Raw genomic sequence first — 88,771 nt, forward strand, 5'->3', positions numbered from 1 at the left:
TTTGCCATATCGGTGGTCGCGCTGGTACTGATTGCCGGCACCACCACCATCTGCCTGTCCGGAGCCGTCACCGACCGCACGACCGAATACGGCAGCGCGCGGGCGACGTTCGACCAGATGTTCAGCTCCCACCAGAAAATCTGTCGATGATGCGCCGGTCGCGCTTGGTCGGCCGGCCGTGCAGTTCCGCCGCCGGCTCGCGATAGGTGCGGCGCCGTTCCAGTTCGGCGAGCCGCGCGACGCGCCCCGCTTCCGTTTCCTCGTAAAGCGTCTGCGCGATGCTCGCGGGCCCGCGCACGTCGCAAATGCCAAGCACGGCAATGTGCCAGACGACACCGTCGATCGCAATCTCGACCTCGTCGCCGACGCGCACGTCCTTGGCCGGCTTCACCGCCGCGCCGCCGATCTTCACGTGGCCCTTGTCGACCGCGTCGGACGCGAGCGAGCGCGTCTTGAAGAAGCGGGCCGCCCACAGCCATTTGTCGATGCGCAGCTTCGCGCCGGGCTCAGTCGAAATCCTGTAGTTCATCGCGTTCAACTCACCGTTTCGGGCTGCGCGGCCTTCACCGGCCAGCCCTGCAGATTCTCGGCGACGATCTCGCCCACCGCGCCGATCCACGCGGGCGCGCCGTTCAGGCACGGAATCCGGTGGAACGCCTGGCCGCCGCCCGCGATGAACTCGTCGCGCACCTCCATCCCGATCTCCTCGATCGTCTCCAGACAATCGGCCGTAAAACCGGGACAGAACACGTCGGCCCGCCGCACGCCCGCCTCGCCGAGTTCGCGCAGCGTCGGCGCCGTGTACGGCTGCAGCCACTCGGCCTTGCCGAAGCGCGACTGGAACGTCACGCGGCATTCGAGCGTCGACAGCCCGAGCGCGGCCATCAGCAGCGCGCCCGTCTGCTGGCACTGGTCGTGATAGGGGTCGCCCAGATCGAGCGTGCGCTTCGGCACGCCGTGGAAACTCAGCACGAGCTTGTCGCCGGCCGCGAAGTCGGGCCGGCCATGCTGCGCCCAGTACTGGCGAACCTGCTCGGCGAGCGCGTGGATGTAGGCCGGATGGTCGGCGTAGTGCCGCACCGTGCGCACTTCCGGCTGGTTGCGCATCCGCGCGAGCGCGGCGAACGCGGCATCGAATGCCGTCGCGGTGGTGGACGCCGAGTATTGCGGGTACATCGGCATCAGCAGCACGCGCTCGACGCCCGCACGCTTGAACTGCGCGAGCGCCTGCGCAATGCCCGGGCTGCCGTAGCGCATCGCATAGTCGACCGTCACCTGATAGTCGTTCGACGCGAGCAGGTGGCGCACGCCGTCGGTCTGGCGCTCGGTGTATACGCGCAGCGGCGAGCCTTCGGGCATCCAGACGGCCGCGTATTTCTTCGCGGACGCGCGACCGCGCAGCGGCAGGATCAGCGTGCGCAGCAGCACCTGCCAGACGACCTGCGGGATTTCGACGACACGCGGATCCGACAGGAACTCGGCCAGATAGCGCCGCACCGCGCGCGGCGTCGGGGCGTCGGGCGTGCCGAGATTGATCAGCAGCACGCCGATGCGATGGGCAGCTGCGACGCTCGAAGGCGGCTCAAGATCGAAACGCATGGGCAGGAACGTGCTCGGGGCACGCAGTCGGACGGCCCTCAATTATAGCGGGCCGTCTCGCCCGGGTCGGCTGGCCGTTCGGCCGACTGGCGGTGCGCACGGCGCCGCGGCACGATGGCGGGACGGTATCGGTCGGGTTACTGCTGGCTCAGCGTGAGCGACAGCAGCCGCGCGGTGATGTCGACGATCGGGATCACGCGGTTGTACGCCATGCGGGTCGGGCCGATCACGCCGAGCGTGCCGACGATCTGGCCGTTCACCTCGTAGGGCGCGGTCACGACGCTCATTTCCTCGATCGGCACGAGCGTCGATTCGCCGCCGATGAAGATCTGCACGCCCTGGGCGTGGCTCGACACGTCGAGCAATTGCAGGAGGCCCGTCTTTTGGTCGAACACGTCGAACAGCTTGCGCAGCCGCGCCATGTCGGACGACAGATCCGCCACTTCGAGCAGGTTGCGCTCGCCGGAAATGAGCACGGTGTCCTCGGTGTCGGGCACCTCGGTGCTGGCCGTCACGGCCGCATGCATCAGCGTGGTCATGTCGCCGCGCAGCTGGTCGATCTCGTCGCGCAGGCGGCGGCGCACCTCGTCGAACGACAGCCCGGCGAAGTGCGCGTTGATGTAGTTGGACGCCTCGGTGAGCTGCGACGGCGAATAGTCGCGCGGCGTCGCGAGCATCCGGTTCTGCACGTCGCCCTCGGGCGTGACGATGATCAGCAGGATGCGCTTGTCCGACAGCCGCATGAACTCGATCTGCTTGAACACGTGGCTGCGGCGCGGCGTCAGCACGACACCCGCGAACTGCGACAGGTTCGACAGCACGCTCGCCGCGGCCGCCACGACCCGCTGCTGCGGTTCGCCGGCCTGCAGCGTGTTCTGCACCTGGCGCGCGACGGCCTCGGCGTCGATCGGCGCCTCGACCGTCAGCATCGTGTCGACGAACAGCCGGTAGCCGCGCGGCGTCGGCACGCGGCCGGCCGACGTATGCGGGCTCGACACGAGGCCGAGCTCCTCCAGGTCGGACATCACGTTGCGGATCGTTGCCGGGCTCAGTTCGAGCCCGGAATAACGGGACAACGTGCGCGAGCCGACCGGCTGACCGTCGGCGATATACCGTTCGATCAGGGTTTTCAGGAGGGTTCGTGCGCGAGGATCTAGCATGGTGGAAAATTTTAGCGCAACCGCGCGAGCACGGCGAGTGGCCGCGGCCACTGTCGCCCGGGCCGACCGATCCGGCCCCGTTCGCGCACAGCCGGTTCTTTTCGTCAACGAGCTATGGTGTAATGCCGGCATGAAAACCGGTAATCAGTTCAACACCGTCGCGCTCGTCGGCCGGAGCAACACGCCCGGCATCGCCGAGCCGCTCGCCACGCTGGCTGGCTGCATCGCGAAGCTCGGCTTCGAGGTCGTGTTCGAAGCCGAAACGGCACGCGAGATCGGCATCTCCGGCTATCCGGCGCTCACCCCGGCGGAGATCGGCGCGCGCGCGGACGTGGCGGTCGTGCTCGGCGGCGACGGCACGATGCTCGGCATCGGCCGCCAGCTCGCGCCGTACAAGACACCGCTGATCGGGATCAACCACGGGCGGCTCGGCTTCATCACCGACATCGCGGCGGCCGACATGCAGGCGCGCGTCCCGGTGATCCTGTCGGGCAAGTTCGAGCGCGAGGAGCGCTCGCTGCTCGAGGCCCGGATCGTGCGCGACGGCGAACCGATCTACCACGCGCTCGCGTTCAACGACGTCGTCGTGAACCGCAGCGGCTTTTCCGGGATGGTCGAGCTGCGCGCGTCGGTCGACGGCCGGTACATGTACAACCAGCGTTCGGACGGCCTGATCGTCGCCACGCCGACCGGCTCGACCGCCTACGCGCTGTCGTCGGCCGGCCCGATCCTGCATCCGCAGCTCCAGGGCATCGTGCTCGTGCCGATCGCGCCGCACGCGCTGTCGAACCGGCCGATCGTGCTGCCCGACGATTCGAAGATCGCGATCCAGATCGTCGGCGGCCGCGACGTCAACGTGAACTTCGACATGCAGTCGTTCACGTCGCTCGAGCTGAACGACACGATCGAGGTGCGCCGCTCGAAGCACACGGTGCCGTTCCTGCACCCGGTCGGCTACAGCTACTACGCGACGCTGCGCAAGAAGCTGCACTGGAACGAACACGCATCGAACGAAGACGACAAGGCGTCCTGACGCACCCACGCCCGACACCATGCTCCGCCACCTCTCGATTCGCGACTTCGTCATCGTCGCCGCGCTCGATCTCGAATTCGACAGCGGCTTTACCGTCTTTTCCGGCGAAACCGGCGCCGGCAAATCGATCCTGATCGACGCGCTGGCCCTCGCGCTCGGCGAACGCGCCGACGCGAGCGTCGTGCGCGCCGGCTGCGGCCGCGCCGACATCACCGCCGAATTCACGCCGCACGACCGCGTCGCGCGCTGGCTCGACGAACACGCGTTCGACGCCGAGGACACCGTGATGCTGCGCCGCGTGATCGACGCGAACGGCCGCTCGCGTGCATTCATCAACGGCACCAGCGCGACGCTCGCGCAGCTGCGCGAGCTCGGCGAGATGCTGGTCGACATCCACGGTCAGCACGCGCACCAGCTGCTGATGCGGCCCGACGCGCAGCGCGAGCTGTTCGACACGCACGCGGGACTCGTGGCCGATGCCGCGAACGTCGCACGCGCGTGGCGCGTCTGGCGCGACGCAACGCAGGCGATCGACGCCGCGAAAGCGCATGAGCGCGAACTGCAGCTCGAACGCGAGAAGCTCGCCTGGCAGCTCGCCGAACTCGACAAGCTCGCACCGCAACCCGGCGAATGGGACGAAGTCGGCAGCGAGCACAAGCGCCTGTCGCATTCGGCGAACCTGATCGCCGGCGTGCAGGGCGCGCTCAACGCGCTGTCCGAGGCCGACGACGCGATGCTCCCGCAGCTCGGCGCGATCGTGTCGAAGCTGCGCAGCCTGGCCGACTACGACACGGGGCTCGGCGATGCGCTCGCGTCGCTCGAACCGGCCGAAATCCAGCTGCAGGAAGCCGTCTATTCGCTGTCGCACTACGCGCAGCGCCTCGATCTCGACCCGGCCCGGCTCGCGCAGGTCGAAACGCGCCTCGACGCGCTGCACTCGACCGCCCGCAAGTTCCGGCTGCCGCCCGACACGCTGCACGAGGAACATGCGGCACGCCGCGCGCAGCTCGCCGCGCTCGACGCGGCCGCCGATCTCGGCGCGCTCGAAGCCGCGCAGGCGAAGGCATGGGAAGCCTATCTCGCCGACGCGAAACACCTGTCGACGGCCCGCGCGCAGGCCGCGAAGGCGCTCGGCACGGCCGTCACGGCCGGCATGCAGGAACTGTCGATGGCGGGCGGCAGCTTCGAAGTCGCGCTCGTGCCGCTCGCCGACGGCGGCCCGCACGGGCTCGAACAGGTCGAATTCCGGGTCGCCGGGCACCCGGGCGTGCCGCTGCGGCCGCTCGCGAAAGTCGCGTCGGGCGGCGAACTCGCACGGATCAGCCTCGCGCTGGCCGTGATCGCTAGCGCCGCCAGCCCGACGCCGACGCTGATTTTCGACGAAGTCGACACGGGGATCGGCGGCGGCGTCGCCGAGGTGGTCGGCCGCCTGCTGCACCAGCTCGGGCGCGACCGCCAGGTGCTGTGCGTGACGCACCTGCCGCAGGTCGCCGCGCGCGGCGACCATCACTTCCAGGTCGCGAAAGGCGCGGACGAGCGCGGCGGCACCGTCTCGTCGGTCGTCCCGCTCGACAAGGCGAGCCGGGTCGAGGAAGTCGCCCGGATGCTCGGCGGGCTCGAGATCACCGCCACCACGCGCAAGCACGCGAAGGAAATGCTGGCGGCCTGACGCCGGCTTCGTCGGCCGAATGTAGAAGATTGGCGCATGCGCCGGTCCCGGACCGCCGACGAACCCCACGTTATTCGGAACGTGGCGTGTCGCTTTTCCCGGAACAGGCCTGCAGCGGCAGGGCGAGCAGGCAGACCGATCTGCCGGTCGAACCGCTCGCACGGCGCAGTTTTTCGATGGACGAGCGCCGCCCGGGCGCGCCCGCCCTGCCCCGCGGATTCGAGCGTCCCGCCGCGAACGCCGAATTCAAACGTCCGACTCAAACGCCCGTTTCGACCGCGCCGAACACACGCGCCCACAACGCCGTCACGGCCGCCCGCTCGTCGGCCACCAGCGCCGGATCGACGCGCGCCTTCTCCATCCCGTCGAGCCGCAGCTTGTGCTGCAGCTTCCGGTACTTGCGGTACGCGGCGCCGACGCGCTCGGCCTCGTCCTCGCCCATCAGCCCGAACCGCGCGACCTCGCGCAGCAGCGCGATGTTGCCGGTGTTGCGGATCAGCTCGGCATCGCTCGACGCATGCAGCAGCACCCAGTACTGGACGATGAACTCGATGTCGACCATCCCGCCGCGATCGTGCTTCAGGTCGAACAGCTCGGTCTGGTTCGGGTGGCCGGCGAACACCTTGCCGCGCATGTCGACGATTTCCTTCGCGAGCACCGCCCCGTCGCGCGGCGTCGTCAGCACCTGCTGGCGGATCGCCTCGAAGTCCGTGCCGATCTGCGGGTCGCCCGCGCTGTAGCGGGCGCGCGTGAGCGCCTGGTGTTCCCACACCCACGCGGTGTTGGCCGCGTCGCCCTCGCGCAGCTGGTAGCGGCGGAACGCGTCGAGATCGGTCACGAGCAGCCCGGCCTCGCCGTTCGGCCGCAGCCGCAGGTCGATGTCGAACAGCGCACCCGCGCCGGTCGCGGTCGTGAGCCAGGTGATCAGCCGGCGCGTGAACGTCGTGTAGACGTCCGCCGAGCGCTCGTCGGGGTCGTCGTACAGGAAGATCAGGTCGAGATCCGATGCGTAGCCGAGCTCCTTGCCGCCGAGCTTGCCGTACGCGATCACCGCGAACTTCGGCACGTCGCGGTGGCGCTTCGCGAGCTGCGACCAGACGACTTCGATCGTCACGTCGAGCACCGCGTCGGCGAGTTCCGACAGGCGGTCGCTCACATGCTCGACCGACAGCTGGCCGGCCAGATCGATCAGCAGGATGCGGAACACTTCCGCGTGCTGCGCGTGCCGCAGCAGGTCCATCTGCTGCTCGGGGCCGTCGGCGGCCGCGAGGCGCGCACGCAATGCGTCCTTGAACGCAGGCCAGTCGAACGGGCTCGCGATCGCTTCGTCGTCGAGCAGTTCGTCGAGCAGCTGCGGATGGCGGATCAGGTAGCCGCCGCCCCAGCGCGTCGCGCCGAGCACCGACAGCACGCGGTCGAGCGCGGCCGGATACTCGGTCAGCAGCGCGAGATAGACGCCGCGCCGGCTGACCGTCTCGAGCAGGTCGAACAGCCGCACGATGGTGTCGTCGCGGCGCGCGGCGTCGATCCGCGGCGCGGCCTCGAGCGCGCGCTGCGCGACGCTGTCGAAACGCTGCCGGCTCTTTTCGGGCAGGCCCGCGTAGCGCGACGACTGCCAGATCGCGCGCAGCCGCGCGAGCACGGCCGCCGGATCGGTGAAGCCCACGCCGTCGAGGCGCGCGAGCAGCGCGTCGTCTTCGCCGTCGTCGGCGAGCGCCCCGCTCCAGATCCACGTCGCGGCCGTGTCCTCGCCCGCCGCGCAGGGGCCGCCGTTCACCTTGTCGGCAAAGATCTGGTCGAACTGCGCCTCGACGAACGTCCGGTGACCGTCGAGTACCGTCATCAGCGCCGCATAGTCGGCAAAGCCGAGCGACGCGGCCAGCACCGCCCGCTCGCCCGCATCGACCGGCATCGCGTGCGTCTGCGCGTCGTCGCGGTACTGCAGCCGGTGCTCGAGCGTGCGCAGGAAGTTGTAGGCGTCGGTCAGGCGCTCGCGCACGTCCTCGCCGATCAGCCCGCGCGCCTGCGCATGGCGCAGCACCGCGAGCGTCGGCCGCACGCGGAATTCCGCATCCTGGCCGCCGCGGATCAGCTGGAACACCTGCGCGCTGAATTCGATCTCGCGGATCCCGCCGCGCCCGAGCTTGATGTCGTCGGCCTTGTCGGGCCGCATCGACGCGCGGCGCGCGGCTTCCTGGCGAATCTGCTGGTGCAGCGAACGGATCGCGCCGATCACGCCGAAGTCGAGATAGCGGCGGTATACGAACGGCTTGACGATCGATTCGAGCTGCGCCGCCAGCCGCCGCGCCGCGTCGCTGTCGCCTTCGGATACGAGCCGCCCCTTGATCCACGCGTAGCGCTCCCATTCGCGCCCCTGCACGTAGAAATATTCCTCGAGCATCCCGAGGCTGCAGACGAGCGGCCCCGAATCGCCGTTCGGGCGCAGCCGCATGTCGACGCGAAACACGTAGCCGTCGGCCGTGACCTCGGACAGCACGCCGATCAGGCGCCGGCCGAGCCGCGTGAAATACTCCTGGGTGGACAGCGGCGAGCGCGTGCCGCCGGCCGTTTCGCCGTCGTCCTCGTAGACGAAGATCAGGTCGATGTCCGACGACACGTTCAGCTCGCGGCCGCCGAGCTTGCCCATCCCGACCACGCCGAGCACGACGCGCTGGCCGTCGGCGCCGCGCGGCTCGCCGTACATCGCCTCGAGTTCGGCCGACAGCAGCGCGAGCGAGCGTTGCACGGCCACTTCGGCGAGATCGGTCATCGCGCCCGTCACCTCGGCGACGCTCGCGACGCCGCGCAGGTCGCGCTCCGCGACCGCGCCGAACACCTCGATACGCAACTGCCGCAGCGCACGCTTCAGTTGCTCGTCGCCCGGCGCGGCCGAGCCGGCCGGCGTGGCGAGCAGTTCGGTCAGGCGCGCGTCGAGCTGCGCGCGCGTGAGCGGCGCGGCGGCCCACGCGGCGATCTGGTCGGACAGCGCGGGACGCGCGGCGGCCGCGCGGGCGATGTAGCGGGAATAGGACGTGCTGATCAGGGCGGAAGCGTCGGTCATCGAAAAGCGGGCCTGGCAGTAAGGCCCCGCTGCGGGACAACGCGTGCGCGCCCCGCTGCCGACAGGCCCCTTGGACTCGGCGCGGTGTCGCGACGCGGGTGCGCCGCCGCGACAACCGCGCGCAGGAAAGCCCGTGCCGTGCGGCCTCAACGGCCGCCGGCACGAACCCGTGTGATACATTTCAACGTCAGTCTGCAAAACTACCATATCGCCGCCCTTCCGCCGCATGTCCGACCGTCAGGAATCCGCCGTAGCTGAGCCCGAAGCGGGACCTCCGAAGCACGATCATCCGGTCCTGCGTCGCGTGTTCAGGGTGACGCTGGCAGTCGGGATCGGCACGTACTTCGTCGCGTCCGGCGTGTTCCTCGGGATGCGCTACGTGCTGCTGCCGCGCATCGACGAGTACCGCCCGCGCATCGAGCGCGCGGTGTCCGACAAGCTGCACGCGCAGCTTTCGATCGGCAAGCTGTCTCCGCACTGGTCCGGCATGCAGCCGGGCGTCGAAGTCGCCAACCTCACCATTCGCGGCCGTGACGGCCAGATCGCGCTGTCGGTCCCGCACGCGACGGCCGCGCTCTCGTGGATGTCGCTGCTGCGGCTGTCGCCCGCGCTGTCGAGCCTGATCGTCGACCATCCCGACCTCGTCGTCGCGCGCGCCGCCGACGGCTCGCTGAGCGTCGCGGGCGTCGGCGTCGCGACCACTCACGGCGGCAACGACACGTTCGGCACGTGGCTGCTGAAGCAGGAAGCGATCGTGCTGCGCAACGGCACGCTGCGCTGGCGCGACGCGCAGCACGACGCACCGGAACTCGCGCTGTCCGGCATCCGCCTCGCGGTGCTCAACCACGGCCGCGAGCACAAGGCCGCGCTGCAGGCGCCCGCGAACGGCACGCTGCTGCTCGGCCCGCTCGATTTCCGCGCGCGTTTCCGCCACAAGCCGCTCGCGCCGATCGGCAAGCCGACGAACTGGACCGGCGACGCGTACCTGTCGACCGGCCCGGTCGACCTGCAGACGCTCGGCCGCTATCTCGACATCCCGCTCACGATCCACGCGGGCCGGATCGACAACGCGATCTGGGCGACCTTCCAGGACGGCCACCTGCGCTCCGCGGGCGGCGACCTACAGGGCGCCGACGTCGTGCTGCGCGTGCGGCCGACCCAGCCGCGCCTCGACGTGCCGACGGTCGGGTTCGGCTGGGACATGGCGCTGGACGCCGGCCACGACTACACGCTGCACCTGACGCGCTTCAACGCGGAGCTCGGCCAGCCGCCGCTGCCGGACGGCACGCCGCTCGCCCGTTCGCTCGCGCTGTCGACGCTGACCGCCCGCTACCGCGTGCCGACCGCCGACCAGGGGCAGCTGCTGAGCGTCGTCGGCGACCGCGTCGATCTCGGCATCCTGAGCGAGTTCATCCGCGGGCTGCCGCTGCCGGCTCGCCTGCGCAACGAGTTGATCAAGCTCGACCCGCGCGGGATGGTGTCGAACTATCACATCGAGGTCGAACGCGCGAAGCCGGCGCGGCCCGACCTGGCCGACGAAGAGCGGCGCATGGGCGCCGCGCCGATCGTCCGCTACCGCTTCGTCGGCGATCTGCAGGGCATCAGCGTCGCCGCGCAGGAGCCGCCGCCGGGTCTTTCCCCGCGCGGTCACCCGCGCGCCGGCTGGCCGGGCGTCGAGAATTTGTGGGGCCGCATCGACGCGAACGAAACCGGCGGCACCGCGCACTTCGACACGGTCAATGCGGCGGTCACGGTGCCCGGCGAATTCGACGAGCCGCGCCTGACCTTCGACCGGCTGCGCGGCAACGCGAAATGGGTGATCACGCCGGCGCCGGGCGAGAAGCACGCGCGCGTCGACGTGACGTTGCCCGACCTGTTCGTCGCGAACCCCGATGCGGAAATCGCGGTGTCGGGCACGTACACGAACCCCGGCCACGGCCGCGGCTCGCTCGACCTGCGCGCGGATTTCGCGCGCGCATCGGTGGCGCGCATCCCGCGCTACCTGCCGACCGGGATGTCCGAGCACCTGCGCGACTATCTCGGCCATGCGCTGCAGGACGGCCAGGTGACCAAGGGGGCGTCGATCGTCGCCCGCGGCCCGCTCGAGAAATTCCCGTTCGAACACGAGCCGGACGCCGGCGTGTTCCACATCGTCGCGCCGTTCACCGGCGGGCGCTTCGAGCCGACGCCGTACCCGCCGCGCAAGCTCGCGAACGGCACGCCGAGCATCTGGCCCGCACTCGACGGAATCGACGGCGTGTTCGAGCTCGCGCAGAACAAGCTGCGCTTCGACATCGCGCGCGCGCACTACAAGCGCGTCGCGCTGACGAAGGTCGCCGGCCGGATCGACGATCTCGGCAATCCGTCGAAGTCGCCGCTCGTCATCGACGGCCATGCGCAAGGCCCGCTCGCGGACCTGATCGACTACGCGGACAACAGCTCGCTCGGCGCGATGAGCGGGCACATCGGCCAGCGGATCGATGCGCAGGGGCCCGCGTCGCTCGCGCTCAAGATCACGATTCCGCAGCACGTTCCGCATCCGCATACGCACGTCGAGGGCACGCTCGCGTTCGGCGGCAACACGCTGTCGACCGACGGCGTGCCGCCGCTGTCCGCGCTGCGCGGCAGCGTGCGCTTCAGCGAGGCCGGCGCGTCGCTGCACGAGCTGTCGGGGCGCTTCCTCGGTGGCCCGGTGCGCGCGAACGGCAACTTCCAGTCGCACGGCCCGTACGCGGTGGACGTCGACGGCAAGCTCGCGCTCGACGCCGCGCGCGGCCTGAACCTGCGGGGCACGGCCGCGGCGCTGCTCGAGCACGTGGTCGGCGACGCGCCGTACCAGCTCGCCGTGCGCGGCGCGCCGGGCCGCCTGCCGGAGGTCACCGCGCATTCCGACCTGACGGGCGTCGCGCTGAATTTCCCGGCGCCGTTCGCGAAACCGGCCGGCACGCCGATGCCGTTCCGCTTCACGCTGCAGCCGGCCGCCCAGGCCGGCGGCAAGCGCCTCGAGCATGCCGACCTGACGCTCGGGCCCGTGTCCGCGACCTACCTGCTCGACGCGACGCCCGGCCAGCCGCTGCGCGCGGTGCGCGGCGCGATGGGCATCCACCGGATGCCCGACCTGCCGCAGGACGGCGTGAGCGCCGCCGTCGACGTCGACGAACTGGACGCCGACGCGTGGCTCGCGCTCGCCCGCACGCTGCAGCACGACACGCCGCGCGCGCCGGAGCCGCAGGCCGCGCCGCGCGTCGATTTCGCGAGCTTCACACCGAAGCGCTTCGCGCTCCACTTCGGCACGCTGAAGCTGCTCAAGCGCAACTGGGAAAACGTGATCATCGGCGCGTCGCACGTCGACGAGCTGTGGCAGGCGAACATCGCGTCGAACCAGGTATCGGGCTACCTGTCGTGGGCGCCGGGCGGCGGCCACAACGGTGCGGGCGTGCTGAACGCGCGGCTCGCGAAGCTCGTGATCCCGCAGAGCGCGCAGCACGACCTCGTCGGCCGCGCGATGAACCTGCCGACGCCGACCGACCGGCCGATGCCGTCGGTCGACCTGATCGTCGACCAGGTGGTCGCGCGCGATCACGACATCGGCAGGCTCGTCGTCAACGCGCGCAACCTCGAGGAAGACGGCGCGCCGGTGTGGCAGCTCGACAAGTTCGAACTGGCGAACCCGGCCGCGAAGCTGACGGCGACCGGCAACTGGCGCACGTCGCGCCGCGCGCTGGCCCGCGGCGTCGACGAAAACGATGCGCCGCGCCGCAGCGTGTTCGACTTCAAGCTCGACGTCGGCAACGCGGGCGCGCTGCTCGACCTCGTGGGCCTGCCGCGCACGCTTGCAAACGGCCACGGCACCGTGACCGGCAAGGTCGGCTGGCGCGGCGGCCCGACCGCGGTCGATCTGCCGTCGCTCGGCGGCCAGGTCGCGCTCGACCTGGAACACGGCCAGATCCTGAAGGTCGATCCGGGTGCCGCGAAACTGCTCGGCGTGCTGAGCCTGCAGAGCCTCGCGCGCTTCCTGACGCTGAATTTCCGCGACGTGATCGGCAAGGGGCTGCCGTTCGACAAGATCACGGGCACCAGCCGGATCTCGAACGGGATCGCGCGCACCGACGACTTCTCGATGACGACGGCGCCGGCGAACGTGACGGTGCGCGGCGCGGTCGACCTCGGCGCCGAGACGCAGGACCTGCACGCGCACGTCGCGCCGAAGATCGGCGCCGGCACGGCGGCAATCGCGGCCGCGATCATCAATCCGCTGCTGGGTGTCGGCGTGCTGGCCGCGAACTACGCGCTGTCGGAGACGCTGTCGCACGCGTTCGCGCTCGACTACGCGATCACGGGCTCGTGGGCGCATCCGCACATCGAGCGGGTGCGAGGCGATCAGGGTAAGATGAATCACGGTCCGGCCGATGCGGCGAGCCACTGACGCGCGCAGGGTGCCGGGCCGCACCCCATTTATGACGCAACCGATCCAGCGATGACCGATCACACCCGTTCCGCCACGCCCTTTCGGGTCGCCGCGCTGCAGATGGTGAGCACGCCGGACGTCGCACGCAATCTCGCCGAAGCCGGCCGCCTGATCGCGGAAGCGGCCGGCGACGGCGCGCAGCTCGTCCTGCTGCCCGAGTATTTCTGCTTCATGGGCCATCGCGACACCGACAAGCTCGCGCTCGCCGAACCCTACCGCGACGGTCCGATCCAGCGCTTCCTGTCGGAGGCCGCGCACCGTCACGGCATCTGGGTGATCGGCGGCACGCTGCCGCTGAAGGCACAGGAGCCCGATCGCGTGCTGAACACGACGCTCGTGTTCGACCCGAACGGCCAGGAAGCCGCCCGCTACGACAAGATCCACCTGTTCAACTTCGAGAAAGGCGACGAATCGTTCGACGAGGCGCGCACGATCCGCGCGGGCGACACGGTCGTCGCGTTCGACGCGCCGTTCGGGCGGGTCGGCCTGTCGGTCTGTTACGATCTGCGCTTTCCGGAGCTGTATCGCAGGATGGGCGACTGCGCGCTGATCGTCGTGCCGTCGGCGTTTACGTATACGACGGGCCGCGCGCACTGGGAAATGCTGCTGCGCGCGCGGGCCGTGGAGAACCAGTGCTACGTGCTCGCGGCCGCGCAAGGCGGCAAGCACGAGAACGGCCGGCGCACCTGGGGCCACAGCATGCTGATCGACCCGTGGGGCGAGATCGTCGCGGTCCGCGACGAAGGCGCGAGCGTCGTGACCGGCGCGCTCGATCCGCAGCGCATCGCCGACGTGCGCCAGAGCCTGCCCGCGTGGCGGCATCGCGTGCTGGCCTGAACCGCTGAACCGCCCGGCGCTTGAAACGCCGCCCGGCCAACCCATCTGCCCAGAACGCACCCGACAACTTTTTGAGAACCCTCGATACCCGCATGAACATCATCGAACCCGGCATCCGCAATCTTGCGCTGGCGAAGGACATCCTCCTCACGCCGTACGGCCTCGACGAGAGCCTGCTCACGCGCACGATCGCCGACATCTTCACGCATCGCGTCGACTACGCCGACCTGTACTTCCAGGCGACCCGCAGCGAAGCGTGGAGCCTCGAGGAAGGCATCGTGAAGTCGGGCAGCTTCAGCATCGACCAGGGCGTCGGCGTGCGCGCGGTCGCGGGCGACCGCACCGCGTTCGCGTACTCGGACGACCTGTCGCCGGAAGCCATCGCGCAGGCGGCCGCGGCCACCAAGGCGATCGCGGCGGCCGGCGGCGGCCGCCAGAAGATCAAGGCGGCCACTTCCCTGAAGGGCATCTCAGGCCGCGACCTGTACCTGCCGTCCGATCCGCTCGCGTCGCTCGACGCGACCGCGAAGGTCAAGCTGCTCGAGCGCATCGAGCAGATGGCGCGCGGGCGCGACCCGCGCGTCACGCAGGTGATGGCGGGCCTCGCCGGCGAATACGACGTCGTGCTGGTCGCGCGCAGCGACGGCGCGCTCGCGGCCGACATCCGCCCGCTGGTGCGCGTGTCGGTCACGGTGATCGCCGAACAGAACGGCCGCCGCGAGATCGGCTCCGGCGGCGGCGGCGGCCGCTTCGACTACGGCTACTTCACCGACGACGTGCTGTCGCGCTACGTCGACGACGCCGTGCACGCGGCGCTCGTCAACCTCGACGCGCGCCCCGCGCCGGCCGGCGCGATGACCGTCGTGCTCGGGCCGGGCTGGCCGGGCGTGCTGCTGCACGAGGCGATCGGCCACGGCCTCGAGGGCGACTTCAACCGCAAGGGTTCGTCGGCGTTCGCCGGCCGGATCGGCGAGCAGGTCGCCGCGAAGGGCGTGACGGTGGTCGACGACGGCACGCTGCCGAACCGCCGCGGCTCGCTGAACATCGACGACGAAGGCAACCCGACGCAGTGCACGACGCTGATCGAGGACGGCATCCTGAAGGGCTACATCCAGGACACGCTGAACGCGCGCCTGATGAAGATGCCCGTCACCGGCAACGCGCGGCGCGAGTCGTACGCGGCGCTGCCGATGCCGCGCATGACCAACACGTACATGCTGAACGGCGACAAGGATCCGCAGGAAATCATCGCGTCGGTGAAGAACGGCCTGTACGCGGTGAACTTCGGCGGCGGCCAGGTCGACATCACGAACGGCAAGTTCGTGTTCTCGGCATCCGAGGCGTACATGATCGAGAACGGCAAGATCACCTACCCGGTGAAGGGCGCGACGCTGATCGGCAGCGGCCCGGAATCGCTGAAGTACGTGAGCATGATCGGCAACGACATGTCGCTCGACTCGGGCGTCGGCGTGTGCGGCAAGGAAGGCCAGAGCGTGCCGGTCGGCGTCGGCCAGCCGACCCTGCGGATCGACAAGATGACGGTCGGCGGTACGGCATAACCGCATCGCGGCGCAGACAATCCGCGCATTTTGGCAAAAGCGCGCGGATTCTCCGCATTTTTGAGCACCCCCGGTTGCCAGCGACGCGGCGACCGGGTATAAATTCCGAATCAACTTTTTTGACGAACCGAATCTCCGTCATGTCCGCCAAGTTTTATTTTTACTTTTTTTGGCATCTCAGACCGCTGGCGGATCGAGAGGGTTGATGGCGCGTGAAGCGCAACCGAAATTCCCGAAAAAACCGCCGGCGAACCCGGCGGTTTTTTTTCGCCCTTCGCCACCCGGTCGCCGCCGCAGCGGATCCCGCGGCCCCGACCGAAATCACTGAATCGCTTGAATCGATGAATCTGCCGCACGCGCACTGACCGAACGGCGCCCGCAAAACCAGGAGAAACAGCATGCCCCCGCACAACACCGACGACGTCCGCATCCGCGAACTCAAGGAACTGACGCCGCCCGCCCACCTGATCCGCGAATTCGCGTGCTCCGAGGCCGCGTCCGAGCTGATCTACAACTCGCGCCAGTCGATGCACCGCATCCTGCACGGGATGGACGACCGGCTGATCGTCGTGATCGGGCCGTGCTCGATCCACGATACGAAGGCGGCGATCGAGTACGCGGGGCGGCTCGTGAAGGAGCGCGAGCGCTTCAACGGCGAGCTGGAAATCGTGATGCGCGTGTACTTCGAGAAGCCGCGCACGACGGTCGGCTGGAAGGGGCTCATCAACGATCCGCACCTCGACAACAGCTTCAAGATCAACGAAGGGCTGCGCACCGCGCGCGAGCTGCTGCTGCAGATCAACGAGATGGGGCTGCCGGCCGCGACCGAATACCTCGACATGATCAGCCCGCAGTACATCGCCGACCTGATCTCGTGGGGCGCGATCGGCGCACGCACGACCGAGTCACAGGTGCACCGCGAGCTGGCGTCGGGGCTGTCGTGCCCGGTCGGCTTCAAGAACGGCACCGACGGCAACGTGAAGATCGCGGTCGACGCGATCAAGGCCGCATCGCAGCCGCACCATTTCCTGTCGGTGACCAAGGGCGGCCATTCGGCGATCGTGTCGACGGCCGGCAACGAGGACTGCCACGTGATCCTGCGCGGCGGCAAGACGCCGAACTACGACGCGGACAGCGTGAACGCCGCGTGCGCGGACATCGGCAAGGCCGGCCTCGCCGCGCGCCTGATGATCGACGCGAGCCACGCGAACAGCTCGAAGAAGCACGAGAACCAGATTCCCGTGTGCGCGGACATCGGCCGCCAGGTCGCGGCCGGCGACGAGCGCATCGTCGGCGTGATGATCGAGTCGCACCTCGTCGAGGGGCGCCAGGACCTGAAGGAGGGCTGCCCGCTGACCTACGGCCAGAGCATCACCGACGCGTGCATCGCGTGGGACGACAGCGTGAAGGTGCTCGAAGGCCTCGCGGAATCGGTGAAGGCACGCCGCGTCGCGCGCGGCAGCGGCAACTGACAGGCGATACCGGTCCGGACCGTGGCTTCCCGCTTGCCAGCGGGTTGCCATGGTTCGACTGCGGCCGGTATCCGGTTCTGCTAAACTAGCTAACACGCCCTAGCTAACCGGAGGTACTCATGTCGACCGTCAACATGCATGATGCCAAGTCGCGGCTTTCAAGTCTCGTCGAGGCACTGGAACTGGGGCGCGAATCCGAAGTCGTGATCGCCCGCAACGGCCATCCGGTCGCCCGCATCGTCCCCTACACGGCGCCGCGCCGCATCGGCGCCGCTCGTCAGCTGCTTGCCGGCCTGAACATCCCGACGACGGTCGAAGCATTCAACGCCGGCGACGAATCGATTGCCGCCGATTTCGATGCCAGCGCCGAGCGAGGGCTCGCGCCGTGAAGCTGTTGCTCGACACGCATATCGCGCTGTGGGCGGCTGAAGGCGCGCCGCAACTGTCGCCGACCGCCGTCGCATTGATCGAGGATCCGCAGAACACGCTGTACGTCAGCGCCGCGTCTATCTGGGAAATCTCGATCAAGTATCGTAAAGGCAACCTCCCCGTTCATCCACGCGATGCCCGTTCGGCATTCCGGCTCGCTGGCTTCGCGGAATTGTCGATCAATAGCGATCACGCCGAGGCGGTCGCTGCGTTGCCGGATATCCCTGACCATGCCGATCCGTTCGATCGCATGATGGTCGCGCAGGCGCTACATGAAGGCATGCCGCTCGTCAGTGCCGATCCGAAGGTATGGCGCTACCACGCAACACTGATGCTGCGCGCCTGACGTCGCACGCCCGGCGTCGCGCAATGAAAAAGCCCGGCTCGCGCCGGGTTTTTTCATTTCCGTGGCCGGAACCGGCCGTCAGGATCTCACTCGAGCGCACCCGAGCCGAAGATCTCGGTATTGATGCGTTCCGGTGCGACGCCGAGCGCGACCAGCGAGTCGCGTTGCGCCTTCATGAACGCGATCGGGCCGCAGATGTAGTAGTCGGCATCCGCAACCAGCGCGTATTGCTTCACGCGTTCCGGCGTCAGGCGCCCCTCGAGGTCGTGATCGATGCCGACGCGATCGTTCGGGCCGACCAGCTCGTACAGCACCGTGCGCTTGACGTTCGCGTGTTCGCGCACCGTATCGTTCAGCCAGTCGCGGAACGCATGCACCGCGCCCGACCGGCATGCGTGGACGAACCGCACTTCACGCGTGCTGCCTTCGCCGACCAGCGTCGAGGCCATCGACACCATCGGCGTCAGCCCGACGCCGCCCGAGATCAGCACGACCGGCGTATCGACGCCGCGCTTCAGCGAGAATTCGCCCATCGGCGCGGTCACCTCGACGATCGCGCCCTCCTCCACGCCGTCATGCATCAGCGTCGACACCTTGCCGGCCGGGATCGCTTCCGGCTGGCCGGCCTCGCGCTTCACCGAGATGCGCAGCCACTTGCCGTGCGGCGCGTCGGACAGGCTGTACTGGCGCGGCTGATCGACGCCGAGATCGCCGACGAAGCGCTTCACCGTGACGTACTGGCCCGGCGCGAAGGTCGGCGCGTCGCCGCCGTCGGCCGGCGTCAGGTAGAACGACGTGATCTCGTCGCTCTCACGCACCTTGCGCGCAACCTTGAACGGACGGAAGCCGCTCCACGCGGCGCCCGCGTACAGGTCGGCCTCGGCGCCGATCAGGATCTGCGCGAGCTGGCCGTACGCCACGCGCCATGCCTCGAGCGTCTCGGCATCGACCGCATCGCCGAGCACTTCGACGATCGACGCGAGCAGGTTCTCGCCGACGATCGGGTAATGCTCGGGGCGGATGTTCAGGCTCGCGTGCTTGTGCGCGATGTGCGACACCGCCCCGCCGAGCGCGCCGAGGTTGTCGATGTTCGCCGCATACGCATAGACCGCCTTCGCGAGCGTTTCCGGCTGGCTGCCGGTCTTCTGGTGCGTCTGGTTGAACAGGTTCTTCAGTTCCGGATGCCGCGCGAACATGCGCTGGTAGAAATGCTTCGTGATCGTCGCGCCGTGCACGGCGAGGACAGGGGCAGTGGCCTTCACGCGAGCCATCTGGTCAGCGGTGATGTGGGTCATGTTCGTTCTCCGTTAAACATGCTCATACGATACATCTTTAAAAACAGACGTCCGTCGGGCAAATTGTCGCAGTGCGGAAACACGACGCCGGGCGTCAGCGGACGCGCCCGCGCTCCCACAGCACGTCCGAGCCGCCATCCGCGCGGTTCAGCACACGCGCCAGCACGAACAGCAGGTCCGACAGCCGGTTCACGTAACGCCGCGGCGCGTCATTGAGCGTGTCGGTGCGCCCGAGCGCGACGATCGAGCGCTCCGCGCGGCGGCACACCGTCCGGCACACGTGCGCGAGCGACGCCGCACGCGAGCCGGCCGGCAGGATGAATTCCTTCAGCGGCGGCAGCGTCGCGTTGTAGTCGGCCAGCCACGTGTCGAGGCGCGCGAGGTGCGTGTCGTCGAGCACCGCATGGCCGGGAATGCACAGCTCGCCGCCGAGATCGAACAGGTCGTGCTGGATCGTGACGAGCGCCGTGCGCACGTCGTCCGGCAGCGTCTCGGCGAGCAGCACGCCAAGATTCGAGTTCAGTTCGTCGACGTCGCCGATCGCGGCGATCCGTGCGTCGTCCTTGCCGATGCGCCGGCCGTCGCCGAGGCCCGTGGTGCCGTCGTCGCCCGTGCGCGTCGCGATCTTGCTCAAGCGGTTGCCCATGCGAATGTCCTCTCGTGCGCGGCCGCGATGCGGGCCGGTTGGGTTGGTACGCGATTATCGCAGCCCGCGGCGGCGGGCGCAGCGGGCGTTCCAGCGTAGAATGGGCCGAAGGTTTGACAAGCAGTCGTCAGGAGACATTCGTGAATCACCCTGCCCCGCCGGCCGCCACGCGCCGCCCGCTGCCCCCCGCCATGCTCGATGCGCTGCGCGCCGCCTTCGGCGAGCGCGTGTCGACCGCCGACGCCGTCCGCGCCCATCACGGCCGCGACGAATCGCCGTTCGATCCGCAGCTGCCCGACGCCGTCGTGTTCGCCCGCAACGCCGATGAAGTCCGCGAAGTCGTGTCGCTGTGCGCGCTCTACAGCGTGCCGCTGATCCCGTACGGCGCAGGCTCGTCGCTCGAAGGTCATCTGCTCGCGGTGCGCGGCGGCGTCTCGCTCGACCTGTCGGAAATGAACCGCGTGCTGTCGATCAACGCGGAAGACCTGACGGTCACGGTCGAACCGGGCATCACGCGCAAGGCGCTCAACGAAGCGCTGCGCGACACCGGCCTGTTCTTCCCGATCGATCCGGGCGCCGACGCCAGCATCGGCGGGATGACCGCGACCCGCGCATCGGGCACCAATGCCGTGCGCTACGGAACCATGCGCGAAAACGTGCTCGGCCTGACCGCCGTGCTCGCCGACGGCCGCGTCGTAAAGACGGGCTCGCGCGCGCGCAAGTCGTCCGCCGGCTACGACCTCACGCGCCTGTTCGTCGGCTCCGAAGGCACGCTCGGCGTGATCACCGAGATCACGCTGCGCCTGCATCCGCTGCCCGAAGCCGTGTCGGCCGCGATCTGCACGTTCCCGTCGATGGGCGACGCGGTGCGCACGGTGATCGAAACGATCCAGATCGGCGTGCCGATCGCGCGCGTCGAATTCGTCGACGCGCTCGCGGTGCGCTCGATCAACCGCCATTCGAACCTGACGCTCGCCGAAGCGCCGACGCTGTTCTTCGAATTCCACGGCACCGAGGCCGGCGTGAAGGAACAGGCCGAGCTCGTGCAGGCGCTCGCGGGCCAGAACAACGGCCAGGGCTTCGAATGGGCGACCCGCCCCGAGGACCGCACGCGGCTCTGGGCCGCGCGCCACAACGCGTACTTCGCGATGCTGCAACTGAAGCCCGGCTGCCGCGCGGTGACGACCGACGTGTGCGTGCCGATCTCGCAGCTCGCCGCGTGCGTCGAGGAAACCGAGATCGACCTGCGCGCATCGTCGCTGCCCTGCCCGATCGTCGGCCACGTCGGCGACGGCAATTTCCACGTCGCGATCCTGATCGATCCCGACAAGCCCGAGGAAATCGACGAAGCCGAACGCATCAACGACCGGATCGTCGAGCGCGCGCTGCGCCTCGGCGGCACCTGCACCGGCGAACACGGCGTCGGGCTGCACAAGATGCGCTTCCTGCCGAAGGAGCACGGCGACAACGCGATCGACGCGATGCGCGCGATCAAGCTGGCGCTCGATCCGCGCAACCTGATGAATCCCGGCAAGATCTTCACGTGCTGACACGGCGGCGCGCCGCCGCGCCCCGGCTGGAGACCCAATGAACGCTTCCGTCGAACTGTCGAGCGCGACCCGCGCGCAGCGCCAGCGCGAAGTCGTGCAGGCGCTGATGGCCGTGCTGCCGACGCATTGCCTGCTGTTCCGCGACGAAGACACCGCGCCGTACGAATGCGACGGCCTGTCGGCGTACCGCCGGCTGCCGCTCGCGGTCGCGCTGCCCGAAACCGAATCGCAGGTGCAGCGGATCGTGCAGATCTGCCGCCGCATGGAAGTGCCGATCGTGCCGCGCGGCGCCGGCACGAGCCTGTCCGGCGGCGCGCTGCCGATCGCGAACGGCGTCGTGCTGTCGCTCGCGCGCTTCACGCGCATCGTCGAGGTCGATCCGTACGCGCGCACGGCCACCGTGCAGCCCGGCGTGCGCAACCTCGCGATTTCGGAAGCCGCCGCGCCTTACGGGCTGTACTACGCCCCCGATCCTTCGTCGCAGATCGCCTGCACGATCGGCGGCAACGTCGCGGAAAATTCCGGCGGCGTCCATTGCCTGAAATACGGGCTGACGGTGCACAACGTGATGCGCGTGCGCGCGGTCACGATCGACGGCGAGGTCGTCGAATTCGGCTCGCTCGGTCTCGACGCGCCGGGCCTCGACCTGCTCGCGGTGATGATCGGCAGCGAAGGGATGTTCGCGATCGTCACCGAAATCACGGTGAAGCTGATCCCGAAACCGCAGACCGCGCAGCTCGTGATGGCGAGCTTCGACGATGTCGTGAAGGGCGGCGAGGCGGTCGCCGCGATCATCGCGTCGGGCATCATCCCGGCGGGGCTGGAGATGATGGACAAGCCGGCCACCCAGGCCGTCGAGGCGTTCACGCACGCGGGCTACGACCTCGATGCGAAGGCGATCCTGCTGTGCGAATCGGACGGCACGCCCGAAGAAGTCGCGGAGGAAATCGTCCGCATGACGGCCGTGCTGCGCGAGCATGGCGCGACGCGCATCCAGGTGTCGCGCAACGAAAGCGAGCGGCTGCGCTTCTGGTCCGGCCGCAAGAACGCGTTCCCGGCCGCCGGGCGCATTTCCGCCGACTATTACTGCATGGACGGCACCGTGCCGCGCCGTGCGATCGGCCCGCTGCTCGCCCGCATCGAGCAGCTCGAGACGCGCTACGGGCTGCGCTGCATCAACGTGTTCCATGCCGGCGACGGCAACATGCATCCGCTGATCCTCTACAACGCGAACGATCCGGACGAGCTGCACCGCGCCGAGCAGTTCGGCGCGGAAATCCTCGAATGCTGCGTGGAATTCGGCGGCAGCGTGACGGGCGAGCACGGCGTCGGCATCGAAAAGCTGAATTCGATGTGCGTGCAGTTCTCGCCGCAGGAGCGCGATGCGTTCTTCGCGGTCAAGCGCGCGTTCGATCCGGCCGGGCTGCTGAACCCCGACAAGGGCATCCCGACCCGCGCGCGCTGCGCCGAATACGGCCGCCAGCACGTGCGCGGAGGGCTGCTGCCGCACCCCGACCTGCCGCGCTTCTGAGCGCCGCGCGGTGCGCGGCCCGTGCCGCCGCGCGGGCCGCGATGTGCCGCCCTGCCCGCGCCGGCCGTGCGCGCGGCGACGCCCGCATGCATTCGTCATGCGTGGCTTAGGGATAGTCGCGATGTGGATTCGCGCCACCCCGGTACAATCGACCGGACAACAACGAGGCAGCAATACAACATGGAAGAGGACGACATCGTCGCCGGATGGGCCGAACGCGTCCGCGCCGCCAGTGCCGACGGCCGGCCGCTGCGGATTCGCGGCGGCGGCACCAAGGACTGGTACGGCCAGGCGCTGGACGGCGAAATACTCGACACGCGCGCGTTTCAGGGCGTCGTGTCGTACGACCCGGCCGAACTCGTCGTCACGGTCCGCGCGGGCACGCCGCTCGCGCAGCTTGAAGCCGTCCTCGCCGAGTGCGGCCAGATGCTGCCGTTCGAGCCGCCTCACTTCGGCCGCGCGGCCACCGTCGGCGGCTGCGTCGCGGCGGGCCTCGCGGGGCCGCGCCGCGCGACCTGCGGCGCGCCGCGCGATTTCGTGCTCGGCGTCACGCTGATGAACGGCCGCGGCGAAGCGCTGCGCTTCGGCGGGCAGGTCGTGAAGAACGTCGCCGGCTACGACGTGTCGCGCCTGATGGCCGGCTCGCTCGGCACGCTCGGGCTGATGCTCGAGCTGTCGATCAAGGTGCTGCCGGTGCCCGTCGCCGAAGTCACGCTGAAGTTCGAGATGACCGCGACCGACGCGGTGCGCAAGCTCAACGAATGGGGCGGCCATCCGCTGCCCGTCAGCGCGAGCGCGTGGCGCAACGGCACGCTCGTGCTGCGGCTGTCGGGCGCCGAGGCGGCCGTGAAATCGGCGAAGACGCTGCTCGGCGGCGAAGTCGTCGACGCGGTCGAGGCCGAGCGCTTCTGGGCAGCCGTGCGCGAGCACACCGACCCGTTCTTCAACGGCATCCCGCCCGGCTATGCGCTGTGGCGGCTCGCGCTGCCGTCGATCACCGAACCGATGCACCTGCCCGGCACCCAGCTGATGGAATGGGGCGGCGCGCAGCGCTGGTGGATCACCGACGCCGACGCGCAGACGGTGCGCATGAGCGCGAAGCAGGCCGGCGGCCATGCGACGCTGTTCCGCGCGGGCGAGTCGTACGACCGCAGCGCAGGCGTGTTCACGCCGCTGCCCGCGCCGCTGATGAAGATTCACCGCGGGCTGAAGGCTGCGTTCGATCCCGCACGCATCTTCAACCGCGGCCGGCTTTACCCTGATCTTTAGGGTCTGTTTATATATGGAACGCACATGCGAATGCCCGAAATCGCGCGTAGGGCAAGAAGTGAGGAGCGCCGTTTGGCCGAGCCAAACAAGCGACGAGCGACGCCGCCATACGGGCGATTTCGGGCATTCCCGTGGAATGAATCTTTTGATTAGGGGTTGCCACGAGAACGGCCGCTCGCCGCGTTGCGCTCCTTGCGAATACGCCAGTATTCGCGGCGTCACGCGCCTCGCGAGCGGCCGTTCTCGTGGCAACGCATGCGCGTTCCATATATAAACAGACCCTAAGATCGATGCAAACGAACCTCGCCGATTTCATCCGCAATACGCCCGACGGCGACGAGGCCGACGCGATCCTGCGCAAGTGCGTGCATTGCGGCTTCTGCACCGCGACGTGCCCGACCTATCAGCTGCTCGGCGACGAACTCGACGGCCCGCGCGGCCGCATCTACCTGATCAAGCAGATGGTCGAAGGCGCGCCCGTCACGCGCAGCACGCAGCAGCACCTCGACCGCTGCCTCACCTGCCGCAGCTGCGAGACGACCTGCCCGTCGGGTGTCCAGTACGGCCGGCTCGTCGAAATCGGCCGCAAGCACGTCGAGGCGCAAGTGCAGCGCCCCGTGCAGCAACGACTCGTGCGCCGCGTGCTCGCCAGCCTCGTGCCGAACGCGGCGCTGTTCTCGCCGCTCATGCGGCTCGGCCAGCACATGCGGCCGCTCTTGCCGAAACGGCTGCGCGACAAGGTGCCGCCGCGCACGCGGCTGCTCGAATGGCCGCAGCGCCCCCATTCGCGCAAGATGCTGATGCTCGCCGGCTGCGTGCAGCCGTCGATGCTGCCGAACATCAACATCGCGACCGCGCGCGTGCTCGACGCGCTCGGGGTCGAGACGATCGTCGCGCCCGACGCGGGCTGCTGCGGCGCGATCCGCCTGCACCTGAACTATCACGACGAGGCGCTCGACGACGCGCGCCGCAACATCGACGCGTGGTGGCCGTACGTCGAGCAAGGCGCCGAGGCGATCGTGATGAACGCAACGGGCTGCGGCGCGACGGTGCTCGAATACGCGCACCTGCTGCGCGACGATCCGGCCTATGCGGAGAAGGCGCAGCGCATCGTCGCGCTGACGCGCGACATCTCCGACGTGCTGCTCGCGTTCGAGGCCGAGATCGCGACGCTCGCGCGGCGCCGCGCGATCCATACCGTCGCGTACCACCCGCCGTGCACGCTGCAGCACGGCCAGCAGTCGCGCGGCAAGGTCGAGCGCCTGCTCGAGACGCTCGGCATCGACGTGCGGCTGCCGGCCGACAGCCATCTGTGCTGCGGCTCGGCCGGCACCTATTCGCTGACGCAGCCGTCGCTGTCGTACCGGCTGCGCAAGCAGAAGCTGCTGAAGCTGCAGGCACTCGAGCCGCAGATGATCGTGTCCGGCAACGTCGGCTGCATCGCGCACCTGCAAAGCGGCACGCAGATTCCGGTCGCGCACTGGATCCAGCTCGTCGAACATCTGCTGTACGGCTGACGCGGATGGCCGGCCCCACCGGCGCCCCGTCCGTATAATGGGCGAACCGATGCGGCGCGTGCCGTGCCGCATCCGCTGCCGCGTTCGTCACCGCGTTCGTCGCCGCATTCGTCACCATTCGCCGCCGTACTCGCTTCCCGTGCCTGCTTCCGTGCCCGTCATGTCCGATTTCGCCGTCCGTCTCGACTCCGTTCACCGCCGCATCGCCGACGCCGCCCGCGCGGCCGGCCGCGATCCCGCCACCGTCTCGCTGCTCGCCGTGTCGAAGACGTTTCCCGCCGACGACGTGCGCGCCGCGCATGCGGCCGGCCAACGCGCGTTCGGCGAGAACTACGTGCAGGAATCGATCGACAAGATCGACGCGCTCGCGGATCTGCGCGCCGCGCTCGAATGGCATTTCATCGGGCCGCTGCAATCGAACAAGACGCGCCCGGTCGCCGAACGGTTCGACTGGGTCCATTCGGTCGACCGGCTGAAGATCGCGCAGCGCCTCGCCGAACAGCGCCCCGCGCACCTGCCGCCGCTCAACGTATGCGTGCAGGTGAACATCAGCGGCGAGGCGTCGAAGAGCGGCGTCGCGCCGGCCGACGCGGCCGACGTCGCGCGCGCGGTCGCCGCGCTGCCGGCGCTGCGCCTGCGCGGCCTGATGGCGATTCCCGAGCCGGCCGGCGATATCGATGCGCAACGCGTGCCGCATCGCGCGCTGCGCGCGCTGTACGACGCCTTGCGCGCCGACGGCCTGCCGCTCGACACGTTGTCGATGGGCATGTCCGCCGATCTCGAGGCCGCGGTGCTCGAAGGCGCGACCATCGTGCGCGTCGGCACCGCGATCTTCGGCGCCCGCGATTATTCGCACTGAGCGCCGCCCTTTTCCGCCTTCCCGTTCACTCACTTGCTCAATTCGACACCATGAAAATCGCATTCATCGGCGGCGGCAACATGGCCGCGGCCCTGATCGGCGGCCTGATCAAGCGCGGCGTCGCCGCTGACGGCCTGTATGCCATCGACGTCAACGAAGACGCCCGCGCGCGCACCGCGCAGCAGTTCGGCATCCGCACCGGCGCGGCCGTCGACGCGACGCTCGCGGACTACGACGCGATCGTGCTCGCGGTGAAACCGCAGGTGCTGAAGGACGTCGCGCAGGCGCTCGCGCCGCACCTGACGTCGCAGCTCGTGATCAGCATCGCGGCCGGCATCCGCGGCACCGACCTCGCCCGCTGGCTCGGCGACTACGCACGCGTCGTGCGCACGATGCCGAACACGCCGGCGCTGGTCGGCATGGGCGTGACGGGCCTCGCCGCGCTGCCGGGCGTCGACGCGGCCGGTCGCGAGCTCGCGTCGAACGTGCTCGGCGCGGTCGGCGAGATCGTCTGGTTCGACGATGAAGCGCAGCTCGACGCGGTCACGGCGATCTCGGGCAGCGGCCCGGCGTACGTGTTCTATTTCATCGAAGCGCTGCAGGAAGCCGCGCGCCGCCTCGGCATGAACGACGAACAGGGCCGCGCGCTCGCGGTCGCGACGTTCGCGGGCGCCGCGCAACTCGCCGCGCAGTCGGGCGAACCGGCGAGCGTGCTGCGCGAGCGCGTGACGTCGAAGGGCGGCACGACGGCCGCCGCGCTCGCGTCGTTCGACGCGCAAGGCGTGAAGGAAGCGATCGTGCGCGGCGCGCTCGCGGCCGAGGCACGCGCGAAGGAAATGGGCGACGAGCTCGGTCGCGCGTAAGCGCCGCGTCGTCGGCCGGGCTTGCCCGGCCGCGCCAGCAAAAAAAGCGGCCGCGGCCGCTTTTTTGTTGGCATCGCGCACCGGCGAGGTGCCCGTACCGCTTCAGTTGGCAGCCGGCCCCGCCAGCAGGTAATGCACGGCGATCCCCGCGAACAGCACGCCGCCGAGCCAGTTGTTGTGCCGGAACGCCGCGAAGCACGGCATCCGCTCGCGATCCTTGATCAGCGTGTAGTGATACAGCGCGCAGCCGACCGCCGCGGCCCAGCCGGCCCAGTACGCGAGACCGAAGCCGAGCGTCACGCCGATCCACACGTAGATGCCGAGCGTGACCGCATAGCACGCCATCACGGCCGCGACGTCGAAGCGGCCGAACGTCAGCGCGGACGTGCGAATGCCGATCTTGATGTCGTCGTCGCGGTCGACCATCGCGTATTCGGTGTCGTACGCGACCGACCAGAAGATGTTCGCCACCAGCATCACCCACGCGAGCGTCGGCACCGTGTCCTGCACGGCCGCGAACGCCATCGGGATGCCGAAGCCGAACGCGATGCCGAGATACGCCTGCGGAATCGCGAAGAAACGCTTCATGAACGGGTACGAGCCGGCGACGAACAGCGCGACGACCGACAGCTCCTTCGTCAGCGTGTTGAGCGGCAGGATCAGCAGGAACGCGATGAACGACAGCACCACCGCGATCGCGACGGCTTCCCATGCTCGGATCTTGCCCGACGTCAGCGGCCGGTCGGCCGTGCGCTTCACGTGACGGTCGAAATCGCGGTCGGCATAGTCGTTCATCGCGCAGCCGGCCGAGCGCATCAGCAGCGTGCCGAGGGCGAAGATCACCAGCAGCGGCCAGCGCGGATGACCGTCCGACGCGATCCACAGTGCGTTGAGCGTCGGCCAGAGCAGCAGCAGGCTGCCGATCGGCTTGTCCATCCGGACGAGCCGCAGGTACAGGGGAAAGCGGGCGAGCATGGCGAACCACCGGGAAGAGAATCCCGGCATTTTAGAGCCGAGCGGCGGTTCGCGTCATGTCGGGACGGCCCGCAGCCGGGTGAGGCGGCACGCGCGCAGGCTGCTCGGGCCCGCTGCATGCGGCCGAGCAGCCGCATACGTCAATCAGGGGACAGATGCATGGGCGTGGCGGGACCCGCCCCGCCCGATTCGATGCCGATGCGGGCAATCCGACCCCGCTTCGACTTCGGGACACCGCCCAGTTGACACCGGCCGCACGACGCACGGCCCGTCACGCCGGATTCAGGCAAGCAGCGACCGCAGCATCCACGCGGTCTTTTCATGCGTCTGCAGGCGCTGCGTCAGCAGGTCGGCGGTCGGCTCGTCGCTCGCCGCATCGGCGATCGGGAAGATTTCGCGCGCGGTGCGCACGACCGTCTCGTGCCCTTCGACGAGCTGGCGGATCATCTCTTCGGCCGCCGGCACGCCGTTCGCTTCCGGCACCGACGACAGCTTCGCGAAATCCGCGAACGTGCCCGGCGCGACGACGCCGAGCGTGCGAATGCGCTCGGCGACCAGGTCGACCGCGAGCCACAGTTCGTTGTACTGCTCTTCGAACATCAGATGCAGCGTGTTGAACATCGGACCCGTGACGTTCCAGTGGAAGTTGTGGGTCTTCAGGTACAGCGAAAACGTATCGGCGAGCAGACGCGACAGGCCGTCCGCGATCTTCTTGCGGTCCTTGTCGCTGATGCCGATGTTGATCTGCGTGGCGTTGCCTTTCCTGGCCATCTTCGGGACTCCTCATTCGAAATGTTGAACCGGCGAAAACGCGTCGAGCAATCCGCATGCCGCGCCGTGCGGCAGCCGTTCGCGACGTGCCAGTCTAGCGCGGCGCGCGATTCGCTGCGCTCAGCCGCCGGCGCTCGACACGAGCGGTGCGAGCGCGTGCAGCGCCTGCGCGACCAGCTCGGCCGCACCGCCGATGACGATCGCGAAACCGACGATACGGCGCGCCAGCTCGGCCGGCGTGAACGCGGCGCGCATGTTCAGCATCATTTGCGTCATGGTCGTCACTCCTTCGACAAGACCTCGAATCGGAAGAAAAAACGGCCGGTCGTGCGACCGGCCGTTTCACGATTACAGCGTGACTGCGTCAGCGCATCGCGACTTTCACGCGAGGTCGAAGCGGTCGAGGTTCATCACCTTGTTCCAGGCCGCGACGAAATCGCGCACGAACTTCTCGTGCGCGTCGGCGCTGCCGTACACCTCGGCCAGCGCCCGCAGCTGCGAGTGCGAACCGAAGATCAGGTCGACGCGCGTGCCGGTCCACTTGACCTGGCCCGTCGCCCGGTCGCGCCCTTCGAACACGTCGTTCGCGGCCGACACCGGCTTCCACTCCGTGCCCATGTCGAGCAGGTTCACGAAGAAGTCGTTGGTCAGCGCGCCCGGACGATCGGTGAACACGCCGTGCTTTGCGTCACCGACGTTCGCGCCGAGCACCCGCAGGCCGCCGACGAGCACCGTCAGCTCCGGCCCGCTCAGCGTCAGCAGCTGGGCCTTGTCGACCAGCAGCGCCTCGGCCGGCGTCTTGTACGCGTGCTTCAGGTAGTTGCGGAAACCGTCCGCAACCGGCTCGAGCACGGCCATCGCCTCGATGTCGGTCTGCTCTTGCGACGCGTCCATCCGGCCCGGTGCGAACGGCACCGTCACCGCGACACCCGCGTTCTTCGCGGCCTGCTCGACGCCGGCTGCACCGGCGAGCACGATCAGGTCGGCGAGCGACACCTTCTTGCCGCCCGTCTGCGCATCGTTGAACGCCTTCTGCATGCCTTCGAGCGTCTCGAGCACCGCGGCAAGTGCCGCCGGCTGGTTCACTTCCCAGTCCTTCTGCGGGGCGAGGCGAATGCGCGCGCCGTTCGCGCCGCCGCGCTTGTCCGAACCGCGGAACGTGGAAGCCGACGCCCACGCGGTCGACACGAGCTGCGCGACCGACAGGCCCGACGCGAGCACCTTCGCCTTCAGCGCCGCGACGTCGGCGGCGTCGATCAGCGGGTGGTCGACGGCCGGGATCGGGTCTTGCCACAGCAGTTGCTCGGCCGGCACGTCCGGGCCCAGATAGCGCGCACGCGGACCCATGTCGCGGTGCGTGAGCTTGAACCAGGCGCGCGCGAACGCGTCCGCGAACTCGGCCGGGTTCTCGTAGAAGCGGCGCGAGATCTTCTCGTAGGCCGGGTCGAAACGCAGCGACAGGTCGGTCGTCAGCATCGTCGGGCGATGCTTCTTCGCCGGATCGAACGCATCGGGAATCACCTCGTCGGCGCCCTTCGCAACCCACTGGTGCGCGCCGGCCGGGCTCTTGGTCAGTTCCCATTCATAGCCGAACAGGTGCTTGAAGAAGTCGTTGCTCCACTTCGTCGGCGTCGACGTCCACGTGACTTCGAGGCCGCTCGTGATCGCGTCGCGGCCCTTGCCCGATGCGTACGTGCTCTTCCAGCCGAGGCCCTGCTGCTCGATGGCCGCCGCTTCCGGCTCGGGGCCGACGTTCGTGGCGGGGCCGGCGCCGTGCGTCTTGCCGAACGTGTGGCCGCCGGCGATCAGCGCGACCGTCTCTTCGTCGTTCATCGCCATCCGCGCGAACGTCTCGCGGATGTCGCGGGCCGCCGCGACCGGGTCGGGGTTGCCGTCCGGGCCTTCCGGGTTCACGTAGATGAGGCCCATCTGCACGGCCGCGAGCGGGTTCTCGAGATCACGGTCGCCCGAGTAACGGCTGTTCGGGCCGCCGCTCAGTTCCAGCCAGATCTTTTCCGAACCCCAGTAGACGTCGTCCGGTTCCCACGTGTCGACGCGGCCGCCCGCGAAGCCGAAGGTCTTAAAGCCCATCGATTCGAGCGCGACGTTGCCGGTCAGGATCATCAGGTCGGCCCACGAGATGTTGCGGCCGTACTTCTGCTTGATCGGCCACAGCAGCCGGCGCGCCTTGTCGAGGTTGCCGTTGTCCGGCCAGCTGTTCAGCGGGGCGAAGCGCTGTTGCCCGCCGCCCGCGCCGCCGCGGCCGTCGGCGGTCCGGTACGTGCCGGCGCTGTGCCAGGCCATCCGGATGAACAGGCCGCCGTAGTGGCCGAAGTCGGCCGGCCACCAGTCCTGCGACGTGGTCATCAACGCCTGCAGGTCGCGCTTCACCGCCGCGAGGTCGAGCTTCTTGAACGCTTCCGCGTAGTCGAAATCCTTGTCCATCGGATCGGACAGCGCCGAGTGCCGGTGCAGGATGTTGAGATTGAGCTGGTTCGGCCACCAGTCCCTGTTCGACGTGCCGCCGGCCGCCGTATGGTTGAACGGACACTTCGATTCGGTCGACATGCTTTTTCTCCTTTGCTTGACTCGTAAGCCCCCACTTGCCGGGCGCGGTTCATGGAGCATTGCGGGGGGATGAAACGGAACAGGTTGATCCTGTCGTACTACGGGATGTCAGGCCGCGTGGCCTTCGATGCGGGTTGCGGGACTTCGGACATGCAACGCTCCCTCATGGCTGAACGGCGGTGAGTCGGGGAACACCGAACCGGCATGCAACGGCACTCATCCGCCATACGTACGGTCCGCCAGGTACGCGAACGCAATCGGGCGCAGGCTCCGGGCCGCGGCCCTCGCACGATTGACGACCTCGTCGCGCGACGGGATGTTCCGCTGCGCGTGCTGCAGTACCGACCGCATCATGACATCCTCCTTCGACGCTTGCATTCAACGTGCGAATCGAACCGCCGATCCGACGCGATCCATGAGAATGATTCTAATTACATCTATCGGTGATTTGAATTTAATAAATTTTATCTATCCGATAGGCAAAAATAAACGGGGTCGCCAGACCCCGTTCATTCGCCTGCCTCGGGAGCACTGCTCCCTGATCAGTTCACTCAGTTCATCGTCGCCGGCATGTCGAGCTTCGCGACGCCCGGCAGCTCGCACGCGGCGATCGCCTCGCTGATCGCGTCGATCGCGGGCATCCGCGTGAAGCTCTTGCGCCACACCAGCACGACGCGGCGATCCGGCACCGGTTCGTTGAACGGCACGTACGACAGCAACTCGGCGTCGGGGCCGTTCGCGCGCGGACCAACCTCGGCGACCGACATCCGCGGCAGCACCGTGATGCCGACGCCGCTCGCGACCATGTGGCGAATGGTTTCGAGCGACGAGCCCTCGAAGGTCTTCTGGATGCCGTCGGCCGTCTGCGAGAAGCGCATCAGCTCCGGGCACACGCCGAGCACGTGATCGCGGAAGCAATGGCCGTTGCCGAGCAGCAGCATCGTTTCCTGCTTCAGGTCCTCGGCATCGATTTCCTCGCGCTTCTCCCACGGATGGCCGGCCGGCAGCGCGACGACGAACGGCTCGTCGTACAGCGGCCGCACCATCAGGCCGGTTTCGGGGAACGGCAGCGCCATGATCGCGGCGTCGATCTCGCCCTGCTTCAGCAGTTCGAGCAGCTTCAGCGTGTAGTTTTCCTGCAGCATCAGCGGCATCTGCGGCACGCGCTGGATCATCTGCTTGACGAGCGTCGGCAGCAGGTACGGCCCGATCGTGTAGATCACGCCGAGCCGGAACGGGCCGACGAGCGGGTCCTTGCCCTGCTTCGCGATCTCCTTGATCGCGAAGGTCTGCTCGAGCACGCGCTGCGCCTGCGTGACGATCTGGTCGCCGATCGGGGTCACGCTCACTTCGCTCGCGCCGCGCTCGAAAATCTGCACGTTGAGCTCGTCTTCGAGCTTCTTGATCGCCACCGACAGCGTCGGCTGGCTCACGAAGCACGCTTCGGCCGCGCGACCGAAGTGCCGTTCGCGCGCGACCGCGACGATGTATTTCAATTCAGTCAGGGTCATTGTGGGTCAATCAGGGATATACAGGCGATAGGTTTAATTTATACACCCGTTGGCACCGGTTCGCCAAGTTTCTCTGTATCGCAACACGCCGAATCAGCGCTGAATGGCGGTTTTAAATCCGACCCTGAATGCGCGAATCAGGCCTTCAGATATTGCTCGCGCGCGCCGAGCCAGCGGGCGAGATGCTGCGTGACCACGTCGGGATACGCGGCGATCAGCCGCGCCGCCGCGTCGCGGGCCGGATCGATCAGCCAGCCGTCGGTCTCGAGGTTCGCGAAGCGCAGCATCGCCGCGCCGGACTGGCGCGCGCCGAGGAATTCGCCGGGGCCGCGGATCTCGAGGTCGCGCCGCGCGATCTCGAAGCCGTCGGTCGTCTCGCGCATCGTCTTCAGCCGCTCGCGGCCGGTCAGCGACAGCGGGCCCGTGTACAGCAGCACGCACACCGACGCCGCGGTGCCGCGCCCGACCCGGCCGCGCAGCTGGTGCAGCTGCGCGAGGCCGAAGCGCTCCGCGTGCTCGATCACCATCAGCGAGGCATTCGGCACGTCGACGCCGACTTCGATCACGGTCGTCGCGACGAGCAGTTGCACGTCGTTGCGCGTGAAGGCCTCCATCACGGCCGCCTTGTCGGCCGGCGACAGCCGCCCGTGCACGAGCCCGACCTTCAGCTCGGGCAGTGCCGCGGCCAGCGTTTCATAGGTTTCGACGGCCGTCTGCAGCTGCAGCGTCTCGCTCTCCTCGATCAGCGGACACACCCAGTACACCTGGCGGCCGGTCAGCGCGGCCTCGCGCACGCGGGCGATCACCTCCTCGCGCCGCGCGTCGCCGACGAGGCGCGTCAGCACCGGCGTGCGGCCCGGCGGCAGCTCGTCGATCGTCGACACCTCGAGGTCCGCGTAATACGTCATCGCGAGCGTGCGCGGGATCGGCGTGGCCGACATCATCAACTGGTGCGGCTGGAAATCGCGCGCGCCGTTGGCCGCGTTCGCGGCCTTCGCGCGCAGCGCGAGACGCTGCTCGACGCCGAAGCGGTGCTGCTCGTCGACGATCACGAGGCCGAGCCGCGCGAATTCGACGGTGTCCTGGATGATCGCGTGCGTGCCGATCACGAGCTGCGCGGTGCCGAGCGCCGCGGCCTCGATCGCCGCGCGCTTCTCCTTCGCCTTCAGGCTGCCCGCGAGCCATGCGACCGTGACGCCGAGCGGTTCGAGCCACGCGCGCAGCTTGCGCGCGTGCTGTTCCGCGAGGATTTCGGTCGGCGCCATCAGCGCGGCCTGGTAGCCGGCGTCGATCGCCTGCGCGGCCGCCAGCGCCGCGACGACCGTCTTGCCGCTGCCGACGTCGCCCTGCAGCAGCCGCTGCATCGGGTGCGCGAGCGTGAGGTCGTGCGCGATCTCGTCGACGACGCGCGACTGCGCGCCCGTCAGCGTGAACGGCAGCGCCGCGTAAAGGCGTGTGGTCAGCGCATCGGCATCGGTCGCGGCGCGGCGCGGCATCGCGGGCGCCGCGCGCGTGCGGCGCTCCTCGTGCGCGCGCTTGAGCGACAGTTGCTGCGCGAGCAGCTCCTCGAACTTGATGCGGGTCCACGCCGGATGCGAGCCGTCCATCAGCGCGGCTTCGTCGGAATCGATGGCCGGGTGGTGCAGGATGCGCACGGCCTGCGCGAGCGTCGGCACGCCGAGCGGCTTCAGGTAGTCGCGCTCGATCTCGGGCGGCAGCAGCTCGGGCAGCGGCGTGCGCTCGACCGCGTTCTCGATCGCCTTGCGCAGATACGCCTGCGACACGCCGGCCGTGCTCGGATAGACGGGCGTGAGCACCTGCGGCAGCGGCGCATCGGCCTCGACGACGCGCACGGCCGGATGCACCATCTCCATCCCGAAGAAGCCGCCGCGCACGTCGCCGCGCACGCGCAGCCGCTGGCCGACGGCCATCTGCTTGACCTGCGAACCGTAGAAATTGAGGAAGCGCAGCACGAGCTGCTCGCCGTCGTCGTCCTGGATCTTCACGACGAGCTGCCGGCGCGGCCGGTACGCGACCTCGTTGTCGAACACGACGCCTTCGGTCTGCGCGATGCCGCCCGGCAGCAGTTCGCCGATCGGCGTGAGCGTGGTTTCGTCCTCGTAGCGCATCGGCAGATGCAGCACGAGATCGATCGAGCGCGTGAGGCCGAGCTTCGCGAGCTTGTCGACGGTCTTCACGGGTTTGTCGGCGGCCGGCTTCTTCTTGCGTTTCGCACCGGTGGGTCCCGCTGCGCCCGCCTCGTCGCTGCCCGCGCCCGGTTCGGCGTCGGGCGCGGCCGCGGCCGGCTGCGCGAGCCGCCCGTCGGCACCGCGCGTCGGGCCCGTGCGGCGCGGCGCGATACTGCGCGGCGGCTCGTGCTCCCCCGCGCTGCGCGCGGGCAACGCGGCATCGTCCGCGTCGAACGGATCGGCGGAATCGGCAACGGCGGCGGTGGAACGGCGTGGTGACACAGGCATCGGATCGTCTGGGTGCTTCGCAAGGCAAGTACAATAGCGGCTTTCACGTCGTCCGAACGAACGACGCCGGCCAGGCCGCGCATCCCGCCATCATAGCGGCTCGCGCGCCCCATTCATGCGTTTCCGCCCTGTCGGCGGCGCCCGCCGGCCGTTTCGAACCAGCCCGCATGTTCACGCTTTCCGATTTCGATTTCAATCTGCCTCCCGAGCTGATTGCGCAAACCGCGCTGCCCGACCGTACCGCGAGCCGCCTGCTCGAGGTCGACGGCACCATCGAGCCCGCGCGCCTCGTCGACCGCCGCTTCGCCGAGCTGCCGTCGTGCATCGCGCCCGGCGACCTGCTCGTGTTCAACGATACCAAGGTCCTGAAGGCACGCTTCTTCGGCCAGAAGGCCAGCGGCGGCAAGATCGAGGTACTGATCGAGCGCGTGACCGGCACGCACACCGCGCTCGCGCAGATCCGCGCGAGCAAGTCGCCGGGCGCCGGCACGACGCTGCGCCTCGCCGACGCGTTCGACGTGACGGTCGGCGAGCGCGTCGAGCCGTTCTTCACGCTGATCTTCCCCGAGCCGTGCCTCGACCTGATCGAGCAGTTCGGCCGCCTGCCGCTGCCGCCGTACATCGAGCACGACGCCGATGCGAACGACGAGACGCGCTACCAGACCGTCTACGCGAGCAATCCGGGCGCGGTCGCCGCGCCCACGGCCGGGCTCCATTTCGACCAGCCGCTGCTCGAGCAGCTCGACGCGATGGGTGTCGAGCGCGCGACGCTGACGCTGCACGTCGGCGCCGGCACGTTCCAGCCGGTGCGCGTCGACAACATCGCCGAGCACAAGATGCACAGCGAGTGGTATGACCTGCCGCAGTCGCTCGTCGACAAGATCGCCGCGACCCGCGCGCGCGGCGGCAACGTGATCGCGGTCGGCACGACCTCGATGCGCGCGCTCGAAGCCGCGGCGCGCAGCGCCGACGAAGCCGGCCGCCCGCTCGCGGCGACGCAGGCCGAGACCGACATCTTCATCACGCCCGGCTACGCTTTCCGGATCGTCGACCGGCTCGTCACGAACTTCCACCTGCCGAAGTCGACACTGCTGATGCTGGTGTCGGCGTTCGCGGGCGTCGAGACGATCCGCGCCGCGTACCGGCACGCGATCGACGCACGCTACCGCTTCTTCAGCTACGGCGACGCGATGCTGCTCACGCGGCGCGACACGCCGGAGGCGCCGCGCGCGTAAGCGCGCCAGGCGCGAAGACACGCCGGCCCGCGCCGGCCCGCGACCGCGCAGCGGCAGCTGCGCGTCGCGCCGTCGCGCCGTTGTCCCCGCGCTGTCGCCCCCGTTTTGCTGCGGTACGCGCTACGATGGCGCGCACCCGCTTTTCCCCGCCGCCGGTTGCCCGGCGGCGTTTCCAACGTGCGCCGGACTGTTTTCCGGTGGCAAGGAGAATGACGCGATGACCGAAGGTTCATCCCACGATACGCACGCTCATCCGCACGCCCCCGTGCAGGACCGCCCCGCGAACGGGCTCGAATTCGAACTGCTGACGACCGACGGCCATGCGCGCCGCGGCCGCGTGAAGCTCAACCACGGCGTGGTCGAGACGCCGATCTTCATGCCGGTCGGCACGTACGGCACCGTGAAGGCGATCCAGCCGCGCGAGCTGCACGAGATCAAGGCCCAGATCATCCTCGGCAACACGTTCCACCTGTGGCTGCGCCCCGGCCTGGACACGATCGACGCGCACGGCGGCCTGCACGGCTTCATGGGCTGGAACAAGCCGATCCTGACCGACTCGGGCGGCTTCCAGGTGTTCTCGCTCGGGGACCTGCGCAAGATCACCGAGGACGGCGTGACGTTCGCGTCGCCGATCAACGGCGACAAGCTGTTCCTGTCGCCGGAAGTGTCGATGCAGATCCAGAAGGTGCTGAACTCGGACATCGTGATGCAGTTCGACGAGTGCACGCCGTACGCGACCAACGGCGTGCCGACCACGCACAAGGATGCAGCCGAGTCGATGCGCATGTCGCTGCGCTGGGCGAAGCGCTCGCTCGACGAGTTCGACCGGCTCGGCAACCCGAACGCGCTCTTCGGGATCGTCCAGGGCGGGATGTTCGAGGACCTGCGCGACGAATCGCTCGCGGGCCTGTCGGAGCTCGGCTTCCACGGCCTCGCGATCGGCGGGCTGTCGGTCGGCGAGCCGAAGGAAGACATGATGCGGGTGCTGCGGCACGTCGGCCCGAAGCTGCCGGCCCACAAGCCGCACTACCTGATGGGCGTCGGCACGCCGGAGGACCTGGTCGAGGGCGTCGCGAACGGCATCGACATGTTCGACTGCGTGATGCCGACCCGCAACGCGCGCAACGGCTGGCTGTTCACGCGCTTCGGCGACGTGAAGATCCGCAACGCGACGCACAAGAACTCGCTGAAGCCGCTCGACGCGAGCTGCACGTGCTACACGTGCCAGAACTTCTCGCGCGGGTACCTGCATCACCTGCACCGCGTCGGCGAAATCCTCGGCGCGCAGCTCAACACGATCCACAACCTGCACTACTACCTGCAGCTGATGAGCGAGATCCGCGACGCGATCGAGACCCATACGTTCGACGCATTCCGCCAGCGCTTCGCGGAGGATCGCGCGAGAGGGGTCGACTGACGGGCCGGCGGCCCGCAGCGCGCCCGTCACATAGGACGTGTACTAAATAATGCGTTCTGGGTGCCGGTCGCGACCGCCAAACATTACAATTGCCTTTCCAAACGAGTCGCAACGGTGTCGTTTCACGCTTAACAGCTTGATCCGAAAGCGCATTTGCCGAGCCGTTAGCGCATGGGGCCGGTGGTAGAATAACCGGCTTATTTTTCGATCTTCCCCTACGGAGAGACCAACGTGCCGTTCATTTCCAATGCCTTCGCGCAAGGCGCCGGTGGCGCCGAATCGAGCCTGATGAGCTTCCTGCCGCTCATCCTGATGTTCGCGGTGCTGTACTTCATCATGATCCGTCCGCAGATGAAGCGCCAGAAGGAACACCGCAACATGCTCGCGGCCATGGCGAAGGGCGACGAAGTCGTCACGAGCGGCGGCCTCGTCGGCAAGGTGACGAAGGTCACCGAAGGCTACATCGGCGTCGAGATCGCCGAAGGCACCGAAATCACCGTGCAGAAGGCTGCGGTCACGACCATTCTGCCGAAGGGCACGATCAAGTCGCTGTAAGGTTTTCACCGAGCGTCCGGCTCCCCGCGCCGTGCCCGCCTGACAGCGCGGGCCGCCGCGGCGCCGGACGCGACGCTTTCACGCCAACCACCCGTTCGGCCCCCTCATGAATCGTTATCCACTCTGGAAATATGTCGTGATGGTCGTGGCGCTCGCCATCGGCCTTCTGTACACATTGCCCAACTTCTTCGGCGAAGCGCCGGCGGTGCAGGTGTCGAGCGGCAAGGCCACGGTCAAGCTCGACTCGACCACGCTGACCCAGGTCGAATCCGCGCTCGCGTCCGCGCAGATCACGCCGGACGACGTCACCTTCGAGAACACGGCGTCCAACGCGAACATCCGCGTGCGCCTGAAGGACACCGATACGCAGCTGCGCGTCAAGGACCTGCTGCAGAAATCGCTGAACACCGACCCGAACCATCCGCAGTACGTCGTCGCACTGAACCTGCAGAGCGCGTCGCCGCGCTGGCTGACCGCGCTGCATGCCCTGCCGATGTATCTCGGCCTCGACCTGCGCGGCGGTGTGCATTTCCTGCTCCAGGTCGACATGACGGGCGCGCTCACCAAGAAGCTCGACTCCGACGCGTCCGACGCCCGTGCGCTGCTGCGTGACAAGAACATCCGCGACGGCGGCGTGAGCCGCGTCGACCAGTCCGTCGTCGTCAACTTCAGCGACGCGCAAACGGCCGAAGACGCCCGCAAGGTGCTGGCCGCGTCGGTCACCGAACTGCAATGGGCGACCCAGCCCGGCGGCGGCGGCACGCAAGTCGTCGGCACGTTCACGCCGGCCGTGCAGAAGGCCGTCGAGGACGCCGCGCTCAAGCAGAACCTGACCACGCTCCACAACCGCGTGAACGAACTCGGCGTGTCCGAGCCGATCCTGCAGCAGCAGGGCAGCGACCGTATCGTCGTCGAACTGCCGGGCGTGCAGGACACCGCGAAGGCGAAGGACATCATCGGCCGCACCGCGACGCTCGAGGCGCGCCTCGCCGATCCGCTCAACACGCACCCGAACCCGAACGACCCCGTGCCACCGGGCGAGGAGCTGTTCACGCAGGGCAACCAGGCGCCCGTGCTGCTGAAGAAGGACGTGATCTTCACCGGCGACCGCATCATCGACGCGTCGGCCGGCTTCGACGAACACCAGCGTCCGTCGGTCAACATCCGCCTCGACTCGGCGGGCGGCCGCTCGGTGCGGGCGGTGTCGCGCGAGAACATCGGCAAGCCGATGGCGATGGTGCTGTTCGAGAAGGGCAAGGGCGAGGTGCTGACGGTCGCGACGATCCAGTCCGAACTCGGCGACCGCTTCCAGATCACGGGCCAGCCGACGCCGCAGGCGGCGGCCGACCTCGCGCTGCTGCTGCGCGCCGGTTCGCTCGCCGCACCGATGGACATCATCGAGGAACGCACGATCGGCCCGAGCCTCGGCGCGGACAACATCAAGATGGGCGTCCACTCGGTGATCTGGGGCTTCTGCGCGATCGCCGTGTTCATGATCGCGTACTACATGCTGTTCGGCGTGATCTCGGTGATCGGCCTGTCGGTGAACCTGCTGCTGCTCGTCGCGGTGCTGTCGCTGATGCAGGCGACGCTGACACTGCCCGGTATCGCCGCTATCGCACTCGCGCTCGGCATGGCGATCGACTCGAACGTGCTGATCAACGAGCGCGTGCGTGAAGAACTGCGCGCCGGCCAGCCGCCGCAGCTCGCGATCCAGGCCGGTTACGCGCATGCGTGGGCGACGATTCTCGACTCGAACGTCACGACGCTGATCGCCGGCCTCGCGCTGCTCGCGTTCGGTTCGGGCCCGGTTCGCGCATTCGCGATCGTGCACTGCCTCGGCATCCTGACGTCGATGTTCTCCGCGGTGTTCTTCTCGCGCGGGATCGTCAACCTCTGGTACGGCGGCCGCAAGAAGCTGAAGTCGCTCGCGATCGGCCAGGTGTGGAAGCCGGAAGGCGCCACGGCCGGTGCCGCAGGCGCAGCGTTCGGCGCGGCCGACGAATCGACCGACACCGCGCGCGCCGCGAAGCTCGCCGCTCCCGCGAAGGGCGACGCACCGCGCGCCGGCAAGCCGCAGTTGCGCAACCGCGCGCAGCAAGGCGTGTCGCCGAAGAAACCGGGCTCGACCCAATAAGGCCCCGGAGACGAAGCCATGGAATTTTTCCGCATCCGTAAAGACATTCCGTTCATGCGGCACGCGCTGGTGTTCAACGTGATCTCGCTGGTCACGTTCCTCGCCGCCGTGTTCTTCCTGTTCCACCGCGGGCTGCACCTGTCCGTCGAATTCACCGGCGGCACGGTGATCGAGGTCCAGTACCAGCAGGCCGCGCAGCTCGAACCCGTGCGCGACACGCTCGGCAAGCTCGGCTATGCCGATGCGCAGGTGCAGAACTTCGGCACGTCGCGCAACGTGCTGATTCGCCTGCAGCTGAAGGAAGGCCTCACGTCCGCGCAGCAGAGCGACCAGGTGATGACCGCGCTGAAGGCGCAAAGCCCCGACGTGACGCTGCAGCGCGTCGAGTTCGTCGGCCCGCAGGTCGGCCGCGAGCTTGCGACCGACGGTCTCCTCGCGCTCGCGTGCGTGGTGATCGGCATCGTGATCTACCTGTCGATCCGCTTCGAATGGAAGTACGCGGTCGCCGGTATCATCGCGAACCTGCACGACGTCGTGATCATTCTCGGCTTCTTCGCGTTCTTCCAGTGGGAGTTCTCGCTGGCGGTACTCGCGGCCATCCTCGCGGTGCTCGGCTACTCGGTCAACGAGTCGGTCGTCATCTTCGACCGGATCCGCGAAACGTTCCGCCGCGAACGCAAGATGAGCGTGCAGGAAGTGATCAACCACGCGATCACGACCACGATGTCGCGGACGATCATCACGCACACGTCGACGGAAATGATGGTGCTGTCGATGTTCTTCTTCGGCGGCCCGACGCTGCACTACTTCGCGCTCGCGCTGACGGTCGGCATCATGTTCGGCATCTACTCGTCGGTGTTCGTCGCGGGCTCGCTCGCGATGTGGCTCGGCATCAAGCGCGAAGACCTGATCAAGGAAAAGAAGACCGCGCACGATCCGGACGATCCGAACGCGGGCGCGCAGGTTTAAGCGCCGTATCGCTTCGGCTGATACCGGAAGGCCGGTCCCTCGTGGACCGGCCTTTTTTCATGGGCGAGCCGCCGCCCTCCTCGTCCGTCGCGACTGCACGGACCGTCGGCTACAATCGCGTCACCGTCCCGCCCCGCCACCCGCCGAAGCCGCGGTCCTCATGATGCCAGCCACGCGTGTCGTTCATCGCATCGTCGCCTGGAGTACCGGTGCAGCCGCCGCGGCTGCGTTCGTTGCATGCGCATCGGCCGCGCGCGCGCAATCCGCGTCCGCGTCGCCTGCCGTCCCGCCTGCGGCCCCGTCCGCGGCCGCGGCGGCCGCTGCTGCCGCCGCGTCGCAACCGTCACCCTGCCCGCCCGACTGGGAACCGCAGCTCTGCGAACTGAAGGCCGCGGTCGACGTGCTGAAGAAGCAGCACCTGACCGACGTCGACATCGGCGCGCTGCTCGACGCCACCGTGCACGAGGGGATCAAGACGCTGCCGCACGCGCGCTTCTTCAACGCGAAGGAGGAGCAGGAACGGCGCGACGACGAGCGCCGCGCGCGCGACGGCACGCCGGGCATCGGCATCGTGTTCGAGACACGGCCCGACGGGCTGCACATCCTCGACGTCATCCCCGACGCGCCCGCCGAACAGGCCGGCGTGCGGCCCGACGATCTCGTCGTCGCGATGAACGACCGGAGCGTCGTCGGCATCGACAGCAGCGAGGTCGTGAAATTCGCGAAGGGCGACGCGGGCGTGCCGCTGAAGCTCACGGTCCGGCGCGGTCCGAACCACACGACGCTGACCTTCGCGCCGGTCCGCGCGATCGTCCGGCCACACCCGGCGACGACGAAGCGGCTCGCCGGCGACATCCTGTACACGCGGCTGTCGAGCTTTCCGGAGCCCGCGGTCGGCAGCTATATCGACGCGGTGCAGGCCGCGCGCCGCGCGGGGCCGCCGGTGAAAGGCGTGATCCTCGACCTGCGCATCAACGGCGGCGGCGCGCTGAATGCGGCGATCGGCATCACCGCGCTGTTCGCCGGGCGCGACCGTACCGCGATGATCACGCTCGAGCGCGACGGCACGAAGCGCCGCCGCTTCACGACCAACTGGCCCGACTACGAACTGCCGGTCATGCGCGGCCAGGATCCGCTCGCGCCGCTGCAGGCCGACGACTGGTGGCGCACCGTGCCGCTCGTGGTGCTCGTCGACGGACAGAGCGCGTCGGCCGCCGAAGCGACGGCGGCGGCACTGAAGGATCTCGGCCGCGCGCGGCTGCTCGGGATGCCGACCTACGGAAAGGGACTCGCGCAGACCGGCGTCGACCTGATCGACGGCACGCGCCTCGCTTTCACGTTCGCGCGCAACCTGCGGCCGAACGGCTGCCCGATGGACGGCTACGGCGTCGTGCCGGACTGGCTCGTGCCGCCGCGCCGCGACTCGGACGTCGACGGCGTGCTGCTGTGGTACCGCGAAGTCGATCTCGCCCGCGCGCCGTATGCGGACCGGGTCGCGCCCGACCCGTTCGCGCAGGTCCGCAAGGCACGGCAGGCACTGCGCGAAGCCCGCGTGCGCGCGAAGATCGATACGGCGAAGAGCGCGGCGCTTCCGCAGCGCGAATTCGGCACGGCAAGTGACTGGCAGCTCCGGCAAGCGCTGAATGCGCTCGCGCAGCGCGCGGTCGCGACGATCGAGGCGAAACCATCGTTGATGCCGGCGAAGCCGACGTGCGAGCCGGAAGGCTGACCTGCCAATACGATTGCAGGCCCCGGCTCAATCCGGCCCGGTCATCAGGCACGACAAAACCACCGCGCCCTCGGAAAGCGGCTGACGCACCGCCAGCGTCGCCGCGACCTCACCGGAACCCGAACCGCCGCCGCAACACCACCAGCGCCGCGAGGCTCAGCACGGCCGCGAACATCAGGTAGAAGCTCGGCGCGGTCTTCATCTCGGTCGCGCGGATCAGCCATGCGATGATGAACGGCCCGAAGCCGCCGAAGATCGTCACCGCGACGTTATACGCGAGCGACATCCCGGTCGTGCGCGTCTGCACCGGAAACACTTCGGACAGCAGCCCCGGCAGCGCCGCGAAATAGCCGGTCATCAAAAACGCAAGCAGCACCTGCAGCGCGATCAGCGTGCCGAAGCCCGGATGCGCGACGAGATACGCGAACGCCGGATAGATCAGCACGAGAATGCCGACGGCCGGCGCGAGCATCACGCGTACGCGGCCGTAACGATCCGACCAGTGGCCGACGAGCGGCGCGAACGCCATCTGGATCACGCCGACGACGAGGATCGCCGCGAACGCGGCCGACGGCGCGAGGCCGAGCTGCTTCACGCCGTAGGTCGGCATGAACAGCACGAGATAGGTCGCGACGGTGCCGAGCACCACCACGCCCATCGCGGCGACGAGCCGCGCCTTGTGCGACGCGAACGTGTCGCGCAGCGGGTTCGCGGTGCTTTCCGCCGCGAGGAATTCGGGCGTCTCGTCGACCTTCGAGCGGATGTAGTACGCGACGGGCCCGAGCAGCAGTCCGAAGAAGAACGGGATGCGCCAGCCCCACGCGGCCATCTGCTCGGCCGTGAGCTGCGCGTTCAGCACGGTGCCGAAACCCGCCGCGAGCAGCGTCGTGAGCCCCTGGCTCGCGACCTGCCAGCTCGCGAAGAAACCGCGCCGCCCGGGCACATGCTCGGCCAGGAACGCGGTCGCGCTGCCGAATTCGCCGCCGGCCGAAAAGCCCTGCATCAATCGCGCGGCGACGAGGATCAGCGGCGCCGCGACGCCGATCGTCTGGTAGGTCGGCAGTACCGCGATGACCAGCGTGCCGGCCATCATCAGCAGGATCGACAGCGTGAGCGCGGCCTTGCGGCCCGCGCGGTCGGCGTACGCGCCGAGCACGATCGCGCCGAGCGGGCGCATGAAGAACGACACACCGAACGTGCCGAGCGTGAGCAGCAGCGACACGGTGTCGTTGCCGGCCGGAAAGAACAGCTTCGAGATCGTCACCGCGAAGAAGCCGTAGACGACGAGGTCGAACCATTCGAGCGCGTTGCCGATCGACGCGGCGACCACCGCGCGCCATACGCGCGACGACGAAGCAATGGAGCTGGACTGCGTGACGGCGTGCATCGGCGATCTCCTTGTCGTTGTACGTTCTGTCCGACGCGTCCGTTCTCGCGCCGCGAGCTGTGCGCACGATTATAGGCGCGCAAAAAAAACCGCCGCGCCCCCGAACAACGGGAGCGCGGCGGCTGGCACGCGACGGGCCGGCGAGCGTGACGCGGCGGCCGGCCCGGCCGGGCGCGTTACTGCTGCTTGACGGCTTCGGCCGTGATCAGCAGCTTCGTCTTCATCTTGAAGCCGTACTGCTTGCCGTAGTCGAGGCCGAAATCGTCGCGGCTGAATTCGCCGACCGCGTCGACACCGCACACTTCACGCTTGAGCATCGGATGCGGCATGCACTTGAACGAATCGATCTTCAGCGTGAGCGGCTTCGTGACGCCGTGCAGCGTCAGGTTGCCGACCACCGACACCGGCTTGTCGCCGTCGAACTTGATGGTGCCCTTGTAGTTCGCCTGCGGGAACTTGGAGACGTCGAAGAACTCGGCCGTCTGCAGGTGCTCGTCGAGCTTCGCGCTGCCCGTCTGGATCGACGCGACGTCGGTCGTCACGTCGACCGTGCCGGTCTTCGCCGCGCGGTCGAGCGTCACGCTGCCGCTCGACTTGTCGAACTTGCCGCGCCAGACCGACAGGCCGCCGAAGTGGTCGGCCTCGAAGCTCGGGTACGTGTGGCTCGGGTCGAACTGGTACGTCGCGCTGTCGGCGAATGCCGAGAACGACAGCGAGGCGGCCAGCGCGCCCGCGGCGATGATCAGATGCTTTTTCAAATGCTTTCTCCTTGGAACAGCGCCGCGCCCTCGCGCGGCATTCGGGGTGATGCGACAGCCCGCCGCTTACTTCGTGGCGACGAGATGGAACTTGATCTGCACTTCGTCGGCGACGATCGACGTGTCCTTCCACTCGCCGGTGCCGACGTTGAACGCCGAACGCTTGATCGGCAGCACGCCGTCGAAGGTCTGCGTCGCGCCGCTCTGCGTGACCGTGACGGGCACGGTGACGGTCTCGGACTTGCCCTTGATCGTCAGCTTGCCGGTCACGTTGTACTTGTTGCCGCCGGCCGGCGCGATCGCCGACGACGCGAAGGTCGCCTGCGGATACGCCTTCGCGTCGAACCAGTCCTTGCCCGTGACCTGCTCGTTGTACATCTTGTCGCCGAGGTCGAAGCTCGCGATGTCGATCGACATTTGCGCGCTGCCCTGCGCCGCCTTCGCGGGGTCGAACTTCACCTGCGCGGAGAACTTCTTGAACGCGCCTTCGGTCGGCACGTTCATCTGCTTCGACACGGCGGACACCTTGCTCTTCGAGAGATCGACGTCGGCATGCGCCGCGGCCGACGCGACAAGTGACACCGCGGCGAACGCGGTCAGCATGGAGCGGGAGAAAGACACTTTCATGGGATCCTTCATTTGGCAGAGGGAAGCATCCGCGACAGCAGGCCGTCGCGGTCCAACAACTGGTGCTTGAGCGCCGCGAGCACGTGCATGGCGACGAGCGCAAGCAGAATGTAATTCAAGGACACGTGCAGCGTCTTGAAGGTTTCCTTCAGCACCGGATCGGGATCGATCAGGCGCGGCAGCGGCACGATGCCGAGGTAGACGACCGGGATGTTCGACGCCGAGCTGTACAGGTAGCCCGTGACCGGAATCACGATCATCAGCACGTACAGCAGCATGTGCACGCCGTGCGACACCGCGCGCTGCCACGCCGGCGTGTCGCCCGGCAGCGGCGGCGGCACATGGGTCGCGCGCCACAGCACGCGCACGACGGCCAGTGCGAACACCGTCACGCCGATCCACTTGTGCCACGAGAAGTACTTCAGCTTCGTCGGCGTGAAGCCGGGGATGTCGGTCATGACCCAGCCGAGTGCGAAGCCGCAGACGATCAGCAGCGCGATCAGCCAGTGCAGCGCGATCGCGGTGTGCGCGTAGCGTGCCGGCCCGGCCGGCGGCGATTTCGATGCCATCTTGGATTCCTCAGTTGAGCGAACGGCTGCGCCGGCCCATTCGTCCGACGCTTGTCAAGGCCGCCATGCTACCGCAACCTTTTGCCACGCGCGGACTCTGAGGACACGCGCGCCAGCCGGCTGACATGTTTACGCCATGTTACCGACCGGTCACGCGGCAACCGGGCGTTGACACGTCGAAAAAGCCGTTTTGGTAAGATTGGCGCGGGTTCCGGCCCCGTCGACGCGTCTCCCGCCCGTCGCACAACCGCTTTTCCCATGCAACGACACGACCTGATTGCCTGCCACGAATGCGACGCACTGTTGCATAAACCGCACCTCGCGCGCCGCGAAATCGCACGCTGCCCGCGGTGCGACGCGCTGCTCTATCGCGACAGCACCACGCAGATCGAGCGAATCAGCGCGCTGGCGGTCGCGGCGCTCGTCACGTTCATCATCGCGCAGGGGTTCCCGATCCTCGAAATGGACCTGAACGGCACCCGCGTTCAGACGACGCTGATCGGCGCGATCGACGCGCTGTGGCATCAGGACATGGAGATCGTCGGCGTGATGGTGTTCTGTTCGACCGTGCTGTTCCCGCTCGTCGAGATGGCCGCGCTGCTTTACGTACTGCTGCCGATCCGGCGTGGCGTCGTGCCGCCGGGCCTGAACTTCGTGCTGCGCATGATCCAGTTCGTGCGGCCGTGGGGGATGATCGAGGTGTTCATGCTCGGGATCCTCGTGACGATCGTGAAGATGGTGAGCCTCGCGCGCGTCGTGCCCGACGCGGCACTGTTCGCGTTCGCCGCACTCACGCTGATGACCGCCGTCGTGCTGATGTTCGATCCGCGCACGCTGTGGGACATGGCCGACGACCTGCGCGCCGGGCGCTCGCCCGTGCGGCCCGACAACACCCCGCCGCGACCGGAAGCCCCCCGCCGATGACGACGCCGACCGCCGCCCGCGAGGGCTACGCCAGCTGCCACGCATGCGGGCTCGTGCAGACGATCGACCAGCCGCACGCGCATTGCGCGCGCTGCGGCAGCGCGCTGCACATCCGCAAGCCGAACAGCATCATGCGTACGTGGGCGCTGCTGATCGCGGCCGCGATCCTCTATATTCCGGCGAACCTGCTGCCGATCCTGCACACGTCGTCGATCGTCGGCTCGCAGGAAGACACGATCATGAGCGGCGTCATCTATTTCTGGACGTCCGGCGACTGGCCGCTCGCGGTCGTCGTGTTCGTCGCGAGCATCCTCGTGCCGATGCTCAAGCTCGGCGTGCTGACGATCCTCGTCACCAGCGCGCAGCGGCGCGCCACGTGGCGGCCGCTGCAGCGCACGCGCCTGTTCCGGATCGTCGAGCGGATCGGCCGCTGGTCGATGCTCGACATCTTCGTCGTGACGCTCACCGTCGCGCTCGTCCATTTCCGTTCGCTCGCCGTCATCACGGCCGGCCCCGGCGCGCTCGCGTTCGGCTCGGTCGTGATCCTGACGATGCTCGCGTCGATGCAGTTCGATCCCCGCCTGATCTGGGATCCAGTCGAAACCTCAGGGAAACACCATGAATAGTCCGCAAGGCCCGCAGCACGATGCGTCCCGGCCGCCCGATCCCGCGATCTCGACGAAAAGCGGCTGGCTGCCGTCGCTCGTCTGGCTCGTGCCGCTGATCGCCGCGCTGATCGGCATCGGCCTCGTGATCAAGTCCGTGCGCGAGCGCGGCCCGGAAATCTCGATCAGCTTCCACAGCGCGGAAGGGCTCGAGCCGGGCAAGACGCAGGTCAGGTACAAGGACGTCGAGATCGGCACGGTCAAGACGATCAAGCTGTCGAAAGACCTGTCGCGCGTGCTGGTGCAGGTGCAGCTGAAGAAGGAAGCCGAGGACTTCGCGATCAAGGGCTCGCGCTTCTGGATCGTGCGTCCGCGCATCGGCGCGACCGGCGTGTCGGGGCTCGGCACGCTGCTGTCGGGCGCGTACATCGGCGTCGATGCCGGCCACGGGCAGGACACGCAGACCGACTTCACCGGCCTCGAGACGCCGCCGCCCGTGACCGGCGACCAGAAGGGCACGCAGTACGTGCTGCGCGGCGATTCGCTCGGCTCGGTCGACATCGGCTCGCCCGTCTACTACCGCCGCGTGCAGGTCGGCCAGGTGGTCGGCTTCTCGCTCGACAAGGACGGCACCGGCGTCACGTTCAACGTGTTCGTCAATGCGCCGTACAACCAGTACGTCGGCGTGAACTCGCGCTGGTGGCAGGCGAGCGGCGTCGACCTGCGGCTCGATTCGAGCGGCCTGAAGCTGAACACGCAGTCGCTCGCGACGGTGATCCTCGGCGGCATCGCGTTCCAGACGCCGCCGAACCAGGACAGCGGCGCGACGGCGCCGAACAACACGACCTTCCGCCTCGGCTCCGACGAGGCCGACGCGATGCGCGATCCGGACGGCCAGCCGCTGCAGGTCGTGATGAACTTCAACCAGTCGCTGCGCGGGCTCGCGGTCGGCGCGCCGGTCGACTTCCGCGGCATCGTGCTCGGCGAAGTCACGAACATCGGCATCGACTTCGATCCGAAGACCAAGAACTTCCTGATGCCGGTGACGATGAACGTGTATCCGGAGCGGCTCGGACCGCGCTTCCGCGAAACGATCGAAAGCAAGGGCGAACCGGCCCGCCGCGAGATCGTCGAGCGCCTGGTCCAGCACGGGCTGCGCGGCCAGCTGCGCACGGGCAACCTGCTGACGAGCCAGCTGTACGTCGCGCTCGACTTCTTCCCGAAAGCGCCGGCCGTGAAGATCGACACAGCGCGCCAGCCGCTCGAGCTGCCGACCGTGCCGAACACGCTCGACGAACTGCAGCTGCAGGTCGCCGACATCGCGAAGAAGCTCGACAAGGTGCCGTTCGACCAGATCGGCGCGAACCTGAACAGCGCGCTGTCGAATGCCGACAAGCTGTTCAAGCAGCTCGACACGCAGGTCGCGCCGGAAGCGCGCGACACGCTGTCGGCCGCGCGGCAGACCTTCTCGACCGCCGAGGTGACGCTGCAGCAGGATTCGCCGCTGCAGTCCGACGTGCGCGGCGCGCTGAAGGAACTCACGCGCACGCTGCAATCGCTGAACGCGCTCGCCGACTATCTGGAGCGCCATCCCGAATCGCTGCTCAAGGGCAAATCAGGAGATCGATAATGACGACGACACGCGTGAACGTCCTCGCGAGCGGCGCGGCGGCAGTGTTCGCCGCACTCGCGCTCGCCGCGTGCAGCTCGCCGCCCGCGCGGTTCTATACGCTGAGCCCGGCCGACGCCGCGGCGCCCGTGCGCACCGCACCCGCCAACCCGCCGTTCCTGATCGAGGTGCCGTCCGTCGGCGTGCCCGAACAGGTCGCGAAGAACCAGCTCGTCGTGCAGAAGAACGCCGCGCAGGTCGACGTGCTCGAGCAGGAACGCTGGGCCGCGCCGCCCGCCGACGAGATTCGCCGCGCGCTGTCCGACGACCTCGCCGCGCAACTCGGCACGATCGACGTCGCGAATTCCGCGTATCCGGCCGGCGTGCCCGTCTATCGGATCAGCGTGAACGTGCAGCGCTTCGAGTCGTGGCCCGGCAAGCGTGCGGCGATCGATGCGGTGTGGAGCGTGCGCGCGCTCGGCACGCAGGCGCTGATGACCTGCCGCACGAGCGTCGCGGAACCGGTCGCCGACGGCTACGACGCGCTCGTCGCCGGTCACCGGCGCGCGCTCGACGTGATTGCATCGCAGGCCGCGTCCGGCGTGCGCGCGCTCGCCGCGCGGCGCGGCTCGACGGCTGCCTCGGCCCCGTCGACGACCGCGCCCGGCAAGGCAGCGGCCGCCGCGCCCGTCATACCCTGCCCGGCCAATCCGACGCCCGGCGGCGACGCGAGCGCGAGCGGCAAGTCCGGCGCGTAAGCGCGGCGCGCGGCTGGCGTCCGGTGCCTGCGCGCCTGCGACCGGATTCGGCACGCGCCGCCCGATAGTCCTCGTCGGCATCGATCCGCGTGCGCGCGCCGCCGCGCACGCGAACCCGCCGCCCTCGTCGCCACGGCCGACGCAGCACGGCATCCATCGGCCGGACGGCCGCTTTGCAGTGTTTGTCAAAATCCGCCGGAACCGGCGCCATGCAATGCGGTCGGCTTGCGTTTTCGCGCCCGATTGACGATCCTACGCACTTTCCGGCGCGTGCCGCGTGCCACCTGTCGCGCGCGCCAGCCGGCGGCGATCCGCCCGTTGCGGCCGGTCCGGCCGCCGCGTCTCCCGGAGCTCGCACGCGTGTCCGCGTGCACCGCATCGGGGCAGCCGCATCGCGGGTCGCCGCGCATCGTCCGGCATCCCGACCAGCTTCACCGTTCTCGCCGGCGCCGCGCCGTGTGTTCCCGCCGGCATCCCGAACCCGCCCGTCCAGGGCTATCGCTATTCCGTTTATGTTTCGTTCCCTGACGACCCTGATCAAGAAGTGGCGCGCGTCGCGCAATGCGGGCCACCAGCTCGATGCGCTGCTCGCGCATGCCGACGCGGACGCGCCGTACGCCGAGCGCAGCGAATGGCTGATCGAGCTCGCGCACTGGCTGCGCCGCAACGGCGCGATGCAGGCCGCGCACGACACGCCGGCCGCACGCGATGCCGACGCACGCGCGTATCCGGCGCACGCGCGGCTGCGCTACCTGTTCCACGTGCTCGACCGCAACCCGGCATGGAAATCGCACGCGGCGCGCATCCTGCGCGGGATCCTGCGCGAATGCGACGGCATCTCGCTGCTGTGCGACGCCGGGATGCCCGTGCATTCCGGTTTCTTCGGCGCGCTGTTCGAGCGCATCGACTCGTCGCTGATCCCGCCGGCGCCGAACCGCCGCGAGCTGACGGCGCTGTTCACGCTGATGTTCCCGACGCCGGAAGACGCGCAATGGATCGACGCGCTGCCCGACGACCTGCTCGCCCGCCTCGCCGAGCTGATCTCGTTCGACGTCACCGACGAAGAACGCCACGAGCCCGGCTCGTTCTCGCGCGACCTGCTGGCCGCGCTGCACAACCTGACCTGCCAGATCAGCTCGACCGGCCTGTCGCAGACGGTGCGCAGCCGCCTGTCCGACGACGACGCGCGCAAGCCGCTCGAAACGCAGCCGTTCTACCGCCTCACGCGTGCGATGCTCGCGGTCGAGACCGCGCACGCGGCCGTCGAGGACGGCGGCGACCCGAGCAAGCTGCTGCACGAGGTGAATTACCTGCGCGTGCTGCTCGACGAATGCCGGATCGCGGTCGACGACGTGTTCGCGCACCTGTACCGCAACGGCGTGTCGGTCGACATCGTGTTCCAGGTCGAACGGATGCGCATGCGCATCCTGCGCGCGGAACTGCTGCTCAACGCGTGGATGGCACGCGACGACCTGCGCGGGATGGCGCGCCTGACGGCCGAGCTCGTCGACGCGAACCAGAACAGCCAGAGCGTGTCGCACCTCGTGCGCAGCAACTTCTCGCTGTTCGCGCGCAAGCTCGTCGAGACCAACGCGGACACCGGCGAGCACTACATCTCGCGCGGCCGCGCCGAGTATCTGAAGATGCTGCGGATGGCCGCGGGCGGCGGCCTCGTCACCGTCGCGACCGTGTGCGTGAAGTTCGCGATCACCGGCGCGCACCTGCAGTCGATGCTCGAAGGGCTGCTCGCGGGCGTCAACTACGCGGCGAGCTTCATGCTGATGCACTTCCTGCACTTCACGCTCGCGACCAAGCAGCCCGCGATGACCGCGCCGACGCTCGCGCGCGAGCTCGACGACACCGGTCACGAGGAAGGCGTGAAGGCGTTCGTCGCGTCGGTGATCGCGCTGATCCGCACGCAGGCCGCGGCGATCTCCGGCAACGTGCTCGTCGTGCTGCCCGTCTGTCTGCTCGTGCAGCTGTTCGCGGGCAACCTGCTGCACGCGAACCTGATCTCGCCGGAGAAGGCGCATGCGACGCTGCATTCGTTCTCGCTGCTGGGCCCGACCCCGTTCTATGCGGCGCTCACGGGCGTGCTGCTGTGGGCGTCGAGCCTGCTCGCGGGCTGGGCCGACAACTGGTTCGTGCTGCACCGGGTCGGCGACGCGCTCACGTACAACCGCCGGCTGCGGCTCACGCTCGGCGCGTCGGGCGCCGCGAAACTCGCGCACTTCTGCCGCTCGAACGTCGCTGGCGTGGTCGCCAACGTCGGCCTCGGCCTGATGCTCGGCCTGATCCCCGCGATCGTCACCGTGTTCCTGTTCCCGTTCGAGGTGCGGCACGTGACGCTGTCGGCCGGCTCGATCGGAATCGCGCTCGGCGTGCTCGGCAAGGGCGCGCTGAGTACGCCCGAACTCTGGTGGGCCGGCGCCGGCGTGCTGAGCATGGCGATCCTCAACGTGCTCGTGAGCTTCGCGCTCGCGTTCACGATGGCCGTGCGCTCGCGCAGCCTGCGCCGCACCAAGGTGCGCGCGCTGGTCGGCGCGATCGTCCGCACGGTGCTCGCGAAGCCGTCCGCGCTGTTCTGGCCGGCCGGCGGCACGGCCGCGCGCGCCGGCCAGACGGGCTCGCACTGAGCGTTCGACGGCGGTGCGCCTGCCCGGGCGGGCGCCGCCGCGCGGCCCGGCGGGCCGCCGTCACGGCCGGCCGACCCGCGCCGGCGTCCCGAATCCGACGCAACGCCGGCCCCGGGCGCCTGCGCCGCGTACAATAGTGGACTTTTGCACGTCCTCACCCGCCTTATGTCCTCGCCCACCCTGTACGAATTCTTCGCTCCCTGCCCGCGCGGCCTCGAAGCGGCGCTTGCCGCCGAGCTGGCCGAAATCGCCGGCCGCCATCTGGACGGCGCGCCGTTCACCGCGGGCGCGCAGGTGCCGGGCGGCGTCCATTTCCGCGGCGGCTGGGCCGCCGGCATGGCCGCGAACCTCCATTCGCGAATCGCGAGCCGGATCCTGCTGAAGATCGCGCACCGCCCGTACCGCAACGAACAGGACGTCTACGCGCTCGCGCTCGAGCAGCCGTGGGAACGCTGGTTCGCGTCGACGCAGACGCTGCGCGTCGACATCACCGCGATCAAGTCGCCGCTGAAGAGCCTCGAGTTCGCGACGCTGCGCGTGAAGGACGCGATCTGCGACCGGATGCGCGACAAGACCGGTTCGCGCCCGAGCATCGACACCGGCGCGCCGGACGTGCGCGTGTTCGCGTTCCTGACGGCCACCGAGTGCACGCTGTACCTCGATACGTCCGGCGAGCCGCTGTTCAAGCGCGGCTGGCGCCTCGACAAGGGCGCGGCGCCGCTGCGCGAGAACCTCGCGGCCGGCATCCTGCGCCTGACGGGCTGGACGCCCGGCACCGCGCTGTACGACCCGATGTGCGGCAGCGGCACGTTCCTCGCGGAAGCCGCGCAGATCGCGCTCGGCGTCGCGCCGGGCGTCGAGCGCCGGTTCGGCTTCGAGAAGCTCAAGCAGTACGACATCACCGCATGGCAGGGCCTGAAGGTCGCGGCGCTCGACGCGAAACGCGCGGCGCGCGGCAAGCGCGATTCGCTCGGCGTGTACGGCAGCGACATCTCGGGCGACATGCTCGAGAAGGCGCGCGCGAACCTCGAGCGCGCGGGCGTGCCGTCGGTGTGGCTCAAGCAGGTCGACGCGCGCGGCATGACGCCGCCGTGCGACGGCCCGGGCATCATCCTCGCGAACCCGCCGTACGGCGAGCGGATCGAGGTGCGCGGCCGCAGCGCGCGCGGCGAGGTGCGCGAGACGGGCCGCAACCGCGGCAACGACGACGCATTCCGCCGCACGCACACCGACGCGCCGGACAGCGAGTTCTTCAACGCGCTCGGCGATGCGCTCAAGCAGCGCTTCACCGGCTGGCAGGCGTTCCTGCTGACGTCGGACCGCTCGCTGCCGGGCCAGCTGCGCCTGCGCGAATCGGCGAAGACGCCGCTGTTCAACGGCGCGCTCGAATGCCGGCTGTTCCGCTTCGACCTGATCGCCGGCAGCGTGAAGGCACGCCCGGCCACGCCGGAAGGCGACGCCTGATACGCGAGGCGGCGGCTGCGGCCGCCTGCTGACACCCTGACGATGCCCGGCCAATCGGCCGGGCATTTTTCTTTCCGCCGCACCCAGGCGAGCGGCGCCACGCGCGCCGCCGAGGTTCCGCGCGGTCGGTGTGGGTGCGAAGCGGCCATTTGTCAGCGTCATTTGTCAGCGTCGCCACGACTACTGACAGCACGCTGTCAGCAGCCCCCGGTCACACTGCAATCCCGGCGCAATGCAAGGCTGGTTTCCATCAAGAACCCGAACAACACGGAGCTCGTCATGACGTCCGCAACTGCAACCGACACCGCAACCCTGGAACGCGCGATCGCGTGGTTCGACATCCCGTCCCTCGATTTCGACCGGGCGATCCGTTTCTACGAAACCGTGCTGCAGACGACGCTGCAGCGCGAAGTCATCGGCGGCGTGCCGATGGCCATGTTCGATCACGAAGCGTCGAGCACGGGCGGCAGCATCGTGTTCGATCCGCAGCAGATGAAGCCGAGTGCGAACGGCGTGCTCGTCTACCTGAACGCCGGCGAGTCGGTCGTCGCGGCACTCGAACGCGCGAAGCGCGCGGGCGGCGTCGTGCAGGGTTCGGTCGTCGAGTTGCCGAACAACTACGGCTACATCGGCTACCTGATCGACACCGAAGGCAACCGCGTCGGCCTGCACGCGCCGAAATGCCACTGAGCGCGTCCACGCTCCGGCGGGCGCGGCGCTATCATCGCGAAGTCCCCGTAGCCGTTGGAGTCGAGGTGCAGCCATGACGCGCCGTGCCGACCGCCTGTTCCAGATCGCCGAGCTGCTGCGCGGGCGACGTCTCACGACCGCGCAACAGCTCGCCGACTGGCTGTCGGTGTCGCCGCGCACGGTCTATCGCGACGTGCGCGACCTGCAGCTGTCGGGCGTGCCGATCGAAGGCGAAGCCGGCATCGGCTACCGGCTGAACCGCAACGCGAGCCTGCCGCCGCTCACGTTCACGGCCGAGGAGCTCGCGGCGCTCGCCGCCGGCGCGCGCATGCTCGAGACCTGGGGCGGCGCGCGCTTCGCGGGCGGCGCCCGTTCGGCGCTCGCGAAGATCGCGTCGGCGATGCCGGCCGACAAGCGCACCGCGCTCGATCGCCTGCCGGTGTTCGCGCCGTCGTTCCACATCGACGAGACGTTCTGCGCGAAGGTCGACGCGATCCACCAGGCGGTCGACACGCATCACGTCGTCAGCTTCGACTACCGCGACCGGCTCGGCGCGCACACGAAACGCCGCGTGTGGCCGCTCGGGCTCGTCTACTGGGGCGGACGCTGGACGATCGGCGCATGGTGCGAGCTGCGCGACGACTTCCGCACCTTCGACATCGCGCGGATGGGCGACATCTCCGTGCACGAGCAGTTTCCGGACATGGAAGGCCGGCGGATCGCCGACTACATGCGGATCGCGGAAGCGCCGATGCGCTGAGGCGGGTAGGCTCTGGCCGCTGCCCGCTGAATGACGCGCCGCGGTTCGGCTGTTCGGCTGTTCGGCTACCTGGTTGTCCGGCGGTCTGGCTGGCTGTCCGGCCGCCCGTCTGTCTGGTTGTCCGGCTGTCTGTCCGGCTGCCCGACTGTCAGGCCACCTCGCCGCCATTCGCACGCCGGGGCGTCCGCGCCCCGGTCGCACCCGTCACTCGCCGAACACCACCGACCGCTTCGGCCGCTCGTCGACGTGCAGCGAAAACACGTCCGGGCGCGCATAGTGCCCGACCACATCGAAGTCGTAACGCGCGCGCACGAGTTCATCGGTATCGATACGCGCGGTCACGAGTCCGGCCTCGCCGATCAGCGGCTCGGTCAGCAGGTCGCCGAGCGGCCCGACGATCACGCTGCCGCCGCGGATCAGCGGCCGCTCCGGATCCCAGCCCGGCACGTCGATGCCGAGCGCGCGCGGCGACGGCTGCACCTGGCAGGCGCTCACGACGAAGCAGCGTCCCTCGTGCGCGATGTGCCGCATCGAGCTTTGCCACAGGTCGCGCTCGTCGACGGTCGGCGCGCACCAGATCTGCAAGCCTTTCGCATACATCGCGCAGCGCAGCAGCGGCATGTGGTTCTCCCAGCAGATCACGGCGCCCGCGCGGCCCGCGGCCGTGTCGACCACCGGCAGCGTCGAGCCGTCGCCCTGCCCCCAGATCAGCCGTTCGGTGCCAGTCGGCATCAGCTTGCGGTGCTTCGCGACGAGCCCGTCGCGCGGATCGAAGAACAGCGCCGTGCAGTACAGCGTGCTGCCGCCGCGCTCGATCACGCCGACCACGAGGCTCGCGCCCGTGCGCTGCGACAGCGCGGCCAGTTCGTCGGTTTCGGGCCCCGGCACGTCGATCGCCTGCGCGGCGTAGCGCGCATACGCGTCGCGGCCCTCGGGCAGCCGGTAGCCGAGCCGCGTGCCGAAGATCTCGCCTTTCGGATAGCCGCCGAGCACGGCTTCGGGCAGCACGACGAGCGACGCGCCGCTGTCGCGGATCGCGGTTTCGTAGCCGAGGATCGTGTCGAGCGTGGCGCGCGTGCCGGCGGGCGATGCGCCGATCTGCAGCGCGGCGATGACTGAGGTGGACATGACGACGTCTCCGGTGAATGGGGTGACGCCATCTTTATCGATATCATTTCATCGATCAAATCGATACAACGATAACTGACATGAATACGGATGATATCGCCGGGCTCGACCTGAACCTGCTGAAGGTGTTCGAGGCGCTGTACGAGGAAGGCGGCGCGAGCCGCGCGGCGCTGCGGCTCGGCCTCACGCAGTCGGCCGTCAGCGCGGCGCTCGCGCGGCTGCGCGTGATCTACGCCGACCCGCTGTTCGTGCGCACCGGCCGCGGGCTCGCGCCGACGCCGCGCGCGGACGAGCTGAAGCCGATCCTGTCCGACGCGCTCGACCGCTGCCGCGCGAGCCTCGCGATCGCAGCCGACGGCGGCGAGCGGGTCGGCCGCACGATCTCGATCGGGCTGTCGGACGACTTCGAGATCGCGCTCGGCCGCGCGCTGATCGACGCGGTCGCGCGGGAAGCCGCGGGCATCCGGCTGATCTTCCGGCAGACCCACAGCGGCATCGCGGGCGACGCGCTGCTGCGGCACGGCGTCGATCTCGCGATCGCGTCGGGCGGGTTCTCGGCGAACGGGCTCAGCCGGCGCGCGGTCGCGACGGGCGGCTACGCATGCCTGATCGATCCGGCCGGCCGGGCGCGCGCGCCGCGCACGCTCGCGCTCGCCGATTTCCTGCGGCGCGATCACCTGCTCGTGTCGTCGGGCGGCGTGATCGGGATCGTCGACGAAGCGCTGGCCGCGCTCGGCCACAAGCGGCGCGTGGCGGCGTCGACCACGCATTTCGCGGCGCTGCCGTACCTGCTCGCCGGCTCCGACGCGGTGGCGACGATACCGGCGCACGCGGCCCGCGCGATCGCGCAGTCGACGTCGCTGCGTGCGCTCGCGTGCCCGGTCGAGCTGCCGCGCTACCCGGTGGAAATCGGCTGGCGCACGAGCACGCAGCGCGACCCGGCGATCGTGCGCGTGCGGGACACGATCGCCGCCTGCGTCGCGACGATCGTCGCGCCATAAAAGGGCGCGATACGGCGTGCACTGGTGAGGCGAGGGCGCAAGACCGGGGTCGGATTCGTCTAACGTAATGGCCGGCAGCGTCCGGGCGCAACCGGTAAAATGCCAATCCATGAAACCCGAAATCTGGACCCCGCATGTGACCGTCGCGGCGCTCATCGAGCGTGCCGGTCGCTTTCTCGTGATCGAGGAAGAAACCTCGACGGGCCTGCGCATCAACCAGCCGGCCGGCCATCTCGAGGCCGGCGAGACGCTCGCCGACGCCGTAATCCGCGAGACGCTCGAGGAAACCGCGCATCCGTTCGTCCCCGATGCGCTCGTCGGCGTCTATCTCGCGCACTACGACCGCCCCGGCAGCGCCGGCGCGACCTACCTGCGCTTCACGTTCTGCGGCACGGCCGGCGAGCCGCTGCCGGGCCACGTGCTCGACGACGGCATCGTCCGCACGCTGTGGATGAGCGCCGACGAGCTGCGCGCGTGCAGCGAGCGTCACCGCTCGCCCGCGGTGATGCGCTGCGTCGACGACTATCTGGCCGGGCGGCGCATTCCGCTCGATTTCGTGCACACGCATTCGGTCGCGCCGCGCCCGGAAGCATTCGACCGTCAGGCGGTAAACAAATGAGCAAGCGCCGTGTAGTAGTGGGCATGTCGGGCGGCGTCGATTCGTCGGTGACCGCGTGGCTGCTGAAGGAACAGGGATACGACGTGGTCGGCCTGTTCATGAAGAACTGGGAAGACGACGACGACGGCGAATACTGCTCGACGCGCCAGGACTGGATCGACGTGGTGTCGGTGGCCGACCTGATCGGCATCGACGTGGAAGCCGTGAACTTCGCGGCCGAATACAAGGACCGCGTGTTCGCCGAATTCCTGCGCGAATATTCGGCCGGCCGCACGCCGAACCCGGACGTGCTGTGCAACGCCGAGATCAAGTTCAAGGCGTTCCTCGACCACGCGATGTCGCTCGACGCGGAAATGATCGCGACCGGCCACTACGCGCGCGTGCGCGAGCGCGACGGCCGCTTCGAACTGCTGAAGGCATTCGATCATACGAAAGACCAGTCGTACTTCCTGCACCGGCTGAACCAGGCGCAACTGTCGAAGACGATGTTCCCGCTCGGCGAGATCCCGAAGACGAAGGTGCGCGAGATCGCCGCGCAGATCGGCCTGCCGAACGCGAAGAAGAAGGACTCGACCGGCATCTGCTTCATCGGCGAACGGCCGTTCCGCGACTTCCTGAACCGCTATCTTCCGACGAAACCCGGCCCGATGAAGACGCCGGACGGCAAGGTGGTCGGCGAGCACATCGGCCTCGCGTTCTACACGTTCGGCCAGCGCAAGGGCATCGGCCTCGGCGGCAGCAAGAGCGGCAGCGGCGAGCCGTGGTTCGTCGCGGCGAAGGACATCGCGTCGAACACGCTGTACGTCGTGCAGGGCCACGACCATCCGTGGCTGCTGTCGCGCGAGCTCGTCGCCGGCAACGTGAGCTGGGTCGCGGGCGAACCGCCGGCCGACGGCTTCGCGTGCGGCGCGAAGACGCGCTACCGGCAGGCCGATGCGGCATGCGCGTTCGGCGCCGCCGCCCCCGGCCCGGCCGGCGAAGCCCGCTTCTCGCTCGCCTTCGACGACGCGCAATGGGCGGTCACGCCCGGCCAGTCGGCCGTGCTGTACGACGGCGAGATCTGCCTCGGCGGCGGCATCATCGAGTTCGCGGCCACCGGCCAGCCCGGCCAGACGGCGCCGGCACCGGCGGCCGCCCGCGCGGGTGCGCTCGCCGAAGCACGCTGACATCCATTCGGTTTAGACTTGCGGCACGCCGCGCCCGGCGGAACACGATTCCGCCGCGGCCGGTGCGCCGCCGCGCAGCGTACGCATGGCGGCATTTCAAGATTCTTACGGAGTCCCCATGCTTTCCAGACGCTACCTCGCGATGTGGTGTGCCGTCCTGCTGCTCGTTGCCGCGGCCGCGCTCGCGTCGATCCACGTGCTTTCCTGGCTGTGGATCATCATCCCCGTCGCCCTCGTCGCCGTCGGCCTGTACGACCTGAACCAGGACCGCCACGCGATCCTGCGCAACTACCCGCTGTGGGGCCATTTCCGCTTCCTGTTCGAGTTCATCCGGCCTGAAATCCGCCAGTACTTCGTCGAGGACGACACCGACGAGAAACCGTTCTCGCGCGCGCAGCGCAGCCTCGTCTACCAGCGCGCGAAGAACGTCGCCGACAACCGTCCGTACGGCACCGAACTGAACGTGAAGTCCGTCGCGCACGAATGGATCAGCCACTCGCTCGCGCCGACGAAGCTGCCGAACCACGACTTCCGCATCCGGGTCGGCGCGAATCGCGCGCAGCCGTACGACATCTCGATCTTCAACATCTCGGCGATGAGCTTCGGCTCGTTGTCCGCGAACGCGATCCGCTCGCTGAACCTCGGCGCGAAGAAAGGCGGGTTCGCGCACGACACCGGCGAAGGCTCGCTGTCGAAGTACCATCGCGAAAACGGCGGCGACATCATCTGGGAAATCGCGTCCGGCTACTTCGGCTGCCGCAACGAGGACGGCACGTTCAACCCGGACAAGTTCGCGAAGCAGGCCGCCGATCCACAGGTCAAGATGATCGAGATCAAGCTGTCGCAAGGCGCGAAGCCGGGCCACGGCGGCGTGCTGCCGGCCGCGAAGATCACGCCCGAGATCGCCGAGACGCGCGGCGTGCCGATGGGCAAGGACTGCATCTCGCCCGCGACGCACTCGCAATTCTCGACGCCGCGCGGGCTGCTCGAATTCGTCGAACGGCTGCGCACGCTGTCGGGCGGCAAGCCGACCGGCTTCAAGCTGTGCATCGGCCATCCGTGGGAATTCTTCGGGATCGCGAAGGCGATGCTCGAGACGGGCATCGTGCCCGACTTCATCGTCGTCGACGGCGCGGAAGGCGGCACCGGCGCGGCGCCGCTCGAATTCACCGACCATGTCGGCGTGCCGCTGCAGGAAGGGCTGCTGCTGGTGCACAACACGCTCGTCGGGATCGGCGTGCGCGATCGCGTGAAAATCGGCGCGAGCGGCAAGATCATCAGCGCGTTCGACATCGCACGCACGCTCGCGATCGGCGCGGACTGGGTGAACTCGGCACGCGGCTTCATGTTCGCGGTCGGCTGCATCCAGGCGCAGCACTGCCACACCGACCGCTGCCCGACCGGCGTCGCCACGCAGGACCCGGTGCGCCAGCGCGCGCTCGTCGTGCCCGACAAGGCCGAGCGCGTGTTCAACTTCCACCGCAATACCCTGCACGCACTGCAGGAACTCGTGCAGGCGGCCGGCCTCGGCCATCCGTCCGAGCTGCGCGCGCATCACATCGTGCAGCGCGTCGCGCCGCACGAGGTGCGGCTGATGTCGCAGCTGCTGAAGTACCTGAAGCCCGGCGCGCTGCTCGACGGCCAGACCTGCGGCTATACGCTGTACGACAAGTGGTGGCCGATCGCGCGCAGCGATTCGTTCGTGCTCGGCGAAACCGTTTACACGTCGATCGAGTAACGCGCGAGCGCCCGCCGCCGGGCGGCTCGCCAAAAAGAAAAGCGCCCCGCGGGGCGCTTTTCTCTTGTCTGCCCGATCCGCCGGCGGCGGCCGGTCAGCCTTGCGGCAGCGTGTCAACGAACGTCTGCCGCTGCGACAGCTTCACGAAATGCTTGTCGAGGTTCGGATGGCGGTCGCGCCAGTTGAGTTCGGACATCCGGAAGTCGAGGTAGCCGAGCGCGCAGCCGAGTGCGATGTCGGCGAGCGTGTAATGATTACCGACGCACCACGTCTTGCCGCCGAGGCCCTGCGACATCGCGACGAGCGCGTCGTCGATCTTGCGCTGCTGGCGCGCGATCCAGCTCGCGCTGCGCTGCGCTTCGTCGCGCAGCGTGTGTTCGAGACGGATCGCCACGGCCGCGTCGAGCACGCCGTCGCCCAGCGCTTCCCAGCACCGCACTTCGAGCCGCTCGCGCCCCGACGGCGGAATCAGCTTGCCGACCGGCGACAGCGTGTCGACGTATTCGCAGATCACGCGGGAATCGAACACCGCGGCACCATCCTCCATCACGAGACACGGGACCTTGCCGAGCGGATTCGATGCATGAATGTCCGTCTCCGGCGCCCATACGTTCTCGAGCTCCAGCTTGTAGTCGATCTTCTTTTCAGCAAGCACGATCCGCGCCTTGCGGACGTACGGGCTGCTGAGCGAACCGATTAATTTCATCATCTGCCTTTTCAAGGGAACTGCCGAGAGTATACGTTGTCGCCGATCATAACCGGCCGGCGCGGCCCGATAGAAAATCGCCCGTCCGGCCTGTGGATGGTTTGCAACAGCCGCCGCCGAGCCCCGTCCGGCGCGGCTTGCGGCCGTGTCTCTCACGCGCCGCGTCCGGCGGCGCTACAATCGCACGATGAATGCGCCCCTCGATACCGCCATCGCCGTCGACGTCTACCGCCAGCGCCGTGAACGCGTGCTTGCCGCACTGCGCGCCGCGGGCGGCGGCGTCGCCATCGTTCCCACCGCGCCGGAAATGCTGCGCAACCGCGATACGGCCTTTCCGTACCGGCATGACAGCTACTTCCACTACCTGACGGGCTTCACCGAGCCGGACGCCGTGCTCGTGCTGAACGCGGCCGGGTCGCACGGCGCGCCGGAATCGATCCTGTTCTGCCGCGCGAAGAATGCCGACCGCGAGATCTGGGAAGGTTTCCATTACGGGCCCGAGGCCGCGCGCGATGCGTTCGGCTTCGACGCGGCCTACGCGGTCGACGTGATCGACACCGAAATGCCGCGCCTGCTCGCCGATGCGGGCACCGTGCACTACCGGTTCGGCGCGTCGGCCGAGTTCGACCGCCAGCTCGCCGGCTGGATCGATGCGGTGCGCGCGCAGGCGCGCAGCGGCGTCGCCGCACCGGACGCGCTGCTCGACCTCACGCCCCTGCTCGACGACATGCGGCTCGTGAAGGACGAACACGAACTCGCGATCATGATGCGTGCCGCACACATCTCCGCGCTCGCGCACCGTCGCGCGATGCAGGTGTGCCGCCCGGGGATCCGCGAGTACGAACTCGAGGCCGAGCTGCTGTACACGTTCCGCAAGCATGGCGCGCAGGCGCCCGCGTACGGCTCGATCGTCGCGGCCGGCGCGAACGCGTGCGTGCTGCACTACCCGGCCGGCAACGCGGCCGCGCGGGACGGCGACCTGATCCTGATCGATGCCGCGTGCGAACTCGACGGCTACGCGTCGGACATCACGCGCACGTTCCCGGCCAACGGGCGCTTCTCGCGCGCGCAACGCACGCTGTACGACATCGTGCTCGCCGCGCAGCAGGCCGCGATCGACGCGACGCGCGCGGGCGTGCCGTTCGAGGCGCCGCACGACGCGGCCGTGCGGGTGCTGGCGCAAGGGCTGCTCGATACGGGCATCATCCCGAAGACGCGCTTCTCGAGCGTCGACGACGTGCTCGCCGAGCGCGCGTACGCACGCTTCTACATGCACCGCACCGGCCACTGGATCGGCATGGACGTGCACGATTGCGGCGACTACCGCGAGCGGCTCGCCGCGCGCAACGCCAACGGCGCGCTGCCGTGGCGCACGCTGAAACCCGGCATGACGCTCACCGTCGAGCCGGGCCTGTACGTGCGCGCCGCCGACGACGTGCCGCCCGAATACTGGAACATCGGCATCCGCATCGAGGACGACGCGATCGTGCGCGAGCACGGTTGCGAGCTGATCACGCGCGACGTGCCGGTGGCGGCCGACGAGATCGAGGCGCTGATGCGTGCGGGCGCGGCGCACGGCGCTTGAGCGTGCCGCAGGTTGCCATCGCGCCGGTGCCGGGTCGCCGTTGGCCTGGTGTCGATCTGCTGTTGATCTGCTGTTGATCTGCCGTTGATCTGCCGTTGATCTGCCGTTGATCTGCCGTTGATCTGCCGTTGACCCGCAGTTGACCCGCAGTTGACCGTTACCCCGTTTCACGAACACAGATGACGACCGCTTCCTCCCCGGCCACGCCGGACCATGACCTCGCCATTGTCGGCGCGGGCCCCGTCGGGCTCGCGCTCGCCGGCTGGCTCGCCCGACGCAGCGCGACGCAGCACGCGTCGATCGCGCTGATCGACGCGCGCGAGCCGGCCGCGAGCGCGAACGACCCGCGCGCGATCGCCGTGTCGCACGGCAGCCGCGTGCTGCTCGACACGCTCGGATGGCCGGCCGACGCAACGCCGATCGAACACATCCACGTGTCGCAGCGCGGCCATTTCGGCCGCACGCTGATCGACCGCGACGAGCACGACCTCGCCGCGCTCGGCTACGTCGTGCGCTACGGCTCGATCGTGCAGGCGCTCACACAGGCCGTGCGCGGCACGTGCGTCGACTGGCTCACGTCGACCACCGCACGCACGCCGCAACAGGACGCCGACGGCGTCACGCTGACGCTCGACGGCCCGCAAGGCGAGCGCACGCTGCGCGCGCGCATCGTCATCAACGCCGAAGGCGGGCTGTTCCACGAACAGCAGGCCGATACCGGCAAGCAACGCCGCGACTATGGCCAGACCGCGATCGTCGGCACGGTCACCGTCTCGGCGCCGCGCCCGAACGTCGCCTGGGAGCGCTTCACGCACGAAGGTCCGCTCGCGCTGCTGCCGCTTGGCGGTGCCGATTATTCGCTCGTGTGGTGCTGCACGCCCGACGAGGCGGCCCGCCGCGCCGCCCTTCCCGACGACGCGTTCCTGCGCGAACTCGGCGCTGCATTCGGCGAGCGGATGGGCCGGTTCGTCGCGATCGCGGGGCGCGCATCGTTCCCGCTCGGATTGAACGCGGCGCAGACGCTCGTCAACGGGCGCATCGCGATCGTCGGCAACGCCGCGCAAACGCTGCATCCGGTCGCCGGCCAGGGGCTGAACCTCGGACTGCGCGATGCGCACACGCTCGTCGACGCGCTGTCCACGCAGGGCTTCGAAGCGACCGCGCTCGCCACCTTCAACGCACGGCGCGCGCTCGACCGGCGCTTCACGATCGGCGCGACGGACACGCTCGCGCGCCTGTTTACCGTCGACGCCGGCCCACTTCCGCTGCTGCGCGGCGCGGCGCTCACCGCGCTCGAATTCGTGCCGCCGCTCAAGAAGGCGATCGCACGCCAGATGATGTTCGGCCAGCGCAACTGACACGCCGCGCGTTGCGCGCCGTCAGGCCGCGCAAACCGGGTCAAATCGGCGGGGCATGGGAATACGGTAAAATAGCCGTTTTCCCTCTGCCCTTTTTTGCCCGCGACGCCCGGCGCTCGCGGGCGGTGCCATTGCGATGCCCGTTATCGGCTCTCACGTATTGCGTAACAACCTGTTCGTCGCCCCGATGGCCGGCGTGACGGATCGTCCGTTCCGCCAGCTGTGCAAGCGGCTGGGGGCCGGGTACGCCGTGTCCGAGATGGTCGCGTCCAATGCGCAGCTGTGGAAGAGCGCGAAGACGATGCGACGGGCGAACCACGAAGGCGAGGTCGAGCCGATCGCGGTGCAGATCGCCGGCGCCGATCCGGCGATGATGGCCGAAGCGGCCCGCTACAACGTCGACAACGGCGCGCAGATCATCGACATCAACATGGGTTGCCCGGCGAAGAAGGTCTGCAACGTCGCGGCCGGCTCCGCGCTGCTGCAGAACGAGCCGCTCGTGCAGCGGATCGTCGAGGCCGTCGTCGCGGCGGTCGGCACGGGGCCGGATGCGGTGCCCGTCACGCTGAAGATCCGCACCGGCTGGGATCGCGAGCACAAGAACGCGATCACGGTCGCGCGCCTCGCCGAGGCGGCCGGCATCTCGATGCTGACCGTGCACGGCCGCACGCGCGCCGACCTCTACCGCGGCGACGCGGAATACGACACCATCGCGGCCGTGAAGGCGGCCGTGCGCATCCCGGTCGTCGCGAACGGCGACATCACGTCGCCGGCAAAAGCGAAGGCCGTGCTCGACGCCACCGGCGCCGACGCACTGATGATCGGTCGCGCCGCGCAAGGCCGGCCGTGGCTGTTTCGTGAAATCGATCATTTCCTGCAAACCGGCGAGCTGCTGCCCCCGCCGCGGATCGACGAGATCCAGCACGTGATGAACGAACACCTGGAAGACCACTACGCGTTCTATGGTGAATTCACGGGCGTCCGTACTGCGCGCAAGCACATCGGCTGGTACACTCGCGGCCTTTCCGGTGCCAACGGGTTCCGGCACAGGATGAACACGCTCGATTCCACCCGCGAGCAACTCGCCGCCGTCAATGCATTCTTCGAGGCGCAAAAGGCGCTGTCGGACCACCTCGTCTACGTCGATGACGAAGAGGAAAACGGCCAGGGCGAGTCGGACGACCATAACCAGTTAGCAGCATGAGCAAGCACAACATCGAACAATGTGTCCGCGAGAGCCTGGACGTGTATTTCCGGGATCTAGACGGCTCCAATCCGCACGACGTCTATGAAATGGTGATGTCCTGCGTCGAAAAGCCGATGCTCGAGGTCGTGCTCGTACAGGCCGGCGGCAACCAGTCGCTCGCCGCGGAGTACCTCGGCATCAATCGCAATACGCTGCGCAAGAAGCTGCAGCAGCACGGCCTGCTGTAGGCAGCCGTCCCGTCCCCGTTTCCCTGGCTATTGGTGGTTCCATCATGATCAAGCAAGCGCTCATTTCCGTTTCCGACAAGACCGGCATCGTCGACTTCGCGAAGTCGCTGTCCGACCTCGGCGTCAAACTGCTGTCGACCGGCGGCACCGCGAAACTCCTCGCCGACGCGGGCCTGCCCGTGACCGAAGTCGCTGACTACACGGGCTTCCCGGAAATGCTCGATGGGCGCGTGAAGACGCTCCACCCGAAGGTGCACGGCGGCATCCTCGCCCGCCGCGACCTGCCCGAGCACATGCAGGCGCTGGAGCAGCACGGCATCCCGACGATCGACCTGCTGGTCGTGAACCTGTACCCGTTCGTCGCGACGATCGCGAAGGACGACTGCACGCTCGCCGACGCGATCGAAAACATCGACATCGGCGGCCCGACGATGCTGCGCTCCGCCGCGAAGAACCACCGCGACGTGACGGTCGTCGTCGACCCGGCCGACTACGCGGTCGTGCTCGACGAAATGAAGGCGAACGGCAACGCGATCGGCTACGCGACCAACTTCCGCCTCGCGACCAAGGTGTTCGCGCACACCGCGCAATACGACGGCGCGATCACGAACTACCTGACGAGCCTGACCAACGAGCTGCAGCACGCATCGCGCAGCGCATACCCGGCCACGCTGAATATGGCGTTCGACAAGGTGCAGGACCTGCGCTACGGCGAGAACCCGCACCAGAGCGCGGCGTTCTACCGCGACCTCGCGGCGCCGGCCGGCGCACTGGCGAACTACCGCCAGCTGCAGGGCAAGGAACTGTCGTACAACAACATCGCGGATTCGGACGCGGCGTGGGAATGCGTGAAGACGTTCGACGCGCCGGCCTGCGTGATCATCAAGCACGCGAACCCGTGCGGCGTCGCGGTCGGCAACGATTCGGCCGACGCGTACGCGAAGGCATTCCAGACCGACCCGACGTCGGCGTTCGGCGGCATCATCGCGTTTAACCGCGAAGTCGACGAGACGGCCGCGCAGGCGGTGGCCAAGCAGTTCGTCGAAGTGCTGATCGCGCCGTCGTTCACGGACGCCGCGAAGCAGGTGTTCGCCGCGAAGCAGAACGTGCGCCTGCTCGAAATCGCGCTGGGCGACGGCCATAACGCGTTCGACCTGAAGCGCGTGGGCGGCGGCCTGCTCGTGCAATCGCTCGATTCGAAGAACGTGCAGCCGAGCGAGCTGCGCGTCGTCACGAAGCGTCAACCGAGCGCGAAGGAAATGGACGACCTGCTGTTCGCATGGCGCGTCGCGAAGTACGTGAAGTCGAACGCGATCGTGTTCTGCGGCAACGGCATGACGCTCGGCGTCGGCGCAGGCCAGATGAGCCGCGTCGATTCGGCACGCATCGCGAGCATCAAGGCGCAGAACGCGGGCCTCACGCTGGCCGGTTCGGCCGTCGCGTCGGATGCGTTCTTCCCGTTCCGCGACGGTCTCGACGTCGTCGTGGCGGCAGGCGCGACCTGCGTGATCCAGCCGGGCGGCTCGATGCGCGACGACGAAGTGATCGCGGCGGCCGACGAGCACGGCATCGCGATGATCCTGACGGGCGTGCGCCACTTCCGTCACTGATCGCACGCGGCCCGCGCGGCCGCCGCACGAAAACCCGGCGGCATCATACCCGCCGGGTTTTTTATTGCGCGGCGCCGGCGCACGCAGCCGCACCGCCGGCCCCGCGCACCATTCGTTGTAGTATCGCGGCATCAGGTTTTTCTCCTCACTCATGCGAATTCTCGGCATCGACCCCGGCCTGCGCGTCACCGGCTTCGGCGTCATCGACGTCAGCGGCCACCGGCTCGCCTATGTCGCAAGCGGCGTGATCCGCACGCCCACGGCCGACCTGGCTACCCGGCTCGGCACGATCTTCCAGGGCGTATCGACGCTCGTGCGCGAACACGCGCCCGACCAGGCCGCGATCGAACAGGTGTTCGTGAACGTGAACCCGCAGTCGACGCTGCTGCTCGGCCAGGCGCGCGGCGCCGCGATCTGCGGGCTCGTCTCCGGCGGCCTGCCGGTGGCGGAATACACTGCGCTGCAACTCAAGCAGGCGGTCGTCGGTTACGGCCGCGCGACCAAGTCGCAGATGCAGGAGATGGTCACGAGACTGCTCAACCTGACCGGCCAGCCTGGCAGCGACGCGGCCGACGCGCTCGGGATGGCGATCTGCCACGCGCACAGCGGCAATACGCTCGGCACGATCGGCGGCCTCGCGCCGGCGCTCGCGAAAAGGGGGCTGCGCGTGCGGCGCGGACGGCTCGTCGGCTGACGCGACGGCACGCATCCCCTCGGCGCGGCGCGCGGCTACCCGCGTCGCGCGTATTGCGCCTGCCACCGTCCTGCCTACCCGCCCGCCTGATCGCCTGATCGCCCCGCGTCGCGCGGCGCCCCGACCTGACGGCCAACCCATCGGCATCGCGCCGCACCTGCGCTACACTCGCGCTTTCTTCCTCGCATCCCGCCATCCATGATCGGTCGCATCGCCGGCATCCTGCTCGAAAAGAATCCGCCTCACCTGCTCGTCGACTGCAACGGCGTCGGTTACGAAATCGACGTGCCGATGAGCACCTTCTACAACCTGCCGCAAACGGGCGAGCGCGTCGTGCTGCTCACGCAGCAGATCGTGCGCGAGGACGCGCACCTGCTGTACGGCTTCCTGACGCCGCAGGAGCGCACGACCTTCCGCGAACTGCTGAAGATCACCGGCATCGGCGCGCGCATGGCGCTGGCCGTGCTGTCCGGCATGAGCGTGCAGGAGCTCGCGCAGGCGGTGACGATGCAGGACGCCGCGCGCCTCACGCGCCTGCCCGGCATCGGCAAGAAGACCGCCGAGCGCCTGCTGCTCGAGCTGAAGGGCAAGCTCGGCGCGGACCTCGGCGCACTCGCCGGCGCCGCGTCCCAGTCCGACCACGCGACCGACATCCTCAACGCACTGCTCGCGCTCGGCTATTCGGAAAAGGAAGGCCTCGCCGCGATCAAGAACGTGCCGGCCGGCACCGGCGTGTCCGAAGGCATCAAACTCGCGCTCAAGGCACTGTCGAAGGTGTAACGGCCGCCCGAGCCGGCTGTCGGAGCCAGTGTCGCGCCGTCGCGCGGCACGCGCCAGTCGGCCGTTCGGCCAGTTCGGCCGCGTGACGGCGCGCGGTACAATGGCCGCATGATTGAAACCGACAAACTCGCCGCCGAGCGGATCATCGCCGCCACGCCCGCCTCGTCGCACGAGGAGGTGTTCGAACGCGCGCTGCGGCCGCGCCAGCTCGACGACTACGTCGGCCAGGAAAAGGTGCGCGGCCAGCTCGAGATCTTCATCGAGGCCGCGAAGCGCCGCGCCGAGCCGCTCGACCACGTGCTGCTGTTCGGGCCGCCGGGTCTCGGCAAGACCACCCTCGCGCACATCATCGCGCGCGAGATGGGCGTGAACCTGCGCCAGACGTCGGGCCCCGTGCTCGAACGCGCGGGCGATCTCGCCGCGCTGCTGACCAACCTCGAAGCGAACGACGTGCTGTTCATCGACGAGATCCACCGGCTGTCGCCGGTCGTCGAGGAAATCCTGTATCCGGCGCTCGAGGATTACCAGATCGACATCATGATCGGCGAAGGGCCGGCCGCGCGCAGCGTGAAGCTCGACCTGCAGCCGTTCACGCTGGTCGGCGCGACCACGCGTGCGGGGATGCTGACCAACCCGCTGCGCGATCGCTTCGGGATCGTCGCGCGCCTCGAGTTCTACGATGCCGAGCAATTGTCGCGCATCGTGCGGCGCTCGGCGTCGCTGCTGAACGCGCAGATCGATCCGAACGGCGCGCTGGAGATCGCGAAGCGCTCGCGCGGCACGCCGCGGATCGCGAACCGGCTGCTGCGCCGCGTGCGCGACTATGCGGAAGTGAAGGCCGACGGCCAGATCACCGCGGCCGTCGCCGACGCCGCGCTCGCGATGCTCGACGTCGATCCGGTCGGCTTCGACCTGATGGACCGCAAGCTGCTCGAGGCGATCCTGCACAAGTTCGACGGCGGCCCGGTCGGCATCGACAACCTCGCGGCTGCGATCGGCGAGGAGCGCGACACGATCGAGGACGTACTCGAACCGTACCTGATCCAGCAGGGCTTCCTGCAGCGCACGCCGCGCGGGCGCGTCGCGACGCTGCTCACGTACCGCCACTTCGGGCTCTCCGCGCCCGACGCCGGCAACCCCGAACGCGGGATGTGGGATACCGCCGACGGGAAGTAACCCGCTGCCCGTGCCAAGCTCGCCATGACCACGCCGCCCAGCCCGCACCCCGCCCCGCCCACACCGGGCCCGCGCTGGGTCGAACCGATCCGCAAGCGGCTCGTGGCCGGCATCACGCACCTGACGACGGGCGGCGGCGGTCCGTCGATCGATCTCTCGTCGCCGCCCGGAGACCCGGGGCTGTTCGGCCCCGACGCGATCTGCTGGCGCGTGCATGCCGATTTCACGTCGATGATGACGGGCGGCATTGCCGCGCTGCTGCTGCAGGCACTCCATCCGCTCGCGCTCGCGGGCGTGTGGGATCACTCGTCGTTTCGCACCGATATCCTCGGCCGCTTGCGGCGCACCGCCACGTTCATCACGGGCACGACGTTCGGCAGCCGCGCGGACGCACTGGCGCTCATCGAGCGCGTGAAAACGATCCACGCGCGCATATCGGGCACCGCGCCCGACGGCCGGCCGTATCGAGCCGACGATCCGGCGTTGCTGACGTGGGTGCATGTCGCGGAAGTTTCGAGCTTCCTCGCCGCGCATTTGCGCTATGTGAATCCGTCGCTGTCGGGCGAGCTGCAGGACGGCTATTACGCTGAAACGGCATTGATCGCGGAGTTGCTCGGCGCCCGGGATGTGCCCCGTTCACGCGCCGAGGTAGCGGCCTATTTCGCGCGCATGCAGCCCGAACTCGAAGCCGGGCCGCACACCTTCGAGGTCATGGACATCCTGCTGAATGTGCCGGTCGCAACGCCCGCGCTGCGGCCAGCCGCGTCGCTGATCATGCATGCGGGAATCGACCTGCTGCCGCCCTGGGCGCAGCGCATGCTCGACGTGTCGACGTTCGCGCCGCTGCGACGCGCGGTGGTCCGGCCCGGTGTGCGGGCAGTCGCGCCCGTGCTGCGCTGGGCGCTCGTCAACGGCGCGTCGAAGCGCGCACGCCGCCGCGCAACCGCGACACCGCCCGACGGCACCCCGCCCGCCTGACGATCTGCTTCTTCCGCCGGGCGAAGCCGGTACGACCGGATCAGAGTACCTTGCGATACCCGTCGTCGTCGCTCGCGGCGTCCAGATGCGACACGTCGGCCCATTGCACGACCTGTGCGCGACCATCGACGTAATCGACGACGTTGATGCTCGTGTTGAGCAGCTGATAGCTGCGCGGCGCCGACAGGTCGATACCGTTGGCGAAGCGGTACACGCAGTCGAGCACGCCGCCGTGTGCGACACACGCGATCCGGCCGCCCGGATGCGCGGCGACGATCGGCTCGAGCGCATGCAGCACGCGATGATAGAACTCGCGCTGCGACTCGCCGCCGTCGGGCGCGAAGCCCGGGTCGCGCGTCTGCCACGCGGCGTAGGCGTCCGGAAACAGCGTCTCGATCTCGGTGCTGTCATGCCCCTGGAACACGCCGTACGCGCGTTCGCGCAGCCCTTCGCGCAACTGCAGCGGCAGCCCGAGCGCATCGGCAAAGGGTTGCGCGGTTTGTTGCGCGCGCATCAGGTCGCTCGAATAGATCGCGTCGATCCGCTGCCCTTCGCGCGCGTCCCGCGCGAGCCGGACGGCCAGCCGCTGCGCCTGCGCGAGCCCCGTGTCGGCCAGCGGAATGTCGATATGGCCCTGGATGCGCTTGATGCGGTTCCAGGCCGTCTCGCCATGGCGAATGAAGAGAATCTGCGTGGTGGCCATCGCGGCGCGTCTCCGGGAATGAATCAGGGCCGCACTTGCAGCCAGAACGTCACGGGGCCGTCGTTGACGAGCGACACCTGCATGTCGGCGCCGAACTCGCCCGTCTCGACGACCGGATGACGCTCGCGCGCGGCCGCGACGAAATAGTCGAACAGGCGCGCGCCTTCGTCGGGCGGCGCGGCCGGCGTGAAGCTCGGCCGCAGCCCGCTGTTGGTATCGGCCGCGAGCGTGAACTGCGACACGAGCAGCAGGCCGCCGGCGCCGCCCGCGCCGTCGATGTTCGACACCGGCAGGTTCATCTTGCCCGCCGCATCGCTGAACACGCGATAGCCGAGCAGCTTCGCGAGCAGCTTGTCGGCCGCGGCCTCGGTGTCGCCACGCTCCGCGCAGACGAGCGCGAGCAGCCCAGCGCCGATCTCGCCCGTCGTGCGGTCGCCGACGCGCACGTCGGCGCGTTTCACGCGCTGGATCAGCGCGATCATGCGGTCAGCGTGACGCGCGCGAAGCGGCGCTTGCCGACCTGGACGACGAACTCGCCGGCCTCGACCTTCAGCCCCTTGTCGGAGACGGTCGCGCCGTCGATCTTCACGCCGCCCTGCTCGATGTTGCGCAGCGCTTCGCTCGTCGACGGCACGAGGCCCGCCTGCTTCAGCAGCTGGCCGATCGCGAGCGGCGCGCCCGCGAGCGTGACCGACGGGATGTCGTCCGGCACGCCGCCCTTCGCGCGGTGGTTGAAGTCCTCCAGCGCACGCTCGGCATCGGCCTGCGAGTGGAAGCGCGCGACGATTTCCTGCGCGAGCAGCACCTTGAAGTCGCGCGGGTTGCGGCCGCCTTCGGCGTCGCGCTTGAAGCCCGCGATTTCTTCGATGCTGCGGAACGACAGCAGCTCGAAGTAACGCCACATCAGCGTGTCCGAGATGCTCATCAGCTTGCCGAACATGTCGGTCGGCTTCTCGCTGATGCCGACGTAGTTGCCCTTCGACTTCGACATCTTCTCGACGCCGTCGAGGCCTTCGAGCAGCGGCATCGTGAGAATGCACTGCTGTTCCTGGCCGTACTGCTTCTGCAGTTCGCGGCCGACCAGCAGGTTGAACTTCTGGTCGGTGCCGCCGAGCTCGAGGTCGGCGTTCAGCGCGACCGAGTCGTAGCCCTGCATCAGCGGGTACAGGAATTCGTGGATCGAGATCGGCACGCCGCCCTGGAAGCGCTTCGTGAAATCCTCGCGCTCGAGGATCCGCGCGACCGTGTAGCGCGACGCGAGCTTGATCATCCCGTCCGCGCCGAGCGGCATCGACCATTCGCTGTTGTAGCGGATCTCGGTCTTCGCGCGGTCGAGCACGAGCGCAGCCTGCTCGAAGTAGGTTTTCGCGTTCGATTCGATCTGCTCGCGCGTGAGCGGCGGGCGCGTCGCGTTGCGGCCCGACGGGTCGCCGATCAGCGACGTGAAATCGCCGATCAGGAAGATCACCGTGTGGCCGAGGTCCTGCAGCTGACGCATCTTGTTCAGCACGACCGTATGGCCGATGTGGATGTCGGGTGCGGTCGGGTCGAGGCCGAGCTTGATGCGCAACGGCGTGCCGGTGGCCGCGCTGCGCGCGAGCTTCTGCGCGAACTCTTCCTCGATCAGCAGTTCGTCGACGCCGCGCTTCGTGACGGCGAGCGCATGGCGGACTTCGTCGGTGATCGGGAAAACAGGCTTGGAACTGGGTTCGGTGCTCATCGGGGCCAGGAAGAATGTCGCAAAGACAGGGATTTTCCCATAACTTGCGCGTGCATCGCTTAACGACGCGTCAGGTTGCGCGGATAATCGGGCGCAAGGCGCGTGGCACCGGCCCGCGCCGCTCGATCCAGGAGGACCCAACGTGCCGCAACGACATCCGCAACCCGCCCATCCGGCCGACGGCATCTACTTCGGGCTGATGTCGGGAACCAGCATGGACGGCGTCGACGGCGTCGCCGTGCGTTTCGAGACCGGCCGCGCGCCGGTCGTGCTCGCGGAAGCGTTCGTCGGCTTCGCCCAATCGCTGCGCGACGCGCTGTTCGCGCTGCAGCAGCCCGGCGACAACGAGATCGACCGCGAATCGGTCGCGGCGAATGCGCTCGTCGCGCGCTACGCGGTGTGCTGTCACGAGCTGCAGCGCACGGCCGGCCTGTCGCGCGACGAGATCCGCGCGATCGGCGTGCACGGCCAGACGGTCCGGCACCGTCCCGAGCGCGGCTACACGCGCCAGCTCAACAATCCGGCGCTGCTCGCCGAACTCGCCCATCTCGACGTGATCGCCGATTTCCGCAGCCGCGACGTCGCGGCCGGCGGCCACGGCGCGCCGCTCGCGCCGGCGTTTCACGCGACGGTGTTCGGCGCGCCGGGCGAGACGCGGGTCGTCTGCAACCTCGGCGGCATCAGCAACATCACGATCCTGCCCGGCGAAGGCGGCGACGTGCGCGGCTTCGACTGCGGGCCCGCGAACGCGTTGCTCGACGAATGGGCGACGCGCCATCTCGGCAAGCCTTACGACGACGGCGGCAAGTTCGCCGCGCGCGGTACCGTGCACGCGGCGCTGCTCGACGCGCTGCTCGACGAACCCTACTTCGTCGCGCCGCCGCCGAAAAGCACCGGCCGCGACCTGTTCAATCCCGCGTGGCTCGACGCGAAGCTTGCCGCGTTCGCGCAGGTCGCGCCGGAAGACGTGCAGGCGACGCTGACGGCACTCACCGCCGTCTCGGTCGCGCGCGAGATCGCCCGGCACGCGGCCAGCTGCAAGGCCGTGTTCGTCTGCGGCGGCGGCGCCCGCAACCCGGTGCTGCTCGATGCGCTCCGGCATGCACTGCACGAGGTCGGCGTGCCGGCGACGGTGGAGACGACGGCCGCGCTCGGCGTGCCGCCGCAGCAGGTCGAGGCGCTCGCGTTCGCGTGGCTCGCGTACCGCTTCACCGCGCGCCAGCCCGGCAATCTCGCGAGCGTGACGGGGGCCGCGGGCGAGCGCGTGCTCGGCGCACTTTATCCGCGCTGATACGAGAAAACGACGAAACGAGCGGGAGCCCCGATGCGGCGCGTCCGGGACGCGCCGACAGGCCGCCCGCGCGGTTCGTCGCGTACAACGGACGCAAAAAAACGGGGCATCAAGCCCCGTTTTTCATTCCGGCGAACCGGACAGGATCCGTCGTGCGTTCAGACCGAGAACGACGAGCCGCACCCGCAGGTGGTCGTGGCGTTCGGGTTCTTGATCACGAACTGGGCACCGTTGAGGTCGTCCTTGTAGTCGATCTCGGCGCCGACCAGGTACTGGTAGCTCATCGAGTCGATCAGGAGCTGGACGCCGTTCTTGTTCATTACGGTGTCGTCCTCGTTGACTTCCTCGTCGAACGTGAAGCCATACTGGAAACCCGAGCAGCCGCCACCCTGCACGAACACGCGCAGCTTCAGGTCGGGATTGCCCTCTTCGTCGATCAGTTGCTTGACCTTGTCGGCCGCGGCGTCGGTGAAGACGAACGGTGCCGGCATTTCGGTGGTCGTTGCTGCGGATTCGGTAACAGCGTTCATGCGAACTCTCCAAAAAGCTTTAGCCGCTATTGTAGGGCCGATCAGAAGATCGTGCTGATGTCCATGAAATCAATAGGTTCTTGTTGATTTCAGTAAAGGAAACCGCCTGCGGGGCGCCGCCGCGCGGGCATAAAAAAACCGCCAGCGCGAAAACTGGCGGTTTTTCCGGCGGACGCCGCCCGGAAGCGGCGCGGCCATGAAGCGGAATTAACGCTTCGAGAACTGCTTTGCGCGACGTGCCTTGCGCAGACCAACCTTCTTACGCTCGACTTCACGTGCATCGCGCGTGACGAAGCCTGCGTTCGACAGCGACGGCTTCAGCGTTGCATCGTAGTCGATCAGCGCGCGGGTGATGCCGTGACGCACTGCGCCTGCCTGACCCGTTTCGCCGCCGCCGTTGACGTTGACCTTGATGTCGAACGTCTGGCCGTGGTTCGTGAGTTCCAGCGGTTGACGCACGATCATCAGCGACGTTTCACGCGAGAAGTAGTCGGCGATGGGCTTGCCGTTGACGATGATGTCGCCCTTGCCAGCCTTGATGAAGACACGTGCGACTGCGCTCTTGCGGCGGCCCGTACCGTAGTTCCAGTTACCGATCATGTGGGCTCCCCTTAGATCTCGAGCGCCTTCGGCTGTTGAGCCGAATGCGGATGCGTAGCTTCAGCGTAGACCTTCAGCTTCTTGATCATCGCGTAGCCGAGCGGGCCCTTCGGCAGCATGCCCTTGACCGCCTTCTCGAGCGCACGGCCCGGGAAGCGTTCTTGCATCTTGCCGAACGTCGTTTCATAGATACCGCCCGGGTAGCCCGAGTGACGGTAGTACTTCTTGTCCAGAGTCTTGTTGCCCGTGACCTTCAACTTGCTCGCGTTGATGATGATGATGAAATCACCAGTGTCGACGTGCGGGGTGAACTCAGGCTTGTGCTTGCCGCGCAGACGGCGTGCCACTTCGCTGGCAACACGGCCGAGAACCTTATCCGTCGCGTCAATCACGTACCATTCGCGCGTCACCTCATGGGCTTTTGCGGAAAACGTCTTCATGATCGATCCAAAAAAAATGCTTTGCCCGATGTGTTCTTCCTGCTTGTCTGTGTGCGCTTCGAGGCGCGGTGCAGGCTCTCCCTGTTCTTTTTCCGTGGGCATGAATGCGGAAAAGCCCTGAATTATAAAGGAAATACCGCAGCGCGGTCAAAGAGAATCCACGCCCCGTGCCGGCGGCGCCCGAAATGGGCCAAAATCCGGTCGTGCCCCGATACACCAGGCGAACCGAGCGCCTGGGGCGGCACCCATCGACGCGCGGCACCTGACCTGGCCGCGCCAGACCGGCCGATCACGGAAAACAACAAACAAGCATGATGAAACAACGACTTACGCCCTTTCTCGCGGCCGCGTTGCTGGCCGCCGCGGCGCCCGCCGTCGCCGCCCGGGCCGGCTGCGAGGCCAAGCTCGACGCTCTCGACGCCCGCATCGCCGACGCCCGCCACGCCCATGCCGAAGATCGCATCGCCCACCTGCGCGCGGTGCGCGAACGCGTGCGCCACTTCTGCGCGCGCGGTCATGGCCATGCATCGGCCGCACACGTTCCGCCCCCTGCCGCCCGTTCGACGGACACGCCGCCCGGCGCGGCATCGCAGCCAGCCGCGCGGCGGCCGGCGTAAACGGGAGTCAATGACGGATATCGACGCGCGCAAACTGCGCGCCGATGCTTGCATGGGACGAAAAAAAGCCCGAACGGCTGGTTCGGGCTTAATCCACCTTAGGAGGAGGGTGGAGGAGACATGCGGAGGTTGCCGCAGCGCGACAACCAATGAGGCTCATTATACGAACGCGTCGCCGACTTCACAAGAAAATTTGCATTGCGAAATGCAACACCATAATGCGAAATCCGGTGAGCCTTACGCGACGAATGGATTTTCTCTTTTAAAATCAATCAACTGGGAAGCAAGCGCGCAGCAGGAAGCCCGCCACACCTAGAGTAAAACCCCTAAAGACAGCAGGGAAATCGCCGTTCGGCGCCCCGCCGCGCGCCGCACGCGGCGGCATGGCGTGGCGCGTCGTGCAGCGCATCAGCCGAGCGAAGCGCTGCGGGCTACAATGCCGGATCGAATCCGAATCAGGCAACGCTGGAGTGCAAGCATGGAATGCAAAGTAAGCTGGATGGGTCAGGACGGCATGGCGTTTTCCGCCCAGACCGGAAGCGGGCACCTCGTCGCGATGGACGGCGCGCCGGAAGGCGGCGGCCACAACCTCGCGCCGCGCCCGATGGAAATGGTGCTGGTCGGCACCGGCGGCTGCACCGCGTACGACGTCGTGCTGATCCTGAAGAAGAGCCGCCAGGAAGTCACCGGCTGCTCGGTCACGCTGAAGGCCGAACGCGCGAGCGAAGATCCGAAAGTGTTCACGAAGGTCCACTTCCACTTCACCGTCACCGGCCGCAACCTGAACCCGGCCACGGTCGAGCGCGCGATCAACCTGTCGCACGACAAGTACTGCTCCGCGTCGATCATGATCGCGAAGACCGCGGAACTCACGCATTCGTTCGACATCGTCGCCGACTGAACGCACGGCAGCCACGCATGAAAAAAAGGGCCGGCGCCCCTGACGGAGCGCCGGCCCTTTCGCATTCGAACGGCAAAGCAGGCCGATAAGCCGGATTCTGTGCACGCTGCACGCCGAAGCGCACGGCGCGTGGCAGCCATTCCTCTAGGCGCGCCATTGCTGACGCGCTCAAGCTTCCTACCCGCAGACGAGACGGGGGCCCCGTCCTGCATCCGAAAATGCGCGCCTGCCTACTTGGAATTGCTCCGGGTGGAGGTTACCGTGCCGGCGAACGTCGCCGTCGCCGCGGTGCGCTCTTACCGCACCGTTTCACCCTTACCTGATCCCGGCTTGCGCCGGGCCATCGGCGGTTTGCTTTCTGTTGCCCTGTTCCGCGTGTCGCCACGGATGGCCGTTAGCCATCACCCTGCCCTGTGGAGTCCGGACTTTCCTCGCCCCCGCCAGCCCGAAGGCGGCGAGGCCGCGACTGCCTGGCCTGCTTTGCGACGCGCATTCTAGCACTGTGCGCCGCCGCCGGCAGCGCGCGAGCGGCGGCCGCTGCGGAAAACCGCCGGATCGTCGTAGAACGCGGGCGCGGCATTCGCTTCGCACCAGCCCGGCACGCCGAGCACCGGCAGCGGCGCGAAATCGCGGCTCGTCAGGTCGCGGGTCGCCAGTTCGCCGGCGATCCGCGCATCGACATGCGCGGCACGCTGCGCGTCGGGCCACGAAAAATAGTCATCGCCCACTTCGACGATCCATGCGTGCGCGGTGCACGACTTGTAGGGCGCGACGAGCTTCTCGAGCAGCGCATGGCCGACGAGCCGCGCCTCGCAGCGCGTGCCCCACGCGTCGCGCGCCGCCACCAGCAGCTGCTGCCAGCTGAAGCCGCGCAGCGCGTCGGCGAGCGTGCGGTCGGCCGTCACGAACAGCGCGGCATTTTCGTCGAACAGCGTCAGCGCATCGCGCAGCGTGCCGCGCACCGGCCCGACGCCGCCCGCGGCATCGATCGCCGCGACCTGGCGTGCGTTCAGCGCAGCCTTGGTGCGCGGATACGCGAACCAGACGAGCGCATTGAAGAAGTCGTGAAGATTGTGGCGGGTCGGGACGCCGCCGGTCGCGGCGATATGGGTTTCGTATGCGATGCCGGGCGGCAGCTCGGCCTGCGGCACGAAGCGCAGCGGCTTGCCGCGGCCGCTGACTCGGGCATCACCGCGCAGCGCGCCGTTCAGTGCGTCGAGCAGCGCGGCCTCGCCGGCGAGCGCGGCCGCCTGAAGCGTGCGGCCCGGTTCCGCGTAACGCGCGAGCCACGGCGCGGACCAGTCGATCCGCGCGAACGCCGCCGCGCCGCCGCCGGCCGCGTGGCCGGCCGCGCGCGGCGGCGTGCCGGTCACGCGAACTTCCAGCCGATCGATTCGCCGGCGCGCAGCGGCACGACCGGCGTATCGCCCGCGAACACCTCGCGCGGCAGTTCCCAGGTCTCGCGGCGCAGCGTGATCGTCTCGGTGCTGTGCGGCAGCCCGTAGAAATCGGCGCCGAAGCGGCTCGCGAAATTTTCCAGCTTGTCGAGCGCGCCCGCCTTGTCGAACGCTTCCGCATACAGCTCGAGCGCGTGCAGCGCCGTGTAGCAGCCCGCGCAGCCGCACGCGGTTTCCTTCGCGTCGCGCGCGTGCGGCGCGCTGTCGGTGCCGAGGAAGAAGCGCGGGTTGCCCGACGTCGCGGCTTCGACGAGCGCGACGCGGTGCGTTTCACGCTTCAGCACCGGCAGGCAGTAGTAATGCGGGCGGATCCCGCCGACGAACAGCGCGTTGCGGCTGTACAGCATGTGCTGCGGCGTGATCGTCGCGCCGAGCAGGCCCGGCGCCGCATCGGCGTCGCGCACGTAGTCGGCGGCGTCCTTCGTGGTGATGTGCTCGAACACCACCTTCAGGCCGGGGAAATCGCGGCGCAGCGGCGTCATCACGCGGTCGATGAACACCTTCTCGCGATCGAACATGTCGATCGCCGGATCGGTCACCTCGCCGTGCACGAGCAGCGGCATGCCGGTTTCCTGCATGACCTCGAGCGTCTTCGCGCACTTCGCGAGATCGCTGACGCCGTGGTCGGAGTTCGTCGTCGCGCCGGCCGGATACAGCTTCACGCCGTGCACGAAGCCGCTGTCGCGCGCGCGGCGGATTTCGTCGGGCGACGTGTTGTCGGTCAGGTACAGCGTCATCAGCGGCTCGAACGCCATGCCCGCAGGCAGCGCGGCCAGGATTCGCTCGCGATAGGCCTGCGCTTGCGCGGTGGTCGTGACGGGCGGCTTCAGGTTCGGCATGACGATCGCGCGGGCGAACTGGCGCGCCGTGTGCGGCAGCACCGCGGCCAGCATGTCGCCGTCGCGCAGGTGCAGGTGCAGGTCGTCGGGACGGGCGAGCGTGAGCGTCGCCGGAGAGGAAGCGTTCGAGGCAGTCATAGGAGGCGTCGTGAGGAACGGGCTGGCCATCTGCGGGGCCGGAACGCGCGTGCGCGGGCCGACTGACGGCAAACCGCAACACGGGGCCTTCGGCCGGCGGAATCCGCTTTTTACCGCTCAAGGCTCGGTGATATGCTAGAAGCCACATTGTACCGGGGTTCACCCGGTTGGTTACCCTGCTTCCGCCCCCGCCCCAAGTAAAATGTGCCAACTCCTAGGAATGAACTGCGCCGCGCCGACGGACGTCACATTCTCCTTCACAGGTTTCGCGGCCCGGGGCGGCCTCACCGATCACCATGCCGACGGCTGGGGAATCGCGTTCTTCGAGGACAAGGCCTGTCGTCTCTTCGTCGACCACCAGGCATCGGCCACGTCGCCGCTCGCCGAAATGGTCAAGCGCTACCCGATCAAGTCCAAGAACACGATCGCGCACATCCGCAAGGCCACGCAAGGCCACATCCTGCTCGAGAACAGCCACCCGTTCATGCGCGAGCTGTGGGGGCGGCACTGGATCTTCGCGCATAACGGCGATCTGCAGGAGTACGAACCCGATCTCGACGGCAGCGTCTACCACCCGGTCGGCACCACCGACAGCGAGAAGGCGTTCTGCGTGCTGATGCAGGGGCTGCGCGAAGCGTTCCCCGGCGCGCAGCCGCCGTTGCCGGAGCTGTTCGAGCGCGTCGGCGAGCTGACGCGCGACATCACCGATCACGGCGTGTTCAACTTCCTGATGTCGAACGGCCAGGCCCTCTTCGCGCACTGCTCGACGCGGCTGCACTACCTCGTGCGGCGCTGGCCGTTCTCGACCGCGCATCTGGTCGACGAAGACCTGTCGATCGACTTCGCGAAATACACGACGCCCGAGGATCGCGTCGCGGTGATCGCCACGCAGCCGCTGACCGACAACGAAATCTGGACCTCGTTCGAACCGGGCGAGCTGATCATGTTCCAGTGCGGCGACGTCGCCGCGCGGATGCAGATTCCGGTGCCCGAGTGCGTGCTCGAGAAACTGCGCAACCCGGCGCTCGACGCGTCGGCGTCCGCGCCGTGCAGTACGCAGCACGCCGCACTCGCGGCCGGCGCCGACGGCGATTCCGACGACGCGATCGATTTCTGAGAGCGCCGCGCCGCCGCCGGGCGCACCCTTCGTGCGTTGCGCTGTTCCGCCAGCGTCGCGGCCCGGCGATCCCGCGTCATGGCCGGATCGTCGAACCACGCATCCGGCGCCCGGCATCCGCCGATGATTGCCCGCATTGAAAATCTCCCCCGACAACTCCATTCAGGCTGCCATTTCAAGCACGCGTGCGTCGCCACACGACATTCACTTTTATTTAATTAATTTTCAAGTGAAAATGATTAACCGTCTAAACAAATAAAACAAGACATTCGAAACCGGACAATCCGCAAGCCTCAGCTTAAAGCAAAATCCCCACGCCTATCGTGCGCCAGCCTACCGAACCGGCGCTTCCGCCTGTTCTATAAAAAATCCACCAAGCCCTTACCCACAAAGGCTCTCAGTTCGAATACCCACACAATTCAGAAATACCACTCGATACCGTTACCATCCCCACACTTCCCGATTTTTTGAAAATCGCCCGCCCCGCCAATTAGTAGACTCGCTCCATCTTCGGTGTAACGAAACCCGACCGGCGCGTCATGCAGCTACGGCTGCCGCATGTCCATTCGCGTCACGCGGCACCGTGGAATGCGCATTCGCCGCATACGGCGAATAACACGTCAAAACAAGAAAGAGGGCATGTCGTGAATCACTCATTTCGATCGATCTGGAGCGACGCCGCCGGCTGCTGGGTCGCGGTCGCGGAAACGACACGGGCGCGCGGCAAGCGTTCAGGCCGCGAATCGGGCGCAAGCACCCGCGCCGGCCGCACGGCGATCCGCCGCTCGCCGCTGCGCGTCGCCGCGCTCGGTGCCGCGCTGGTCGCGCTGTCGGCCGGCTCCGCGTACGCGTCGAGCTGCGGCGACGGTTCGGCAGTCGCGAGCGGCGGCAGCTGCGCGCTCGGCAGCGTCAGCCCGACCGTGAACGACAACCTGGCCGGCGCCACGACCGTGTCCGGCGGCGACGCGGTCGGCGTGACGGGCGCATGGACGGCGCAGAACAGCGGCGACGCCGGCTACACGCGCATCCCGTTCGGCACGACGACGATCGTGTCGGGAAATCCGGATCAGCCGCTGGTGTCGCTCGGCGGCAAGACGCAAAACATCGGCACGCCCGACACGATCACGGGCACCCATACGTCGGTCGCCACCTACGACTCGTCCGCGTTCTCCGCGTCGACGGTCGGCACGACCGACGTGCCCGTCTACCGCAACGTCAACGGCGACCAGTACGTGAACACGCGGATCGGCACCGTCGACCGTTCCGGCGGCACGCTGAACGTGTCGATCGGCAATCCCGCCAACGCGCCCGGCGCGGCCGGCAACGCGATCACGATGGCCGCGAAGCAGACGGACCTCACCGTCGCGGACGGGACGGGCGCCACCCCGAGCGTCGTCAACTGGAATTCGCGCAACCAGGTCTGGTTCACCACCGGCGACTACCTCGCGAGCGGCGGCTCCGTCGGCAACCTCCAGCTCGACGTGCCGGCCTATGCGGGCACCTTCACCGCGTTCGACGGCAGCACGTGGACCGTCAGCGACGCCGCGTCGCTCGCCGCCTACAACGACTTCCTCGTGCGTTCGGTCCGGAGCGGCGCGCTCGGCTCGCAGGCCGCGTACGACACCGCGTTCGGCCAGGCCGTCACGTTCTCGAAGGAGACCTTCCAGTACGCGAACAACGTGTCCGCCGGCGACAAGAACACGCTGCCGATCGATCACCTGTCGGCAATGCACGGCACCGGCGCGAACGCGACGCTGCAGATCGGCAAGGACGGCCAGATCGACTTCCGCGGCACCAACACGATCGCATCGAGTTCGGCCGTCCTCGCGGAAAACGGCGCGCACTTCGTCAACGACGGCCGCCTGTCGGGTGATTTCACGCTGGTGCGCCTGCTGAGCGGTGCGAGCGGCGTCAACAATGGCGTGATCTCGTCCGGCTACGCGTCCGGCGACAATTTCGACACGAGCAGCGGCACGCCGCCCGACAACTTCGGGTTCCATGCGTACACCGAGGGCAACGGCGTGTACGCGAACGGCTCGGGCACCTCGTTCGTCAACCACGGCGTGATGAACGTCGGCGCATGGACGCTCGCCGGCGACCGCCCCGACCTGCAGAACCACGCGGTGGCCGTGACGGGCGGCGCGAACGCGTCGAACGCCGGTACGATCAACGTCGGCGTCAACGCGACGACGCTCGACAGCCAGGTGATCGGCGGCTTCGCGGCGGGCGGCACCTTCACGAACGCGGCCGGCGGCACGATCTATCTCGGCCGCGCGGCCCAGTACGGGCCGGGGGCGGCGGCGAACGACGTCGCGCTGTCCGCGCATGCGTACGGGATCCTGCTCGGCGCGTCGGGCACCGCCAGCAACCTCGGCTCGATCGTGATCGGCTCGCAGACGCAGAACGGCGCCGGGATGGCGAGCATCGGCTCGTCGTCCGGCACGCTGCGCAACGCGGGCACGATCGTCGTGAACGGCGCGGCGCCCGGCACGCCGTTCGCGAACGTCGGCATGCTCGCGGCCAACACGGCCGCGACCGTGACCAACACCGGCACGATCACGCTGAACGGCGTGAACGGCATCGGCATCATGGTGGTCGGCACCGGCTCGACCGCGACGGCCGCAACGTCGACCGGCACGATCAACGTGGCCGGCGGGCTCGATCCGGCATCGGACACGCGCAACTACGGCGTGTGGGCCGAAGGGCCGCGCGCGAAGGCCACGGTCGACGGCGCGCTCAACCTGACGGGTACTGGCGCGATCGGCGTCCATGCGCGCTCGGGCGCGACGATCAACGTCGACGCGAACGCGGTGCCCCACTTCATGTCGGATACGAACCAGATCGGCTTCTATGCGTATGGCGCAGGCTCGAAGATTAACGTCGCCGCGCAGCACCTGAGCGTCGATACCGACGATTCGACGCTGTTCCGCATGGCGGGCGGCGCGGCCTATACGGGAGCATCGGCCGCCGGCACGCTGACGACGGACGTCAACGGCCAGCGCGCGCGCGGCGTGCTCGCGACCGGTGCCGGCACGACGCTGTCCACCGGCCACGCCACCTACAACGTCAACGGCGCGAACGGCATCGCGGTAGCAGTCGAAGGCGGCGCGAAGGGCACGATCGACTCGGGCGCGACCATCAACCTGAATGCGGCCGGCGCGATCGCGGGCGTCGTCGACGGCCAGGCGCACGACCTCGCCGGCGCGAATGCCGGCGCGCCGGTCGCGACGACGCTGACCAACGATGCCGCGGTCACCTCGTCGACCGCGGGCGTGACGGGTTTCGTCGCGCAGAACCTCGGCACGCTCGACAACCGCGACACGGTGCTGCTGAGCGGCGCAGGCTCGACGGGCGTCGTGGTCGGCACGCTCGGCACCGTGAACAACGCGTCGGCGATCCGCGTGGCCAACGGCACCGGCGCGCTCGTGCAGGGCGCGTCGGCGACGCTCGCCAACGCGGGCACGATCGAGGCCGACGACGGCGTCGCGGGCGTGCACCTGACCGGCACGGGTGCGTCGGTCGCGCTGTCGGGCGCGGGCACCGTCGTCGCGAACGGCAGTGCCGACGGCGTGCTGATCGACTCGACCGTCTCGAACGGCGGGATCGCGGCCGGCGCGACGTCGATCGCGGCGGGCGGCGCCGGCAAGGGCATCGACAACCTCGGCACGAACACGACGATCGTGCTGTCGGGCACGCAGATCGGCACGACCGGCAATGGCGCCGACGGGCTGTCGTCGACGGGCACGGGCGCACGCATCGCGACCGACGCGGCGACCGTCGTACGCACCGCCGGCGACAACGCACGCGGCCTCTTCGTGACGGGCGCGGATTCGACGCTCGCGGCCGACGGCACGACCGTCGCGACGACCGGCGCCGGCGCGCATGCGATCGTCGCGGGCAGCGGCGCGACCGTGTGGCTTTCGGGCACGAAGGTCTCTGCGGCGGGCGCGGCAGCGGACGGTCTCGTCGCGCGCAACGGCGGCCGTATCGGCGACACGGGTTCGTCGCTCGCGAGCGCGGCCGGCAACGGCGCGACCGTCGACGGCGGCGGCGTGCTCGCGCTGACGGGCACGACGCTCAAGGGCGCGACGGCCGGCGTCATGAGCACGGACACGCTCGCGACCGGCGCGACGAGCTCGGTGCGCGTCGACGGCGGCAGCGTCGCGTCCGTCGCCGGGCCGGCGTTCGCCGCACGCGGCGGCACCGTCGACATCGCGGTGCGCAACGGCACCGTCGTGACGGCCGGCAACGGCACGCTGCTGGACCTCGCGAACGGCAGCACCGCGACCTTCAACGCATCGGCCGTGAATCTCGCGGGAGACATCGTGTCGGACGCGTCGAGCACCGGCAACGTGTTCCTGACGAACGGCACGACCCTGACCGGCGCGATCGACCCGGTCGCGCTGAGCGTCGACGGCTCGAGCACGTGGCACATGACCGGCAGCTCCGTGCTGAGCAGCCTGAACAACGCGGGCCTGGTCGCGTTCGCCGCGCCGTCCGGTTCACCGACGGCCGCCGGCAGCTACCGGACGCTGACGACCGGCAATTACGTCGGCAACGGCGGCACGATCGCGCTGAACACCTACCTCGGCGCCGACGCATCGCCGACCGACCGGCTGATCGTGAACGGCGGCACCGCGAGCGGCACGACCGGGCTGAAAATCGCGAACACGGCCGGCACCGGCGCGCAGACGACGGGCGACGGGATTCCGGTGGTCGTCACGGCCAATGGCGGCACGACGACCGCGTCGGCGTTCCATCTCGCGGGCCCGGTACAGGCCGGCGCGTACGAATACCGGCTCTACCGCGGCGGACAGGGCGATGCGAACGGCTGGTACCTGCGCTCGCAACTGGACCCGACGGACCCCGGCGATCCGGTCGGCCCGTCCATCATCGACGACGGCGGCGATCTCGCGTACCGTCCGGGCGTCGCGGGCTACGCGATGACGCCGCTGCTGAACGCCGACTACGGCTTCTCGACGCTCGGCAAGCTGCACGAGCGCGTCGGCGACATCTACAACCTCGAGAAGCAGGCGCCGGGCAACCGCGACGGCGTGTGGGGCCGCATCGGCGGACAGAGCCTCGACGCGAACGCGGGCCGCTTCGCGGCCGACGAGCGCACGTTCTTCGCGCAGTTCGGCAAGGACTGGACGCTCGACCAGGCGCCCGCCGGCGGCAGCACACATGCGGGCGTGACGGCGAGCATCGGCGTCGCGAACGCGAGCTTCAGCGACACGGCACGCGCCGGCACGGCCGGGCTGTCGACGTCGACGGGCTCGGTCGAGATGCACGCGCAGAGCGTCGGCGGCTACTGGACGCGCTACCTGTCCGACGGCACCTACTTCGACAGCGTCGGCCAGGTCACGCACTACGGCAACCGCTATCGCGACAGCTACGGCAACGAGGCCTCGCAGAACGGCTTCGGCATCGCGCTGTCGCAGGAGGTCGGCAAGCCGTTCGGGATCGGCGGCACGCCGATCGCGGTCGAGCCGCAGGCGCAGCTGATGTACCAGTACCTGAAGCTGAACGGGTTCAACGACAACGTATCGGCCGTGTCCGGCACGACGACCCACGCGTTGCGCGGACGCGTCGGCGTGCGCGTCTTCCGGCCGAACCTCGACGCGAACGCGGGCGGCGGCGCCGCGACACCGTACTTCACGGCCGACGTGCTGCACGACTTCCTGTCGCCGGGCCAGACCGTCGTCGGCGGCACGCCGTTCGCGACGCACCTGGGCCGCACCTGGTACGAGCTCGGCCTCGGCGTGACCGCGGGCTTCGGCAAGTCGGGCGCGTTGTACGCGAACGTGAAATATGCGCGCAACATCGGCGGCGATTACCGGCGCGGCGTGACCGGGCAGGTCGGCTACCGCTACAGCTGGTAACGCCCGACTCGGCAACCCGTCCGCTGCCACCGGCGGCCGACGGGCAGCCCGCGAAAAAAAACCGCCCGGTGTTCAGCCGGGCGGTTTTTTCATCGGCGTGCATGCGGCGCACGCGCTGCACGAACGCTCAGTGCAGGATTTTCGCGAGGAAGTCCTTCGCGCGATCCGACTTCGGATTCGAGAAGAAATCGTCCTTGCGGTCGTCCTCGACGATCGCGCCCTTGTCCATGAAGATCACGCGATGCGCGACCTTCTTCGCGAAGCCCATC

74 protein-coding genes, 1 other RNA gene and 1 pseudogene (1 of these 76 running past the window's edge) are annotated in these 88,771 nt (G+C 68.6%); 47 read left to right on the top strand and 29 right to left on the bottom strand.

The genetic code is table 11. The annotated features are described in order from the left end of the window. On the top strand, window positions 1-150 hold the 3' portion of the coding sequence (locus U4Z31_RS20665) for a hypothetical protein (RefSeq protein ID WP_006476841.1). The gene continues 12 nt to the left of window position 1, outside the view; 150 of the gene's 162 nt are visible here — the last part of the coding sequence; its start codon lies beyond the left edge, outside the window; its stop codon occupies window positions 148-150. Here U4Z31_RS20665 and U4Z31_RS20670 read toward each other — a convergent pair. The 3 genes from U4Z31_RS20670 to hrcA all read right to left on the bottom strand — a co-directional run bounded on the left by U4Z31_RS20670 (window position 122) and on the right by hrcA (window position 2,759). Then, window positions 122-529, bottom strand: a complete 408-nt coding sequence (locus U4Z31_RS20670; protein WP_124487960.1) for an RNA-binding S4 domain-containing protein — start codon at window positions 527-529, stop codon at window positions 122-124. The two genes, U4Z31_RS20665 and U4Z31_RS20670, sit on opposite strands and share 29 nt — an antisense overlap. 5 nt (window positions 530-534) lie before the next feature. Further along, window positions 535-1,599: a ferrochelatase gene (hemH, locus tag U4Z31_RS20675; RefSeq protein WP_321811270.1), complete on the bottom strand. Its 1,065-nt coding sequence runs from the start codon at window positions 1,597-1,599 to the stop codon at window positions 535-537. A 137-nt stretch (window positions 1,600-1,736) separates the two neighbouring features. After that, complete coding sequence (gene hrcA, locus U4Z31_RS20680) at window positions 1,737-2,759, bottom strand: heat-inducible transcriptional repressor HrcA (RefSeq protein WP_011544637.1); 1,023 nt, start codon at window positions 2,757-2,759, stop codon at window positions 1,737-1,739. A 130-nt stretch (window positions 2,760-2,889) separates the two neighbouring features. On the opposite strand from hrcA, the gene U4Z31_RS20685 reads away from it, so the two are divergent. Further along, window positions 2,890-3,792 (top strand): NAD kinase, encoded by a 903-nt coding sequence (locus U4Z31_RS20685; RefSeq protein ID WP_124487961.1) that lies wholly within the window; start codon window positions 2,890-2,892, stop codon window positions 3,790-3,792. Window positions 3,793-3,811: 19 nt separating this feature from the next. Beyond that, entirely contained in the window at window positions 3,812-5,461 is a 1,650-nt protein-coding gene (gene recN / locus U4Z31_RS20690) for a DNA repair protein RecN (protein ID WP_044844043.1), read from the top strand. Between the two features lie 259 nt (window positions 5,462-5,720). Here recN and glnE read toward each other — a convergent pair whose 3' ends face one another. Further along, window positions 5,721-8,522, bottom strand: a complete 2,802-nt coding sequence (glnE, locus tag U4Z31_RS20695; protein ID WP_321811271.1) for a bifunctional [glutamate--ammonia ligase]-adenylyl-L-tyrosine phosphorylase/[glutamate--ammonia-ligase] adenylyltransferase — start codon at window positions 8,520-8,522, stop codon at window positions 5,721-5,723. A gap of 226 nt (window positions 8,523-8,748) precedes the next feature. Here glnE and U4Z31_RS20700 point away from each other — a divergent pair, with 226 nt between their 5' ends. The 3 genes from U4Z31_RS20700 (at window position 8,749) to tldD (ending at window position 15,386) form a co-directional block, all read left to right on the top strand. Then, on the top strand, window positions 8,749-12,948 hold the full coding sequence (locus U4Z31_RS20700; protein WP_321811272.1) for a YhdP family protein: 4,200 nt from the start codon (window positions 8,749-8,751) through the stop codon (window positions 12,946-12,948). Window positions 12,949-12,999: 51 nt separating this feature from the next. Continuing rightward, a complete protein-coding gene (locus U4Z31_RS20705) occupies window positions 13,000-13,827 on the top strand; it encodes a carbon-nitrogen hydrolase family protein (RefSeq protein ID WP_321811273.1) in 828 nt (275 codons plus the stop codon). Window positions 13,828-13,919: 92 nt separating this feature from the next. Beyond that, the gene (gene tldD, locus U4Z31_RS20710; RefSeq protein ID WP_057926717.1) at window positions 13,920-15,386 is read left to right on the top strand and encodes a metalloprotease TldD; all 1,467 of its coding nucleotides are present in this window, start codon (window positions 13,920-13,922) and stop codon (window positions 15,384-15,386) included. A gap of 110 nt (window positions 15,387-15,496) precedes the next feature. Here tldD and U4Z31_RS20715 read toward each other — a convergent pair whose 3' ends face one another. After that, on the bottom strand, window positions 15,497-15,742 hold the full coding sequence (locus U4Z31_RS20715; protein ID WP_185725004.1) for a hypothetical protein: 246 nt from the start codon (window positions 15,740-15,742) through the stop codon (window positions 15,497-15,499). A 42-nt stretch (window positions 15,743-15,784) separates the two neighbouring features. On the opposite strand from U4Z31_RS20715, the gene aroG reads away from it, so the two are divergent. The 3 genes from aroG to U4Z31_RS20730 all read left to right on the top strand — a co-directional run bounded on the left by aroG (window position 15,785) and on the right by U4Z31_RS20730 (window position 17,633). Continuing rightward, the gene (gene aroG, locus U4Z31_RS20720; RefSeq protein WP_044844038.1) at window positions 15,785-16,858 is read left to right on the top strand and encodes a 3-deoxy-7-phosphoheptulonate synthase AroG; all 1,074 of its coding nucleotides are present in this window, start codon (window positions 15,785-15,787) and stop codon (window positions 16,856-16,858) included. 119 nt (window positions 16,859-16,977) lie between these two features. After that, window positions 16,978-17,247, top strand: a complete 270-nt coding sequence (locus tag U4Z31_RS20725; protein WP_039323450.1) for a type II toxin-antitoxin system Phd/YefM family antitoxin — start codon at window positions 16,978-16,980, stop codon at window positions 17,245-17,247. Next, window positions 17,244-17,633: a type II toxin-antitoxin system VapC family toxin gene (locus U4Z31_RS20730; protein WP_321811274.1), complete on the top strand. Its 390-nt coding sequence runs from the start codon at window positions 17,244-17,246 to the stop codon at window positions 17,631-17,633. The genes U4Z31_RS20725 and U4Z31_RS20730 overlap by 4 nt, the downstream gene beginning before the upstream one ends. A gap of 86 nt (window positions 17,634-17,719) precedes the next feature. Here U4Z31_RS20730 and hmpA read toward each other — a convergent pair whose 3' ends face one another. Both hmpA and U4Z31_RS20740 read right to left on the bottom strand, forming a co-directional pair. Beyond that, entirely contained in the window at window positions 17,720-18,928 is a 1,209-nt protein-coding gene (gene hmpA, locus U4Z31_RS20735) for an NO-inducible flavohemoprotein (RefSeq protein WP_321811275.1), read from the bottom strand. A gap of 94 nt (window positions 18,929-19,022) precedes the next feature. Continuing rightward, complete coding sequence (locus U4Z31_RS20740) at window positions 19,023-19,574, bottom strand: cob(I)yrinic acid a,c-diamide adenosyltransferase (RefSeq protein ID WP_044844034.1); 552 nt, start codon at window positions 19,572-19,574, stop codon at window positions 19,023-19,025. A 140-nt stretch (window positions 19,575-19,714) separates the two neighbouring features. Between U4Z31_RS20740 and U4Z31_RS20745 the strand changes: the two genes are divergently transcribed. From U4Z31_RS20745 to proC, 6 genes are all read left to right on the top strand, one after another. Beyond that, window positions 19,715-21,124, top strand: coding sequence for an FAD-binding oxidoreductase (locus tag U4Z31_RS20745; RefSeq protein WP_044844033.1), 1,410 nt, complete (start codon window positions 19,715-19,717; stop codon window positions 21,122-21,124). Window positions 21,125-21,161: 37 nt separating this feature from the next. Continuing rightward, window positions 21,162-22,655 (top strand): FAD-linked oxidase C-terminal domain-containing protein, encoded by a 1,494-nt coding sequence (locus tag U4Z31_RS20750; protein WP_044844032.1) that lies wholly within the window; start codon window positions 21,162-21,164, stop codon window positions 22,653-22,655. A 180-nt stretch (window positions 22,656-22,835) separates the two neighbouring features. Then, window positions 22,836-23,924 (top strand): glycolate oxidase subunit GlcE, encoded by a 1,089-nt coding sequence (glcE, locus tag U4Z31_RS20755; protein ID WP_044844031.1) that lies wholly within the window; start codon window positions 22,836-22,838, stop codon window positions 23,922-23,924. A gap of 290 nt (window positions 23,925-24,214) precedes the next feature. Further along, window positions 24,215-25,441, top strand: coding sequence for a glycolate oxidase subunit GlcF (gene glcF, locus U4Z31_RS20760; protein WP_044844030.1), 1,227 nt, complete (start codon window positions 24,215-24,217; stop codon window positions 25,439-25,441). A 160-nt stretch (window positions 25,442-25,601) separates the two neighbouring features. Next, window positions 25,602-26,300 (top strand): YggS family pyridoxal phosphate-dependent enzyme, encoded by a 699-nt coding sequence (locus U4Z31_RS20765; RefSeq protein WP_321811276.1) that lies wholly within the window; start codon window positions 25,602-25,604, stop codon window positions 26,298-26,300. Window positions 26,301-26,350: 50 nt separating this feature from the next. Then, a complete protein-coding gene (gene proC, locus U4Z31_RS20770; protein WP_044844029.1) occupies window positions 26,351-27,163 on the top strand; it encodes a pyrroline-5-carboxylate reductase in 813 nt (270 codons plus the stop codon). Between the two features lie 102 nt (window positions 27,164-27,265). Here proC and ubiA read toward each other — a convergent pair whose 3' ends face one another. The 6 genes from ubiA to recG all read right to left on the bottom strand — a co-directional run bounded on the left by ubiA (window position 27,266) and on the right by recG (window position 35,465). Then, entirely contained in the window at window positions 27,266-28,138 is an 873-nt protein-coding gene (gene ubiA / locus U4Z31_RS20775) for a 4-hydroxybenzoate octaprenyltransferase (protein WP_321811277.1), read from the bottom strand. 282 nt (window positions 28,139-28,420) lie between these two features. Then, window positions 28,421-28,909, bottom strand: coding sequence for a non-specific DNA-binding protein DpsA (gene dpsA, locus U4Z31_RS20780; protein ID WP_044844027.1), 489 nt, complete (start codon window positions 28,907-28,909; stop codon window positions 28,421-28,423). 120 nt (window positions 28,910-29,029) lie between these two features. Next, window positions 29,030-29,185 carry a hypothetical protein gene (locus U4Z31_RS20785; RefSeq protein ID WP_185500316.1) on the bottom strand — a complete coding sequence of 52 codons (156 nt, stop codon included), beginning with the start codon at window positions 29,183-29,185 and terminating at the stop codon, window positions 29,030-29,032. Between the two features lie 105 nt (window positions 29,186-29,290). After that, entirely contained in the window at window positions 29,291-31,477 is a 2,187-nt protein-coding gene (gene katG / locus U4Z31_RS20790; RefSeq protein ID WP_321811278.1) for a catalase/peroxidase HPI, read from the bottom strand. A 551-nt stretch (window positions 31,478-32,028) separates the two neighbouring features. Further along, window positions 32,029-32,988: a hydrogen peroxide-inducible genes activator gene (locus U4Z31_RS20795; RefSeq protein ID WP_044844025.1), complete on the bottom strand. Its 960-nt coding sequence runs from the start codon at window positions 32,986-32,988 to the stop codon at window positions 32,029-32,031. Window positions 32,989-33,125: 137 nt separating this feature from the next. Further along, the gene (recG, locus tag U4Z31_RS20800; protein WP_321811279.1) at window positions 33,126-35,465 is read right to left on the bottom strand and encodes an ATP-dependent DNA helicase RecG; all 2,340 of its coding nucleotides are present in this window, start codon (window positions 35,463-35,465) and stop codon (window positions 33,126-33,128) included. A 167-nt stretch (window positions 35,466-35,632) separates the two neighbouring features. On the opposite strand from recG, the gene queA reads away from it, so the two are divergent. The 6 genes from queA (at window position 35,633) to U4Z31_RS20830 (ending at window position 43,507) form a co-directional block, all read left to right on the top strand. Beyond that, the gene (gene queA, locus U4Z31_RS20805) at window positions 35,633-36,700 is read left to right on the top strand and encodes a tRNA preQ1(34) S-adenosylmethionine ribosyltransferase-isomerase QueA (protein WP_321811280.1); all 1,068 of its coding nucleotides are present in this window, start codon (window positions 35,633-35,635) and stop codon (window positions 36,698-36,700) included. A gap of 217 nt (window positions 36,701-36,917) precedes the next feature. Next, on the top strand, window positions 36,918-38,117 hold the full coding sequence (tgt, locus tag U4Z31_RS20810) for a tRNA guanosine(34) transglycosylase Tgt (RefSeq protein ID WP_321811281.1): 1,200 nt from the start codon (window positions 36,918-36,920) through the stop codon (window positions 38,115-38,117). Between the two features lie 231 nt (window positions 38,118-38,348). Then, window positions 38,349-38,672 (top strand): preprotein translocase subunit YajC, encoded by a 324-nt coding sequence (gene yajC, locus U4Z31_RS20815; protein ID WP_006476868.1) that lies wholly within the window; start codon window positions 38,349-38,351, stop codon window positions 38,670-38,672. Window positions 38,673-38,778: 106 nt separating this feature from the next. Next, window positions 38,779-40,809, top strand: a complete 2,031-nt coding sequence (secD, locus tag U4Z31_RS20820; RefSeq protein ID WP_321811282.1) for a protein translocase subunit SecD — start codon at window positions 38,779-38,781, stop codon at window positions 40,807-40,809. 18 nt (window positions 40,810-40,827) lie between these two features. Further along, entirely contained in the window at window positions 40,828-41,778 is a 951-nt protein-coding gene (secF, locus tag U4Z31_RS20825) for a protein translocase subunit SecF (RefSeq protein ID WP_044844020.1), read from the top strand. 160 nt (window positions 41,779-41,938) lie between these two features. Beyond that, window positions 41,939-43,507, top strand: a complete 1,569-nt coding sequence (locus U4Z31_RS20830) for a S41 family peptidase (protein WP_321811283.1) — start codon at window positions 41,939-41,941, stop codon at window positions 43,505-43,507. Window positions 43,508-43,616: 109 nt separating this feature from the next. Here the strand turns inward: U4Z31_RS20830 and U4Z31_RS20835 are convergent, their stop codons facing one another. From U4Z31_RS20835 to U4Z31_RS20850, 4 genes are all read right to left on the bottom strand, one after another. Then, window positions 43,617-44,894 (bottom strand): MFS transporter, encoded by a 1,278-nt coding sequence (locus U4Z31_RS20835; RefSeq protein WP_321811284.1) that lies wholly within the window; start codon window positions 44,892-44,894, stop codon window positions 43,617-43,619. A gap of 176 nt (window positions 44,895-45,070) precedes the next feature. Further along, complete coding sequence (locus tag U4Z31_RS20840; RefSeq protein WP_044844018.1) at window positions 45,071-45,652, bottom strand: YceI family protein; 582 nt, start codon at window positions 45,650-45,652, stop codon at window positions 45,071-45,073. Window positions 45,653-45,718: 66 nt separating this feature from the next. Next, on the bottom strand, window positions 45,719-46,279 hold the full coding sequence (locus U4Z31_RS20845; RefSeq protein ID WP_124520275.1) for a YceI family protein: 561 nt from the start codon (window positions 46,277-46,279) through the stop codon (window positions 45,719-45,721). Between the two features lie 8 nt (window positions 46,280-46,287). Next, the gene (locus U4Z31_RS20850) at window positions 46,288-46,848 is read right to left on the bottom strand and encodes a cytochrome b (protein WP_044844017.1); all 561 of its coding nucleotides are present in this window, start codon (window positions 46,846-46,848) and stop codon (window positions 46,288-46,290) included. A gap of 258 nt (window positions 46,849-47,106) precedes the next feature. On the opposite strand from U4Z31_RS20850, the gene U4Z31_RS20855 reads away from it, so the two are divergent. From U4Z31_RS20855 to U4Z31_RS20890, 8 genes are all read left to right on the top strand, one after another. Continuing rightward, entirely contained in the window at window positions 47,107-47,772 is a 666-nt protein-coding gene (locus U4Z31_RS20855) for a paraquat-inducible protein A (protein WP_124551333.1), read from the top strand. Then, entirely contained in the window at window positions 47,769-48,398 is a 630-nt protein-coding gene (locus tag U4Z31_RS20860; protein ID WP_044844015.1) for a paraquat-inducible protein A, read from the top strand. The genes U4Z31_RS20855 and U4Z31_RS20860 overlap by 4 nt, the downstream gene beginning before the upstream one ends. Further along, window positions 48,391-50,007, top strand: coding sequence for an intermembrane transport protein PqiB (locus tag U4Z31_RS20865; protein ID WP_044844014.1), 1,617 nt, complete (start codon window positions 48,391-48,393; stop codon window positions 50,005-50,007). The genes U4Z31_RS20860 and U4Z31_RS20865 overlap by 8 nt, the downstream gene beginning before the upstream one ends. After that, entirely contained in the window at window positions 50,007-50,744 is a 738-nt protein-coding gene (locus tag U4Z31_RS20870; protein ID WP_321811285.1) for a PqiC family protein, read from the top strand. The genes U4Z31_RS20865 and U4Z31_RS20870 overlap by 1 nt, the downstream gene beginning before the upstream one ends. A gap of 512 nt (window positions 50,745-51,256) precedes the next feature. After that, the gene (locus tag U4Z31_RS20875) at window positions 51,257-53,380 is read left to right on the top strand and encodes a site-specific recombinase (protein WP_321811286.1); all 2,124 of its coding nucleotides are present in this window, start codon (window positions 51,257-51,259) and stop codon (window positions 53,378-53,380) included. 165 nt (window positions 53,381-53,545) lie between these two features. Continuing rightward, a complete protein-coding gene (locus U4Z31_RS20880; RefSeq protein WP_044848269.1) occupies window positions 53,546-54,844 on the top strand; it encodes a THUMP domain-containing class I SAM-dependent RNA methyltransferase in 1,299 nt (432 codons plus the stop codon). A 279-nt stretch (window positions 54,845-55,123) separates the two neighbouring features. Beyond that, window positions 55,124-55,534, top strand: a complete 411-nt coding sequence (locus tag U4Z31_RS20885; protein WP_044848270.1) for a VOC family protein — start codon at window positions 55,124-55,126, stop codon at window positions 55,532-55,534. A 73-nt stretch (window positions 55,535-55,607) separates the two neighbouring features. Then, on the top strand, window positions 55,608-56,294 hold the full coding sequence (locus U4Z31_RS20890; protein WP_044848271.1) for a helix-turn-helix transcriptional regulator: 687 nt from the start codon (window positions 55,608-55,610) through the stop codon (window positions 56,292-56,294). Between the two features lie 204 nt (window positions 56,295-56,498). Here the strand turns inward: U4Z31_RS20890 and U4Z31_RS20895 are convergent, their stop codons facing one another. Beyond that, the gene (locus U4Z31_RS20895) at window positions 56,499-57,422 is read right to left on the bottom strand and encodes a carbon-nitrogen hydrolase family protein (protein WP_124893658.1); all 924 of its coding nucleotides are present in this window, start codon (window positions 57,420-57,422) and stop codon (window positions 56,499-56,501) included. A gap of 80 nt (window positions 57,423-57,502) precedes the next feature. Here U4Z31_RS20895 and U4Z31_RS20900 point away from each other — a divergent pair, with 80 nt between their 5' ends. The 4 genes from U4Z31_RS20900 to U4Z31_RS20915 all read left to right on the top strand — a co-directional run bounded on the left by U4Z31_RS20900 (window position 57,503) and on the right by U4Z31_RS20915 (window position 61,946). After that, window positions 57,503-58,423: a LysR family transcriptional regulator gene (locus U4Z31_RS20900; protein WP_124520272.1), complete on the top strand. Its 921-nt coding sequence runs from the start codon at window positions 57,503-57,505 to the stop codon at window positions 58,421-58,423. 109 nt (window positions 58,424-58,532) lie between these two features. Then, window positions 58,533-59,042: an NUDIX hydrolase gene (locus U4Z31_RS20905; protein WP_044848274.1), complete on the top strand. Its 510-nt coding sequence runs from the start codon at window positions 58,533-58,535 to the stop codon at window positions 59,040-59,042. Further along, window positions 59,039-60,208 carry a tRNA 2-thiouridine(34) synthase MnmA gene (gene mnmA / locus U4Z31_RS20910; RefSeq protein ID WP_124487986.1) on the top strand — a complete coding sequence of 390 codons (1,170 nt, stop codon included), beginning with the start codon at window positions 59,039-59,041 and terminating at the stop codon, window positions 60,206-60,208. Before U4Z31_RS20905 ends, mnmA begins: the two co-directional genes overlap by 4 nt. 118 nt (window positions 60,209-60,326) lie before the next feature. Further along, window positions 60,327-61,946, top strand: a complete 1,620-nt coding sequence (locus U4Z31_RS20915) for an FMN-binding glutamate synthase family protein (RefSeq protein WP_044848276.1) — start codon at window positions 60,327-60,329, stop codon at window positions 61,944-61,946. A 94-nt stretch (window positions 61,947-62,040) separates the two neighbouring features. Here U4Z31_RS20915 and U4Z31_RS20920 read toward each other — a convergent pair whose 3' ends face one another. Next, complete coding sequence (locus U4Z31_RS20920) at window positions 62,041-62,652, bottom strand: glutathione S-transferase family protein (RefSeq protein WP_044848297.1); 612 nt, start codon at window positions 62,650-62,652, stop codon at window positions 62,041-62,043. Between the two features lie 187 nt (window positions 62,653-62,839). Between U4Z31_RS20920 and U4Z31_RS20925 the strand changes: the two genes are divergently transcribed. The 9 genes from U4Z31_RS20925 (at window position 62,840) to U4Z31_RS20965 (ending at window position 72,267) form a co-directional block, all read left to right on the top strand. Continuing rightward, window positions 62,840-64,237, top strand: coding sequence for an aminopeptidase P N-terminal domain-containing protein (locus tag U4Z31_RS20925; RefSeq protein WP_321811287.1), 1,398 nt, complete (start codon window positions 62,840-62,842; stop codon window positions 64,235-64,237). Between the two features lie 179 nt (window positions 64,238-64,416). Next, window positions 64,417-65,595, top strand: a complete 1,179-nt coding sequence (locus U4Z31_RS20930; protein WP_321811288.1) for a UbiH/UbiF/VisC/COQ6 family ubiquinone biosynthesis hydroxylase — start codon at window positions 64,417-64,419, stop codon at window positions 65,593-65,595. A gap of 136 nt (window positions 65,596-65,731) precedes the next feature. Beyond that, on the top strand, window positions 65,732-66,799 hold the full coding sequence (dusB, locus tag U4Z31_RS20935; RefSeq protein ID WP_006751898.1) for a tRNA dihydrouridine synthase DusB: 1,068 nt from the start codon (window positions 65,732-65,734) through the stop codon (window positions 66,797-66,799). Continuing rightward, complete coding sequence (locus U4Z31_RS20940) at window positions 66,796-67,029, top strand: Fis family transcriptional regulator (RefSeq protein ID WP_006476892.1); 234 nt, start codon at window positions 66,796-66,798, stop codon at window positions 67,027-67,029. Before dusB ends, U4Z31_RS20940 begins: the two co-directional genes overlap by 4 nt. Before the next feature lie 44 nt (window positions 67,030-67,073). After that, a complete protein-coding gene (gene purH, locus U4Z31_RS20945; RefSeq protein ID WP_321811289.1) occupies window positions 67,074-68,639 on the top strand; it encodes a bifunctional phosphoribosylaminoimidazolecarboxamide formyltransferase/IMP cyclohydrolase in 1,566 nt (521 codons plus the stop codon). 151 nt (window positions 68,640-68,790) lie between these two features. Continuing rightward, window positions 68,791-69,333, top strand: coding sequence for a crossover junction endodeoxyribonuclease RuvC (gene ruvC, locus U4Z31_RS20950; RefSeq protein WP_044848280.1), 543 nt, complete (start codon window positions 68,791-68,793; stop codon window positions 69,331-69,333). A gap of 198 nt (window positions 69,334-69,531) precedes the next feature. Next, the gene (gene ruvA, locus U4Z31_RS20955; RefSeq protein WP_044848281.1) at window positions 69,532-70,113 is read left to right on the top strand and encodes a Holliday junction branch migration protein RuvA; all 582 of its coding nucleotides are present in this window, start codon (window positions 69,532-69,534) and stop codon (window positions 70,111-70,113) included. A 108-nt stretch (window positions 70,114-70,221) separates the two neighbouring features. Beyond that, window positions 70,222-71,289 carry a Holliday junction branch migration DNA helicase RuvB gene (gene ruvB, locus U4Z31_RS20960; protein ID WP_044848282.1) on the top strand — a complete coding sequence of 356 codons (1,068 nt, stop codon included), beginning with the start codon at window positions 70,222-70,224 and terminating at the stop codon, window positions 71,287-71,289. A 24-nt stretch (window positions 71,290-71,313) separates the two neighbouring features. Then, window positions 71,314-72,267, top strand: coding sequence for an oxygenase MpaB family protein (locus U4Z31_RS20965; protein ID WP_044848283.1), 954 nt, complete (start codon window positions 71,314-71,316; stop codon window positions 72,265-72,267). A 40-nt stretch (window positions 72,268-72,307) separates the two neighbouring features. On the opposite strand, the gene U4Z31_RS20970 is transcribed toward U4Z31_RS20965, so the two are convergent. The 3 genes from U4Z31_RS20970 to tyrS are packed head-to-tail and all read right to left on the bottom strand — an operon-like array spanning window position 72,308 to window position 74,690. Beyond that, complete coding sequence (locus U4Z31_RS20970; protein WP_124487989.1) at window positions 72,308-72,970, bottom strand: histidine phosphatase family protein; 663 nt, start codon at window positions 72,968-72,970, stop codon at window positions 72,308-72,310. A 23-nt stretch (window positions 72,971-72,993) separates the two neighbouring features. Then, window positions 72,994-73,452, bottom strand: coding sequence for a D-aminoacyl-tRNA deacylase (gene dtd / locus U4Z31_RS20975; RefSeq protein ID WP_006751891.1), 459 nt, complete (start codon window positions 73,450-73,452; stop codon window positions 72,994-72,996). Beyond that, window positions 73,449-74,690 carry a tyrosine--tRNA ligase gene (tyrS, locus tag U4Z31_RS20980; RefSeq protein WP_044848285.1) on the bottom strand — a complete coding sequence of 414 codons (1,242 nt, stop codon included), beginning with the start codon at window positions 74,688-74,690 and terminating at the stop codon, window positions 73,449-73,451. Before tyrS ends, dtd begins: the two co-directional genes overlap by 4 nt. Before the next feature lie 142 nt (window positions 74,691-74,832). Here tyrS and U4Z31_RS20985 point away from each other — a divergent pair, with 142 nt between their 5' ends. Next, window positions 74,833-75,981: an anhydro-N-acetylmuramic acid kinase gene (locus tag U4Z31_RS20985; protein ID WP_321811290.1), complete on the top strand. Its 1,149-nt coding sequence runs from the start codon at window positions 74,833-74,835 to the stop codon at window positions 75,979-75,981. Window positions 75,982-76,139: 158 nt separating this feature from the next. Here U4Z31_RS20985 and erpA read toward each other — a convergent pair whose 3' ends face one another. The 3 genes from erpA to rplM form a co-directional block, all read right to left on the bottom strand. Then, window positions 76,140-76,511, bottom strand: a complete 372-nt coding sequence (gene erpA, locus U4Z31_RS20990; protein WP_006401687.1) for an iron-sulfur cluster insertion protein ErpA — start codon at window positions 76,509-76,511, stop codon at window positions 76,140-76,142. Window positions 76,512-76,718: 207 nt separating this feature from the next. After that, a complete protein-coding gene (gene rpsI, locus U4Z31_RS20995) occupies window positions 76,719-77,111 on the bottom strand; it encodes a 30S ribosomal protein S9 (protein ID WP_011883283.1) in 393 nt (130 codons plus the stop codon). Window positions 77,112-77,122: 11 nt separating this feature from the next. After that, on the bottom strand, window positions 77,123-77,551 hold the full coding sequence (gene rplM, locus U4Z31_RS21000) for a 50S ribosomal protein L13 (RefSeq protein ID WP_009687896.1): 429 nt from the start codon (window positions 77,549-77,551) through the stop codon (window positions 77,123-77,125). A 311-nt stretch (window positions 77,552-77,862) separates the two neighbouring features. Here rplM and U4Z31_RS21005 point away from each other — a divergent pair, with 311 nt between their 5' ends. Further along, window positions 77,863-78,168, top strand: coding sequence for a DUF1090 family protein (locus U4Z31_RS21005; RefSeq protein ID WP_321811291.1), 306 nt, complete (start codon window positions 77,863-77,865; stop codon window positions 78,166-78,168). A gap of 436 nt (window positions 78,169-78,604) precedes the next feature. Further along, complete coding sequence (locus U4Z31_RS21010) at window positions 78,605-79,069, top strand: OsmC family protein (protein ID WP_072465471.1); 465 nt, start codon at window positions 78,605-78,607, stop codon at window positions 79,067-79,069. Between the two features lie 70 nt (window positions 79,070-79,139). Here the strand turns inward: U4Z31_RS21010 and rnpB are convergent. From rnpB to pyrC, 3 genes are all read right to left on the bottom strand, one after another. After that, window positions 79,140-79,551: RNase P RNA component class A (gene rnpB, locus U4Z31_RS21015), an RNA gene on the bottom strand. A gap of 12 nt (window positions 79,552-79,563) precedes the next feature. Beyond that, window positions 79,564-80,442 carry a DUF3025 domain-containing protein gene (locus U4Z31_RS21020; RefSeq protein ID WP_321811292.1) on the bottom strand — a complete coding sequence of 293 codons (879 nt, stop codon included), beginning with the start codon at window positions 80,440-80,442 and terminating at the stop codon, window positions 79,564-79,566. Then, window positions 80,439-81,503, bottom strand: coding sequence for a dihydroorotase (pyrC, locus tag U4Z31_RS21025; protein ID WP_044848289.1), 1,065 nt, complete (start codon window positions 81,501-81,503; stop codon window positions 80,439-80,441). The genes U4Z31_RS21020 and pyrC overlap by 4 nt, the downstream gene beginning before the upstream one ends. Before the next feature lie 202 nt (window positions 81,504-81,705). Here pyrC and U4Z31_RS21030 point away from each other — a divergent pair, with 202 nt between their 5' ends. Together U4Z31_RS21030 and U4Z31_RS21035 are read left to right on the top strand one after the other, a co-directional pair. Further along, window positions 81,706-82,620, top strand: a complete 915-nt coding sequence (locus tag U4Z31_RS21030) for a class II glutamine amidotransferase (protein WP_321811293.1) — start codon at window positions 81,706-81,708, stop codon at window positions 82,618-82,620. Between the two features lie 644 nt (window positions 82,621-83,264). Next, a complete protein-coding gene (locus U4Z31_RS21035; RefSeq protein WP_321811294.1) occupies window positions 83,265-88,502 on the top strand; it encodes an autotransporter outer membrane beta-barrel domain-containing protein in 5,238 nt (1,745 codons plus the stop codon). A gap of 127 nt (window positions 88,503-88,629) precedes the next feature. On the opposite strand, the pseudogene U4Z31_RS21040 reads toward U4Z31_RS21035, so the two are convergent. After that, window positions 88,630-88,771 (bottom strand): annotated as a pseudogene (locus tag U4Z31_RS21040) (amino acid ABC transporter ATP-binding protein); the annotation flags it as partial.

Origin of the sequence: Burkholderia sp. BCC1985, assembly GCF_905339915.1 — a bacterium.
In the GTDB taxonomy this organism is placed as follows: Bacteria; Pseudomonadota; Gammaproteobacteria; order Burkholderiales; family Burkholderiaceae; genus Burkholderia.

Coding starts and splice junctions, on each gene's coding strand:
- secD (WP_321811282.1), top strand. CDS start 38,779: ATGAATCGTTATCCACTCTGGAAATATGTCGTGATGGTCGTGGCGCTC.
- U4Z31_RS20970 (WP_124487989.1), bottom strand. CDS start 72,970: ATGGCCACCACGCAGATTCTCTTCATTCGCCATGGCGAGACGGCCTGG.
- U4Z31_RS20865 (WP_044844014.1), top strand. CDS start 48,391: ATGAATAGTCCGCAAGGCCCGCAGCACGATGCGTCCCGGCCGCCCGAT.
- rpsI (WP_011883283.1), bottom strand. CDS start 77,111: ATGATCGGTAACTGGAACTACGGTACGGGCCGCCGCAAGAGCGCAGTC.
- dtd (WP_006751891.1), bottom strand. CDS start 73,452: ATGATCGCGCTGATCCAGCGCGTGAAACGCGCCGACGTGCGCGTCGGC.
- U4Z31_RS20750 (WP_044844032.1), top strand. CDS start 21,162: ATGAACGCTTCCGTCGAACTGTCGAGCGCGACCCGCGCGCAGCGCCAG.
- recG (WP_321811279.1), bottom strand. CDS start 35,465: ATGCCTGTGTCACCACGCCGTTCCACCGCCGCCGTTGCCGATTCCGCC.
- U4Z31_RS20685 (WP_124487961.1), top strand. CDS start 2,890: ATGAAAACCGGTAATCAGTTCAACACCGTCGCGCTCGTCGGCCGGAGC.
- U4Z31_RS20920 (WP_044848297.1), bottom strand. CDS start 62,652: ATGAAATTAATCGGTTCGCTCAGCAGCCCGTACGTCCGCAAGGCGCGG.
- U4Z31_RS20785 (WP_185500316.1), bottom strand. CDS start 29,185: ATGACGCAAATGATGCTGAACATGCGCGCCGCGTTCACGCCGGCCGAG.
- hemH (WP_321811270.1), bottom strand. CDS start 1,599: ATGCGTTTCGATCTTGAGCCGCCTTCGAGCGTCGCAGCTGCCCATCGC.
- ruvC (WP_044848280.1), top strand. CDS start 68,791: ATGCGAATTCTCGGCATCGACCCCGGCCTGCGCGTCACCGGCTTCGGC.
- hrcA (WP_011544637.1), bottom strand. CDS start 2,759: ATGCTAGATCCTCGCGCACGAACCCTCCTGAAAACCCTGATCGAACGG.
- glcF (WP_044844030.1), top strand. CDS start 24,215: ATGCAAACGAACCTCGCCGATTTCATCCGCAATACGCCCGACGGCGAC.
- U4Z31_RS20915 (WP_044848276.1), top strand. CDS start 60,327: ATGCTTTCCAGACGCTACCTCGCGATGTGGTGTGCCGTCCTGCTGCTC.
- U4Z31_RS20705 (WP_321811273.1), top strand. CDS start 13,000: ATGACCGATCACACCCGTTCCGCCACGCCCTTTCGGGTCGCCGCGCTG.
- rplM (WP_009687896.1), bottom strand. CDS start 77,551: ATGAAGACGTTTTCCGCAAAAGCCCATGAGGTGACGCGCGAATGGTAC.
- ubiA (WP_321811277.1), bottom strand. CDS start 28,138: ATGCTCGCCCGCTTTCCCCTGTACCTGCGGCTCGTCCGGATGGACAAG.
- tldD (WP_057926717.1), top strand. CDS start 13,920: ATGAACATCATCGAACCCGGCATCCGCAATCTTGCGCTGGCGAAGGAC.
- U4Z31_RS20795 (WP_044844025.1), bottom strand. CDS start 32,988: ATGACCCTGACTGAATTGAAATACATCGTCGCGGTCGCGCGCGAACGG.
- U4Z31_RS20925 (WP_321811287.1), top strand. CDS start 62,840: ATGAATGCGCCCCTCGATACCGCCATCGCCGTCGACGTCTACCGCCAG.
- U4Z31_RS21010 (WP_072465471.1), top strand. CDS start 78,605: ATGCCGGATCGAATCCGAATCAGGCAACGCTGGAGTGCAAGCATGGAA.
- U4Z31_RS20860 (WP_044844015.1), top strand. CDS start 47,769: ATGACGACGCCGACCGCCGCCCGCGAGGGCTACGCCAGCTGCCACGCA.
- U4Z31_RS20895 (WP_124893658.1), bottom strand. CDS start 57,422: ATGTCCACCTCAGTCATCGCCGCGCTGCAGATCGGCGCATCGCCCGCC.
- U4Z31_RS20890 (WP_044848271.1), top strand. CDS start 55,608: ATGACGCGCCGTGCCGACCGCCTGTTCCAGATCGCCGAGCTGCTGCGC.
- tyrS (WP_044848285.1), bottom strand. CDS start 74,690: ATGAGCACCGAACCCAGTTCCAAGCCTGTTTTCCCGATCACCGACGAA.
- U4Z31_RS20740 (WP_044844034.1), bottom strand. CDS start 19,574: ATGGGCAACCGCTTGAGCAAGATCGCGACGCGCACGGGCGACGACGGC.
- recN (WP_044844043.1), top strand. CDS start 3,812: ATGCTCCGCCACCTCTCGATTCGCGACTTCGTCATCGTCGCCGCGCTC.
- U4Z31_RS20850 (WP_044844017.1), bottom strand. CDS start 46,848: ATGGCATCGAAATCGCCGCCGGCCGGGCCGGCACGCTACGCGCACACC.
- glcE (WP_044844031.1), top strand. CDS start 22,836: ATGGAAGAGGACGACATCGTCGCCGGATGGGCCGAACGCGTCCGCGCC.
- U4Z31_RS20855 (WP_124551333.1), top strand. CDS start 47,107: ATGCAACGACACGACCTGATTGCCTGCCACGAATGCGACGCACTGTTG.
- pyrC (WP_044848289.1), bottom strand. CDS start 81,503: ATGACTGCCTCGAACGCTTCCTCTCCGGCGACGCTCACGCTCGCCCGT.
- dpsA (WP_044844027.1), bottom strand. CDS start 28,909: ATGGCCAGGAAAGGCAACGCCACGCAGATCAACATCGGCATCAGCGAC.
- queA (WP_321811280.1), top strand. CDS start 35,633: ATGTTCACGCTTTCCGATTTCGATTTCAATCTGCCTCCCGAGCTGATT.
- secF (WP_044844020.1), top strand. CDS start 40,828: ATGGAATTTTTCCGCATCCGTAAAGACATTCCGTTCATGCGGCACGCG.
- U4Z31_RS21005 (WP_321811291.1), top strand. CDS start 77,863: ATGATGAAACAACGACTTACGCCCTTTCTCGCGGCCGCGTTGCTGGCC.
- mnmA (WP_124487986.1), top strand. CDS start 59,039: ATGAGCAAGCGCCGTGTAGTAGTGGGCATGTCGGGCGGCGTCGATTCG.
- U4Z31_RS21030 (WP_321811293.1), top strand. CDS start 81,706: ATGTGCCAACTCCTAGGAATGAACTGCGCCGCGCCGACGGACGTCACA.
- U4Z31_RS20965 (WP_044848283.1), top strand. CDS start 71,314: ATGACCACGCCGCCCAGCCCGCACCCCGCCCCGCCCACACCGGGCCCG.
- erpA (WP_006401687.1), bottom strand. CDS start 76,511: ATGAACGCTGTTACCGAATCCGCAGCAACGACCACCGAAATGCCGGCA.
- ruvB (WP_044848282.1), top strand. CDS start 70,222: ATGATTGAAACCGACAAACTCGCCGCCGAGCGGATCATCGCCGCCACG.
- U4Z31_RS20835 (WP_321811284.1), bottom strand. CDS start 44,894: ATGCACGCCGTCACGCAGTCCAGCTCCATTGCTTCGTCGTCGCGCGTA.
- U4Z31_RS20700 (WP_321811272.1), top strand. CDS start 8,749: ATGTCCGACCGTCAGGAATCCGCCGTAGCTGAGCCCGAAGCGGGACCT.
- glnE (WP_321811271.1), bottom strand. CDS start 8,522: ATGACCGACGCTTCCGCCCTGATCAGCACGTCCTATTCCCGCTACATC.
- katG (WP_321811278.1), bottom strand. CDS start 31,477: ATGTCGACCGAATCGAAGTGTCCGTTCAACCATACGGCGGCCGGCGGC.
- U4Z31_RS20870 (WP_321811285.1), top strand. CDS start 50,007: ATGACGACGACACGCGTGAACGTCCTCGCGAGCGGCGCGGCGGCAGTG.
- U4Z31_RS20905 (WP_044848274.1), top strand. CDS start 58,533: ATGAAACCCGAAATCTGGACCCCGCATGTGACCGTCGCGGCGCTCATC.
- U4Z31_RS20930 (WP_321811288.1), top strand. CDS start 64,417: ATGACGACCGCTTCCTCCCCGGCCACGCCGGACCATGACCTCGCCATT.
- ruvA (WP_044848281.1), top strand. CDS start 69,532: ATGATCGGTCGCATCGCCGGCATCCTGCTCGAAAAGAATCCGCCTCAC.
- U4Z31_RS20670 (WP_124487960.1), bottom strand. CDS start 529: ATGAACTACAGGATTTCGACTGAGCCCGGCGCGAAGCTGCGCATCGAC.
- U4Z31_RS20725 (WP_039323450.1), top strand. CDS start 16,978: ATGTCGACCGTCAACATGCATGATGCCAAGTCGCGGCTTTCAAGTCTC.
- U4Z31_RS20885 (WP_044848270.1), top strand. CDS start 55,124: ATGACGTCCGCAACTGCAACCGACACCGCAACCCTGGAACGCGCGATC.
- U4Z31_RS20900 (WP_124520272.1), top strand. CDS start 57,503: ATGAATACGGATGATATCGCCGGGCTCGACCTGAACCTGCTGAAGGTG.
- proC (WP_044844029.1), top strand. CDS start 26,351: ATGAAAATCGCATTCATCGGCGGCGGCAACATGGCCGCGGCCCTGATC.
- purH (WP_321811289.1), top strand. CDS start 67,074: ATGATCAAGCAAGCGCTCATTTCCGTTTCCGACAAGACCGGCATCGTC.
- U4Z31_RS20875 (WP_321811286.1), top strand. CDS start 51,257: ATGTTTCGTTCCCTGACGACCCTGATCAAGAAGTGGCGCGCGTCGCGC.
- U4Z31_RS20880 (WP_044848269.1), top strand. CDS start 53,546: ATGTCCTCGCCCACCCTGTACGAATTCTTCGCTCCCTGCCCGCGCGGC.
- hmpA (WP_321811275.1), bottom strand. CDS start 18,928: ATGACCCACATCACCGCTGACCAGATGGCTCGCGTGAAGGCCACTGCC.
- U4Z31_RS20765 (WP_321811276.1), top strand. CDS start 25,602: ATGTCCGATTTCGCCGTCCGTCTCGACTCCGTTCACCGCCGCATCGCC.
- U4Z31_RS20940 (WP_006476892.1), top strand. CDS start 66,796: ATGAGCAAGCACAACATCGAACAATGTGTCCGCGAGAGCCTGGACGTG.
- tgt (WP_321811281.1), top strand. CDS start 36,918: ATGACCGAAGGTTCATCCCACGATACGCACGCTCATCCGCACGCCCCC.
- U4Z31_RS20830 (WP_321811283.1), top strand. CDS start 41,939: ATGATGCCAGCCACGCGTGTCGTTCATCGCATCGTCGCCTGGAGTACC.
- aroG (WP_044844038.1), top strand. CDS start 15,785: ATGCCCCCGCACAACACCGACGACGTCCGCATCCGCGAACTCAAGGAA.
- dusB (WP_006751898.1), top strand. CDS start 65,732: ATGCCCGTTATCGGCTCTCACGTATTGCGTAACAACCTGTTCGTCGCC.
- U4Z31_RS20845 (WP_124520275.1), bottom strand. CDS start 46,279: ATGAAAGTGTCTTTCTCCCGCTCCATGCTGACCGCGTTCGCCGCGGTG.